Raw genomic sequence first — 112,012 nt, 5'->3', positions numbered from 1 at the left:
CCTCATCCACCCTGCGAGGGTTCGCAACAGTACGCCGACAGCGACGGCGCGGACGACCAGCTGTCCTCATCCACCCTGCGAGGGTTCGCAACGGAGTGGAGTCGGTCACGGGGTGGTCCCTAGAACTTGTCCTCATCCACCCTGCGAGGGTTCGCAACGGGCGGTACTGCTGCCGCAGGTCGATGATCGTCACGTCCTCATCCACCCTTCGAGGGTTTTTGCAACCCCCCAACCAACTCGCCGATCGGGTATTGGCCGCCGCTTTTCGGGGTGGGTCAGCGGGGCGGGTGGAGTGGGTTGGCGGGGGCGTCCAGCCAGACGTGCTGGCCCGTGGGCGTGACGGTGAGGCCGAAGCGGTGCAGTGGTGGGCGGCCCCAGCGGAGCCACTGGAAGAACGCGGACTCCGCCTCGGCCCACAGGTCGCGGTCGCCTGCCTGTTCGACCTCGAACTCCGTCCGTCCGGGGGCGTAGTCCACCGACGCCCACGCTCCGCCGGGTCCGGCGGCGTCCAGTAGCCACAGGGTGGCCTCGCCGGTCGGCTCCGGGTCGCCCCCGAGGTCGGCGCGGACGCCGGGGACGAGCCCGGCCATCGCCGCCGCGAGCCCGCCGCCCGGGGTGAGCACGAGCAGGCGCGGGTCGAGCCGGGTGGACGAGCGGCGCGGCGGCCCCGCCGCCTCCGCCCACCGGCGCGCGGGCGTCCCCCGGTGGCCGCGCTGGGCGCGCAGCATCATGTACCCGGCCGACCCGGCCAGCCGTCCCGTCGCCGTTCCGTCCGGGAGGACGGCGAGGCACACCCGGAAGCCGTACCCGAAGTCCGGCATCCACGGGAGCGCCAGCGCGCCGCCCGGCCGGGTGCCCGCGACCCACGCAGCCGGGACCGCCGTCACGCCGCACGCGACGTGGACGAGATCGAACGGCGGCCCGTCCGGCAGCGCCGCCGGGGCCGCGCCCGGACAGGCGTCGCCTGGTCCAGCGCTGCGCGGTTCGGCGCCGCACGGTCCGATACCGCGCGAGTCAGCATCGCCCGGTCCCGCACCGCCCGGCCCCGCGCTGTCCGGCCCGCTTCCGCGCGGTCCCGCGCCGCCCGGCCTGCTTCCGCCCGGTCCGGCCTCGCGCGGTCCGGCCTCGCCCGGCCCCGTGTCACGCGGTGCGGTTCCGCGCGGTCCGGCCTCGCGCGGTCCTGCATCGCTTGGCCCGGTGTCGCGCGGCCCGGGTTCGCTTGGCCCGGTTCCGCGCGGTGCGGTTCCGTGCGGTGCGGTTCCGTGCGGTGCGGTTCCGTGCGGTGCGGTTCTGTGCGGTGCGGTTCCGCCCGGCCCGGTGTCACGCGGTGCGGCCTCGCCCGGTGCGATCTCGGCCGTCGCGGCGTCGCCGATGACGAGGATCGGCGTGCGCCCGGCGGCGTCGAGGTTCGCGGCGGCCCGTGCGGCGACGCGCGCGTCCACCTCGACCGACACGACGTTCCGGTCGCCGACGCGGACGCCGAGCGCCGCCGCCGTCCAGCCCGTCCCCGTCCCGACGTCGAGAACCCGCTGCCCGCCGAACGGGTGCAGCGACTCCAGGAACGGCAGCGCGACATCCGGGGCCGAGAGCGAGGACGTCGGCGCCCGCCGCTCGTCGCCCGCGCCGTCGTCGAACTGGGTGAGGATCGCCGTGGACGGGTCGTACACCGCGTCCCACCAGCCGTCCGGATCGGCGTCGGCGTCGATGCGGCGGCGCGGCCGGCCCGGCGTGGCCGCCCACGCCGCGCGCGGGACGAACAGGTGCCGGGGCACGGCGTGCAGGACGTCCCGCCACGCGGGGTCGGTGATGTCGCCGCGCGCGAGCAGCGCGTCGGCGAGCGCGTCGATCCGCGCCGCCGCGTCGCTCACCTGCCGCGCTTTCCGTCGCCCTTGCCGGGGTCGGCCGGGGGGATCGGGCGGCCCTGCTGCCGACCGTCGCCCTCGATCTCCTTCTGATCATCGCTGTCGTGCTTGCCCATGCTGCGTCCCTTCTGCGGCTCGGTTCGAGGTACACGCAGAGGAGTACCGTCCCGCAGGCCCGGTTGACCATGACGGCATGGTGACAGTTCGGCGGCGGCGCTCTGCCGGGTGGGCGGGCGGTGCCCATTGACAAACAGACATGGATGTCCTTTTAATCGGGGCGACCGCCGCAGGCTCCGGCGCGTCCGACGCGAACCGGCGGTGCCGACACGGGATCGGGCGCGCGGCGGCTTCTCGGTCCTGTTCTGATCCCGCCCCGAAGGGACGTCCCATGACGGCTGCCTCGTTCGACCGCCGCACAGTGCTCACCGGTGGCGCGGCGGTTCTCGGTGGGCTCGCCGCCGGGGCTTGGCTTGCTCCGGCCGCGCGGGCGGTGGCGTGGCCCGGTGCCGCACTGACCGGCGACGCCGCTCTGCGCGTCGCGGACGGCCAGTTCATGCCGTGGGAGCAGATCCACGCCTGGCAGGAAGCCGTCGATGACATCGGCCTGCGCGCCACCGGCGGCAAGACGCACAACGCCTACATCGACAACCTCGCCGAACGCATGGCGCGCGTCGGCATCCAGAACGTCCGGACCGACCCGGTGCCGCTGACGCGCTGGGAACCGTCCGCCTGGAGCCTGGACGTCATCGGCGGGCAGAACGCCGGAGCCGTTGATGTGTCCTGGTACGTCCCGTACTCGGGATCGACCGGCCCGCAGGGCGTGACCGCGCCGCTGTCCACCGAGCCGAAGAGCGGCACGATCGGCCTCGTCACGGTGCGCCCCCCGCAGATCCCGTACCTGTTCATGGACATCATCGACTGGGACACCCCCTGGCAGCCCGAGCACGCGTCCGGCTACAACCCCCTCGCCGTCTACGACCGCCCGTGGTTCGGCGGCATGTCGGCGGGCGGCGAGATGGACGGTCACAAAGCCGCCGGCGCGGTCGGGCTGATCATCGTCCTCGACCTGCCCGCCGACGTCGCGCGCGGCCAGTACCTGCCCTACGACGGGATCATCCGGGGCATCCCGTCGCTGATCGTGGACAGGGACACCGGCTCGAAGCTCACCGACGTCGCGCGGGCCGGAGGCAGCGTCCGGCTGCGGCTGGAGGCCGCCGTCGAGCGGATCACGACGCCGAACCTGTACGGGATCATCCCCGGCGCGTCCGACGAGCTGATCATGGTGCAGTCGCACACGGACGGCACCAACGGCCTGGAGGAGAACGGCCCCGAGGCGATCCTGGCGATGGCGCAGTACCTCGCCAGAATCCCGCGCGACCTGCTGCCGAGATCAGTGCTCGTCGTGATGAGCACCGGCCACATGGCCGGGACGATCGGCACCGACACGTTCCTGCGCCGCAACGCGGACGGCCTCGTCGCCCGGACGGCCGCCGCGATGAGCATCGAGCACCTCGGCGCGCGCCCCTGGCTGCCCCGCGCGGACGGCACGTACGAGATCGGCCCCGGCTACGAGACCGCCATCTGCTTCAGCTCGCCGCACCCCGCGATGATCGGCGCGGCGCGGCGCGCGCACCGGCGGTCGGCGGTGGGCGACCCGCGCGTCATGCGCCCGTTCCTGCCGGACGTCCAGCGCGGCGAGTCGCCCAGCGGGTTCTGGTGGCCGGGCGACGGCGAGGGCCTGTGGCGGATCGCCGCGCTGCCGTCGTTCCAGTTCATCTCCGGCCCCGCCTATCTCCTGAACGCGGGGATGCCGACGATGCGCTTCGTGGACACCCGCGCCGTCCGCCGCCAGGCCGTCGCGTTCACCGACGCCGTCCTGGAACTCGCCCACACCCCGCGCGCGGATCTGGCCGAGCGCCGGGCCGACGACCCGTCCACGCTGCTCGACCTGCTCCGCCGGTTCGGCCTGCTCGACCGGACCGCGCGTTAGGCCGCGCTCCGCCGGGACGCCGCCGCCGTTCTGACCGAAGAACGTCAGGCGAGGTCGTCGACGATGTCCTCCGGCCGCTTGCCCGTCACCAGGTACACGACGTTCTCCGCGACGACGACCGCGTGGTCGGCGAAGCGCTCGAAGTAGCGGCCCGCGAGCGTGATGTCCACGGCGGGCTCCACGCCGTGCTTCCACTTCGGGGACAGCAGGATGTCGAACAGCTTGCGGTGCAGGCGGTCCATCGCGTCGTCGTCGGCGTCCAGCTCCAGACCCAGCTCGACGTCCTTCGACGCGATGACGCTGCCGGCCTTCGCGACCATCCGCTCCGCGATCTGCCCCATCTGCAGCACCGTCGCCTGCAGCTCCGGCGGCACCGCCGTCTCCGGGTGCCGCCGCCGCGCCGTCTTGGCGATGTGGACGGCGAGGTCGCCCATCCGCTCCAGGTCGCCGCTCATCCGCAGCGCCGTCACGACCGTCCGCAGGTCGCCCGCGACGGGCTGCTGCCGGGCCATCAGGTCGAAGACGGTCTCCTCCAGCTCGGCGTCGATCCTGTTGATGTGCTCGTCCCCGCTGATGACCTCCTCCGACAGCCGCAGGTCGGCGTCCAGCAGGGCGGTCACCGCGCGGGCCATCGCGGAGCGGACCAGCCGGGTCATCTCGACCAGCCGGTCGGAAAGGGAGTCGAGCTCCTCGTGGTAGGCGTCGCGCACAGTTTTTCCCGAATCTTTGAGCGGAGGCGGGGGCCGGGGGGCCTCCCGGGGGCGGACTCGCCCACGCCACAGCCTTCCTTTCCGGGATGAACAGGGACGCATGGACAGGTGAACTTTGGACGAACGACGCCCCCGGCGGACGCCCGGAGTGCTGCGCGGCGGCGCGCGGCGCTTACGATCCGGAGTGTGCAGGCAGAGATAGTCGCGGCGGGGCTCACGGGGGTCGCGGGGCTCGCGATCGGGCTGGCCGCCGGGCTCGCCGTGCGGCTCACCGAACGCGCCCAGCGCGTCCCCGCGAGCGCGCGCTCCCCCTGGGACCAGGGCGCGGGGCTGCCGCCCGGCGTGGCGACCGTCCTCAGCGTCCTCCGCTCGTCCGCCGTCGTCGTGGACGGGGAGGACCGCGTGCTGCGCGCGAGTCCCGCCGCGCGCGCGTTCGGGATCGTCAGCGAGGACCGGCTCGTCGTGGACGAGCTGCTGGCGATGGCGCGGCTCGTCCGCCGGGACGGGGAGATCCGCGAGACCGAGGTCCAGCTCGGCGGGGCGCGCGGCCGCGCCCGCCGGGAGGGCCGCTGGTTCGCGGTGCGCGTCGCGCCGCTCGGCACGCACGGGCTCGTGCTCGTCCTCGCGGAGGACCTGACGGAGCTGCGCCGCGTCGAGGCCATCCGCCGCGACTTCGTCGCCAACGTCAGCCACGAGCTGAAGACGCCGGTCGGCGCGCTGGCGCTGCTCGCCGAGACCGTCGAGGGCGCCGCCGACGACCCCGAGGCCGTCCGCCGGTTCTCCGGGCGGATGCAGCACGAGTCGGTGCGGCTCACCAACCTCGTCCAGGACCTCATGACGCTGTCGCGCGTGCAGGGCGAGGAGCCGCTGCCCGACACGCGGCCCGTCGCGCTGGACGACGTCGTCGCCGAGGCGCTCGACCGCAGCCAGATCAAGGCGGCGTCGAAGAACATCGACCTGGCGTCCGGCGGCGCGGCCGGGCTGAAGGTGCGCGGCGACGAGGAACTGCTCGTCACGGCACTGCGGAACCTCGTCGACAACGCCGTCGCCTACAGCCCGGAGAACACCCGAGTCGTGGTGTCCACGCGCGCGGCCGAGAGCGACGAGGGCGGCCCGCACGTCGAGGTCAACGTCACCGACCAGGGCATCGGCATCCCCGCCGCCGACCTGCGGCGCGTGTTCGAGCGCTTCTACCGCGTCGACCCGGCCCGCTCCCGGCAGACCGGGGGGACCGGGCTCGGCCTCGCCATCGTCAAGCACGTCGCCACCAAGCACCACGGCGAGGTGACCGTGTGGAGCGAGGAGGGGCACGGCTCGACGTTCACCCTCCGGCTCCCCCTGCTGACCACCGGGACCGCCGAGTCCCGGACGAACCCCTGAACCCGACGCACCACCCGCCAGGAGGCACCACCGTGACCCGCGTGCTCGTCGTCGAAGACGAGGAGTCGTTCAGCGACGCCCTGTCGTACAACCTGCGCAAGGAGGGCTTCGAGGTGGCCGTCGCCGCCACCGGGCCGGACGCGCTGGAGCAGTTCGACCGGGCCGGGGCCGACCTCGTCCTCCTCGACCTGATGCTCCCCGGGCTGCCCGGCACCGAGGTGTGCCGCGAGCTGCGCTCCCGCTCCAGCGTGCCCGTGATCATGCTGACGGCCAAGGACAGCGAGGTGGACAAGGTCGTTGGGCTCGAACTCGGCGCGGACGACTACGTCACCAAGCCGTTCTCCACGCGCGAGCTGATCGCCCGGATGCGCGCCGTGCTGCGCCGCCGGGGCGAGGTCGGCGAACCGATCGTCGCGACGCTGGAGGCCGGGCCCGTCCGGATGGACGTGGAACGGCACGTCGTCACGGTCGGCAGCGAGAGCGTGCAGCTTCCGCTCAAGGAGTTCGAACTTCTGGAAGTCCTGCTGCGCAACGCGGGCCGGGTTCTGACGCGGATGCAGCTCATCGACCGGGTGTGGGGCGCGGACTACGTCGGGGACACCAAGACGCTGGACGTCCACATCAAGCGGCTGCGGGCGAAGATCGAGGACGTTCCGTCCACGCCCCGGCACATCATCACCGTGCGCGGACTCGGGTACAAGTTCGAGCCGTAGGCGGTATGGCCTCAGCCGAGTTCGGGGAACACGCGGCGGCGGGGCCAGACCAGCCATGTGTGGAACGTGCCAGCGCTCAGGGCCACCACGTAGAAAGCGATCTGGCCGAACACGATCGGCAGGTCGTCGAACAGTGCCAGCGCCGGCATGATCAGCAACGACGTCGGCGAGGTGACGAACACCAGCCAGACGCCGACGAAACCGGGATCGGCCGAGAACGTCTCGACCGCGAGGACCATCAGGGCGACGGCGAGGACGAGCGCTGCGTACGCGACGGCCACGACGAGCCGGACGCGGTCGAACGGCGAGCGCTCCGCGAACGCGAACGCGGCAAAAAGACGGGACATGCCGACCATGCTCGTCCGCCCGGCCGCGCCGCGCCTGAGCGCTCCTACTCAGCGACCGGCCGGAAACTACTCGGCCGCGCGGGCGCCGGACGGGGTCGGTAGGGTTGGGGTCTCGCGGCGCTTCGCGCCGCGGCGGCGGTGGGGCTCGCCGCATCCGAACCGCGGCGTCCGCCGCCAACGGTCCCTGCTTGCGACGACGCCGCCTCCCGGTGGAGGCGGCCGCGAGTGGGGAGACCGCCGTGCTCATGGACCGGGAAGCGTCCGGGATGCGGCCGTGGCGTTTCGTGCTCTGGTTCGGCGCGGTCAGCATGCTCGCCGACGCCGTCTACGAGGGCGCGCGGTCGGTCACCGGGCCGCTGCTGGCGTCGCTCGGCGCGTCCGCGCTGGTCGTCGGCGCGGTGACGGGCGCGGGGGAGGCGGCGGCGCTCGGCCTGCGGCTGGTGTCGGGGCCGCTCGCGGACCGCACGCGCCGGTTCTGGGGCCTCGCGATCTCCGGTTACGCGCTGACGGTCGTGTCGGTGCCGCTGCTCGGGTTCGCCGGCGCGCTGTGGACGGCGTGCGCGCTCGTGCTGGCGGAGCGGGTCGGCAAGGCCGTCCGGTCACCCGCCAAGGACACGCTGCTGTCGTTCGCCACCGCCGCCACCGGACGCGGCCGGGGCTTCGCCGTCCACGAGGCGATGGACCAGGTCGGCGCGTTCGCCGGGCCGCTGCTGGTCGCGGGGGTGCTCGCGTGGTCCGGCGGATACGGGGCGGCGCTGGGCGTGCTGGCCGTGCCCGGGGCGCTCGTGCTGGCGCTGCTGGTGTGGCTGCGCGGGCGCGTCGCCGACCCGTCGCGGTACGAGCGGCCCGCGAGCGTCGCGGACGGACGGCTGCCCGCCGCGTTCTGGACGTACGCGGCCTTCACCGCCGCGACCACCGCGGGGTTCGCGACGTTCGGGCTCCTCTCGTACCACCTTGTGGAGAACCACCTGCTGTCGGCGGCGTGGGTGCCCGTCCTGTACGCCGCCGCGATGGCCGCCGACGCGGTCGCCGCGCTCGCCACCGGTTGGCTGTACGACCGGTACGGCGCGCGGACGCTCGCCGTCCTGCCCGTGCTGACGGCGGCCGTCCCGCCGCTGGCGTTCGCCGGGACACTCGGGGCCGCCGTCGCCGGGTCGCTCGTGTGGGGCGCGGCCCTGGGCGTGCAGGAGTCGACGCTGCGGGCCACCGTCGCGGACCTCGTCCCGCCGGCGCGGCGCGCGACGGCCTACGGCGTGTTCGCGGGCGCGGTCGGCGCGGCGAGCCTGGTCGGCGGGGTGCTCGTCGGCGCGCTGTACGAGGTCTCGGTCGCGCTGACGGCCGGGGTCGTCGCCGGAGTCCAGGTCGTCGCGCTGGTGCTGCTGTACGCGACGCGCGCCGTGAATTCCCAGGGAGTCGCCTGATGCCGCCTGCTCGTTCCAACGCCGTCCCGCCGCTCGTGCTGCGGTTCGGGCCGCTCGGCTGGCTCGCGCTGGCCCTGCTCGTCTTCCTGGCGGACGCGGCCGTCGCCGTCCGCCGCCCCGCCGGGCGGCTCGACCGGGCGGTGCTGCGCGGGCTCGCGGACCACCGCGACCACGTCCTGAACACCGTGCTCACGGGCGTCACCGACGCGGCCGGGCCGCCGCTGGCCGTCGTCGCGCTGCTGGCGGCGGGCGCGCTGGCGTGGACGGCGCGGTCGTGGCGGCCGCTCGCGCTGGTGGGCGCGGCGGGCGTCGCGTCGGTGGCGGCGGCGACGGTCGTGAAGGACCTCACCGACCGGGTCCGGCCGCCGCGCGCGTACTGGGTCGTCACCGAGACCGACTACTCGTTCCCGTCGCGGCACACCGCGATGACGGCCGCGCTGCTCGTCGTCCTCGCCGCGCTCGCCGCCGCGCGGACGCGGACTCTTCCGGCCGCCGCCGTCTGGGCGGCCGCGGCCGCCGGGGTGCTGACGGTCGGGTTCAGCCGCGTCTACCTGGGCGTCCACTGGGCGACGGACGTGATCGGCGGCGCGGCGCTCGGCCTCGCGGCCGGTCTCGCCGTGCTCTCCATCGCGCGCCCGCTCCCGGGTAGGGGCCGGGCATGAACGACCTGTTGAAGGCGGCGGCGTGCTTCGCCGGGGTCGCGCTGCTGGCCGCCGACGTCCGCGCGGACGGGCGCGCGGCCCGGCTGGACCGCGCGCTGACCCGGCGGTTGCCGTCCCGCCGCCCCGGCGCGGCGGCGGCCCGCGCCGTGACGCGCCTCGGCGATCCGCGCGTGGCCTTTCCCGTCGCCGCCGCCGTCCGCGCGCGCAGGGGCACCGGGCCGTTCGGCGCGCTCGTCGTCGGGGCCGTGGCGCGGAAACTGCTGAGCGACGCGGTCGCGCGGCCGCGCCCGCCCGAGGCCGGGCGGTGGGACCGCCCCGAGGGCTTCAGCTTCCCGTCCAAGCACACCACCGCCGCCGTCCTCGCGGCGGGCGCGGCGGCGGACGGCGATCCGCGCGCGGGCGCGACGGCCGGGGCGCTGGTCGGCGCGACGCGGCTGTACCTCGGCGTCCACTGGCCGGGCGACGTCGCCGCCGGGGCGCTCACCGGCCTCGGCTTCCTGTACGCCGCGCGGGCGCTGCGCCGCGCGTGAACCGAAGGGGGAGACCATGACGTTCGAGGTGGCGGAAGTCCGCGCACTGGAGATCCTCGACTCGCGGGGCCGCCCGACGCTGCGCGTCGCGGTGCGCCTCGCGGACGGATCGAGCGGCGCGGCGGGCGTCCCGTCCGGGGCCTCGACGGGCTCGCGCGAGGCCGTCGAACTCCGCGACGGCGACCCGGCCCGGTACGCCGGGGCCGGAGTGACGCGGGCCGTCGCGGCGGTGGACGGCGAGATCGCGGACGTGCTGACGGGCCGCGCCTGGCCGTCGCCCGCCGCCGCCGACCTCGCGCTGATCGACGCGGACGGCACGCCGGGCAAAGCGCGGCTCGGCGCGAACGCCGTCGTCGGGACGTCGATGGCGCTGGCCCGTGCGGTCGCGGCGGCGCGCGGCGTCCCGCTGTGGCGGCACCTGAACCCGGACGGCGTCCGGCCGTCGCTGCCGATGCCGCACTTCAACGTCCTCAACGGCGGAGCGCACGCGCCGAACCCGCTGGACTTCCAGGAGTTCATGGTCGCGCCGCTCGGCGCGCCGTCCCTGCCGGAGGCCGTCCGCGCGGGCGCGGAGGTGTACGCCGCGCTGCGCCGCATCCTCACCGCCGAGGGCCACGCGACCGGGCTCGGCGACGAGGGCGGGTTCGCGCCCGCGCTCGTCGAGCCCGAGGAGGCGCTGCGGCTGCTGGTCCGCGCGATCGACGACGCCGGGTACGCGCGGGGCCGGTCGGGCGTGTCGATCGCGCTCGACCCGGCCGCGTCGGAGTTCCGCGGCGAGGACGGCGTGTACCGCGTCGCCGGAGCCATGCTGACCTCGGACGACCTCGTGGAGCGCTACGCCGCGCTCGTCGCGGAGTTCCCGATCCACTCGACCGAGGACGGCGTCGCCGAGGACGACGACCACGGCTGGACGGCCCTCACCGAACGCCTCGGCGACCGCGTCCAGCTCGTCGGCGACGACGTGTTCGTCACCGACCCGGCCCTCATCGAGGACGCCGCCGCGCGCGGCACCGCCAACGCCGCGCTCATCAAGCTCAACCAGATCGGCACCGTCACCGAGACGCTGACCGCGCTGGACGTCTGCCGCCGCACCGGTTTCGGCGCGATGATCTCCCACCGCTCCGGCGAGACGACGGACGCGTTCATCGCGGATCTCGCGGTCGGCTCGGGCTGCGGCCAGCTCAAGGCGGGCGCGCCCGCGCGCGGCGAACGCGTCGCCAAGTACAACCGCCTCCTGGAACTGGCCGCCGCCCACCCGGACCTGCCGTTCGCGCCCTGACCGCGCTGCGCACCTGCATATCGCGGTCCGCCCCGCGTGAATCCGCGCGGCCGCCCGCCGCGCGTGTCGCCGCCCGCCGGCGGCCGCCAACCCGTGCGCCGCGGCACGCTTCGCGCGCCGCGGCGGCGTGACCGCGCGCTGCTCACCCGCGCCCGGGGTCATCCGCCGCGCCCGGCTATTGACCCGCGCGCGGGCCGCCGCGCTGCCTGTTGTTCGCCTGTGTCCGGGCCGTCTGTTGTGCTGGGGAGTTGGCCGCGCGCGGGTTGGTGCGCTGCCTGTTGTTCACCCGCGCCCGGGCCGTCCGCCGGTCGGATCTTGGCTCGCGCGCGGGCGGGGCAGCCAGGGTCTGTCGCAAAGTGTCTCAGCCCCAGCGCGAGTGCGTTGACTGGCCGGTGAAGCGAAGCCGGAGGCGAGCTTCACGGGCCAGATCGCGAAGCGATGCCGCGCTCGCCAAGTCCCGGTCAGGCCCGAGCCGCCAGGCGAGGGCCGTGGGCCGGGACTCTGAAACACCGCCTAGCCGGCTGCCGGGGCCTCGAGGCCCGCGCGGCGGTGGGCGCGGAGGACCTCCTCGTCCGCGACCGCGCGGTCCTGCCAGCCGCGGACGTCGGTGCTCTTGCCCGGTTCGAGGCTCTTGTAGATGTCGAAGAAGTGCGCGACCTCGTCGCGGGTGTACGCCGGGACGTCGGCCAGGTTCTCGATGCCGGAGTAGCGCGGGTCGTGCGCCGGGACGCCGAGGATCTTGGCGTCCGGCCCCTGCTCGTCGTGCATCCAGAACACCCCGACCGTGCGGATCAGCACCTCGCAGCCGGGGAACGTCGGCTCGTCCAGCAGCACCATCGCGTCCAGCGGGTCGCCGTCCTCGGCGAGCGTCCCGGGGACGTAGCCGTAGTCCAGCGGGTACTGCGTCGAGGTGAACAGCATCCGGTCGAGCCGGATGCGCCCGAGCCGGTGGTCCATCTCGTACTTGTTGCGCGATCCCCGGGGGATCTCCACGACCATGCGGACGTCCATCGCGTTCCCGCCTCTCGTCCGGGGCGGAGCCGGGCAGGCGGCTCCACCGTCTCGCTCGGTAGAAGCCATCAGCCTGATGCGGCGGGCGAAGGCGGGCCTCATCGCCTGTTCGCCCAGCGTAGCAACGCCGCCGGTCACGCGATGTGGACGAGCGTCCCGATCCAGGTGACGCCGACGCCGCCCGCCGCCATCGCCGCGGCCCAGCGCAGCCGGTGCGCGCCGAACGTCCGCGCCAGCGCCGCGCCGAGCCCGGCCAGCGCCGCCAGGGCCAGCGCGACGACGAGCCAGGACGGCCCCGGCAGCAGCGCCCCCGCCATGATCGGCACGCTCGCGCCGAGGTAGCTCATGACGCTCGCCAGCAGCATCGCCACCGCCGATCGCCCGGCCGCGCGCCGCCCGAGCCGCGTCGTGGCGAGCTGCCCGCGCGCCGTCAGGTTCAGCTCCCGCCCCGCCCGGACGAGGTGCGCGCGCCGCTCCGCGTAGTCCGCGACGAACATCGTGAACGCCGACGTGACGAGCGCCGCGACCCCGATCCGCGCCGCCAGCGACACGGTCGCCTGCCCGCCCCGGCCGAGCAGCGCGGACGCGGCGAGCGTGAGCGCGTTGAGCAGCCCGTCCGTGACGCCGAGGATCACCGGCAGCCGGTGCCCGCGCGCCAGCCGGGCGAGGCTTCCGCTCACCGCGAGCGGATGACGCGTTCCAGCAGGTACGCCCCCGCGACGATCTGGTCGATGCTGTGGACGACCGCGCCCGTCCGCTCGATCGCGTCCATCACGCCCTGGACGTCGATCGCGTCGCCCTCGATCGTCACGTCCGTGCCGACGGTCTCGATGTCGATGTCCGTCACGGTGATGTTCACCGCCGACACGCCCGCGACGGCCTCTATCGCCTCGATCAGGTGGACCAGGTCCGGTTCGGAGACCGTCTTGTCCACGTCGAGGGCCAGTCTGCGAATGCCCATTGCGCCCCCTGTTCGCCGCGTCCCAATCCATCGGTCGTCCGCGCGCGGGGGAACGACCGACACCCGATCCCCGCCGGGAACGGGCCGAGAGTTTGGCCGCACATTGCAGTTCGTCCTACGAACTAATATTGTTCGCTTGGCGAATTAGGGAGGAGGCGCCGCCGACCGCCCACGGCGCTGCTGCTCCCGCTCGGCCCGCGGCACGGCGTCGGCCGGCTCCCCGGCCCGGACGGCCCGGCGGTCGTGCCCGCCGAGACCGTCGCCGCGCGCAAGGGCGCGGACCTCTACACCGGCCGCTTCGCCGAGCTGTTCGGCGGCTGAAACGCCGTCAGGACGTCTTCGGGACGGCGCGTTCGATGATCGGGGCGAGGTCGAGGCCGGGCGGCAGCGTGCCGAACGCGACGCCGCCGCCGCCCGCGAGCCGCGTCGCGCAGAACGCGTCCGCGACGGCCGGGTGGCCGTGCCGGACGAGCAGCGAGCCCTGGAGCACCAGCGCCAGCAGCTCGGCGACGCGGCGCGCCCGGTACTCGATCGTCGCGAGGTCGGACAGCGCGTCCTTGGCCTCCGCCACGGCCGCGTCCAGCCGGGCGTCGCCGCCCGCCGCCAGGCCGACCTCGTCGAAGAACGCCTCAACGACGTGCGGGTCCTTCATCATCGCCCGCAGCATGTCGAGCGCGGCGACATTCCCGGAGCCTTCCCAGATCCCGTTCAGCGGCGATTCGCGGAAAAGCCGCGGCATCCCCGACTCCTCCACATAACCGTTCCCGCCCAGGCATTCCAGAGCCTCGGCGGCGTGCGCGGGCCAGCGCTTGCACACCCAGTACTTCCCGACGGCGAGGCCGAGGCGCTTGAACGCGTTCTCGGCCTCGTCGCCGCGCGCCGCACGATCCGCCGCGCCCGCCAGCCGCGTCATCAGGACCGTCGCGGCCTCGGACTCGACGGCCAGGTCGGCCAGGACGTTGCGCATCAGCGGCTGGTCGACCAGGTACTTCCCGAACGCCTGCCGGTGCGCCGCGTGGTGCGCGGCCGTGATCAGCCCCTGCCGCATCCCGGCCGCCGCGCCGATGACGCAGTCCAGCCGCGTCATGTTGACCATCTCGATGATCGTCCGGACGCCCCGGCCCTCGTCCCCGACGCGCCACGCCGCCGCGTTCTCGTACTCGACCTCCGAGGACGCGTTCGACTTGTTGCCGAGCTTGTCCTTCAGCCGCATCAGCCGCAGCGGGTTGAGCGTCCCGTCCGGGAGGACGCGCGGGACGAGGAAGCACGTCAGCCCGCCCGGCGCCTGCGCGAGCGTGAGGAACACGTCGCACATCGGCGCGCTGGTGAACCACTTGTGCCCGACGAGCCGGTACGTGCCGTCCGCCTGCGGCGCGGCCTCGGTGGTGTTGGCGCGGACGTCGGAGCCGCCCTGCTTCTCCGTCATCGACATGCCCGCGAGCAGCGCCCGCTTGCCGAGCGGCGCGCGCAGCCCGAAGTCGTAGACGGGCTCCGTCAGCAGCGGCTCGTACTGCGCGGCCAGCTCCGGCGCGTGCCGCAGCGCGGGGACGGCCGCGTACGTCATCGAGACGGGGCAGCCGTGACCGGCGTCCACCCGCCAGGCGTAGAACTTCGCGGCCCGCGCGACGTGTGCGCCCGCGCGATCGTCCGCCCACGGCGCACCGTGCAGCCCGCGGGTCACGGCGACGTTCATCAGCTCGTGCCACGCCGGATGGAACTCGACCTCGTCGATCCGGTGCCCGTAGCGGTCGTGGGTCCGCAGGACGGGCGGGTGCTCGTTGGCGAGCCGCCCCCACTCCTGCGCCTGCTCGGTCCCGGCGAGGCGGCCGAGCTCGTGGACGTCCTCGGCGGCCCAGCCCGCGCCCTCGCGCTCCAGCCCGGCCAGCAGCGCGGGATCGTCGGCGAGGTCGTGGCCGACGAGCGGCGGGACCTGGTTGAACACGGTGTGCGTCGTCACGGGCGGACTCCTAGTGCGCGGTGGGCGAAGGCGATGAGCGAGGGGACGGTCCCGGCGGGGACGGTCCCGGCGGCCAGCGGCGCGACCAGGGCCTCCCCGATCGCGCCGACCAGCGCGGCGGCGCTGAGCGCGGCGTCCTGCGGGGGCAGCTCCCCGGCGGCGGTCCCGGCGGCGATGAACCGGGCGAACACGTCGGCGTAGGCGCGGCGGAACACCAGCCGCTCGGCCTCGACGGCGGGGTCGACGGGTTCGGCGAGCAGTGCGTACGCGAGCCGCGGCGCGCGCCGCGCCCGTCCCGCGAACGTCTCGATGGCGGCGGCCGCGCGGGCGGCGGCGGTGGTCTCCAGCGCGGCGGCGCGCGCGACCGCGTCCACCTCGCGCCGCGACGCCGTCCGGAACACCTCGGCCATCAGGTCGGCCTTGCCGGGGAAATGCCGGTACACGCTGCCGGTCGCCATCCCGGCGCGCTCGGCGACGGCCCCGACCGAGCAGCCCCGGTAGCCGTGCGCGGCGACGAGTTCGAGCGCGGCGACGACGACGCGTTCGCGGGACGCGCTGAGCCGCGCCTGGACGCCGGGGGTTCTCCGATAGGCCACGCAAGGATTGAACCCCAGTTCATTCCTTGCTGGCAAGCCCCCTCATCCTCAAGGACAGGGGCCGATCTCCTTCCCCCGGCGGATTGCCGCGCCCCGCCGCGGGCATACCTTCGGAACCATGAGCCACCCCACCCCGCAGCCCGGACAGCGGCCCGCCGACCGCCGCGACCGGGCGCCCGCGCCAGCGGACCGGTACGACGAGGGGCGGGTGCGCGCCTCCGACGCCGAGCGGGAGGCGGTGGTGGAGCGGCTCCGCGTCGCGTCCGTCGAGGGGCGGCTGACGTTCGAGGAACTGACCGAGCGCACCGAGGCCGCCTACGCGGCCGTCACCCGCGCCGAGCTGGAGGACGTCACCCGCGACCTGCCCGCGCTCGGCGCGCCCGGCGCCGAGCGCGCCCCGCGCCAGGTGCTGCGCCGCTTCACCGCGATCCTCGGGGACTGCGAGGAGCGGCTGTCGGGGCGCATCGACGAGGACCTGGAGGCCCTGTCGGTGATGGGGGACGTCGTGCTCGACCTGCGGGCGGCGCAGGTCCCGTCCGGCGAGGTGACGATCAACGCGACGGCGTTCCTCGGGGACGTGCGGATCATCGTCCCGGACGGGGTGCGGGTCGCGCTGAGCGGCCACGCCGTCCTCGGCGACCGGCGCGTCCTGACCCGCGAACCCGGGCCGGGCCACCGGCTGCCGGTGGTGCGGGTCCACGCGCAGGCGATCCTCGGGGACGTCACCGTGGTGGACGACGAGCACGCCGGCGGGCCCGTCCGCCGCGTCGTGGACTCGTGGCGGGAACGCCGCCGGACCCGGGACTGACGGCCTTTCCGGGCGACAATTCTTATACGAATACCCAACGGTATTCCCACACCGGGCGAAAATGGCGATCAGCCCGTTGACCAGTACTTATCTCGATTTCTCCCGCATCATCTGACGTAACCCCATACATGCCGTCCGGCCGCGTGTAGTGTCTGGCTTCCTGCAACTCTCACAACGCGGGGAGGACGTAGTGCTCGGCATCGACGGCTGCCTGGAAACGGTCATGGAGATCCCCGGCGCACGGCGGGCGACCCTGGTCGACGGGGCCAGCGGACTCGCGGTCGCGGCCGCCGGCCAGGACGGACCCGTCGACGAGCACGAGGACGCGGCCCGCACCACCGACGTCGTCCGCGCCGTCCTCGCCACCCCCGCCCTCGCCACCGCCCCCCGCGGCGACGACATCGACGAGATCATCGTCTGCGGGGCGCGCGGCTACCACCTGCTCGCCCTCGTCCCCGACGCCTTCGAGGGCCGGCTCTTCCTGCACCTCCTCATCGACCGGGCCGAGGGCAACCTGGCCCTCGCCCGCCTGAACGTACGCCGAGCGATCGGCGCACTGGCGGGACGGGACGGTGCCTGAACCCATGCCCGAACCAACACCCGCACCCGCGCCCGCGCCCGAGCGCGCACCCGCGCTTGAACGCGTGCCTGCGCCCGCGACCGCGCACGCGACCGCGCTGGAGGGCGTTGAGACGGCGGTCGTGGCGGAGTTGCTGCGGTTGGAGCGCGTCGGCGCTACGGGCGTGCTGCGGGTCGGGGACGCGGGAGCGTTCCATCTCGAGGGCGGGGCCGTCGTTCACGCCGCCGCGCGCGGCGTGACCGGGCTGGACCGGCTCGTTGTCGCGGCCGGGCCGGGCGCCGCCCGGGACTGGGGGCGTGTTCTGCTCGCCGCCGCCCGGCCGGATGGCGATCCGGTCGCCGAAGCGGACCGCGCGCCCGGCCTCGGCCGCGCCCGGCTGGAGCTGTTCGCGTTGTTCGCCGCCTTGGACGCCGCCGACGCGCTGCTCGACTCGACCGCCGTTCCCGACTTCGCGGCCGGGCCCGCGCACTGGCTCGCGCCCGTCTGCCGGATCACGCCCGCGATGCTGCTCCGCGAGCGCGCGCGGCGGCGCGCCCGCCTCGACGCCGCATGGCCCGACGCGCGCGTGGACACCGCCCCGCTCGTCCCCGCCCGCCGCGTCCACCGGCAGCGCGTGATCCTCACCGGCCTCCAGACCGAACTGCTCCTCAACGCCGACGACCACAGCACCCCCGCCGACCTCGCCCTCACCCTGGGCCGCTCCACCTTCGCCTGCCGCCTCGCCGCCCGCTTCCTCGCCGCAACCGCCCTCATCCAGACCCCGCCCTTGAACGACCCCCACCCCACCCCGCCCACCGCGCGAGGTGTCGCCCCCACCGCGTCGTGCCCGCAGGCCGTCGTGCCTACGGCCGTCGCGCCTGCGGTCGTTCCGGCTGCGGTGGCCGGGGCCGTGCTCGCCGGCGTGCCGGGCGGCGCGCAGGTCGCGGCGGGCGGGGGGACGGTGGCCGGGCGCGGCGGGGTGCGGGACGCGGCGCGGGTGCCCGTCCGGGCGGCTGCGCGGAGTGCCGCGCTGGCGACGGGGCGGGTCGCGGCGCGGCGGTCCGTGGCGGCGGACGACGCCGAGCGCTCATGGACCCCGCCCGACCCCGACGTGCTCCTCCGCCTGCGGGCCGCGTTGGAGGAACTGGCGTGACGCCCCGCAGAAGACGGTTCGGCGAACTGATGAGGAGGCCGACGAGAATGGCGACCCCGCCCACAGCCCCGGACGTCCGCGCCGTGCTGGCCGAGTTGGCGCTGTTGCGCGGGCGGCTCCCGGGTCTGGTGGGCAGCCTCGTCGCGTCCGCCGACGGGCTCCTCGTCGCGCACGACCTCCCGCCCGACCTGGAACCCCACGGCCTGGCGGCGCTCACCGCGTCCCAGCTCGGCCTCTCGCACCGCCTGGCCGCGGCAGGCGGCGGGGGAGCGTTCCACGAGGTAGTCGTGCGCGGCGACGGCGGCCACGTCGTCGTCTACTCCGCGGGCCGGACGGCGTCCCTGACCGTCCTGGCCGGCCCCGCGACCAACGTCGGGCGGCTCCACCTGGAGTCCCGTCCCGTCGCCCGCGCCATCGCAGGACACCTGGCCGCACCGCGCGGCCGGGTCCACCACCCCGAACGGAAGGACGCACCGTGAGCAGCATGGACGCCGCCCTCAACGACATGATGGGCATCGAGGGCGCGATCGGCGCCGCCGTCGTGGACTACACCAGCGGCATGGCGCTCGGCATGCTCGGCAGCTCCAAGAGCCTCGACCTCCAGGTCGCGGCCGCGGGCAACACCGAGGTGGTCCGGGCGAAGCTCCGCACGATGGAGCAGCTCGGCCTCAAGGAGGACATCGAGGACATCCTGATCTCGCTGTCCGGCCAGTACCACGTCATCCGCCCGCTCTCCGGCCGCAACGCGGGCGGGCTGTTCCTCTACCTCGCGCTCGACCGCAACCGCGCGAACCTCGCGCTGGCCCGGCACCGGCTGAAGTCCATCGAGTCGGTCGTCGAGGTCTGACGGGACGGGCGCGGGCGGCCCGGCCGGGACGCCCGCGCCCCGAACACCGCGTCCGGGTGCCAAAGAGGCCGCGCGGAAGCCGTGCCCGGCGCACTACCGCGCGGTCCGGCGCGAGCCGAGGATGTCCTCCCACAGGTACAGGCAAGTACTTCTGAGAGGACCACCCCCCATGCCCTCACCGAGACGCGCCCGCCGCCGCCCGGCCGCCCTCCTCGCCGCGTCCGCCCTGGCCGCCGCGGCCCTGACGTCCGTCGCGGCCCCCGCGCTCGCGGACGCCAACCCCTACCAGCGCGGCCCCGCCCCGACCGAGAGCAGCGTCGCCGCGGAGAAGGGCCCGTTCGCCGTCGCGCAGACGGACGTCCCCGCCGGCAGCGGCCAGGGCTTCAACGACGGCACCATCTACTACCCGACCGACACGAGCCAGGGCACGTTCGGCGCGGTCGTCGTCATGCCCGGCTTCGTGTCGCCGCAGGAGTGGATTCGCTGGTACGGCCCGCTGCTCGCCTCGCAGGGCTTCGTCGTCATGACGCTCGACAGCAACACGCTGCTGGACTTCCCCGGCGCGCGCGGCGACCAGATCCTCGCCGCGCTGGACTACCTGACGACCAAGAGCAAGGTCGTCGACCGCATCGACACCGGCCGCCTCGCCGTCATGGGCTGGTCGATGGGCGGCGGCGGGACGCTGGAGGCGGCGGCCGAGCGCCCGTCGCTGAAGGCCGACATCGCCCTCGCCCCCTGGGACCTGGACAACGTCGCCGCCAAGGTGAAGGTCCCGAGCATGATCATCGCGGACGACACCGACATCCTCGCGCCCACCGGCGTCTTCGCCAAGCCGTTCTACGACGCGATGAGCACCGCCCCCGACAAGGCGTTCTTCGAACTCAAGAGCGCCAACCACTTCACGTTCACGAGCTACAACAAGACGATCGCCAAATACGCGGTCTCGTGGCTGAAGCGGTTCGTGGACGACGACACGCGCTACGACCAGTTCCTCTGCCCGAAGCCCGCCCCGAGCAACGAGATCACGCAGTTCGAGGAGACCTGCCCGCTCGGCTGACGCGCCCGGTCCCGTCCCGGCGCGCCCGGGGCGGGACCGCTCACGCCGGATCGGGCGGCAGCGGCGCGTCCAGCACCCGCAGCAGAATCTCGGTGAGCGGGTCCAGCAGCTCCGGCAACCGCGCGGTGTCCTCCCGCAGGACGTGCGCCAGGATCAGCTCCGCGACGGCCCCGACCGCCGCCGGGTAGACCTCGTCGGGCACCGCGCGCCACTCGGGACGCCGCCGCGCCGCGTGCTCCCGCCACGCCCGCAGCACGTCCCCGACGAGCCGGTACCCGCGGTCGCGACCGCGCAGCGCGCGCGGCCCGGCGGCGGGCAGCTCCACGAGGATGCACCGCGCGTACTCCGGCTCCCGCGCGCACAGCGCCAGGTACGCGCCGAGTCCCGACCGCAGCGCCGCGCGCGCCGAGCGCGGCCGGGCCGGGGCGAGTTCCGTCAGCTCCCGGACGATCGCCGCCTGCGCGTCCGACATCGCGGACAGGAAGCAGTCCTGCAGATCGGCGAAGTGGTCGTAGAACGCCTTGCGCGACACCCGCGCCCGCGCCACGACCTGCGCGACCGTCGTCTGCGCGTAGCCGTTCGCCGCGACGGCCGAGATGCAGGCGGCGAGCAGGCGGCGCCGCTGCTCGGCGCGGACGACCTCGGCCGGGAGGCTGCTGCGCCCGCGCGGCAGGCCGGGCCGCCCCGGCTCGTACACCTCCGCCAGCCGGCGCGGCGGTCCGCTCACGTCGTCGTTCATCGCCCCGGGCCGGTGTCACGCATCGTCGCCCGATCCTATCGGGACGAAAAGGAGAACCCGCGCGGCGTCGGCCGCGCGGGTTCGGTGCCGGGGAGCGGTCAGTCGTTGCCGCCGCTGCCCTCGGGAGCCTCGTTGTTCGAGCCGGGCGTGCCCGGGCCGCCGTTGTGGCCCGTCTGCGTCGGGGTCTCGCCCGGCGACGGCGTGCCCGTGGGGACGCCCTCCTTCGGGGCGCTCTGCGAGACGGCCGTGTACGACGCGTACTCGCCCTGCTGCGGGATGACCGGGACGGTCACCGAGATCTGCCCGGCGTTCTGGAACACCAGCGTGACCTTCAGCGTCTCGCCGCCGATCAGCGGGCTGGTCAGCCCGGTCAGCACGACGAGCGGGGCCTTCGCGCCCGGCTGCGGGGTCGTCTCCGGCTGGCCGCCGGCGGGCGGCTGGCCGGAGTCCTCGCCCGGCGTCGCGGACGGCGTGCCGGTCGGGGTCTCGGAGGTCTTGACCTTGTGCTTCGGCGAGGCCGTCGTGCCCGGCGACGGGGACTCCGTCGTCGCGGCGGGCCGCGCCGTGCCGAGCAGGTTCGTCAGGCTGCCGCGCCCGTCCGGGTCCGCCGCGGGCAGCGCGAGCGCGCCGCCGGTGATCTTCGCGCTCCCGCCGAAGCCCGCCGCCGTGACCGACACCAGCCGGTCGGCCTTGTCCTGCTGGTTGATGATCGACGCGTAGAGCGGGACCTTCGCGCCCGGGTCCAGCCGCTGCTCCGGCTTCGGGCCGAGCAGGAACATGTTCCGGATGTCGATCTTCGTGCCCGTCCGCGGCAGCGCCGCGTTGACGCCCTCGGTGAGCTGCGTCGGGGCGACGGTCTGGGGCTCCTGCCCGGCGCCGCAGCCGGAGATGACCGGCGCGACGGCCACGGCACCCGCGACGGCGAGTGCCGCCACTCGACGGCTGTTACGGATCACGGCGTCGGTCTCCTCGCGAATGGCATGGGGAAAGGGTTGCGTGCGAAACGCCAGGCAAAGCGTAGCGAGACCCGATCGCCGGCCGTGCCCCGGGGTGCCGGTCGCGGGGTCAGCGCAGTTCCTTGATCCGTTCGACGAGGTCGGGGGCGGCCTGCGCGGCGGTGCGCACGTCGGTGACGATTCCGTCCGGCTGGACCAGGACTGTCGTGAGGCCCGCGCCCGCCGTCCCGGCCGCCGGGGCGTAGGCGCCCGCGAGGACGCCTCCGGGGTCCGCGACCAGCTCGGGCGCGCCGTCGTGCGCGGTCGCGGCGAGCGCGCGCAGCTCCTTGCGGACGGCGTCGTCGGACGCCGCCCGGCCGCGCGTGTCCGCGACTAGCAGGAACCGCAGGTCGTACTCGCGCGCCTTGCCCGACAGCAGCGCGACGAGGTCCGCGCAGCGGCAGTCGGACGGGGCGACGGCGATGACGCCGGGCCGCAACGACGCGAGCGGCACCGGCGTCGCGGGCCCGGTGACGAGCCGGACGGTCCCGTCCGGCAGCGGCCCGCCCACCTCGCCCGCGGCGGCCGCCGGGGCGCGCGCCAGCAGCGACGCGGTGGGGCGCGGGACGGGCCGCGGTCCGAGCGCGGTCATCAGCCCGCCGCTGACGATCGCGACGAGCAGCGCCAGCGTGACGATCGGGACGGCGACGCCGAACCGGCCGACCGGCCGCAGCAGCCGGGCGGCCCGCTCGCGGCGGCGGCGACGGCGCTCCTCGCGGCGGTAGGCGAGCAGGTCGGCGGCCAGGTCGCGGGCGTCGTCGGGCACGACGACATCGACCGGCGGCAGCCCGTAGTCGTCGGGCTCGTGGTCGCCGTCTGACCGCACGCCGCACCTCGCCTCGTCGAAACGCAGGACCGCGATTCGGGTCGATCGCGCCTTTCGCGCGCTTCGTACCCTCCCGATCCCGCATGTTCACCTCCCAGTATGCGGCGCGCGGCCGGGCCGGGACCGGGCGACGGGGCGACCTCCGACTTCCGGTCCGGTGCTGTCAGCCCATGCCAACGGAGGCCCGAACGCACCGAACGCGGCCTTTGTCAAGGTGCCAATTAGGGGGTTGACCTGCGCATTTGTCGCGTAGGCCGGTGCGGTCACCTGCGGGCTCGTGCTAAACTGGTCCCAGCGGAAGGGGTATCTGTCACATGACTTTCCAGGTCGGCGACACCGTCGTCTACCCCCATCACGGGGCTGCTCGAATCGAGGCCATCGAGACCCGCACCATCAAGGATCAGGAGAGGATCTACCTCGTCCTGAAGGTCGACAAGGGCGACCTGACCGTGCGCGTCCCGGTCGAGAACGTCGAAGAAGTGGGCGTCCGGGACGTCGTGGGCAAGGAGGGCCTGGAGAAGGTGTTCGAGGTGCTGCGCGCACCTTACACCGAGGAGCCCACCAACTGGTCCCGGCGGTACAAGGCGAACCTGGAGAAGCTCGCCTCCGGCGACGTGAACAAGGTCGCCGAGGTCGTCCGCGACCTGTGGCGGCGCGACAAGGAGCGCGGGCTGTCCGCGGGCGAGAAGCGGATGCTCGCCAAGGCCCGCCAGATCCTGGTGAGCGAGCTGGCGCTCGCGGAGAAGACCAACGAGGACAAGGCGGAGGCCCTCCTCGACGAGGTGCTGGCGAGCTGATCCCGCGATATGGGAGAGCGGTTCTTCCGGGTGGGCGTCGGGACTGACGTCCACCCGTTCGGTACCGCGGACCGCCCGCTGCACGTGGCCGGTCTGCACTGGCCCGACGAGGGCCCCGGCCTGGCCGGGCACTCCGACGGCGACGTGGCCGCGCACGCGGCCTGCGACGCGCTGCTGTCCGCCTGCGGGCTCGGCGACCTCGGCGCGGTGTTCGGCACCGCGGACCCGCGCTGGTCCGGGGCGTCCGGGACGGCGCTGCTCACCGAGGTCGCGCGGCTCGTCGCGGAGGCGGGCTACACGATCGGCAACGTCGCGGTGCAGGTCATCGGCAACCGGCCGAAGATCGGCAGGCGCCGCGCGGAGGCCGAGAAGGTCCTCTCCGAGGCGATCGGCGGCGCGCCGGTGAGCGTGTCCGCCACCACGACGGACGGCCTCGGCCTCACCGGGCGCGGCGAGGGCCTGGCCGCCATCGCGAACGCCCTGGTCCACCCCACCCCCTGACCGCCCGCCCGGAACCCCACGCGCGACTCGCGCGTGGGGTCTTCGTCATTCGGCGGGCGGGGTGGGGGAGCTGCGGAAGGTGCTGGACGGCGGGTTCCAGTCCCAGATGGCCAGGTTCTCGTCCTTCTCGGGGTCGGCGGGCTTGCCGTCCTCGGCGGGCTCGGCGTCGTCCGGGGCGTCCAGGTGGTGCGCCTCGTCCTCGCGGATGATCCGCTCCTCCTCGGTGAGCGGCGGCTCGGTCGGCGCGGCGGCGTCGGTGACGATCGTGCGGATCGTCCTCACGTCGGCGGGGAGCAGCGCGGGCGGCGGCTCGGGGCGCGCGTCCGGGGCCGTCTCGGGTTCCGGGAGCGGCGGGGCGTCGGACTCGGGACGGGTGAGGGGCCGGTCGACGGCCGTCGCCTCGTCGTCCTCGTCGGTGAAGTGGTTGGTGCCGTAGCCGCGTCCGGCGGGGCGGGGCGCGTCGTTCCAGCGGTCGTTCCACTGGTCGCCGGCCTCCTCGGCGCGGGCGCGCATCGTCTCGACGTCCGCCGGGAGGAGCGCCGGGGCCGGTTCGGCGAGCGGCAGCAGGTCCAGGCCGCTGTCCGTCTCGGGCAGCGGGGGAGCCTCCGCGCGCGGGGCGGGTTCGGCGACCGGCGCGGGCCCGCCGCCGCCCGCGCGGACGTGCTTGATCATCGTCAGCCACAGCCAGACCGCGATCACCAGCATGACGTGCGGCGCGACCGCCACGCCCGCCTTCACCCGGTCCGCCGGCAGCGACCCGTACCCCCAGACCGCGTGCTGGACGGCGAGCGCGCCGCCGCCCGCGAGCAGGACGACGAGCAGCAGCCACCGCAGCAGCCGCGAGTACCAGCGCGCCCGCCGCGCGACGAGGAGCGCGAGCAGCGCGACCAGCAGCAGCGTGTCCGCCATGACGGGATAGGCGGGCGCCCAGCGCGCCTCCACCCCGCCGGTGCGCGCGAGGACGCGCAGCGGCTCGTAGGTCAGCAGGAACGCGGCGCCGGCGAGGACGAGGACGGCCAGCGCGGCGAGCCAGGTGAACAGGCGGCCCGGCCCGCGCGCGGGCCGGTCGGGGGAACGGTCGGGGGACATCGCGGCTCTTTCGGGGGAAGGGGCTCGTCCGGAGGGTGCCCGGCGGCGCGCCGGTCATCCCCCCTGGCGAAGTGATCATTCCGCTGCGGCGACCCTAACCGGTCCCCGCGGCGACCGTCCGCCCGCGCCCGCGCCCCGGGCCGCCCCGCGCGGCTGGGGAATCCCGTGTTCCGGTGCGCGCCGATCCAATAACCTGGGGCGCGTGAGCCTGCGCCTTTACGACACCAGCACCCGTACCGTCCGCACGTTCGAGCCCCTCGCCGAGGGCCGCGTCGGCATGTACGTCTGCGGTGCCACCCCGCAGGCCGCTCCGCACATCGGCCACCTCCGCTCCGGCGTCATCTACGACGTGCTGGCGCGGTGGCTGCGCGCGAAGGGGTACGAGGTGACGTTCGTCCGGAACGTCACCGACGTGGACGACAAGATCCTCGCCGTCGCGGCGGACTCCGACGTGCCGTGGTTCGCGGTCGCGGAGGGCAACCAGCGCGTGTTCACGCGCGGCTACGACCTGCTCGGCTGCCTCCCGCCGACCGTCGAGCCGCGCGCGACGGGCCACGTCCCGGAGATGGTCCGGCTGATCCGGCGGCTGATGGAGAACGGGCACGCCTACCCGGCGGGCGGCGACGTGTACTTCGACGTCGCGTCCTGGGCCGACCGGTACGGCGCGCTGTCGAACCAGAAGATCGAGAACATGCGGTCGGCGGGCGACAGCGCGAACGAGGAGGCCAAGCGCGACCCGCGCGACTTCGCGCTGTGGAAGGGCGCGAAGCCCGGCGAACCGTCGTGGGAGACGCCGTGGGGCGACGGGCGGCCGGGCTGGCACCTGGAGTGCTCCGCGATGGCGACGCGCTACCTCGGCCCGGAGTTCGACATCCACGGTGGCGGAATGGACCTGATCTTCCCGCACCACGAGAACGAGATCGCGCAGTCCCGGGCGGCGGGCGACGGGTTCGCGCGCTACTGGCTGCACAACGGGCTGCTGACGATCGACGGCGAGAAGATGAGCAAGTCCGTCGGGAACGTCGTGCTGCTGCCGGACCTGCTGGAGCTGGCCCGTCCCGTCGAGGTCCGGTACTACCTGGCGTCGGCGCACTACCGGTCGCTGCTGGACTTCACGCCCGCCGCGCTCGGGGAGGCCGTGTCGGCGTACCAGCGGATCGAGGGGTTCGTGACGCGCGCCGCCGAGGTGGTGGGCGCGGGCGAGCCCGCGGCGGTGGTGCCCGCGGCGTTCGCGGACGCGATGGACGACGACCTGGGCGTCCCGCAGGCGCTCGCGGTCGTCCACGAGACGGTGCGGGAGGGCAACAACGCCCTCGCCGCCGGGGACGGCGACGCGGTGGCGCGGCTGCTCGCGGACGTCCGCGCGATGACGGGCGCGTTCGGGCTGGACCCGCTGTCGGAGCAGTGGTCGGCGGCCCCCGGCGACGACCTGCGCCCGGTCGTGGACGCGCTCGTCCGCGTCGCGCTGGAGCAGCGGCAGGCCGCGCGCGCCCGCAAGGACTACGCCGCCGCCGACGCCGTCCGCGACGGCCTGGCCGAGGCCGGGATCGTCGTGGAGGACACCCCGCACGGCCCGCGCTGGGAGCTCAAGCGGTCCTGACCGCCGCGCAGTACCGTCGAAGACCGGAACCCCGGTCCGGGAGGCGATGCGGCGATGTTCGAGCGGTTCACCGAGGGAGCCCGGCGGGCGGTCGCCCGCGCGCGGGACGAGGCGCGGTCGCTGCGCCACGGCCACATCGGCACCGAGCATCTGCTGCTCGGCCTGCTGGGCGATCCCGGGGACGGCGAAGACGCGGCGAGCGTACTCGCGGACGCGGGCGTCGCGCGGGCGGCGGTGCGCGGCCGGATCGCCGTGGGCGAGGCCGCCGGGGACGGCGGCGAGCCGCCGTTCACCGAGCGCGCCAAGACCGTCCTGGAACTCGGGCTGCGGGAGGCGCACCGGCTCGGCCACGCGTCGATCGGCACCGGCCACCTGCTGCTCGGCCTGCTGCGGGAGGGCGGCGGCCGGGGCGCGGCGGTCCTCGCCGACCTCGACGCCGACCCCGCGCGGCTGCGCGCGGCCGTGCTGGACCGGCTCGCCGCCCCGGCGGCGGAGCCGTTCCGGCCGCACCCCCGGCCGTCCACCGACCGGCGGCTCACCGCGATCGAGGAGCGGCTGGAGCGCATCGAGTCGCTGCTGGCCGCGCTCGCGGATCGCCGCGACCGGGCGTGACCGCGCCGCGCGGCGCATAAAATCGGTGGTTCGGGTCGTCCGCCCGGAATCCACGGCGTGCGGGCGCATCATCACCGTCTTCACGACCGTCGAGGGGCGAACCGCATGACCGCCAAGCGCAAGGGCAAGGGACCGACGCCGAAGGCCGAGAACCGGCACTGGCACGACAAGCGGCAGCGCGCCCGCGCCGTCAAGAGCGCCAAGCGCACGGGCACGTCCACACTCGGGCCGGGCGCGGCGCGCGACCGGGCCGCGCAGGGCGAGCCGGAGCGGCGGAGCCGGCCGGCGGGCGCGCGGCGCGCCAACGGGGAGACGCCGGAGCTGGTCACCGGCCGCAACCCGGTGCTGGAGGCGCTGCGCGCGGGCGTCCCCGGCAGCGCCCTGTACGTGGCGGAGGGCCGCGACGACCGGGTCCGCGAGGCGATCCAGCTCGCGGCGGACCGGCGCGTCCCGCTGCTGGAGACGGGCCGCGGCGAGCTGGACCGGCTCACCGACGGGGCCGTCCACCAGGGCATCGCGCTGCAGGTCCGGCCGTACCGGTACGCGCACGCCGACGACCTGCTGCGCGGCTCCGCGCCGCTGATCGTCGCGGTGGACGGGATCACCGACCCGCGCAACCTCGGCGCGATCGTGCGGTCCGCGGCGGCGTTCGGCGCGAGCGGCGTCGTGGTGCCGGAGCGGCGCGCGGCGGGCGTGACGGCGGGGGCGTGGAAGGCGTCGGCGGGCACGCTCGCGTCCATCCCGGTCGCGCAGGCGACGAACCTCGCGCGGCAGCTCAAGGCGTACCAGAAGGCGGGCTGCTTCGTGGCCGGGCTGGACGCGGCGGGCACCGTCCCGGTCGGCGACCTGGAGATCGCCGAGGGGCCGTTCGTGCTGGTCGTGGGCTCGGAGGGCAAGGGCCTCGGGCGGCTGGTCGCCGACACCTGCGACGTGCTCGTCACGATCCCGATGCCGGGCGCGGCCGAGTCGCTGAACGCGGGCGTCGCGGCGGGCATCGCGCTGTACGAGGCGTCGCGGCGGCGGTCGCGCTGACCCGCGGCCGGTCCGGCGAACACGACAGGTAGCCTGAAAGGGAGAGAAAGGGGGACGGGCATGGGGCTTCGCCGACCGTCGTTCCTGCCGTCCCTGGACGAGCTGGAGAACCAGGTCGAGGCGCGCGCCGAGGTCAAGACCCCGCAGCGCAGCGCCTACTTCGACCACCCGATCGCCAAGAACATCTTCTGGATCTCGCTGATCCTGGTGATCGTGTCGCACCTGGTGGCGCTCTCCCTGTTCTTCTTCGTGGACTGATCCGCGCCGTCGCGGGTAGGCGGTCCGGCGTGACGGACGCTGTGATCTTCGATGTGGACGGGACGCTGGTCGACACCGACTACCTGCACGCGGTGTGCTGGTGGCAGGCGTTCCGGCAGGGCGGGCACGTCGTCGAGACGGCCGAGATCCACCGGGCGATCGGGATGGGCTCGGACAAGCTGCTCGACCACGTCCTGCCGCGCGACCGCGACCGGTCGGGCGACGACGCGCTGCGCGCCGCCCACACCGCGCTGTACGCCCAGTACTGGGACCGGCTGGAGCCGTTCGACGGCGCGGGCGGCCTGCTGCGCCGCTGCTCCCGGCTCGGCGCGCGGGTGGTGCTCGCGAGTTCGGCGTCGGCGACGGAGATGGGGGCGCTGCGGCGCGCGCTGGACGCGGACGACGCCATCGACGCGGTCACGTCATCGGCCGACGTGGAGCAGAGCAAACCGGCCCCCGACCTGGTCGAGGAGGCGCTGGACGCCGCCGGAGTCCCGGCGGACCGCGCCGTGTTCGTCGGGGACGCCGTGTGGGACGTCCGGGCGTGCGCCCGCGCCGGCCTGCCGTGCGTCGGCGTGCTGACGGGCGGGGTGTCGCGGGCGGAGCTGCTGGACGAGGGCGCGGTCGCCGTCTACGCGGGGGCGGGGGAGCTGCTGCGGCGGTTCGACGGCTCGCCGCTCGCCGGATAGCGCCGCATACCGGTCATCGCTTCGGGTAGCGGGCGGGGGTACGTCCCCGCTACCTCGGAGGGAAGAACTGATGAAGGCGCTCACCTGGCACGGCAAGCGCGACGTCCGCGTCGACACCGTCCCCGATCCCGCGATCAAGGAGCCGAACGACGCGATCATCCGCGTGACGTCGTCGGGGATCTGCGGCTCGGACCTGCACCTGTACGAGGTCCTGGGGCCGTTCATCGGGGAGGGCGACGTCCTCGGGCACGAGCCGATGGGGATCGTCGAGGAGGTCGGCCCGGAGGTCTCGCACATCGCCGCCGGAGACCGGGTCGTCATCCCGTTCAACATCTCCTGCGGGCACTGTCACATGTGCGAGATGAAACTGTTCGCGCAGTGCGAGACGACGCAGAACCGCGAACAAGGCATGGGCGCGTCGTTGTTCGGCTACACGCGGCTGTACGGCGAGGTGCCGGGCGGGCAGGCCGAGTACCTGCGCGTCCCGCAGGCGCAGTTCGGGCCGATCAAGGTGCCGGAGGGGCCGCCGGACGAGCGGTTCGTGTACCTGTCGGACGTGCTGCCGACCGCGTGGCAGGCCGTCGAGTTCGCCGAGGTGCCGCAGGGCGGGTCGGTGACCGTCCTCGGGCTCGGGCCGATCGGGCAGATGTGCGCGCGGATCGCGCGGCACCGCGGGTACCGGGTGATCGGCGTGGACCTCGTCCCCGAGCGGCTGGCGATGGCGCGGCGGCACGGGATCGAGGTGCTGGACCTGTCCGCGCAGGACGACCTGCCCGGCGCGGTCCGCGACCTCACGGACGGGCGCGGGACCGATTCGGTCATCGACGCGGTCGGGATGGAGGCGCACGGCTCGCCGCTGGGCAAGGCCGCGCACACGATCGTCGGGTTCATGCCGGACGGCGTCGCGGAGCAGCTCATGCAGCGTGCGGGCGTCGATCGGCTCGCGGCGCTCAATCTCGCGATCGAGATCGTCCGGCGCGGGGGGACCATCTCGCTGTCGGGCGTGTACGGCGGCATGACCGATCCGCTGCCGATGCTCCAGATGTTCGACAAGGGCATCACCGTGCGGATGGGGCAGGCGCACGTCCACCGCTGGATCGACGACGTCCTCCCGCTCGCCGCCGACGACGCCGACCCGCTCGGCGTCATGGACCTCGCCACGCACAAGATGCCGCTGGAGGAGGCCCCGCACGGCTACGAGATCTTCCAGAAGAAGCAGGACGGGGCGATCAAGATCCTGCTGCAGCCCTGACCCTCTCCGGGGCGGCCGTCAGCATCGCGCGGACGGCCGCCTCGACGCGGCCCTGCGTCGCCAGCTCGCCGAACGCCGCCTCGCCGCCCAGCTCGGTGAGGACGGGCGCGATCGTCACGCCGTTCTCGTACAGCTCCACGACGCGGGGGTCGATGTAGGACGCGCGCGCGACGGCCGGGGTGTTGCCGAGGTATCCGGCGACCTCCTGGACGACGCGCGCCACCGCGCGCTTGCGGGCCGCCTCCGTCTCCGCGCGCGTCGACACCGCCAGGCCGACCGCCGCGAGGACGGTCGCGTGCCAGGTGCGGAAGTCCTTCGCGGTGAAGTCGCCGCCGGACAGTTCGCGCAGGTAGTCGTTGACGTCCGCGCCTCTCACCTCGTGCCAGGCGCGGCCGGTGCGGTGGATCAGGAGCTGGCCCGCGCCGTCCGTCCGGCGTTTGAGCGCGGACACGACGCGGCACACCGATTCCTCCACGACGGCCTGGTGGCGCTCCTTGCCGTGCTTGGCGGGGTACTCGAACGTCACCGCGCCCCTTCCGCAGGTCACGTGCTCGCGGCGGACCGTCGCCAGGCCGTACGTGCCGTTCTCCTCGGCGTACTCCTCGCCGCCGATGCGGAAGAAGCCCAGGTCGATGAGCCGGACCGCCGCCGCGAGGACGCGTTCGCGGGTGAGGCCGCGCCCGGCCAGGTGCTCGGCGACCGCCGCGCGGACGTCCGGGAGCCGTCCGCCGAACTCCAGGACGTGGTCGTGCTTCTCCCGGTCGCGCTCTTTGCGCCATTCGGGGTGGTACAGGTACTGGCGGCGGCCCGCCGCGTCCACGCCGACCGCCTGGAGATGGCCGTCGTCGTGCGGGCAGATCCACACGTCCTGCCAGGCGGGCGGGATGACGAGCGCCTTGACGCGCGCCAGCTCGGCGGGGTCGGCCAGCGGGCGTCCGTCCGCGTCGAGATAGCGGAAGCCGCGCCCGTGCCGTCGCCGCCGGATTCCCGGCCCCGCCGGGTCGCTGCGCCGCATCGTCATGACGAGACTCCGCTACCCGGGGGCGGGGCCGCGAAACGACGCGGCGGATTCGTGCCAGCCCGCGCGCGGCGCGTTGACCAGGATCGACGTCATGGACGACACGACATTCAACGGACTGGCCGCGCTCGTCACGGGCGGCGCGCGGGGCATCGGCGCGGCGGTCGCGCTGCGGCTGGCGGCGGGCGGCGCGGACGTCGCGCTGACCTACCGCGCGGCCGAGGAGGAGGCCGCGAAGGTCGCCGCGGAGATCGAGGGGATGGGGCGGCGGGCGCTGGTCGTGCGCGCCGACAGCGGCGACCCGAACGCGGTCGTCGCTGCCGTGGACCGGGCCGCCGGCGCCTTCGGGCGGCTCGACGTGCTGGTGAACAACGCGGCGTCGTACATGGTCGGGCCGCTGGACGAGCTGGATCTCGACGCCTTCGACGCGATGGTCGCCGTGAACGTGCGGGGGCCGTACCTGGCCTCGCGCGCCGCCGCCCGGCACATGGGCGAGGGCGGGCGGATCATCTCGATCGGCAGCAATGTCGCGGTGCGCGCGCCTTTTCCGGGCCTCACGCTGTACGCGCTGACCAAATCGGCGCTGGTGGGGATGACGAAGGGGCTGGCGCGCGACCTCGGGCCGCACGGGATCACGGTCAATCTCGTGCATCCGGGGCCGACGGACACGGACGCCAATCCGGCGGACAATCCTTCCGCGCCGACCGTCGCGGGGTTGACGGCGTTGAACCGCTACGCGACCGCCGCGGAGCTGTCGGCGGACGGCGGTTGGGCGGCCTGAGCCCTTCCCCGGGGACGCCGGGTTCCGCGTCCCCGGGGAACTCTGTGGATTATTACCGGTTCATTTGTGTCAACCGGCTGTCGAGGTGGTGCGTCTTAGAATCGGTTCCGCCCGTTCCACGGGCGTTATTGATCACTGATCGTGGGCTTTTGAACACATCTCTTGATCGGTGTTCCTGTGCGCCTTTCCGTGAAATATGCTCCCCCTTCATGGAGACGATGACCGCAGTTCTCGTGCGTTCCCCGTACGAGGTGGCGCGGCTGCGCAGCGCACAGCACTGGCCCGGCGAGTTCGCCTCGGACGAGGAGTGCGGAGACGGGTGGCGGGTGGCCTTCTCCGACCACCAGCCGCCGAATTACGACGCGGCCGTGCAGTCCTTCGCCCACGAGACCGGGATGCCGGCGCTCGTCGCGCTGTTCCTCGACGGGAAGTGCGCGATCGTCTATGCCGCCATTCCACGCGACCGGACGCGCGTGGTGTTCCTCGGCCTGCGGACGGCGCAGTCCTTCGGCGCGAACACCGTCGGCTACACGCTCGACGAGGCCCGCCCGGAGATGCGCGCCTGGGCCGCCGCCGCGGGCACCGCCTTCGACCCCGCGCTGCTCGACGTGGCGCTGCTCCACGACGGCGGCGAGGACGCCGGGCTGCGTCTGCTGGCCGCCTTGCTCGGCGGCCTCGGCATCCCGAACTTCGTCGGCACGGACCCGTTCGCCGTCGACCTCACGGCCGACGATGAAGAGCTGGACGTCCCCGACAAGGTCGACGTAGGCCCGCCCCAGACCGTCGAAGCCGAGGCGATCCTGCTGGTCAGAGCACCGACGAAGGTTGCAAAACTCCAGTCGGCGCAACTATGGCCCGGTGGCTTCCACAAGTACGAGCAGAAATTCAAGAAGGGCTGGCGCGTGGGCAGCGCGGGCGAATGGCCGGACGACCTCAACGGAGCCCTGCACGCCTTCGCGACCGAGACACAGGGCCCGGTCATCTTCGCGGCCGCGGCCGACGCGGGCTTCTGCGTCGTCACGGGCACATCCCGCCCCGGCGAATACTGGGAAACGGTCCTAGGACTCGACGCGGCCCACGCGGTAGGCCACTGCGGCAGCTACGACGACTCGGACCTCTACAACTTCTACAAGACCTCCAAGTCCTGGGCAGCCGACGCGGGCCTGACCACAGACGACCAGAAACTCCGAGCAGCCTACGAACGCCCAGGCGGAATCGGCGAAGAAATGCCGATGCTCTTCGTCCTCTACGCGGGCTTGGGCATCCCCGGCTGTGACCACATCCCCGCCTACTGGGACGGCTCGTCCCTACGCGAGTCCTCAAGCTCCGGAGGCTGGGGAATCGAAATCAGCTTCGGCTAGCCCAAACGGTCCCCGCGCCGATCTTCTCCCACATATGCAAGTCGTGAACCCCTCACAGGGCGGATGAGGACCACCGCGACGGCGACGATGCTCCATCCCTGCTCCCGTTGCGAACCCTCGCAGGGCGGACGAGGACCGGAGCGCGAACGTCTCGTCGGCGGGCCTGACGGCGGTGCAGGCGCAGAGCGCTTACGCCTATGCGACCGTGCGGGATTCCGGCCGCGCGCTTGCCGCCGCCGGCGATGTTCGGCTCGGTGAGCTGCGGGGCATCGCGCGCGGTCGGCATCTGCTCGACGTTGCGCGTGCGCATCTGGACGAGCGGCAGCCGCGTGCCGCCGAACAACGCCTCGCCGACGCGCGCAGCGTGTTAGCGAGCTGGTTCGTTGCCTAGTCCCTCACGCGCGACCTGGTCGCGGAGGTCCGCGAAGCGCAGACGCGGCCGGGGCTGCGCATCCGCCAGCTCCCCGCCGCCGTCGTCCTGGACTAGCCGTTCTCGACGAGGTCGCTCAACTCGGTGATGACCCGCTCCCACGTCGGCATCCGGGCGTGAGCGGGCGCGGCAGGGTCGAACAGCACCCGCACGCCCATTTCCCGCAGCGCCTCCACGTTCCTTACGAACGCGGTATGCCGAGCCAGCGCCTCCTTGAGCAAGGGCACGGCCACTATCGGAACGCCGAACCCCATCAGCTCGCACAACAAGGCCACCGCGAACGTGTCCGCGATACCGACCGCCCACTTGTTGATCGTGTTGAAGGTCGCCGGGGCGACCACCACCGCATCGGCGGACGGCAACGCGTTCGGCTCGTCCGGCATCCGGTACTCCGAGCGCACACGCTCCCCGGTGAGCTCGGCGAGCAGGTCTGCGTCCACGAAACGCCGACCCAACGGAGTCGTGACCACGACCACCCGCCAGCCCGCGCCCTGCGCGAGTTCAACGAACTCCGTGACCTCACTGGCAGCGGGAGCCGCACACACCACCACGTAGAGAACCCTCTTGCCGTCGCCCCGCACGCCGAAAAGCCTAACCACTGGGACGACTCGGGATGGGGCGCACGTGCAACCGCCTGCGGAGACAATGCGAGGGCGGCGACGAACTGCGCAGCAGGTCTTGTTGCGAACCCTCGCAGGGCGGATGAGGTCGATGCTCCATACGGCTCCATACGAGTCCCCCCACCGGTTGCGAACCCTCGCAGGGCGGATGAGGTCACGTACTTCGCGGCGGCTTCCTGCACCTGCTGCTCGGGTTGCGAACCCTCGCAGGGCAGATGAGGTCCCGGACGTCGGCGGGTACTGGTCGCGGGCGGCGGCGTTGCGAACCCTTGCAGGGCGGATGAGGTCCCCAGGGTAAAGGCGCAGGCTGACCCGGGCCCGGCGGCGTCGGCTGGCCTCATTTTTGCAGCAGACCTCCGGTTGTGCAGAAACCCCGGGAGGTTCGCTGCAAACGACGGGCTCGTGTGATTGTTCGGCTGCGGTCCGTGTTGGTTCTTCTCGGGCGTCATGAGATGCCGCCGGGCGTCAGGTCGGAGGAGTTGGGCGATGGTCGGAGGGTGAGCGCGCTGGCCTTGATGCGGCCCGTCTGGCTTCGCCGGGCGTGGGGCGTGACGCGAGGCGCTGGCCGTTCGGGTTCATGCCATCGCGGACGCGGACCTTGCCGAAGACTATCGAGCCGCGACCGCTCGAACGGCCGAAGGGGCTTACGAGCAACGGCGGCGGCCTACGTCGTCGGCGTCCTCGCACGGCTGCGCGTGCCGCAGCCCGCAGAGCCGTCTTCGCGGTGAATCGGCTGCGGCCGATAATCAGCCGCCGCGCCTTACGGCAAGGGCCCTGCGCCGTAGCCTGAATCCGTCGAGGAACCAGGAACGGAGCAGGGCCTATGAGCGAGGTTTCAGGCGACCCTGGACAACCGGAACTGACCACGGGTCGACGGATACAGCTCCATCGCGAGCGACGGGGGATGAGCCGGGACGCGCTCGGCGGGCTCGTCGGCCGGAACGGACGGTGGGTGAAGGCCGTCGAGCGGGGGGAGATCGCCGAACCCAAACTGCCGCTCCTGCTGTCGATAGCCGAGGCGCTGCGTCTCCGCGATCTGGCGGCGCTCACGGGCAAACAGACCGTGCCGGTGGATCATTTGCGCGGCCCTGGCCATCCGGCCCTGCCGGAAGTCCGGTCTGCCGTTAACACGCTCGTCCTGCCCACGGGTGAGCCCGCACCGCTGGACCGGCTCCGCACGCGCCTGGACGCCGCATGGTGGGCACGGCACGCGGCACCCGATCACCGGACCGTCCTCGGCGCGCTGCTGCCCGCGCTGATCCGGGACGCCCGGCACGCGGCGCGGGCGTACGACGGCGCGGCCCGCCGCCACGCGCACGCGCTTCTCGCCGAGGTGTACGCGCTGAGCCAGTTCTACCTCGCGTACCAGCCCGCGGCCGACCTGCTGTGGCGCGTGGTCGAGCGGTCCGTCATGGCGGCCGAGGAGAGCGAGGACCCGCGCGCGCTCGCCCGCTCGGCCTGGCTCGCCGCACAGGCCCACCGCGACAGCGCCGACTGGGACGCGGCGGAGACGGTGAACCGCGAGGGCCTGGAACTGCTCGCACAGCACGCCGACACGCCGGACCCGGAGGTGCGCGCGTTGTGGGGAGCGCTCCACCACGAGGTCGCCTACACGGCCGCGCGCGCCGGACGGGCGGCGGACGCGTGGGCGTGGTGGGACCGCGCCGACGCCATCGCGCAGGCGCTGCCCGCCGACTTCTACGAACCGATGACGTCGTTCTCGCGTGTCGTCATGGGTGCGCACGCGACGACGATCGCCGTCGAGACGCGGCAGCGGGGCGAGGCCGTGCGGCAGGCGACCCGGACGGCGGACGCCGAGATCCCCTCGGCACCGCGCCGGGGGCGTCACCTGGTCGAGGTCGCCCGCGCTTGGGAGATCGCCGGTGATCGGACGGCCGTCGTCGGCACGCTCGACCAGGCGTACCGGGCGGCGCCTGAGACCGTCCGCTACAACGGCTACGCGCGCCGGATGGCACTTTCGGCGGCGTCCGAGCCGGGGTCGCAGCAGAGACCCGCCCGCGCGCTGGTCGATCGGATCGTCCTGACCTAGCATTTCGGTCTGGCCAATACGAGGGGACAGGATTCCTGTCCCCTCTTTGCTGTGCGCGGCTGAATGCTCTCCGTCATGGCCGCGATTACGCGAGTGAGCCGCGAGCGCGGCCGGAGCGTCCGAGAACCCCGCCGACCGCGCCCGCGTTCGGACGCCGCGCGCCCTGCCCCTGCGCGGCGCGCGGCGGCGGGCGGAGCGCGGTCCGGCCGCGCCGCCCCCGTCAGGAACAGGACGTCCCCGGCTGATGCGCGCACACCAGATTCCGGAGCCTTGATCGGACATCGGAGGTTCGACCCATGACGCGAGTAGAGCAGGCCGGGCGCGCCCCGGATGCCGTGACCGTCGACCGCGTCGCGGTCGAGCTGGCGGCGCTCGGCCGCCGCGCCGACGTCACGGTCCGGGCGTGGTATGGCCGGGCGACCGGACATTGGTGGGCGCTGATCCGCGGCGCGGCCGACCGGTTGTGCGAAGCGGCTGACCCGGCCGCGCTCCGCGCGATGGTCGTCGCCGAACTTCCCGCCGCGCGCCCTTCGGCGCGCCCGCCCGCGCCACCGCGCGCGGGCCGGTACCGGCGCTCGCCCGTCCCGGCTGCGCCACGCCGCTCTCGGGGTATGCGGTGGACGGCCGACGCCGCGTATCTGATCCCGCGCGCCCTCGGCTGGACGGGCGGGACGGCGTGAGCAGCCTGATCCCGACCCCGATGACGCTGCGAACCGCCGCCGCGTACCTCGGCGCGCGCACCGCATGCCGCCCGGCGGTGCCGCACGTCGCGGGCCGCGTGGACGCGATCGTCTGGCGGCCCGCCGCCGACGACGCGCGCGCCGACACCATCCGCGCCCTCACCTGCCCCGCGACACGTCACCACCGCTGGTTCATACGCGGTGAGCGCGACGAGCGACCGCTGCTATGGCTCGTCCGGGTCACACCGGGCGGGCTGGTGGTGTGCGAGGCCGAGCCGGACGGTCACACGCAGGCGTCCGCGTGGTGGCGGACGTTGACCGGGCGCACCCCGATCGCGGCGAGGCACGATGCGGCGCCCTGACCTGAGTGACGTCCCCGAACTGCTGACGACCGGAGAAGTCGCCCGACTGTTCCGCGTATCGCCGCAGACGGTCGCGCGATGGGCACGCACCGGACAGATCGCCGCCATCGAACTGCCGGGCGGACGAGTGCTCCGATACCCGGCCGCAGACGTCCGGCGACTGCTGGGCACCCTCGGGGATGATCGCTGACCTGGCACGTCCCGACCAGAACAACAAACCCAATCGCTCGACCAGCAGAGGGGTTGGTCCCGCCGAAATGGTTCGGGATCAGCCCCTTACAGGGTCGATGAGGACCGGGGAGCAGACCGGACGCGCCGTCGCCGCCGGACTGTTGCGGCCCCTCGTAGGGCGGATGAGGACGACGACCACCTGATGCGGGTGACCACCGTCATCCGCGCGTTGCGAATCCTCGCAAGGTGGATGAGGACCCGGTCAGATCGCCCCCTCGGCCCCGGAGGACCCCGTTGCGAACCCTCGCAGGGTGGATGATGACCTCATGACCAGGCTCCTTCTGGTCGGGCGGCCCTCCGGGTTGCGAACCCTCGCAGGGTGGATGAGGACGACGCCAGGTCCCGGCCGATCCGCCGCCCGGCCTGGTTGCGAACCCTCGCAGGGTGGATGAGGACCCCAGGGTAAAGGCGCAGGCCGTGCTGGGGCTGGCGGGGTCGGCTGGGGTCATTTTTGCAGCGGACCTCCGGTTGTGCAGAAACCCCGGGAGGTTTGCTGCATACGGCGGGTTCGTGTGATGGCGCGGCTGCGTTCCGTGGTGGTGGGCTGGGCGCGGTAGGGCGGTGGAGTTGTGCGGTGGTCTGCGGGTCAGAGGGTGAGCGCGCCGTCTTTGATGCGGCCCGTCAGGCTTCGCCAGGCGTGGGGCGTGCAGGCGAGGCGCGGGCCGTTCGGGTCGGTGCTGTCGCGGACGCCGACCACGCCGGGGAGGTTGGTCGCCACTTCCACGCAGGTGTCGTTGCCCTTTGCGGAGTGGGAGCTGATGCGCCATTCGGCACCGTCGAGCGAGAGTTCAAGCATGGTGGGCCTCCTTGCCGATTCGGGCGATCAAAGTCGCTGATTCGTCTTCTGGCAGGGCCGCGCCGCGGATGCGGTCGAACGTCACCTTACAGCGCTGGACCTGCGCGATATCTTCGATATAGAGCCCTCCACCCATCGTCTCCACGTATGCGACGTCGAGCTCGACGGGTGCGGCGAACGCGAAGATCACTATTGCGCCGTCGCCGAGGGCTGGGCGGTTGCCGAGGGAGGCCGGCACGACGCGAATGCTCACGTTCGGGCGTTCCGCGTCCGCCAAGAGGGCTTGTAGCTGACGCCTCATCACGGTCGGACCGCCGACCGGACGACGCAGGACTTCTTCGGCGATGACCGCGTTGAACTGCGGCGCGTTGGAGCGGGACAGGACGACCCGACGGGTCATCCGGACCTGTAGGCGGCGGTCGACCTCGGCCAGATCGTCGTTCCCGCTTTCGAGGACGGCCCGAGCGTAATCCTCTGTCTGCAGCAATCCCGGAATCACTTCCGTCTGCCAGGAGTCGATGCTGGCGGCCGCGTCCTCCAACTGCGCGAAGCTGCCGGAGAAAACGTCGTCGTACGATGCCCACCATCCCCGCTGCCGGATGTCCCGGGCGAGCTTCATCAGCGCGGCGTTGACCGCGTCGTTGCCGCCGTAGGCGTCGAGGATTCGTTCAACATCCACGACGCGCGGGAGGTTGACGGCGGTCTCGATCCTGACCAGTTTCGTCCGGCTCCAGCCGAGCGCTCCGGCGGCGGTCTCGGGAGTGAGACCCGCTCGCTCGCGGAGGCGTCGCAGCTCCGCGGCGAGGCGGCGGTGACGCGCGGTCGGTCCGTACTCCGAGGGCATGGCGAGCATTCTCCCAGTCTTGGCGTCCGTAACTCGGTGTGGCCGGATGAGGTCATCAGGGTAGTCGCTAAGTGCTAGCGTCAGGGCACAAGTGCAGTACATGCTGCTCGAGAGGCGCGTGACGCCCGGTGAAACGGCCGGACGGCGGCGCCGTCCCGCCCCAGACGCGGCTCGCGATCCCTCGTGAGACGCGGAAGGCCGGTTCCTCACAGGTGCGAGCTGTGAGGAACCGGCCTGACACGCAGCGGCCCGGCCTGGTGTCACGAGCACCAAGGGCTCCGGGTCCTTGATCGGGCACAGGAGGTCCGACCCGATGGAAACCATAAACGAAGAGCGCCCCTGGAACTACGCGGACGCCGTCGACGCCACCACCGCGCGGTGGCTGGAGGCGTACGCTCGCGGGTTCGGCGCGCGCGTCAGCGTGTGGAAGGGGCGGCACACCGGGACGTGGTGGGCGCTCGTCGGCGGACGGCTCGTCGAAGAGCCGTCGGCGCTCGCGCTGCGCGCCCGGCTCGACGGCCTGTTCGGCCGTCCCGCCGCCGGGCGGTACGCGCGGCCGGTCGCGCGCTCTCGCCGTCGCGAGGCGGCGCTGCGCCTCTGGGGCCGGGCGGCCGCGTGACCGCCAACCTGCTCCCCGCGCCCATGCGCCTCCGGGACGCCGCCGCGCACCTCGCATCGGTTGCCTGGCCCTGCGGAACGGACGTCGAACACATCCGCGCCCTCCCCGCCGACGCTCCCTGGCGTCCCTACACCGGAACGCTGATCACCGAGATCACCGCCCACACCTGCCCGCACCCCCGCCACGCGACCTGGTACCTGCGCGGCACGACCTGCGGCCTGCCGCGCCTCTGGAACGTCCGCACGACCAAGTCCGGCCCCGAACTCACCGAAGCCGCCGCCCGAACCCCCGCCGTCCTCAACATCTGGTGGCACGTCCTGACCAGAACGACGATCCCGATCGCCTGACCACCCGAGGGGTTGGTCCCAGCCGCATGATCTGGGACCAACCCCTCACAGGCGTTGCGAGCCTTCGCAGGGCGGATGAGGACCACCGCAGTGCGCGGAGCGGGCCGGGCGCGGACTGGTTGCGAACCCGCGCAAGGTGGATGAGGACGCCCGCGTGCATCCCGTAGCCTGACGCGGGAATCCGAGCTGCGCACCGCAGCTCATGACGCCGGTCCTGATCGCTGTCCGGGCCGCGCGTCCGTCAGCCCCGGGCGGACCCGGTCGGCCAGACGACGTCGACCGGAACGTTCTCGCGGCGGGCGTGGATGACGACGTCGCCGGTCCCGCCGTGGCCGCTCGCCGGGCGACCGTCCCACACCGCGATGAGCCGGTCCACGCCGCCGACGAGGATCTCGCTCGCCGCCATGTACGCCTCCCGGTTCGAGACCTCGAACGGCGCGTACTTCACCGCCGCCGCCCGCCCGAGGAGCGCGTCGAACTCGGCGCGGTTGTCTGGCTTGACCTTCGCGTCCCGGTAGTCGCGCGCCGGGAGGACGACCTCCAGCGTCCCGCCCGCGTCGAGGACGGCGCGGGCGAACACCTGGTCGGCGCCGCGCGCCAGGCACGTCACGCCGGTCACATCGTCGAACGGGACGAGTAGATCCGTCAGTGCCCGGTAGACCAGATCGGAGGTCGCGGTAGTGAGGTCGGAGTGTCCGGTGATGCCGATGCGGGTCATGCGGTCTCCTGGGGTCGGGCGGCCAGTTCGGCGCGCAGCTCGGCGACAACGCGCGCGTCAGCGTACGCGGCGGCCTCGTCGTGGAAGTCCCGCAGCCTGCGTTCGGCCCGCCCTGAGCGGATCACATCGCAGATCACCACGGCCTCGCGGACGTGGTGGACCGCCTGGTCGCGTTCCCCGGCGAGCAGGTAGGACCGGCCCAGACCGATCAGGTCGAACGCCCGGTTCCGGACCTGCCGCGGGCGCCGCAACTCCAGCGCCGTCGAGATGTAGCCGATCGAGCGCATCGCCAGCTCCCGGTGCGATGTCTTCTCGCGCGCGCGTACGGCCGCCAAGTCGCGGTACCGCGCGCCGATGGTCCCCGCCAGTTCGGCGCGGTCGAAGGACCGGACGAAGTACGGGACGTCGTCGGTGGCCTCCTCGAAGGCGTCTTCGGCGAGGCCAGCCGCGCGGTGGTACGCCTGGACCCGCCCTGCCTTGGCATACGCCCATCCCTCGCGAGTGCGCAGCATCGCGCGCAGTTGCGGCGGCGCGTCGTCGCCGACTCCGTCGAGTGCGAGCCGGACCAGGTCCAGCGCGTCGCCGGGTTCGCCGAGGTCGAGTTGCTGCCGGGCCATCAAGGCGAGGACGTGAGCGCCGAACAGGCGCCCGCGTCGCTGCCCCGAAGCATGTGCCGCGCGCAGCGCCAGGCGGTAGTAGTGCTGCGCAGTCGGATGCAGCCCCGCATCGAACGACATCGACGCGGCGACCTTCGCCAGCTCGGCGAGTACGAAGAGCAGGCGCCCCACGACGGGCTCGCTCTGCGGCGATTCGAGGAGTTCGGCGACCTCCGCGAGCTGCCCGACCACGGCTCGCCGCCGGACGCCGAGCCGGTGTCGCGAATCCCACCGCCGCAGCAGACGCGCGCCGACCTCGATCCGCTCGACATCGTCCAGCCCCACCGTCCCGCGCGGCGTCGAGCCGGCCGAAGCGGGACGGGTGATCCAGTGCTCCAAGTGCTCGGTCAGGTCGGGTCCGCGTAGGACGCGCTTATGCGGTCCCGATCGGCGGCGCGGCCCGGCGAGGTCGGACAGCGCGAACGTGACGGCGTCGGCGGTGATCTCGTCGAATGACCAGTTGTCGGGCGACGGCTCATCCGGTGATCCGTCGGGGATGAGCGCGAGTAGGCGGCCGTCCGCTCCGAGAACGGAATCGAGCCGTTCGGCGAACGGTCGAGACGGTTCCCAGTGTCCGTTCAGAATCTTCGAAAGGTACCCGGGGTCGTAGGCGGCGCGCCTGGCGAGCTGGCGCAGTGACAGGCCCCGCTCGGTCATGAGCTGACGCAGCAGTTCCCGGAATGTCATCCGTCCGCCATAGATGGTGATGTCGGGATACGGGGTGTTGAGTAGCTGTCGACTCAACGCCGTCAACGCCGTTCAACGGTTCCACCGTAGCCGCCGGGCCGTTTTCATGAAGGACGTCCCAGAACAAGCGGCCCCGGCCTGGCCATTAACACCAGTCGGCCAGGTTCCCGCATGAACTGCGGGCGCGGCTCGCGAGTTGGGGAACCCGTCGCCGCGTCCGCGCCCAGCGCCACGCGCTGCCCCGGTGGCGCGCGGCCCCAGGACACAAGGCGGCCCCGGCCGGTGGGTGAGCACCGGGGGTTCCGGGGCCTTGATCGGACAACGGAGGTCCGACCCGTGAACAGAGTAGAGCAGCTCCGCCCTGACCCGGATGCCGCGACGGTCGCGCGGGTGAACGCTGACCTGGCCGCCCGCGCCCGGCGCGGCGGCGGGCGCGTGTCCGTCTGGTACGGGACCGCGACGCGGCGGTGGTGGGCGCTGGTCGGTGACGACCGACTCCTCGACGCCGAGTTGGTCGAGGCGACGGACCCGGCCGCGCTCGCCGCGCTCGTCCGCTCCGCGCTGGTGCGCGCGGGGACGCGCCGTCGCCCGCCCGCGCCGCCGCGTCCCGCCGCTGGTCGTCCGCCCGCGACGCCGCGCGAGGGCCGGTACCGGCGCCCGCCTGCCGCGCACGCCGCGCTGCCGCGCCGCGATCGGGGCGCGCGGTGGGCTGTCGCCGCGCATCTGATCCCGCGCGCCCTCGGCTGGGCGGGCGGTGCGGCGTGACCGGGTCGCTGATCCCGACGCCGATGACGGTGCGGGCCGCCGCCGCGTACCTCGGTGCGCGGACCGCGTGCCGTCCGGCCGTGCCGCATGTCGCGGGTCGCGTGGACGGGATCGTCTGGCGGCCCGCTGACGATGACGCCCGCGCCGACTTCGTGCGCGGGCTCACCTGTCCGGCGGCCCGGCACCATCGCTGGTTCCTGTGTGGTGCGCGGGACGGGCTGGCGTTGCTGTGGCTGGTCCGGGTCACGCCGGGTGGGCTGATGGTGTGCGAGGCGGAGCCGGACGGTCACGCTGAGGCGGCCGTGTGGTGGCGGACGTTGACCGGGCGGGCTCCGATTGCGGCGAGGCACGATGCGCCCTGATCTCAGCAATGTTCCCGAGCTGCTGACGACTGGGGAGGTCGCGCGGTTGTTTCGTGTGTCGCCGCAGACGGTCGTGCGGTGGGCGCGTACCGGGCAGATTCCCGTGGTGGAGTTGCCGGGCGGGCGGGTGCTCCGTTATCCGGCCGTGGAGGTTCGGCGGCTGCTGGGCGCCCTCGGTGACGATCGCTGAGCCGCTGTGCGTCGGCGCGCTGCATCTGTCGCCGCTTCGGACCGGCGCGGGCGTGCTGCGGTGGCATCCGGTCCCGGCCCCGGAGCGGTTGCGGGTCTTTGCCGGGAGCTGTGAGCGCTGCGCGGACGTCTGGTGGGAGTACGGGTCGCGGGGCGGCGCGTACCTGATCCGCCGGACCGAGATCCACAGCAGGCGGCGCGCCCGATGGGAGACCCCGGCGGTCCGCCGCGTGCTCGCCGCCGAATGGTGGGACATGCTGGTGCGCGGGCGGGCGGCGTAACGGCGACGGCTCCCGCCCTGGAACGGAAGAACGGACCCGACCGCGCGCCACCACCCGGAGCGCCGAGTCAGCCGAGCCCCAACCGGGCACCCGCCCCCGCACGCGGGGCGGGTGCCCGGTCCGCGTCGCGAACCCTCACAGGGTGGATGAGGACCAAGACCATGCGCGCGATGCACGCGCGCGTGGCCGCGTTGCGAACCCTCGCAGGGTGGATGAGGACCACCGCGTCCGGCCTGATGGACCGGGCGCACACGTTGCGAGCCCTCGCAGGGTGGATGAGGACGGGACATCGCCGACGTCAGCGCCGCCGCGACATCCTGTTGCGAACCCTCGCAGGGTGGATGAAAACGCGTGCCGCGCGTCAACGCGAGCGGTTCGTAGGACGTGTTGCGAACCCTCGCAGGGTGGATGAGGACCACCGCGTCCGGCCTGATGGACCGGGCGCACACGTTGCGAGCCCTCGCAGGGTGGATGAGGACGGGACATCGCCGACGTCAGCGGCGCCTCAACAGCCGGTTGCGAACCCTCGCAGGGTGGATGAGGACTCAACGGTTGGACCGTCCACGGCACCGTGCAGGAGTCGTTGCGAACCCTCGCAGGGTGGATGAGGACCCCAGGGTAAAGGCGCAGGTCTCGGTGGGGTCGGGGCGGGCTGTGGACGGGAGTTCTGCAATGGACCTCCGGTTGTGCAGAAACCCTGGGAGGTTCGCTGCAAAACGCCCTGTGGGGTGATGATTCGGTTGCGGTCGGTGAGTGTTCGGGTGGGCTCCATTCTCGTCCGTCATAGGACGCGGAGGGAGGAGATCAGGTGGTTCACGTCCGGTAGGTGGTCCTGGGCCGGGCTCGGCATCGTGATGTAGAGGAATGCCGGGCGGCGGTCGCCTGTGTCTATGAGGACGAGGGTGTTGATTTCGCCGGTGATGGACGTCCGGGCTTTGGGGCCGATGGTGACGTGGCGGGTGATGAGCCAGGCTTGGCGGCCGTCGACCGTCAGGGGTTGGGACGCCACGTCCTCGTAGTAGCCGTCGGGCGGGGCGAGCATCGTCAGCGCGTCCAGTTGGGCCAAGGCCGCGTTGAACAGGCGGGAGTCGCCCGTGTAGCGGTCGAGGAGTTCCGGGTTGAGCAGGCCGGAGCCGAGGCTCGCGAACCAGCCGCGTTCCTCGCGCGACTCCTGGTGGCTGGTGAGCGGGACGCCCATGAACCGGTTGTCCTGGCTCGTCGAGGGCGGGCCCCAGCCGCCGGTCAGGCGGGCGTACGAGATCCCGGCCGCGCGGTCGGTGACGCGGCCGGCCGTGGGCGAGCGGTCGCCCGTGTAGCGTTGGAGTTCGAGCCGGGAGCCGAGGACGGCCGGGCTGCTGCCGCGCGGTGGGGGCGGCGGCTGGTACGTCTCGGGCGAACCGATCGTTCCGCCGCAGATCGCGGTGTGGTCGGTGCGCGCGGCGACCATCCGGTCGTCGATCCACAGGGTGCAGCCGACGAGTACGCCGCCGGTGCCGGTGACGGTGACGGCCGCGCGCTCGCCGCCGTGCATGAAGAGGTCGCGGCGCAGCGGGAGCGCCGTCTTCTCCAGGTGGACGCGGCGGCCGCCCGGCATCGTCAGTTCGACGTCGGCGGTTCCGGTGCCGCTGATCTCGTACGCGACGGACGTCGTGTCGCCGCCGTGGGCCACAAGTGCCGCGCCGCAGACCGTGAAAAACACCAGGACGAACCCGCCGATACCGCGCATCCAGGCGGGCGCGCCGCCGAGCAGCCGCCGACCCTGCCGCGAGAGCGCCATCAGCTCGCCGCCGCCAGGTCCGGGGCCAGGACGAGGCCCGCCGCGCGCGCCCGGCTGACGCTGCTGCGCAGGGCGCGCTCGACGCGGGCGGCCTCTTCCGTCAGCTCGCGCAGGTGGTCCACGGCGATCTCGTCGCGGACGGTGCGGGCGAGCAGGTCCTGGTAGGCGTCGCCGCGCTCGGACAGGCGCTGCGCCGTCGTCCACCGGTGCAGCGCGTCGTCGGCGTCGCGGACGCGGGCGGCGTAGTCCTCCAGCGCCTCGACGCGCCGCGTCACGGACGCCGCCGCGAGCGACAGCGCCTCGGACTGGGCGGCCAGGATCTGGGTGATGGCCGCGTCCCGGCGCTCCAGCGGGGTTGCGGCGTGCTCTTTGCGCAGTTCGTCGGCTTTGGCGAGCGTCTGTGCGATGTCCCAGGTCTGCGCGGGCAGCGTGACGGTGTTTCGGACGTCGTCCAAGAGCCGCTGCCGCTGGACCGCCGACCCGAGGACGGTCGCGACGGCCGTCTGCGCCCGCCGGACGAGCGCGGCCTCCGCTCCGCCGAGATCGTCGGGGCGGACGTACCGGCCGTGCAGCTCGCGCGCCGCCCGCGCTACCGGCCCCTCGCCGCAGAGCGCGAACAGTACGAGGAAGGCGATCATCGTCGCGGCCGCGCCCGTCCAGAACCACACGACAGGCGAGACGAGCATGATGAACACCACCACGGCGACCTGCGCGACGGCCCCGGCGATCCGGCCGCGCAACCCGTGGAACCAGCCCGCCAGCGCCGGCAGGACGACCCAGACGGGGGCGTGCAACAGGCTCACGCCCCCGTCCTCGAACGTCCGGCCGCCGAGCAAAGGGCGGCGCGGGGCCTTGCCCGGCGGAAACAGCGCGTCGGGCGCCGCGAGCAGGAGACGTTGCCGCCGCTCGGGGACCTCGGGGTCGATCACGGGTTCGGACATTTTGTCATGATGTTGGTCAGCGCCCGATTCCTCAAGGGTTCGGCCGTCTTCGAGGCGAAAGCGAGATGGGCGGTCGGTCATGGCGGGCGGTCGCATTCGTAGGCGGCGGGGGAGTCGGGAGCGGGGCTGGTTTCCGGGGTTGCGTTGCTTGTTCTGGGATGTGGCCGCGGCGGGTTTACGTCGTCCGGGTTTCGTGGGCTGCGGCCGCCTCCAGGCCCCCGTGGCGGGAGGCGACCGAGCGGGGATCGTCGGTCGGTCGTGCGGGTGGCGGCAGCCCGTTGTCGACCGACGAGAACTCGGGGGTAACGGCGCTGACGCTGCGACGCCCGATGTCCTGCGATGACGCCCTCATGTGGTCATGATCTACTTGTCCGGTTTTGGGGCGCATGAGTACAAGTACTCAACTCGGCGGAGGGCGCGGGGTGGCCGACCAGGGATGCTGCGGGGCGCGCCCGGGGCCCCTCGCGAACTGGATGAGGAAGGCTTCCGCAACTACATGCCGGCCGGGTCGGGTGAACTGTTGCGAACCCTCTCAGGGTGGATGAGGACCGCCGCCGGCGCGCGGACCGCGGTGAACAGGAACCGTTGCGAACCCTCTCAGGGTGGATGAGGACCCGAAGGTAAAGTCGCAGGTCGGGGGGTGCGTGAGTTGGTGGCTGGTGGGGCGGATTGCAGTGGACCTCCGGTTGTGCGGAAAGCCCGGGGGGTTTGCTGCAAAGCGGGTTGTCGGGTGGTTGTTCGGTTGCGTTGGGTGATGGTCGGTCAGAGGATGTTCGACGGGGCCGCTTGGTCTGTGCCCCAAGATTCTCGGGCGGGGGTCGTGCCCGGTGGGTAGGTGTAGACGAGGACGCTGTCGTAGCTGCTGTCGATGGCGGTTTTCACGGCTGCCTGGAAGCGTTTGAGTTGGGCCGGGCTGAGGGCGCCCTCGAAGACGCTTCGTTGCACGTGGTGCAGGTATTGGCGGCAGGTGCGGAGGATTTTCGGGTTGCGTTCCGCCGCTGTGTCGTAGACGACGACCACGTACACCGGGTCACCACCAGATCCGGAACGGCTTGTACGGCTCGCCTTCGAGGACGTGGCGGGTGAGGCGCAGCGCTTCGAGGTACAGCAGTTCCTCGTAGGCGACCTTTCGTTTCAGGGCGCGGTGCTGGATCGTCGTCTCGAGTTCGTCGCGGATGGTCTGCACGACCAAAGCCCGGCCCTTTTCGCTGAGCATGGCCTGGTTGACGTCCGCGTCGAAGTGTTCTGGTTTCAGCTGGCCCCGGTTGGCGAGGCGCAGCAGGAGCCGTTCGGCGAACAGCGGGCGGAACGTCTCGTACAGGTCGAGGACCAGGGTGTGCCGGTGGCGTTCCATCGTGCTGTGCAGGAAGCCGATTCCGGTGTGGAGGGGCGTCAGCCGGAGGGCCGTCAGGACGCGCGTGTAGGTCATGCCGTTCGCGTAGGAGATGAAGGCGTTCCCGGCGTTCTTCGGCGGGCGGCGGGAACGGCCGTTCAGTTGGAGCCAGTCCGGCAGTTTCGTGTCGAGGACGGCCCAGGCGGAACGGCGGAAGTTGCCCTCCACGTTCATCAGCTCCTGGGTCGTCGTCGCGGTAGCCGCGTTCTTCTTGAGCGTTTCGTAGGGTGCGGCGAGCAGTTCCCGGTCGAGGACACGGCGGACGTTGTGGGCCGTCGCGACGACGATGTCGCGGGCGATTCCCAGCGAGGCGTCGGCGTCCATCGCGACGCGCGCCTGCGCGAGGACCGTTTCACCGGACGTGCTCACGTCGGACGTCAGCAGCGAACCCGCGTAGTCGCCGTAATGGCCGAGCAGGTGAATGTTGATGCGGTGCCGGTTCAACAGGGACGTGACGGCGGTGTTCACCTCGACCGGCGAGCACGCCACGATGTCGCGGACGTCGGTGACGGGGACGTGGACTTTCCCGCCCGATTCCCGTTCGATCAGAAGCGACTGGTCCTTGCGCCGGATACGGCACGCGCCGGTCAGCCAGTAGGTGCGGGACGCGGTCGGCATCATTCGCTCCAGCAGTAGTCGAAATAGCCGCATCCCCGGCAGGCGGAACGCGCCCGGCGGGACGGCGGTCGGGATTGGTGCGCGACGGCCAACGCGCGGTCGATGTCGGCCACGGCCTGTTCTTGCTCGGCCGGACCGTAGACGACTTTCTCGGTGCGCCGGGTCTTCGGGTATTTGAGGATTCCGCCCGCGGCCGGGACGCCGATCTCGTGTAGTCGGAAGCAGTAGTGGACGACCTGCGCCCGGTCCGCGTCGCTCGGCCGGTTCGACGACTTGACTTCGTGAACCCAGTGCGCGCCGTCGAGATGGTCGAGCTGTGCCGCGCCCAGGTCCACCGGGGAATCACGCCGGTACGACGTCTCGTGGACCGCCTCGCCCAGTTGGACGGCGGCGCTCAGGAACTCGGGGCGGAATCCCCGGGCGAACAGCCAGAGTTGGCGTTCGCAATGGTGCAGGTACTTGATGTGGACGCCGCCGATGTCCGCCGCGCGCATCAGATGATCTCCCCTTTCCGGTAGAGGACCCGGTCCGGCCCGCGCACCTCGGTCAGGCCGAGACGCGCGTCGTAGACGCCGTCCATGACGCGAACTTTCAGTTCCTTGTCCAGCCGCGTCAGCGGGCGCGCCCAGTGCGGCATCGGGATGAGGAAGTTCTCGGCGAGCAGTCGGCCGCCCGCGCCCGGCGCGCTGGTGAGGGCCGTGCGGTAGCGGTCGACGTCGTCGAGGAGGATCGCCTCCGTACCATCGAACATTTCGTCGAAGCGTTCGGTGAGGTGTTCGCGGCCGTCGAAGGGCATGTCGAATGTGAGGAACGCATCGGTGAACGCCTCGCGTGCCGCGGCGACGTCCGCTTTCCAGCGTTCACCCCACGTGCTGGCGTAGATGTCGTTCAGCCATTCGGTGGCGCGGATTTCGTCCACCTCGATCCCGTCATGGGCGTTCAGAATCTGCCATGCGAGTTCGACGGGGTCCTGCTCGTAAACGCCGTCCGCGTACAGTTCCGGGCCACGGGACCGGGTGCGGAATTCGGCGGCGTGGACGACGACGTCCGCCGGGGGCAGGGCCGCGACGCGGTTGACCCGGCCGAAACGTTGCAGGAGGGCTTCGAGCGGGGCCGCCGAGGTGTAGAGGCAGTCGAAATCGACGTCCAGGGAAACCTCGACAACCTGGGTCGCGACGACTAGTCCCCGGGTCCGCGGCCGGCCGACGCCGTGGCGGGCGCGGATGCGGTCCTCGATGCGGTTCCGGTCGTCGCGGCGGAAACGCGCGTGGAGCAGCACGGCTTCGTTTCCGGGCACGAGCGGCGACAGTTCCTCGAAGAGCGTCTGAGCGTCCCGGACGTTGTTCGCGACGACGAGAACGGCCTCGCCGTCCCGCAGCCTTGATGCGATCTCACCGATGGCCGCGTCGTCGGTCAGGTGGTGCGGACGCGTGCGCAGCCGGTGACGGCGCGGAAGGCCGAGATCCGGCGTCTCAGGTTCGTGAACCGTCCCGGACAGCGCTGCGCGGAACTGTTCCGCGAGCGCGTCGGGGAGCGTCGCGGAAAGGACCGCGATCCGGCCGCCGAGCCGGTCCCACAAAGACGCGGTCGCGAGGATGTAGCCGAGTCGCGTCGGGTCGTAGGCGTGCAGTTCGTCCAGGACGAACACCGAGTTCGCGGCGTCGATCAGGACGCTGGAATGGGCGGCGCCCGCGAGCGCGCCGCGCATCAACTGGTAGGGCGTCCCGACGCGGACCGTCTCCCGGAAAAGGCGCGTCGCGTTCGCGCGGGACACCGCCTTCGTCGCGATCTCCGCGTGGTTGCCTTCCGCGTCCTCGGGGCCGATGGCGCGGGCGAGGTGATACGACGCGGCTCGTGAATGGGCGACGCCGACGTGCTCCGGATCGCCGAGCAGCGTCCCGAGCCGATCCGCCATCGCGTTGATCGAAGCCAGATACGGCAGCGTGTAGAAGACACGCGGGATTCCGCCGACCGCTTCGGCGATGTCGGTGACCTGGGTGGACGCCCAAAGCAATCCGGCCTCGGTCTTCCCGCTTCCCGTGGGCGCGCGCAGCAGCAGATGCCCGTGCGTCGTTCCCGCGCCCGTCTGGTGTTCGCGGAGCGTCCGTCCCTTCGCCTCGAATTCGGCGGCGAGGAGCGCCGGGAATCCCGTACCCAGCGGTTGGACGGTCCGTAGCGAACCGTGCGCGGACGACAGGTGGTCCGCCAGCGTCACCGCTCCCTGGAGGATGACCGCGCCGAGACCCTTTTCGTCGTCGTACAGCGGGTCTCGCCAGGAAGAAAGCAGATGGTGCAGTAGCTCATGTGCCTCCGCGAGGACGTCCGGCGTGTGTTCGGGCGAAGCGACGGGAAGCCCGGCGGCGGCCGCCGTTTCCGCCGTCCAACGAATGAGCGCCCGCACGTCGTCGGTGGGGACGGGACCGAGCCGCCGGACGAATTCGGCGGCCGGGTCCTCCTGGTGGAGCAGCGCGAGCGAGCCTTTGCCGTCGCCGTGAAGTGGGCGGTGGTGGGTCGCGACCGCGACGGCGATCCAGTCGCGGAGTTCGGCGTCCGGCACGAGCGCCGCGAGGAAACCGAGGGAGACGACTTCATGGCGTTCGCCCCACGATTTCGCGCGGCCCCAGATCATGTCCTGGAAACCGGCGGCGGCCTTGCCGAGGTCGTGGCAGAGGATTCCGAGCTTCACCGCCGTCCAGAACGACGCGCTGAACACCGGCCGGAGGACCGCGATGTCGCCCACCCGTTGCGACAGTGCCGTCGCGGCGGAAAGGCCCCCGGTCAGGTGATCGGTGAGTTCTTCGGCCGGTTCGCTCTTGGCCAGAAGGTGCGGCAGCGGCCCCATCTACGGCACCGCCCGATCCGGATGGGTCGACGGCAGCGGAACGACCGCGCAGCCGCCCGAATCGGCCAAGCCGAGACGCTCGTCCGACCGTCCGGAACGGTCGAAGCGGTACGCGTCCCACACCGTCCGGTCGCGCCGGAGCGATACGGCGGTGGGCAGGCGCAGCAGCGTGCCGCGCAGCGTGAGTTCCGCCGGGACGATCGCCGCACCCTGCAATCCCGGCGCGTCGGAAAGGACGTCCCGGCCGATCGCCCCGATCCCCGCGAGATCCTGGCTGCGCCCGATCCGCAACGGCCAGGTCGGACGGCGGAAACGCTTCTCCCAGACGGCCGGGTCATCGAGAATCCACACGGTCAACACGGCTCCGGTGAGGAATTCGCGGTCGCGCGGCGTCGGTTCGGCGGACCGTCCCCGGCCGTCCAGCGGGTGGTAGGTCTCCACATCGACGCCCGCGCCGGACGCGCGGAACGCCATCGCGAACCGCATCGCCGGATCGACGCGCGACCAGCCGCCCGCGACCGCCGCCAGCATTCCGCCGACGGTCGCGGGCGGCGGGCACGGCAGGCACACCTGCACGCCCGCGTAAAGCGGATTGCGGAAAGAGACGACCGGCGCGGTGATCGTCACCTTGAGGACGTCCGTGCTCACGCGTCCGGGTCCTCGAACCACGCGTCGTGGTCGCCGTTCTCGAACGCGTCGCCCAGGTCGCGCAGAACGGTCCGCGGGTGGCCGAAGACGAGCGCGCCGGAGGCGGTCAGTTCGCCGAGGTCGATTTCCGCGCGGTCGCGTTCTTTCCCGAGGAAACCGGGTGCCCAGCCGAGCGTGATCGGTCCGTCGATCTCGTCGCGCCACGCCTCGAACTCCTCGCGCAGGACGTCGGGCCGGAAGACGACCTTGTCGTTCTCGACGCCGAAAACGCGCGTGAACGGATTCACGCCGCCCTTCATCGGCGCGAGCAGCACGAACGCGGGCGTGCGGTCGCCGTAGTGCAGCGAGCGCTTCGCGCCGCCGCGCGTTCCCGCGAGGGCGCGGACGAACAGCGCGGCGCGGCGGCGGCGCTCGGCCAGCGGCAGTTTCAGCGCGCGGACGCCGCGCAGCGTCGCCGGTTCCGCACCGGCCTTCTCGGCCTCGGCGGCGGCCGCCGCCGTCAGCGCGACTTTCAGCCCGGAGCCGTCCACCTCGAAAACGCCGACGCGCGGCAGGTCGAACAGCAGGTCGGCGGCGAGTTCGGCGGTGTAGAACTCGTGCTCGTGGATGACGGGGTTCTCGCCCGCGCCGAATCCCCGGCTCATCGTCCCGAAATCCTTGCTCGGCTTCCGGGGCGCGACGGAGACGAGCGTGCCGTTCGCGACGACCGTGTCGCGCTGGCAGGTGCCCGCGTTCTTCTTGAGCGCGACCATGTAGCCGAACAGGTCGTCGTCCAGATAAAGATCCGGGCGGCCCGCCGTGTACGCCTGCTGTTTCGAGCTGGCACCGGTCCGGATGACGGGGGAGCGCGGTTCGGCGGCCGGGAACGAGTCGCGCAGCCAGCGCCGAAACGCCTGCGCCGAAACGTACGGGTGGACGGCGCGGCCCACGTACATCTGCTTGACCTTGGCGACGTTGTCCTCGCCGCGGCCGTTGTTGGGAGCGCCCGCGACGACGTCGAGCGCGATTTTTCCGGACAGGAAGGTCATGCGGCGTCTCCTTCGTCATCGAGCAGGCGAAGACCTTCTTCGCCGTGCTCCTCGGTCAGGTCCTCAACGGCCTCGTCCGCGTCGTCGGGGCTGTATCCCCTGGCGTGGAGGTGTTCCAGCACGCAGACGAGCAGCATTTGCCGGTTGAACCAGGCGCGGGTTTCCGGGTCGGGGTCGAACAGCAGCTCCATCCCGCGCGACGTGAGCAGGGACGTGGGGCCGCCGTCGGGTCGGCGCAGCGTCCAGGTGACAGCGTTGCTCAGCAGCCAGCTCTTCATGCGGCCGGGTTCCTTGAGCGTGGAGTAGAAACCGCGGAGCTTCCCCGCGGATTCGTCGTCCAGCAGGAACGCGATTCGGGCGGCGGTATCGCGGATCTCCGCCAGGTCTTTCGGGTTCATGTCCATCACCTCCGTGGCGAACGAACGGCAGATCGCGGCCAGGTCGGCCGTGTAGTCGGGCAGCGCGCCGCGCCCGGCGCGCTCGGCGAACAGGCGGGCGACCGCGCCGGGAATCCGCTCGGGATTCCGGAACGCGTTGCGCGCCAGGCCGACGATTCCGAGCTGGTTCGGGGTCGTGTGCGCGCCGATGAGGGCACCGAAGCCGCGTCTGCGGCCCGGGTCGCGCGCGGTGCGGCGCAGCCATTCCGCGAGGGGCTGGTCGAGGGCGTGGACGTCGAGCGTCTGGCCCCGGTTGTTGTTGCTGAACACCATCAACTCGACCCCGGCGGTCAGTGTTTCCTCGTAGCCGCGCAGTGTTTGGAGCGCGATGACCTCGCGCACTTCCGAGCGCGTCGGCGCCGCGCTCGCAAGGACGACTTCCCGGAGGTTGCGGCGGACGCGGCGATGGACCGCGGAGCCGAGGAAACCGTCGTCCCAACTGTGGACGAGCGTCGCCGGACCGCCGGAATGCGCGCACGCGTACGGCAGCGCGCGGAAACTCATCAGGCACGGGCGGCACAGCGCCGTTCCGGCGTGCCCGCGCGGCGTCGTGTTGCGGTAGATGTCGCTTTCGGCGAGCGGAACGTCGAGCTTGCCGAAGAAGCGCACGGCGTCGCGTCCGCACAGGACGCACGCGACGTCGGGAAGGCTTCCCGCGTCGGGGAACCACGAGCGGACGGCCTCTTCCAGGACGGCGCGGTCCTTCTGCCCGTTGCTCGGATGGTTCATCGGCGAGTTCGGGAAGAACGACAGACTGCACTTGAGCCAGAAACTCGCGTCGGTCGTCCTGGCGAGGGCGGCGCGCGTCGCATCGCCCACAATCTTTTCCACAGCCTGTTGAAAACGTTCGGCGGTGAGATCGGCGGGAACCGGTGTCCGGGCGAGCGCCGCGAGGGCGAATGCGCCCGCGCGCTGGAGCGGGTGCGCGGTGAGGACGGCGGTCATGACTCCGGTCCTTTGATCCATCCGAGGCCGGCCGAGTTCGCCTGGCCGAGACCCCAGCACCAGATCGCCGCCAGCGTTTCGGGCGCGGCGCGCACGGCGACCTCCACGGGCGCGCCGGGCTTCGCGCCGCCCTTCACGGTGAAGGAGCGCTTCGCCCCGACCCAGGTGATGGCCTCCAATTCCACGTCCGGGTCGAGTCCGATGCTCTCGGCCTTGCGGCGCAGATTGTTCTCGAAGAACACCGGGAACTCGTCGTCGGTCGGCATGAGCCACGCGTTGCGGGTCTTCCGGACGCCCCATTCATCGCGTCCGGAGCCTTTCATCACGACGGGTGTGGCGGTGCGGAACCGCGCCCGGCCGGACTCGAACGACGGCGTTTCGACCGGCACGACGTTGAGAATCCGCAGCGCGACGCCGCCCCAGTCGACGATCTCCCGCTCGCGCAGCCCGAGCGCCCACGCCTCGACGACCGCTGCGAGCGGACTGCCGATCTCCACGGTCCCCTTCCCGCCCGCCGCGTACTTCCCCTTGGCCCGCTTCGCCTGCGGGAACACGGGCGCGCCGTACCCGAAGGGGACGAGCCCGTGCGGCCCCCACCCCTGCTCGTGGATGCGGCGGCCGAGCTGCGGCGCGCAGCGCGAGAGCAGGTCGTAGGCGAGGGAACGGCCGGGGGTGAGGACGACCGGCCACGGGATCTCCGCGGCGGACGTCGCGACTTCGATGCGCAGGCGCATCCTTACCTCCAATGAGAAATGCGCGGGGAGTCCGACGTTAAAGCCGACTCGCGGGTAACTGTCCGTGCTTCCGGACAAGGGGATGTCCGCGTCCGGCCGAGAGTTTTTTCGGCCATTCATCGGCACGTGATCGAACGTATGTACTAGGGTTTCGCGGCCCGCCGTCAGGCGGCCGGGAGCGATTCGTAGGTGCTGCTCTTCTCGTCCCAGGTCAGGGCCGTCCACAGGCCGCGCTGGGCGGTGGCGAGGCGGGCGCCGAGGGCGACGGCGATGGGGACGGGGCCGCTGAGGAAGACCGCGTGGCGGGCCGCGCGCGCCCCGTCCGGCAGCGGGGTGTCGCGCCAGGCGGCGGCCGCCTGCTCGACCACGCCGGAGAACGTCGCCTGGTCCTCGACCAGGAACTCGTCGGGGGACGCGAGCAGGAGCAGCGTGCCGATGCCGAGGTCCGCGCAGGCCGCGCGGACGTGCGCGGCGAAGTCCTCGCCGCGTCCTTGCAGGTCGAGGGCGACAGCAGCGCGCGCCGGGTCGCCGCCCGGGATCGTCGCGGGCGGCGCGGCGCGCAGTGGCCGGGCGGCGGCGCGGTCGGCGCGCGGCGGGATCGCGGGGAAGTACGTCCCGCCGTGGCGCGGCGCGTAGAGCGTCGTCGGCGCGGCGTGCGCGCGGGCGATCCGCGCGCCGTAGTGGAACGCCGCGTGCAGCGGAATCGTCGGAAACAGCGAGATCCGCGCCGATCCGCGGGTGAGGCGTTCGGCCGTCGTCATCGCCTCGACGGTGGCCTCCGCGAGGCCGTCGACCGCCGAGAAGTCCCAGACGTCGCCTTCGGGCAGCCGCCAGCGGACCTGGAACGTGACGGCGCACGTCGACCTGGCGTACGTCAGCGCCCGCTCGGTGAGGTCCTCGGCGATCCCTTCCTTGCGGCGCGGATCGACGCCCGTCACGACGACGCCGACCCGCACCTTCCGCGCCGACCGCTGCTGGAGCAGCGCGACGCCGACCGCCGCCAGCCCGCCGACCAGCACCGCGACGAACCACCAGCGCCCCGCCGCGTTCCCGATCGCGAAACCCTTGAACGTCTCGACGGCCCCCGCGCCCGCGAACAGCGTGCCGACCGTCCGCAGCGGGCCGCCCTCGCGCAGCCACCGCCGGAATCCGGCCCCGGCCGCCGTGCCCGCGCCGCCCGCGACGTCCGCCACCGTCACCTTCGCGTCCATCCCGTCTCCTTCCGGTTCGCCCCTCTCACCCTTCTCTGATGGACGAAGCGGTGGCTGGCCGCTTCCGGACGGGCGTGATCCGGCGAATCGCGTGTCCGTTGTGCGGCTGAATGGTTGGGTCGGGCACGCGTGTGACCTGCGAAGACGTCGTCGTCCATCAGATAAGGGTGAGAGGGCGCGACACGAGGGGGACGGATGCCGGGACAAGTCCACGTCGTCGTGATCAAGACGGCGGGGAATCAGCGTTACATCTTCGACTCCACCAGGCGGCGGGAGAACGTCGGCGCGTCGCACCTGATCACGCGGGTGGAGCGCGACTGGCTGGACGCGGCGCTGGGCGGGCGCGGGTCCGGCCGGATCGAGACGGACGCCGTCGAGGTCGTCACGGCGAACGCGGGCGGCGTCACGCTCCTGGTGCGGGAACCCGACGAGGGCCGGCGCATCATCGGTGAGATCACCCGGCGCGCGCTGCGGGAGGCGCCGGGGCTGGACGTGTGCGGCGTCGTCGGTGATCCCTTCGAGTGGGGCGGCGCGAAGGCGGCGGACGCGGCCTTCGCCGTCGCGCGTGAGGAGCTGATGCACGTCCGGACGCGACGGCCCGGCCCGGAGGCGCGGTTTCCCGGCGTTCCCGTCGCCGAGCGCTGCGTGTCCAGCGGGCTTCCGGCCGAGCGGACGTGGCGGGTGCCCGGCGAGGGCGCCGTGGAGCCGTGCTCGGCGCCGAGTCGCGGAAAGCTCGACGCCTATGACCGTGCCATCGCCAATCTCGTGCGCGACATCGGTGTGGAACGCGACGAACTCAAGGAACTGGTCCAGCGGCTGAACGACGATGTGGAATGGGTCGCGCTCGTCCATGCGGATGGCAATGGAATGGGCCGCGTCTTCGCGGGACTCGGCGCTCAGCACGAAGACGATTCAGCCCGCGTCTACGTCGACGCGCTCCACGACTTCTCCGAGGCCGTGGATGAATGCACGCGCGCCGCTTTCCGCGCGGCCGTCCCGGACGGCCCGGCGACGATCCTCCCGCTCGTCCTGGGCGGCGACGACCTCACCGTCGTCTGCGAGGGGCCGCACGCGCTGCCGTTCGCCGTCCGGTACCTGGAGGAGTTCGCCCGGCGGACGCGCGACCATCCACACATCCGACGCGAAGTTGACACGGGCCTGGGAGCGTGCGCGGGCGTCGCCATCACCAAACGCGCCTACCCGTTCCACAACGCGATCGACCTGGTCGAAGAACTCACCGCCGAGGCGAAGAAGGTCAAAAAGCCGCTGGGCGCGGACGCGTGTGCGCTGTCCTTCCACGTCCTGTACGAGAGCGCCGTCGCGGACCTCGACCGGCTCCGCGCCGCGGCGACGAGGGACGGCGCGCGCCTCACCGCCCAGCCGTACGTCGTGCGCGGCGACGGCGACTGGGCGCACGGCCGCCGCTGGAGCGATCTCCAGCACCGCGTGAACGTCCTCACCGAGCGGAACAAGGACGGAAACCTGTGCGTCTCCCGGTCCCGCGCGCACGAACTCCGGACGGGTCTGTTCCTCGGCCCCGCCGTCGCCGAGAAACGTTTCGCCGCGATCGACCCGTCCCCCGACCTCGGCCGCGACGGCGCCCTGTTCTGGGAGGACGCGGACGGAGAACTCGTCACGGGCCTGCTTGACGCGATGAACGCCACCGCGTTCCTCGCCGGGGAGGCCGCCCGATGAGCCGCCGCATCGACCTCGCGTTGCGCATGTTGTCCGATTGGCGCATCGGGACGGGCACCGGTGCGCACGGCTACGCCGACCGCCTCGTGGACCGCGACCCGGAGGACGGACTCCCGCACGTCCCCGCCAAATCAATGAACGGCGTCTGGCGCGACGGGTGCGAAGTCGCCGCGCACGCGCTGGACGGTGGCCCGGCCGGGCCCGCGCACGCCTGGGTCGTCCACCTGTTCGGCGGCCAGCGCGGGACGGACGGGGAGGCGCCGATCCCGGGCGCGCTCGTCTGGGACGGCGCGCTGCGCTACCCGGCGGACCTGCGCCGCGCGCTCGCCGCGAACGACGAGGTGCGCGCGGCCGTCACGCTCCTGCGGCCGGGCGTCGAGATCGACCCGGAGACCGGCGCCGCCGCCGACCGCAAGGTCCGCTTCGAGGAGTTCGCGCGCGGCGGCGTCACCCTGACCGGCGCGGTGACGCTCCCGGACGGCCTCGACGAGGCCCAGGACGCGGCGGCGCGCGCCGTCCTCTGGGCGGGCGCGCGCCTGGTCGAGGGCGTCGGCGCGAAGCGGCGGCGCGGCGCGGGCCGCTGCCGCCTCGACCTCGCCCCCGCGCCGGACCGCTGGGAGGACGCGCTGCGCGGCGGCCTCGTCCCGCCGCCCGCGCCGCGCCGCGCGGGCCGCCGCACGGGCCGTCCCACCGGCGCGGAGTACGCGGCGGGCGACGGCTGGGAGCGCGCGGCGCTGACCCTGACGCTCACCGCGCCGCTGCTCGCGCACGACCGGACGATCGGCAACCACGTCCTCGGCCGCGACCACGCGCCCGGCTGGATGCTGCTGCCGGAGGTGCTGCGCCGCCTCGGGCCGACCGCGGCCGCCGCCGCGCGCCGCGGCGACCTCGTGGTGACCGCCGCGACGCCCGTGGTCGGCGGGCGGCGCGGCCTGCCGGTGCCGCGCGTGCTGTTCGCGCCGAAGGCGGGCGGGGACAGGCTCGTCAACCGCGCGCTCGCGGCGGCGGACGGTCCCGCCGAGCGGCTGCGCGCCGGTTACGTTCCGGACGATCCGGACGAGTTCGAGGTCCACCGTCCGCGGTTCGTCACGCGGATGCACAACACGATCGAGGACGGCTCGCAGCGGCCGACGCGCGCGATCGGCGGCGTCTACGCCTACCGCGCGCTCGCGGCGGGGACCGTCCTGGCCGCCGAGGTCCGCGTCCGCGGCGGCGTGCTCGACGGGGACTGGGCGGCGGCGCTCGGCGGCGACTGGCGGCTCGGCCGGTCGCGCAAGGACGACTACGGCCTCGCGACGGCGGAGGTCGGCGCGGCCGCCGAGCCCCGGCCGCGGGCGGTCGGCGGCCGGCTGCGCGTCTGGCTGCTGTCGGACCTGCTGCTGCGCGACGCCCGGCTCGGTGCGGCGCTCACCGCCGACGCGGTCGCCGCCGAGCTGGGCCGGGCGCTCGGCGCGGAGCTGACGCCCGTCGCCGGGAACGAGTCGATCCCGACGCCCGCGGACGACCCGGCGCGCGTGCGCACGCCCGTCTCCGAGAACGGCACGATTCCGACGCCCGCGGACGACCCGGCGCGCGTGCGCACGCCTGTCTCCGGGGACAGGACGATTCCGACGCTGTTCGAGATCGCCCGCACCGAGTCGTGGCACACCGGCTGGGGCCTGCCCCGGCCAACCCTGCTCGGCCTCGCGGCGGGCGGCTGCCTGACGTTCGACGTGCGCGGCGAGGTCGACGCGGCTGCGCTCGCCGAAGTCGAGACCGCCGGACTCGGGCTGCGACGCGGCGAGGGTTTCGGCCAGATCAGGGTGAACGCGCCGCTGCTGGAGCGCCCCACACTGCGCCGCCGAGACAGGACGGACACGCGCCCCGCACCGGTGCGCGTCCCGCTAGAACCCGGCACGCCCGCGCACGCCGCCGCGCGGATCGTCGAACGCGCCGCGTGGCGCGCCGAGATCTGGCGCGCGGCGGAACGGGCCGCCGCCGACGACGCGCTGCTCGAAGGACTCACCGGCCTCACCCCGACCCGGCTGAACGCGCTCCGGCGGCTGCTCGACGCCGAGGACGTCGGCCCCCGGATCGACCGGCTCGTCCGCCGCTGGGACGACGCCGCGCGGATCGGCGAGCGACTGCGCGTCCTGCTCGCCGCCGACACGGTCTGGACGGCGCTCGGCCGCACCGGCGACGACCTCGCCGTCACCGCCGACGGCGCCGCGCGCCTGCGCCGCGAACTGCTGCGCGAGGCGCGCCGCAGCCTGCTCACCGCCTGCCTCGCCGCGCACACCCGGCGGCGCGCCCTGACCGGGGAGGGATCATGACCGGACGCCGTGGACGCCCGCTCGACCTGCGGCTCCGCGTGCGCGGCTGGCTCGCCGTCCGCAGCCCGCTCGCGGTCGGCGGCATCGCCGCCGACCCCGCCGACGCGCTGCCCGTCGCGCTGGACGGGCAGGGCCGCGTCCACGTCCCCGGCACGAGCCTGGCCGGGGCGCTGCGCGCGTGGACGCGGGGGCGCGGGGACGATCCGGTCGAGCTGTGGGGCGACGCCGAGGACGTCGGGGCGAGCCGCATTGTCGTGCGGGACGGGATTGTCGCGTCCTCGTTCGCCGTGGACGCCGACGGGATTCCCACCGAGCCGGTCGACGCGGCGGCGCTGCCCGTCCGGTACGGCGTCGCGATCGACCGGGAGACCGGCGCGGCCGCGTCCGAGGCGCTGTACGCGCGGACCGTCGTCCCACCCGGGAACTATGTCCGGTTCGAGCTGGACGTCGAGTGCGGTCGCGCGACGGCCGACCGCGACCGCGCGCGGCTCCGGGCGCTGCTGGACGCGCTCGCCGCCGAGCGAATCCGGCTCGGCGCGGCGTCCGGCACCGGGTTCGGGACGGTGTCGCTGCTGCGGACGCCCCTCGACGTCGAGGAACACGACTTCACGAGCGCGGACGGGCTCATCGCGTTCCTGCGCGGCGAGGTGCGCGCCGCCGACCTGGACGTCGCCGCCGATCCGGCGCTGCCGCCGCGCCGCGAGGAACTGACCGTCACCGTCGCGTGGACGCCGACCGCGCCCGTCATGACGCGCGCGCCGGGCGACGGCGCGATGGTCGGCGCGCTGCCGCTCGTCACCGACGTCGCCGGGGACCGGGTGGCGCTCGTCCTGCCCGGCAGTTCGGTGAAGGGCGCGCTGCGGAGCCGCGCCGAGCTGATCGAGCGGACGCTGCGCGGCGACGCCGGGGTCGCGGCCGCGCTGTTCGGGCCGTGGCGCGACGCGGACGCGCGGCGGGGCGCGGTGGCCGTCGCCGAGTGCGTCAGCCGGACGACCGTGCCCGCCGACGTCTGGGACGCCGTCGTGAACGGCGACGACGGCCCCGACGCGCCCGTCCTTCCGGCGGGCGTCCGCGACCGGCTCGCCCAGGCCGGCCTCGACCGCGCCGACCACGTCGCGATCGACCGGTGGACGGGCGGCGCGGCGCGCGGGCGGCTGTTCAGCGTCCTCGAACCGCACGGCGTCGCGTGGGAGCCGATCCGGCTGGCCGTCGACCTGACGCGGCTCGGCGCGGACGCGGACCGCGCCGTCGCGCTGCTGCTCGTCGTCCTGCGCGACCTCGCGGGCGGACGGGTGCCGCTCGGCGGGCGGACGGGGCGCGGGTTCGGGGACGTGGCCGTCGAGTCCGTGGACCTGCGCGGCGGCCGCTGGCCGGACGGCGCGACGCTCCCCGACGCGCTGGCGACGCCCGCGCTGCGCGCCGCGTGGACCGCATACCTGGAGGAAGAGGCATGAAGCTGCACACGGCGTCCCGCGACGGCGCGTCGCTCGCGGACGCGCTCGCCGTCTGCGACGGGATCGGATTCCTCGCGACGCCCTGGGAGCACCATGTCGTCCGCGTGCGCGGCGGGCGGGCTTTCGGGGTCGACGGGCCGGTGGATCTCGCCGCCGTTTACGAGGGGCGGGTCTTCAATTCGGTCGTGGAGGTGCGGTGGCTTGATCCGGGTGATGGGGGGCGCGCTTCCGTGCTTACGGACGATGTTGCTTCTCTGCCTGCGGGTTGGGACAGCGCGGACGTCGAGACGATTGACCGTGTTCCGGGGTCGTATCTGGTGTGGGGGCGTGCGGCGGGTGTTCGTGACGGCTGGACGGCGCTGACGGCCGCGCGGATCGGGACGCTGCACGTTCCCGTCGAGATTCCGGAGGGCGGGCGTGCGCTGATCCGTACCTGCGAATACGTCGGCCGCGAGACGAAGCACGGCAACGCTCACGTGATCGACGAGCGCCTCATCGCGATCGAGGCGGCGGAGGGGGACACATGACCGAGGAATCGAAGAAGCCCAGTCCGAGCAGCATGCCTCTTTATCGCCCGCTGAGAGGGGAAGCGCCCAAACCCCGGCCCGAGCCCCCGCACCGGAATTCCGGTCCCGCCCCGGATGAGCCTTTCCTGAACCCGTACACGTTCGTCCCGGCACATCCCCGCGACGGCCTGCCCGAGTCGTTGAGGGACGGGAAGCCTCCTTTCCGTGACCGGCTTCACCCGGACCGCTGGACGGGCCGCATCGCCGTCCGCCTCACGACACAAACACCGTTGCTGCTTCTCGACCCGGCCCGCGCGCGCGTCGCACCGTCCGGCGAGGAAGACCATCTGACGTATCCGGTGCTCTTGCGTGACGGCCGTCCGCATTTCCCGGCGACGTCGGTGAAGGGCGCCCTGCGGTCCGCGTACGAGACGATCACCGACTCGCGGTTCGGCGTCTTCGAGGCGCACGACCAACCGCTGGGCTGGCGACGCGTCGCGGGCGACGCGCTGCAGATGCGGCCGGTCCGTGTCATCACAGCGGACGCCGAGAACGATGTGCTCGACATCGAGTTGATGAGCCATGCGGTCTACCACGCATACTGCGACGAGAATAAAACTCAGGGGATCGTCCCGAAGCATCGCCAGCAAGTGATGGTCAAGTTGCAGGGAAAGGAGGGGAGGCTGCCCTTCATCGTTGAGATTCGATCAGTAGAGCAGACCCGGCGGGGTCCGGGTGCTCGGGGGCGGGAGAATTTTCGGAAAGGAATCGCTTTCGTCACCGGTCGAAACGTGATCGGCAAAAAGTGTGAGAGTGTCTTTTTGTTCGATAAGGACGCTGACACGTTGGTGCTGCACGGGATGATTTCCCGCTGGGACCGGCTCATCGGCGACTATGCGGCGAACGGTCTCGCAGGTGATGGCGAGCCGGCGCGGCGGGCTGCCGACGAAGGCGAGGAACTGGCCCTGAGCCCGCATCTTTGGGACGAGGAGAGTAAGCGTCTCAAGGCTGGCTCGATATGTTACGCCCTGTTCGAAGGAGAGGAAGTCGTCGATCTATTCCCGGTGCTGATCCCGCGCGACCTGTCCGCCTTGCCCCCGGCCGAGATGGTCCATCCGACACTGCGCCCGGCCGCCTCCTACAAGGAGTTCTCCCCGGCCGATCGCGTGTTCGGCTGGGTCGCGCCGCAGGGTTCGGGTGTTTCTCCGGCGGCGTACCGGGGTCGGGTGCGCATCGGTCCGGTCGCATGCGAAACCGATCCGGCGGACGCCGTTCGCACCTTCGCCGGTGACGGGTTGCCGCTGGCGATCCTGGGCAGCCCGAAGCCTTCTCAAGGCCGTTTCTACTGGTCGGATAAGAAGGGAGATGCGGGAGCGGCGATCGAGGACAGAGCCGAGAAGGAGAAGATCTACCGCCAGGAACGGGGGCTCCGCGGCCGGAAGGCGTACTGGCATCACGCCGCTGAGACCGCGCAGCCGAACTACTGGGAAGATCCCGGAAGTACGACGCAGGACCCGTCGCAGCAGCTTCTCGGGAATGTTTACCGGGAGTTCCGCAGACCCCGCAAGCCGGACGGGGGCGATGCGCAGAAGCCGGTTCTCACTGGACTTAATAGAACGTTCGCCACCACGGCCGAGGAACAGCGCGACAACCAGAACCGCTCGGTCTCCGGCTGGATCAATCCGGGCACGGAGTTCACGTTCACCATCGACGTCCAGGACCTGGACGGCGTCGAACTCGGCGCGCTGCTGTGGCTGCTCGACCTTCCGGACGGGCATTTCCACCGGATGGGCTTCGGGAAGCCGCTGGGCTTCGGCAGCGTCCGCCTCACGCTGGATCACGAACACACGGAGCTGCACTCGACCGATCAGTTGCGTGCCTACTACGCGGACCTGGGCGCAGCGCAACCTGCGTCCATCGACGCGGCCAAGTTGGGTGAACTGCGCGCCGAGTACTCCGAAATCCTGGCCTCCCACCCGGGTTTGCGCGAGATCGAGGCCGCGTTCCTCGCGGTCGCGCGAGGCGTCGATGACCTGCCCGTCCATTACCCGCGGACGCGGCCCGGCACGATGCGCGGAAACTCGCCCACACCGCCCAACCCGCACGGCGTCGCGTACGAGTGGTTCACCGCCAACGAGGAGGTCGCGGGCAAGGAGATCGCGCCGGGCCGCGGCCGCTCCCTGCCCCCCGCGACGGCGAGCACGGCCAACGCACTGCGCGTCTATCCCGCGGAGCCCTTGAAGGGCAAGGGCAACGACTCCGACAACGGCGGCCAGGGCGGTCCGCGCGGCGGACGCGCCGGGAACGGCGGTCGGCGCGGTGAACGAGGCGGCGCCCGAGACAGCACGCGCGGCGCGGGGAGCGGCGGCGGCCGGGGCGGCTCCGGCGGCGGTCAGGGCGGTCGCGGCGACGGCGGCGGGCGTGGCGGGGGGCAAGGCGCCGGACGCGGCGGGAACGGCGGTCGGGGCGGCGGTGGTGCCGGGAACGGCGGGCAGAGCGGCGGGGCTGGGAACGGGCGGGACGGCGGGCGTCGGAAAGACGGCGGGAGACGCGACAGTCGGTGACGCGCGCGGCAGGAGAACGCGGCGGGGTGCTGCTGGTCCATGCGGTCGGCGCGGGGGATCTCGGGCTCAGCGCCAGGAGCGTCGAGGGCGATCCCGTCGATCCCGTCGGCGCGGATGCGGAGCCCCGGCACCGCAGGCCGCTCCACAAGACGCTCGCCGGGCTTGACAAGGCGGGCATCGCCGTGGACCGCCTGCTCCTGCTGGCCACCCCGAGTTCCGAGCACGCCTGGCTCGGCCCGTACACCGAGCACGCGGAGCGCGTCGCGGAGTTGTTCCGCCGCCCGGCGGGCCTGTTCGGGCACCGCTTCACCGGCGACGACGTCCGCGTCGCGCGGACCGCCGCGCCGGCGGCCGGGGCCGCGCTCGCCGCGACGGCGGCGGAACTCGCGGCGCGTCCGCCGGAGACGTGCCTCGTCACGTCCGGGACGGGCGCGTACGCGATGGGCTTCGGCGCGCTGCTGGCCGCGCCCCAGGCGGACGTCCCGGTGAGCGTCGTCCCGGTCGACCGCGCGGACGCGCCCTACCGCCCGCCGGACCTGGTCCCGCGCGTGGAGTCGCTGAACGACTGGCTGCTGCGGCAGCGGCACTTCGACGAACTCGTCCTGGCCGATCCGGCGAACGCGGACGTCTGGGGATTGCTCGCCGAACGCCAGCGCTGCCGCACCGACACGCTGCGCCGCGCGCTGCGTTCGCCGACCGTCCCGCCCGAGCTGGGGCGGGGCGCCCGCGACCGGCTGCACAAGCCCGGCACGGCGATCCGCGCGGCGTTCTTCGAGCGCGTCGTCCGCGGCGAAGCGCTGGACCAGTCGCTGCTGCGCCGCTGGTACGTGCTTGAGCTGGAGAAGCGCATAGAAGACGACGCTCCCGGACTCGCTCCGCGCGTCCGCGCCCGGCTGGACGAACTCCTGGCCGCCCTCCGCCGACCGAGCGACGAGACGCACGGCATGGCCGACCGCATCCGCGCGACCGCCGCCCACCTCGACGGCGTCCGGGGCCGCTGCGCCGACCTCCTGACGGACTCCGCGCTGACGGACCTCGTCGGCGCGGCCGCGACCCACCGCGCGCAGCTCACCGGCGCGGGCGGCCTGCTCCCGAAGACGATCCAACAGGCGGCCGACCGCTGGCAGAAGGACGAGGACGCCCTCGTCGGCCTCGCCGCGAAGCGCGGACTGCCCGTCTGGCCGGTGCTCGGCAGCGGCGACGTCCTCGTCCTGATGTGCGTGGGTTTGCGGCCGGACGGCGATCCCGCCGACGCGGGCGGCCTCGACGGTCTCGAACGCGTCTACGACTGGGTGCTGCGGCAGAGCAAGGGCCTGGCCCGGCCGCCCCGCGTCCGCCTTCGGCTGCTCGCCACGGAAGAGACCGCGGAGCGCGCCGGAAGCCTCGCCGCGCGCATGAAGTCCCGCGTGTCCGACCCCGCGTTCGAGGCGGCGGTCATCGGCCCGCTGCCCTCGGCGGCCGGGTCGGAGGCCGACGCGAAGGCGCGGGTCGCGGCGGCGCTGGGCGGCGCGGACCGGCCGCGCGGCCTGGTCGATCCGGCGAGCCTGTGGGGCGTGGACGAGGTCGTCCTGGTCCTCAATCCCGGCAAGCCGGTCACCGTCAACGCAATGATCTTCGCCGGAATCGAATGGTCCCTGCGGACCGGCTGCCGCCTGCGCGCGGTGGCGCTGGGCCGCGGCGACGGCGTCGTCCCCGTCGACCAGGACGGCGGCCGCGTGCTGTGCCGCCTCGGCCCCGACGCGCCGCTCGCCGCCCTCGCCCGCGACGCGCTCGCCCGGCTCGACCTGCGCCGCGCCGCCGACGTCCTCGGCCACGGCTCGCCCGCCCTCGCCACCGTCGCGGCACGCGTCCGCGCGCTCCACCGCGCGCTGTACGGCGACCCGGGCACCGCCGCCGACGACCCGGCGCGCCGCCTCCTCGGCGCCCAGCGCCTCGCCCTGATCGCCGCCGTCCTCCCCGACCGCCCCGAAGCGGCCTGCCACCTCGCCGTCGAAGCCCTCCGCCCCGGCCTCTTCGACTTCCCCAGGTGGAAACGGATGCTCGCCCACCCGGCCTTCGCCGACCTCAACGCCGAACGCAACCGAACTCCCTACGCCCACCTTCTCGACCGGGGCGGGTCGCCGCCGACCGAGGAAAAGGCGCGGAAGCGGCTGGACGCCGCGCGGCGTGCGCTGCGCGGCACGGCCGCGGACGGCCGTCTCGTGGACGAGTACCGGCGGCTCATGGCGGCATTGCCCGAATCCGGTTGACACCCCGCCCGGCGCGCCCGGAGACTGGAGAACGACCCGATGCCGGTTCGCCGCCGGGTCCCTTCGGCACCGCGAGTGCCCTCCGAAGAAGGCCGCGTGACGGGCGTCCGCCCGAAGCACGGCCTGTCCCGCCATGCCTTCGGAGGACCGCGTGTATTTCGTCGCTGATCTCGCCCACCCCGACACCGACCGCGCTGCGCGCGCGTTCGACGCGCTGGTCATGCCCGCGCTCACCGCCGCGTCCCGGCGCGCGCTCGACAACGTGCTGCACGGCGGCGCGCGGTGCCCCGGCGTGGCGCGCCGGGCGCGCTGCCACGAGTGCGAGACCGCCGTTCGCGACCTCGCGTTGGACGCGTTCGACCGGCTCCGGGAGGCGCTGGACGAGCCCGGACGCGGTCGGCTCGCGAGCGTCGCCGTCCACGCGCGGTCGGCGGCGGCGCGGGACGAGCGGGTCGCGGACGCCGCCGAACTGCTGGCCGCGCCCCGGTCGCCGCGGCATCCGGCGTGGGTGCGGTGCGCGCGGCAGCAGTTCGTCGCGCTGCCCGTCCGGCACCTGGAGGGCGCGGTCCGGCGTCGCCGTGCGGTGGCCGAGGGACGTCCGGCCCGGCCCGAGCGTGACCTGCGGACGGCCGGGTGGGCGGGGGAACTGCGCGGTGATCCGGTTGATCTGGAGCTGCTCGTCTTCGATACCCAGCGGGCGCTGCGCGGGCGTTCGGACGCGGTGGAGCCCCCGGCGGACCTTTGCCGGCGGCTCGGCGTGGAGCCGGGGGACGCGGCCGCCCGCGTGCGCGCGATGCGTGCCCGCCTCCGGGCGGTGAATCCCGGGTTTTATCACGCGTGCCATCGCGCGCCGTCGCTTTCGATGGACGCGCTGCGCGCCGACGAGCTGCCCGCGCGGAATGCCGACCCGTACACGCGGGCCGATCGGACGCGGGCGCGGGAGGTCGTCGCGCGGATGCTGGAATCGGATGAGCGGGATTGGCTCGTGGCGATTGTCGAGGCGTGGGACGGGCGGGATGTGAAGGGTTTTCTGGTGGGGTTGGGGCGGAGGCGGGTTCTGAGGTTGTTGCGGTTGGTGGAGGCGGCGGGGCTTGACTGGGTCGGGCGGCGCGTCGGGGAGTGAGGCGTTCGTTTTTCGGGGCGGAATGTTCGCGGGTATTGCGCGATGAGCGTGTGGATTCGCTGCGGGGGTGTGGTTAGCGTGCGGGCGTGAGGAGGCCGTCATGAAGCTGGGGAGATGGGTCGTTGGGGGTGCCGCGTTGGCGGCGGTGCTGGCCGTCGTCGCGCCCGCGCGCGCCGATTCGGGTGCCGGTGTTTCGGACGTGCTCGGGCATCAGGGGCGGTGGATCACCGACGCGCAGGGAAGGCGCGTCATTCCGCACGGGTTCAACATGGTCGCCAAAGCGCCGCCGTATGATCCGGCGCGGCTCGGGTTCGGGGAGAAGGACGCCGCGTTCCTGGCCGAGCACGGCTTCACGGCGGTGCGGCTCGGGGTGGTGCTGAGCGGGCTCGAACCGAGCCCCGGCGAGTTCGACGACCGGTATCTGGCGAGCATCGAGAAGACCGTCGACGTGCTCGGGAAACACGGAATCCGGACACTGCTCACCTTCCCGCAGGACCTCCTGAGCACGAAGTTCAGAGGCACCGGGTACCCCGACTGGATGATCCGCACGGACGGCATCCCCGTCGACTTCCTCAACCACGACACGTTCCAGAACCTGCTCAGCAATCCGGCCCTCCAGCGCGCCGAGGACAACTTCTGGAACAACGCGCCCGTCGCCGGGAAGGGCCTCCAGGACTGGTACGCGGAGGCTTGGACGCATGTCGCGAAGAGGTTCCGGGGAAATCCGGCCGTCCTCGGCTACGACCTGTGGAACGAGCCGTGGCCGGGCAGCGCTTGGCCGTCGTGCCTGCCGCCGTTCGGGTGCGGGGATTTCGACGGGAAGAAGCTCGCGCCGTTCTTCACGAAGATGATCCGCGCGATCCGCACCGTCGATCCGGGGCATCTGGCGTTCTACGAGCCGAATCTGCTGGCGACGGTCGGTTCGCCGATCAATCTCGGCCGTCCCGGCGACGCCCGCAGCGGCCTGTCGTTCCACGCCTACTGCGTCGATCTGTCGGGCAAGGAGACGCCGGACTGGATGTACCGGATCTGCGACGGCGTGCAGAAGACCGTCTTCGACCAGGCGGCCGCGCAGGCCGACCGCACCGGTGACGCGCTGCTGCTGTCGGAGTTCGGCGCGACGAAGAACCCGGACGAGATGTCGTACGTCGTCCGGCTCGCGGACGAGCGCCGCGTGCCGTGGCTGGAGTGGACGTACTGCCGCTGCGGCGATCCCACCGACGGCGGGACCGTCGAAGGGCTCGTGTACGACCTGACGAAGCCGAGAAGCGGCGCGAACGTCAACACGGCCGCGCTCAACGTCCTGGACGAGCCCTATCCGCAAGTCGTCGCCGGAACACCGAAGAGCTACGGCTACGACCCCGACGCGAACATCTTCACGCTCACCTACACGCCGTCCGGCGGGGGAGACACGCTCGTCTACACGTCACCGCTGCACCATCCGCGCGGGTACCGCGTCGCCGTGCGCGGCGCGACGGTCGTGTCCGCGCCGGACGCACCGGTGCTGCGGCTGCGCGCGGCACCCGGCGCGACCGAGGTCGGGGTGTCGGTCAGCGGCTGACCCGCCGCGCCAGCACGCGGTAGGTGTTCGCCCCGCCGAAACGGTGGATGAGCGGTGCCGCGAGCTGGTCGGCGGCCATCGCCGTCGCGAGCAGCGGCGCCCCGGCCACGCTCACCGCGACGCGCGCCGCGATCCGCGTCCGGCGCAGCCCGGCGGGCGTCCACGGGCGGTCCGGGTGCGGCGGGATGAGCCGGTTCAGCAGCAGGACGACGACCATCAGCAGATCGAGGTTCTGGTGGGCCGGGCCGCGCTCGATCGCGACCGGCTCGAAACCCCTGCTGACCAGCGCGTTCACCAAGTTATCCACAGGGATCAGGTGGAGGTGCTGGGGCTGGAACCAGTTGTGCCACCATCGACCCGCCAGCCGGGCGACGGGCGATTCGGGGTCGGGCACCTCGATGAGCAGGTGGCCCCCGGCGGGCAGCGTCCGCGCCGCCGCGTCGAGTTCGGAGAGGGGGTCGAGGGTGTGCTCCAGGTAGTGGTGCATGCTGACCACGTCGTAGGTGCCCGCGAGCTTGTCGGCCAGGTCGGGGAACTGGCCGTAGTGGGCGAGGTCCACCCAGCCGCGGCGCTCGGCCTCGATGATCCCCGACCCGAAGTCGAGGGCGTCGAAGCGCGTGCCGGGCCAGATGTCGCGGGCCGCGTTGCAGAAGTGCCCGTGGCCGCCGCCGACGTCCAGCCACGCCCGGGGGACCGCGTGCCCGCGCAGCATCTCCGCGCGGGCCCGGTAGTGCGGGCCGCTGAGCTGGAAGCCCCGCTCGACCTCCGCCGCGCCGATGCCGTCGTAGTAGTCGCGGTAGTAGAAGTCCAGGCCCGCGTCGTTCAGCCGCGGGTTCTGGAAGACGTGCCCGCAGGAGTCGCAGCGGCCGAGGCGGAACGTGCCGGGCTTGCGCTGCTGGTAGTCGAGGCTGGTGAGGTACGGGCGGACGGCCTCGTCCCCGCACCACGGGCAGTCCGTGCGGGGCGGGCAGAAGAAGCGGGCCGTGCCGCCCTGGAGGTCGGCGCGGTAGCGGGCGCGCAGGCGCGGCAGGTCGGGATTGGGCTCCTCGCGGGCGAGCGCCGTGCGCGCCCAGCGGGCGGGGGCCGCGACGGGCCGCAGCAGGGCGAACCGGCGCAGGTCGTGCGGGCACAGCGGGGTGCCCGCCGTCGCGAGGAAGGGGTGCGCGCAGGACGCGGCGAGCACGGCCGTCCCCCACCGGGGCCGCCGCGCCGTGAGCAGCGCCAGTCCGGTCAGCCCGGCCAGGACGCCGGTCAGGTGCGTGGGGAGGTCGAGGTGCAGGCGGGACCGCAGGATCGTGCGCCGGTCGCGGGGCGTGAGCGCGGCGGCGGGCAGCGGGGCCAGGTCCGGCGCGACCGCGACGTCGGTGGTGACGGGCGCGTACCGCTTCAGGCGGACGGCGAGCGCGTCCATCTCCGCCGCCGACAGGTCCGCGAGGCGGTCCGGCGCGGCCCGCCGCAGGACGTCCTCGCTCACCAGGACGGCGTGCCCGGCGCTCTCGCCGCGCGCCAGCCGCGCGCGCCGGTAGCCGGCCGGGTCGAGCCGCCGCGCGAGTTCGAGGGCGCGCGCGGCGTCGAGCCGGGCGGGGACGAGATCGAGCACGTCCAGGCCCTGCTCGACCGCGTACGCGGTCGCGGCGGCCCGCGTCGCCGCGTCCACCTCGACCCCGGCGGCCGTGATGAACCGGAACCCCCGCCCGTCGGCGTCGGCGGGGTTGTTGGCGGGGTCAGGGGGGAGGACGGTCAGTCGGGCGGTGCGGGAGCGGCGCCGGAGGGCGTCCGCGGCGATGCCGAGCGCCGCGGCCACGGGGAGCCACCGGGTCCTGTCGTCCATCGGTCACACCTTCGCGGCGCCGAGCGCCTTCATCATGAGCGGCCAGGCGGTCGCCAGTTCGGGTCGCCAGTAGTTCCAGTTGTGCCAGCCGTCGCCGTACAGGTGGACGGTGGCCGGGATGCCGAGCTGCTTGAGCCGGTTCACGAAGTCCTGCGACGTGTGCCCGACGATCAGCTCGCCGGTCGCGCCGTAGAAGTTCGCGTCGATCGGGCTGTTGGCGGGGTCGTCGTAGGGGCCGGGCATGCCCGTCGTGCCCGCCGAGATGTAGAGGCCGGTGCCGCGGAGCTTGCCTGCGAGCTCGTAGGGATCGTGGGCCTTCCAGTTGGCGTCGTCCCAGATCGGGATGCCCCAGACCGAGTACGGGTCGAACCCGAACGACAGGCCCTGGAGCATCAGCGTCCACTCGACGGCCGGGTCGGAGATGTGCAGCAGGCCGCTGAAGCTCGCGGCGTAGCGGAACATGCCGGGGTGGCGCGCGGCGTAGGCGATCGCGCCCTGGCCGCCGGACGAGACGCCGAGCGCGGCGCGCGTCGTGCTCGCCCGGTAATTGCGTTCGAGGAGTTGCAGCACTTCCTGGGTATGGAACGTCTCCCACTTGGGAGTTCCGCCCTTGCCGTAGTTCCACCAGTCGGTGAAACCGCCGTTCTTGCCACCGGACGGCATGACGACGATGACGCCCCACTGGGCGGCGAGATCGGCGATCTGGCTGCCCTTCACCCAGGACGTGTAATCGTCGTTCCCGCCCTGGTAGGCGTACACGACGGGCCAGGTCCGGGCGGCCGTCCGCGACCATCCCTTCGGCAGCAGGACCCGGATCATCTCGCTGTCGCCGATCGCGGGCGTCGCGACGGTGAGGTCCACCGTCGAGTCGTCCACCCGCGTCTCGGCCGTGATCCTGGCCCCGTCGTCGGCGGGGAGCGGCTGCTCCGCGTCGGCGCTCCGGGAGGTCCCGGGCAGTGCGCCCGCGGTCACCAGGAGCGCGAGCGCGCCTCCGGTGATGCTCCGCAGGGCGCGGGAGAAGCAGCGCATCGTCACCTTCCGAGGTCGGTCCCCTCGATCCGGCGCGCAATGCTAATTCCAGTGAGCCCCCGAGAGCAGAAGTCAGCGGAGCCTTTCGTGAAAATCCTTTGTCGGTCGACTGACAAAAGTCCGGGAAACAGTCAGCGGCGGACAGAAGATCATTCGGTATTTAGCATCGGGCGGGCATCGTGGTCGTCACGCACCGGAGCGGGCCGGTCCCGGATTGCCCGCGTCGTCCACCGCCTGGACGGTGACCGGTCCGGCGGGCACGGTGAGCGTCTGCTTCGCGCCCGCCGCGGCGGTCGCGGGGACGGTCGTGGTCCGCCCGCCCGCGGTGATCCGGTACGCGGTGGCGCGGCCGGTGAGGCCGTCGTCGCCGGGCGCGGTGAACGTCAGCGTGTTCCCGGATCGGGCGACGTCGCGCAGCGCGCCGGGGGCGCGGGTGTCGGTGCCGTAGCGGCCGGTGCGGCGCTCGTCGTGGTGGTAGGTCCACCACTCGGTGTTCGCGGACGCCTTCCCGCCGGTCTTCCAGGCGAACAGGTAGCCCTCGCGGGTCGTGGCGACGAGGTCGGTTTTGCCGTCCCCGTCGAGGTCCCCGGCGGACGGCGACCACAGCATCCAGCCGCCCGTGAACGCCGGGAAGCCCGACGCCTGGCGGCCCGAACCGCCGAACGCGTGGAGCGTGGAGGTGTCGCCGCCGTCCACGATCTCGGCCTTCCCGTCGCCGGTGACGTCGGTGATGATCGGCGCGCCGAGGAAGCCGAGCCCGGTGCGGCCCTGCGGGAAGCCGAGCATCGGCAGGCCCGTCGCCGCGTCGTACCCGCGCTGGTAGTTGCCGATCGGCTGCCCGCTGCCGGGGAACAGCAGCGCCGCGACGAGCGACAGCGCGCCCGACCCGGCCTCGCTGTAGCCGATCCGGTCGAACGGTCCGAACTTCCCGAACGCCCCGGAGGTGGTGAACGACAGGGGGACGTCGGCGCCGAGGTTGCCGCCGAGCACCGCGCCCGGTGACAGCATCCCGGCGATGTTCTCCAGCGGCCCGAAGTTCTTGACGATCTTCCCGGCGCCGTTGATGAGGTACGTCGGGCCGAAGGACGGGCCGGTGGCGACCTCGTCCTTGCCGTCGCCGTCCACGTCGGCGACGGCGGGCTGGTTCACGCCCTCGGTGATGAACTCCTGCGCGGAGCCGTAGAACGTCATCGTGGAGTTGGTCCGGACGGGCCAGCCCTTCACCGGCGTCCCGTCGGCGTGGTAGGCGAAGACGTAGTTCGCGCCGTAGAACTGCTCGCCGGAGCCCTTGCTGTCGGAGCGCTGCGACCGGACGACGATCTCGGGCTTCCCGTCGCCGTCCAGGTCGGCCTCGGCGGGCATGCCGGGCAGCTTGCGGTCGTCGATGCGGACGTAGCCGGACGGCGGCGCGGCGTCGAGTTTCACCTCGACGGGCCAGCCGGGCAGGTCGGTGCCGTCCGGCCGCCAGGCGTGCAGCCGCCCGTCCCAGCCGGCCTGGACGACGTCGAGCCGCCCGTCGCCGTCGAGGTCGGTGAGCATCGGCGACGCCGTCGCGCCCTGGACGGGCAGCCGCGTGTACTTCAGCGCGGGCCGGGGGATCGCGGGCTTGGACACGCCCGCGTCCAGCACCTTCGGCCAGCCGGGCAGGAGCTTCCCGGCCGCGTCGAACGCGTACGTCCGCCCGGTCGTGCTGGTGACGACGACCTCCTGGCGGCCGTCGTGGAACAGGTCCCCGATCGCGACGGGCGCGACGATCGGCTCGTGCCCGGGGTCGATGCCGGGGTACGCGTGCTGCGGGACGGTCGGCAGCGTCGTGACGGGCCAGCCGGGCAGCTCCGCGCCGGTGACGCCGTCGCGGGCGTGGACGCGCCCGTCGCCGTCGCCGTAGACGATGGCCTGGCGGCCGTCGCCGCGCAGGTCCGCGAGCGCGGGCTGGCTCTCGTTGCCGGCGCCGAGCTTCATCGGGAAGCCGGAGCGCAGCGCCGGGTCGTGGTGGACGGCGATGGCGCGCCGTTCCTCCGACATGCGCCCGGCCGCGTCCCACACGCGCAGCCGCAGCGTGACGGTGTACTGCTCGCTGGCCGACAGCGCCTTGTCCGACGACAGCTCGTACTGCTTCTTCCACACCGACTCGGGGACCTTGGACAGGTCGAGCGTGCCGACCTTGCCGTCGTGCGGCGCGCTGCCCTCGCCCGAACCGGCCTTCGCGAACGCGGACTCGGCGGGCTCGATGCCCGGCGCCCACTGAAGTTCGTACCGGTAGCCGCTGGAACGCGGCGCGGCCACGTACCCGGTGACGTCCACCTTGTCGGTCTTCGTCGGGTCGTAGAGGGAGTACCAGTCGGGGCCGGTGATCGACCCGACCGGCGGCACCGCGCCGTCCTTGACCGCCTGGAGCGCCTTGGCGACGTTCGGCCGCCCGTACCCGTACTGCCGGTCCCAGCCCTTCTTGCCGGGCCACGGCAGCGACGGGTCGTCGATGTCGGACGCCGTCGCGCGCAGGACCTGGATCGCCTCCTCGTTCGTCAGCGGATGCCCGGTCTCGATGCCGTAGGACAGCAGCAGCCCGAAGACGCCGCCCGTCGTCGGCGTGGACTCCGACGTCGAGCCGCCCTCGGTGGACACCGAGAACATCGCCTTCGCGCCGAACGACGTCTGGTCCGAGCGCGTGCGGTACGTCGTCGTCAGCGGGTTCGCGATCGGGTCCGGGACGCTCCCGGCCGTGTTCGCGACGAGCCCGTTGCCGGGGACGACGTGCGGCCAGAACATGCCGCCCTGGTGGTCGGTCGAGTCGAAGTCGTTGCTGGACTCGACCATGACGACGCCCTCGCGCCACAGCTTCTCGACGGTCTGCTTCATGTAGTTCGAGTAGCCGAGGTCCGCCGTCGTGCTGACGATCACCTTCGCGCCCAGGTGCGCGGCGTACAGCCACGCCTGCGCGAGGTCGTCGGTGCGGTCGAGGGCCTCCTGCCCGGCGCGGATCGGCAGGACGCGGCAGCGCGGGCAGATCCCCGCGCCCGCCGTCGCGTTGTCGGTCTGCGCGGCGGCGACCTTCATCTGCGAGTTCGCGTGGCCGTACGTGGAGTCGTAGGTGGCCGGGTCGTTCTGGTCCTCGTAGAAGTCCCAGCCGGAGATGTCGTCGGTGAAGCCGTTGCCGTCGTCGTCGCGGCCGTCGGAGAACGCGGCGATGAGGTCCTCGGGGTCGATGCGGCCGTTGCCGTTGGCGTCCTTGACGCGCGGGTCCTCGGCGTAGTCGGCGGCGGTGACCACGCCGTCGCCGTCCTTGTCGTAAGTGGCCGAGCCCTGCGGCTTCGGCAGCTCGCCGGTGTTCAGGAACACCTTGTCGGCCAGCTCGGCGGCGTCGCCGTTGTGCCAGTTGACGCCGCCCTCGACGTACGCGATCGTGACGTCCGGCGAGCCCTTGGTGTAGTCGCGCCACGCCTTGTCGACGGACATCCCGGACGCGCCCTCGGGGTCCTTGGCGTTCGGCGTGCAGCGCGGCAGGAAGGAGTACAGCCCGTGCTGCTCTCTCCCGGCCACCTTCGAGCAGTCCCCGCCGCCTTCGAGCGGGGCGTACGACGGGTCGTTCGGATAACCGCCGGTGTCCGCCAGCGCGGCCGGGCCCCACACCAGGGCCAGCGCGACGAGGAAGGCACTCGCTGAACGCATCCGCACTTCGGGCTCCTGACGTCACCGGAGAACACGCGGACACGAGAATCCCTCACTTTCGCGCCGTCCGATACGAAGACGGGTGACAAAAGGAAGAGCCCGCTTACGCCCGACCTGACTTTCGGGCGTCCCGAAGGGAGGAATCGGGGCCCGGCGCGGGGCCGGGCCCCCGGCTCACCACTCCGGCACGGAACCGTCGCGCTGCAGGAACTCCAGCCGGTTGCCGACGTTGTCGGCGGCGTAGAACCGGCGGTGGCCGGGGAACGCGTCGTCCCAGGTCACGTCCACGCCGTGGTCCGTCAGCCGCTTGGCCAGCGCGTCCAGGTCACCGACGCGGACGCCCGGATGCGCCTTGCGCGCGGGCCGGAAGTCGTCCTCGACGCCCAGGTGGATCTCCAGCGCGTCCGCGCGCACCCACAGCCCGCCGCGCGCCGCCAGGATCGGCGGCTTCTGGATCTCCAGCATGCCGAGAACGCCGACGTAGAACGTGCGGCACTCGTCCTCGGCGCCCCGCGGGATGGCGAGCTGCACGTGGTGCAGGCCGTAGGAGAACGGCGAGTCGTGGTCGGGGCCGTAACCCTGCGCCGAAGTCTGCTCCATCAGTCGTCGATCCTCCGTTCCGCCGGGGCTCGCCCCCGGCTCTCGAACCGTTCCGGTGCCGGTCAGCCGGCGACGAGCGCCGCGAGGCGCTCCATGCACTGCACGCTCGCGTCGTAGCCCCCGTCGGTGAAGTCGTCGCCCCAGGGGTTGTCGCGCTGCCGCTGGTTCAGGACGCGGCCGACGCGCCAGTGCGTCTCCAGGGACAGCCAACCGCCGTAGCCGTCCGCGCGCAGTGTTTCGACGATCTCCGCCCACGGCAGGTCCCCGTCGCCGAGCCGGACGTAGCCGGTCGTGCCCGCCGGGTCCTTGACGTGGACGTGCCCGATGAGGTCGCGCCCGAGCCGGTACTCGGCGGGGAACGGCGTCCGGCCCATCCCGCTGAACACGGTGTTCCCCGGGTCCCACAGGACGCCGAGTCCGGGGACGTCCACGGCCTCCAGGAAGCGCATGAGCAGCGCCATCGTCGGCGTGTTCGTCCTGGTCCCGGTCTCGACGAGCAGCCGGACGCCGTCCAGCGGCACCCCGTCCAGCACCCGCCGCGCCGCCCTGGCCGCCGCGACCGGGTCCGGATCGCCCTCCCGGTAGAACGTGAAGATCCGCACGTGCGGCGCGCCGAGCACGCGCGCCTGCCCGATCGCGCGGACGAGCACCGCACGGACCGCCGCGACGTCCGCGTCCGTGCGCGGCAGCGCGGTCTTGAGCGCGGGCGGACAGAACCCGGCGACCGCCAGCCCGCGCGCGGCCAGGTCGGCGGCGACGCCGCGCAGCTCGTCGTCGGTCAGCTCGTGCGGCGGCACGTTGCGCACCGAGCGGACCTCGATCCCGCCGAACCCGCACGCGGCGGCGGCGTCGGCGGCCCGGCCGGGGTCCTGGTCCACCTCGTCGTTGATGATGGCTAGGCGCATGCGATGTCCTCCCACGCGGCGCGCAGAGCGGCCAGGTCGTCGCGCGGCGTCCCGGCGCGGGACTCCACGGTGATGTCGACGGCGGCCGTGCGGAACGCCGCCAGCCAGCCGAGGTCGGCGGCGGCCAGCGGCCGGTGCGCGGGCCGGCCCCCGTCCGCCGCCGGGTCGAAGCCCTTCACCTGCACGGCCGACGCCCACGGCGCGAGCAGCGCGAGCGCCGCCGGTTCGTCGTCGGCGATCTCGTGCAGACCGAGGTTGTCCACGACGAGCCGGCAGCCGTACCGCGCGCACAGCTCGGCCAGCTCGGCGGGCGCGGCCCCGCCCCGGTGCGTCTCGACCAGGACCTGGTCGGGCGCGCGGTCCGCCGTCAGCGCGGCGAGCTGGTCGCGGGTGGCCGCCGCCGACGCCGCGCCCGGCGCGGCGAACACCTTCACGGGCAGGCCGGGGAACCGCGCGGCGGCGTCCGGACGCTGGTCGGACGCGCCGAGCACGACCGAGAGGCCGACGAACGAGACCGCGAGCCCGCCGAGGCCCGCGAGGCCGTCGTCCTCCCAGCGGTGGCCCTTGTCCGCGCGCAGGTCCGCGACCGAGCCCCCGGCGCCGCGGACGAGCGCCGCCAGCTCCGCCGCCGCGAGCCGGGGCGCGGTGCCCGAGGACAGTCCGAGCCGCGTCACCATCCGGTGCCCGCCTTCCGCACCTCGTCCAGGATTCGGGTGGCCCCCCGGCTCCGCGCCAGCGAGCACAGCTCGCCGCCGCTCGTGAACTCGGTGTAGACGCGGCCGCGCAGCGCGGGCGTCGGGGCGGCGGGCACGGTGCGCTCGGCGTCGCCGTCGCGCAGGACGACCGCGCCGTCCGCGATGCTCAGGTACCGGTCGCCGCCGACGATCACGAGCTGTTCCGCGCGCGCCGGGACGTCCGCCGCGATCGTCACCGCGAGCGTCGACCCGGCGGCGAACCGGACGACCGCGCCGACCCGCACGTCGATGCCGGGCGCGCACGACCGGTGCTCCACGACGTCCACCGCCTCCACGTCCCCGAGCGCCTGGCACGCCAGGTCCAGGTAGTGGACGCCGAGATGCGCGGTGATCCCGCCCAGCGACCGGCCCGGATCGGCCCGCCAGCCCGTGTAGTGCCGCGCCGGGACGCGATGGCGGCTGACGAGCAGCGTCCCGGCCGCCGCGCGGAACGGCCGGTCCAGCACCTCGGCGGGCAGCCGGAACCGGTGCTGGAGCATGACGCCGATCCGGCCGTCCAACGCCTCCAACTGGTCCAGTTCCGCCACCGACATGCACGGCGGCTTCTCCAGCAGCACCGCCTTGCCCGCCGCGACGGCCGCCGCCGCCAGCTCCGCGCGCCCGCCCGGCGGCACGCACAGCGCGACGGCGTCCACCCGCGGGTCGGCCAGCACCGACGCCCAGTCGGCCGCGCGCGGGTACGGGTCCGTGCGGACGGCCGGGTCGGCCTCCAGCACCGAGTGGACGGTCACGTCCGGCAGCTCCGCGACGGCGGCGGCGTGCTGCCGCCCCGCGCTCCCGAAGCCGCAGATGGCCACGCGCATGGTCCTCCGATCGGGTGTCACAGCGCCTCCGCGCGCGGGGCGGCGACGCCGCCCCGGGTGTCCAGGAGCGGCCGCCCCGTCCGGGCGACCTCCGCGCCGCCGTAGGCGCGGTGCGCCTGGAGCAGGATCGCCAGGTCCGCCCCGGCGAGCCCGGCCGCCAGGTCCGTCGCGCGCCGGACGGGCGCGCCGTCCACCCGCCAGTCCGCGACGTACGGGTCGTGGTAGGCCAGCCGCGCGGACCGGGCGAGCAGTTCGCGGGCGACCGGCAGCGCCGGGGTCTCCCGCTGGTCGGCGACGTCCTCCTTGTAGGTGACGCCGAGCAGCAGCACCTCCGCGCCCGCCAGCGTCCCGCCGTGCCGCGCGAGGAGTTCGGCCGCGCGGTCCACGACGTGGCGGGCCATCCGCCGGTTGACGTCCTCGGCCAGCTCCACGAACCGGAACGGGACGCCCGCCGCCCGCGTCCGGTACGACAGGTAGTGCGGGTCCACCGGGATGCAGTGCCCGCCGACGCCCGGCCCCGGGCGGAACGCCTGGAAGCCGAACGGCTTGGTCCCCGCGCAGCGGATCGCGTCCCACAGGTCCACGCCCAGCTCCCGGCAGAACATCGCCATCTCGTTGACGAGCGCGATGTTGACGTACCGGTAGGTGTTCTCCAGCAGCTTCGCCATCTCGGCCTCGCGCGTGGACTTGGCCTGGACGACCTCGTCGCACAGCTTCGCGTAGAACGCCACGGCCGCCGTCGCGCACGCGGGCGTGTGGCCGCCGACGACCTTCGGGGTGTTGCGCAGCCCGAACCGCTTGTTGCCGGGGTCGATGCGCTCGGGGGAGAACGCCAGGTGGAAGTCCGTTCCAGCGCGCAGCCCGGAGCGCTCTTCCAGGATCGGGCGGACGACCTCGTCCGTGGTGCCCGGGAAGCTGGTGGACTCCACGATCACCAGCGAGTCCGGGCCCAGGACGCCGCCCGCCGTCCGCGCTGCGGCGCGGAGCGCGGCCAGATCAGGGCCGCCCGTCCGCGACAGCGGCGTCGGGACGCAGATCACGACCGTCCTCGGCGGCGGTAACTCCGCCTCGTCGGAGACCGCGCGGAACCCGCCCGCCGCGAGCGCGCGCACGTCGTCGTCGGTGACGTCGTCCACGTGCGACCGGCCCGCCCGCAGCGACGCCACCACCGCCGCGCTCCGGTCGAACCCGGCGACCCGGTACCCGGCGCCGACCGCCTCGCGGACCAGCGGCAGCCCCACGTAGCCGAGCCCGATCACGAGCACGTCGACCGGCTCCCGGCCGGTCCCCTGCATCACGTCTCCCACGCCGACCACGTCTCCCTCGTGATTCATCGCGTCGTCCCGGCGGGCTCGCCGAGGATTCGCAGCCGCGCCAGGGCGGCGCGGACGTCCAGCGCGCGCGGGCCGAGCGGCGGCCGCGGCCGGTCCGCCGCCGACCGCCGCAGGCCGGTGAGGAACGGCGCGGTCTCGACGCCGACCAGCTCCGCCAGCCCCTCGGCGCGGCCGTCGCACAGGTCCGCGTAGTCCAGCTCGCACCGCCGCTCGGGCGGCACGCGGGCGCGGAACTCCAGCCACCGCGACGCCCAGTGCGCCCACTTCGCCGACGCCGCGGCGGCGTGCGCGGGGTTCCACGGCTTGTCGCGCGGCCACGCCAGCATCGACGCGACCGTCTCGGCCGGGTCCCGCACCAGGAAGATCCAGCGCGCGTCGGGGAACACCGCGTCGAGCCACGGCAGGTCGAGCAGGTACTCGTTGTACTTGTCGCCCCACGGCTCGGCCGCGTACGCCTCCGCGCAGATCCGCCGGGCCTCCTCGGCGACGGTCGGGGCGGCGCGTCCGTCGGCGGCGCGGCGCGCCCCGGCGAGCAGCGCGGCGCGGGCGCGGCCCAGCCACGCGCCGGCCCCGTCGCCGTACGGCGGGACGCGGGCGAGCGCGTGCGCCGCCTCGTCCGCGCGCAGATGCGCGGCGGCGACGTCGGCGGGCGTCCACCAGCGCCGCAGCAGGTAGGGCAGCTTCCCGTTGACGGTGAAGCAGCCCCCGGCCGCCGCGACGGCCGCCGACAGCGCCGCGCCGAGCGCCGTGGTCCCGGAGCGCTGCGGGCCGACGAGCAGCAGCGGCCCGGGCGGCGCGCTCACGTCGCCGCCGCCGCGAGGCGCGCGCGGTGCCGCCGGGCGCGCTCGCGGCCGCCGAGGTACACCGCGTCGAGCGCGACGTTCAGCAGCGCCGCCGCGACCTGGTCGCCCGCGAGCGCGTCCCGCGCCGCGCCCGCCAGCCGCCTGCGGGCCGGGGAGTCCAGCGGCGTGTCGTCCAGCAGCCCCGCGCGCCACGCCTCCCGGACCGCCGTGCGCAGCCCCTTGGAGTTGCGGTGCCGCACGAGCAGGTCCGGGACGAAGTGGCAGCGGCCGCCCGCCGCCTCCAGCCGCCGCACCAGGAACCGGTCGCTCATCGTCGGCGTGTCCGGGAAGCCCCCGGCCTTCACCAGCAGGTCGCGCCAGACGACGGCGTTGCCGCCCGCGAGGAATGCGACGGGCTGGCCCGGCTCGACGGGCGCGTACCGGCGGTCGTAGCGGAGCTGGCGCGCGCGGGACACCAGGCCGCGGTCGAACCGCAGGACCGGGCCCGTCACCGCGCCCCGGTCGCGGGTCAGCTCGCGGCGCGCCGCCGCGAACCAGCCCTGGGTGAGGCGCGCGTCGTCGTCGAGGAAACCGACCGCGTCCACCTCGTCCGCGAGCGTCTGCAGCGCGAGGTTGCGGCTGTAGGCCGCGCCCCTGCGGACGGCGTTGCGCCGTTTCACCAGCGGCACACCGCCGACGTCGGCGGGCAGCTCGACGGGCTCGGGCGCGCCGTCGTCCACGACGATCACCTGCGCGAGGGAGCCGTCGTCCTCCGCCGCGACGGACCGCAGGCACTCCCGCAGGTCGTCGGGCCGCCCGCAGGTCGGGATGATCAGAGCGATGCGCCGGGGCTCCACGGCCGCCTCCATTCGTCCATGCAGGTCTCCCACCGCTCCCGGCCGTCCGCCGGGAGGTACGTGCGGCGGATCTCGCGGGGCGCGGCGTCCCACGCGAGCGCGGGCGCCTTCACCGAGCCGAAGCACAGCTCGGGCAGTTCCACGCCCGGTCCGGGCGGGATTCCGTACGGGTACGCGAGCCAGTCGGGCGCGCCGGGCAGCCGCGCCGCCAGCACCGCCCCGGCCCGCGCGGCCTCGCGGCGGACCTCGGCGGGCGGCAGCCGGTCGAACGGGGTGTGCGAGCAGCCGTGGCTCGCGACGACGTGCCCGCGCCGGGTCAGCTCGGCCAGCTCGTCCCACGTCAGGTGCCGCAGGCGGCCCCGGACGGGATGGTCCTCGACCGTGCCGACGAGGTCGGTGCTGACGAAGTGGACGGCCCGCCAGCCGCGCCGCTCCATGATCGGCAGCGCGTGTTCGAGGACGTCGGCGTACCCGTCGTCGAACGTCAGCAGGCAGGTCGGCTCGGCGCTCCCGCCCGCCTCGACCACGGCCGGGACGGCGCGGGGGTCGAGCGGCCGGAACCGTTCGCCGAGCCCGGCGAGCGCCGCGTCGAACGCGGCCGGGGACACGCAGGTGTAGTGCCGGATGTCCGGATCGACGTGGTGGAAGTACAGGACGACCGGCCAGCCCGGCGCGGAACCGACCTCCGGCGGCGGGTGGACGGCCGTGCCCGCGGTTTCGCGCGCCATCAGAGCAGCTCCTTCGCTGACGGTAGGCCCGGGACGTCCCACGGCCGCATCGCCTGGAGCAGGCCGGGATCGAGGTCGGCGGGCGTCGCGCGGCCGACGAGCCGCATCGTCCGGACCAGCTCGGCCCGGAAGACCTCCAGCACCTGCGCGACGCCCGGCTCGCCGCCCGCCGCGAGCCCGTACACGAACGGCCGCCCGATGAGGACGGCCCGCGCGCCCAGGCTCAGCGCCTTCACCACGCAGCTCGCCCGGCGGACGCCGCCGTCCAGCAGCACCTCCGCCGCGTCGCCGACCGCGTCCGCGACCTCGGGCAGCGCGGTGAGCGTCGCGGGGGCGCCGTCGAGCGCCCGGCCGCCGTGGTTGGAGACGATCACCGCGTCCGCGCCCGCCTCGACGGCGGCGCGCGCGTCCGCGCCGGTGAGCACGCCCTTGACGAGCAGGGAACCCGCCCACTCCCGCCTGATCCACGCGATGTCGGCCCAGGTGAAGCGGGCCGACCGGGGCGCGCGGCCGTTGCCGAGGACGCGGGTCGCGCCCTGGACGGTCGCGCGCTGCCGCCGCGCGGCCAGCGCCATCGCCGCCGTCCAGCGCGGCGCCGCCGCCGCCTGCGCGGCGAGCCGCGCGACGAGCCGGGGCGTGGGCCGCACCGGCGGCACGACGCCGTGCCGCAGGTCCCGCTCGTGGTTGCCGGGCGGCGGCCCGTCGAGCGTCACGACCAGGCCGTCGAAGCCCGCGTCGCGGACCCGCGCCAGCAGCCGCTTCACCTCGTCGCGGCCGCCCGCCGAGTTGATCTGGAACCAGTGCGGGCCGGGGACGGCGGCGGCCACCTCCTCCGGCGAGCACAGCGCGATCTTGCTGAGCACCGCGAGGGTGCCCGCGCCGGCGGCGGCGCGCGCCGCGCCGACCGCCCCGTCCGGGTGGACGAGCTGCACCATCCCGCACGGCGCGAGCAGCACCGGCAGGTCGAGGCGGCGGCCGAGGACGGTCGTGCCGAGGTCGACGTCGACGTCCACGCCCATGCGCGGCCGCAGCGCGACGTCGCGGAACGCGCGCTCGTTGGCGGCGAGCGTCACCTCCCCGTCGGCGCCGCCGTCGACGTAGTCGAACAGGACGCGCGGCAGGACCCGGCGCGCCCGCGCGCGGGCGTCGGCGACGGTCCGGATCGGCGGTGGCATGGCTACCTCCTGGTGATCGTGCGGGGTCCGCGGGCGACGAGCCCGTCCCGCCACTGGACGGTGAACGCGCGGAGCGCCGCCGCCGGGACGCGCCGGAGCGCGCGCAGCAGCGCCCGGCCCTCCAGCCGGGCGAGCGCCGCGCCCGGACAGGCGTGGCGGCCGTACCCGAAGCCCAGGTGGCCGGGCTCGCGGGCCGGGTCGACGGCGTCCGGCGACGGGAAGCGCCGCTCGTCGTGGTTGGCGCTGTGCAGGTCGACCCAGACGAACCGGCCGCCGTCCGCCGCGTCCCAGCGCGCGACCGCCCGGACGGGCGAGTACGCGCGCAGGACCTCCTCGAAGACCGCCGCCGGGGCCGCGTCCGCCGCCGCCGCGAACCGCTCGGGGTCCGCGACGGCCCACGCGGCGAGGCAGCCGAGCTGGTTGAGCGGGTTCTCGTATCCGCCGTGCAGCATCACGACGGGCGTGGACCGCGCGGTCTTGACCGGGATCTCGCCCGCAGCGGCGGCCGCCTCCAGCACGGCGTGGAATCCGGCGGCGCGGCCCGCGCGCGCGTCCCGCTCGAACAGCAGCGTCGCGCGCAGCGCGGCGTTCGCGGCCGCGCGCCGCCGCTCGGGCGGCAGGTCGGGTTCCAGCAGGCCGAGCATCGACCGCGTCAGTTCGGCGAGGCGCGCCCGCCGCTCGTCCGGGACGCCCAGCACGGACAGGATCGCGTCCAGGACGAGCGGTTCGGCGACGTCCGCGACCAGGTCGGCCGCGGGGTCGCCGAGGGCGGCCGCGACCAGCCGGCCGGCGGTCGCGTCGAGGTGCTCCGCGACCGCCGCGAGGTGCGGCCGGGAGAGCTGCGCGCGGGTCAGGCGGCGCAGCGTCCGGTGCGTCGCGCCTTCCATGAGCAGCATGTTGTTGCCCTCGGCGGGCCCGGCGTCCGAGACGAGCCCGGACGCCGACAGCGCCCGCACGCACGCGTCCCAGCCCTGGACGCGCGCCGTTTCGGCGGCGGCGTACTCGATCACCGCGCCGCCACCTTCCGCTCGGCCCGCCGGATCAGCGTCTGCGTCAGCGCGGCGAGGACCGCGATCTCCACGGCGCTGCGCAGCACCGCCGACCCGTTCAGGCTCCCCGCCGCCGCGTGCCGGATCGCGTCGCAGACCGCCGACAGCGGGTTGTACTCCACGATCGGCCGCAACCAGTGCGGGATCAGCGGAAGGGGGACGAACGCCGTGCTGAGGAACAGCGCGGGCAGGAACAGCGGCGTGACGGCCTGCGCCGCCTCCGCGCTGCCCGACCGCAGGCACAGCGCGAACGCGAGCCCGCCCCACGCCATGCCGAGGCACGCGGCGAGCGGGACGGTCACGGCGAGCGCGAGCGGCCAGTGCGCGATGTGCGCGCCCGCGCCCCACGCGACGAGCGTGAGGACGACGGCGAACAGCGCGATCCGCGTCCCGTCCGCGAGCCGCCGCCCGAACTGGCTCTGCGCCGGGCCGAGCGGGGACAGCTCCATCCGGTCGTAGAAGCCGAGCTGCCGTTCGACGGCGACGCCGATGCCCGCCGACGCCGTTCCGAGCATCGCGGACATGACGATCGGCCCGGCCAGCACGTACTGCGCGTAGTTGATCGTCGGATCGAACCCGGGCGTTCCCGGCAGATGCGTCCCCAGCCGCTCGAAGACCTGCGAGAACAGCGCCGAGTAGACGAGCAGCACGAACACCGGCACCACGAGCGGCGCGACGAGCGTCTGCGGCCCGAGCGAGACCAGCTCGCGAATCGACCGCCGGTACAGCACCCAGACGGCGTGCAGCCGGACCGCCGTCATGAGCGCCCCCCGCGCCGGGCCAGGGCGCGGTGCTCGACCGTCGCCGCCGGGACGTCGGTCTCGTCCGCCGTGGACTCCGCGAGCCGCGCGAAGACGTCGTCCAGCGTGCCGTGGCCCCAGTGGAGGTCCACGACGAGGACGCCGAACTCGGCCAGCAGGACCGGCAGCGCGTCCAGCGCCGCCTCGCCCAGCTCGGCCCGCACCTCCACGAGCTGTTCCCGAATCAGCGGCGGTTCGTGCGCGGGGAGCAGCCCGCGCGCCGTCGCGGCGGCGAGCGCGTCCTCCAGCGCGCCCGCGTCGTCGCGGACGCGCAGCCGCAGGACGCCGTGCGCCATCCGCGCCTTCAGCTCGTCCGGCGAGCCGGACGCGACGATCCGGCCCTTGGACATCAGCTCGATCCGGTGGCACAGGCGGTCGGCCTCGTCCATGTAGTGCGTGCTGAACAGGACGGCGAGGCCCCGCGCGCACAGGTCGTCCAGCAGTTCCCAGACGGCGCGGCGCAGATTGGGGTCGAGGGCGACGGTCGGCTCGTCGAAGACGATGGCCCTCGGCCCGTGCAGCAGCGACAGCGCGAGCGCCAGCCGCCGCTGCGTGCCGCCCGACAGCCCGCCGACGCGCCGGTCGCGCATCGGGCCCAGCTCGAACGCCGCCAGCAGCTCCGCCGTCCGCGCCGCCGTCGCGCGCGGCCGCATCGCGTACAGCGCGCCGTGGACGGCGAAGTGGTCCCGGACGGTCATCAGCGGGTCCAGCCCGGTCGCCTGCAGCGCGACGCCGAGCAGCGGCCGGACCGCCGCGCGCCGCGCCACCGGGACGCCGAACACCGACGCCTCGCCGCTCGTCGCGCGGATCAGCGTCGCGAGGATGTTCAGCGTCGTGCTCTTCCCAGCGCCGTTCGGGCCGACCAGCCCGACGATCTCGCCCGCCGCCACGGTGAACGAGACGTCGCTGATCGCGTCGGTGCCGTCCGCGTACTTCTTGGCCAGCGAGCGCACTTCGATCGCGTCAGACGCCATGAGACTCGCGATCCTCCGCGTGGGCGCGCAGCATGAGGGCGGCGAGGTCCGCGACCGTCTGGCATTCCTCGTAGTCCAGCATTTCCTCGGGGATGTACCAGTCGTACGTCTCCTCCAAGAAGACGACGAGTTCGAGGAAGTCGAGCGAGTCGAACGACAGGCTCGACCTTCCCGGCTCGGCGGTCGGCCAGAACACGGTCGACTCCGAGACGGCCTCGCCGGCGCGGGCGCCGTCCTTGACGGTGCGGACGCCGGTCCTGATCCCGTCCACCACCGCGTCGTAGGTCATCGGCATGGCGTTCCCTCCTTCAGTCCAGCGCCCGCGCGAGGCGGGCCCAGATGCGGTCGTTGCCCGCCTTGACCCGCGCGCGCAGGCGCGGGGCCTCGTCGAGCACCGCGTACCACTCCAGCCAGTGCGCGGGGTTGCGGGAGATGAAGTCGGCCTGCGCGGAGACGAGGTCCTGGATCACGTCGTCCTCGGACCGCGCCGCGGCGGGGATCGGCGCGCCCGTGCGCAGGACCGCGTCCGGGCCGGTCATCGTCCAGAACAGCGGGGTGCAGGGGCGGCCGCTGAGCCGCGCGATCGTCCCGAGGCCCGCGCCGACGCGCATCGCGTGCCCGAGGAAGCGGGCCTCCGCCGTCCGGACGCCGGGCAGCACCACGTCGGGCATCGCCCACACCGACCGGCCGCCCTTCAGCGCGCGCGTCATCCGCAGCGGCGCGGACCGGTCGGAGAGGTAGACGACGTGGTCGTCGTGCTTGTTGCCCGCGTCGCCTTCGAGGACGTCCACGCGCGCCTTGGTGATCAGCGGCGCGGACGGCGACATCGCCAGCGCGAGCGCCATCAGCGGGAAGCCCGTGTAGTGGAACCCCGACAGGATCGACGGCCCGGCGGCCTCCGCCGCCGCCAGCTCGCGCAGGTCCGTGCGGGCCAGGACGTGGTCGATGACCTCCGCCGGACGCGCCGTCATCAGCAGCTTGCAGACGAAGTGCGTCCAGACGAAGTTCGCGTAGACGTCCTCCGCGAGCGCGCCCGGCGACGGCACGCCGCACGCGGCGGCGGCGTCGGCGGTCGCCGCGGTGAAGACGTCCCGCGCCGGATGCTCGCGGGCGACCTCGGCGGCGAACTCGGCGGACGTCGGGCCGTGCAGCCCGTCCGCGCCGAGTCCGGCCAGCGCGCGCCCCGCGTCGGCCAGCGCGTCGCCGCGCACGCGGCTAGTCACGGGAGCCCGCGAGGATCGTCAGCCGCGACGACTCCAGCGCCGCGACGAGCGGCCGCCGCCGGATCTTCCCGCTCGCCGTCAGCGGCAGCGCGCCGCGCCGCGCGAGCAGCACCCGCTTGGGCGAGACGCCGACGCGCGTCACGATCCGGCCGCTCAGCTCCTGGACGAGCCGCCGCACGTCGTCCTGCCCGGTCACGCCCGGCTCGCATTCGGCGACGATCGTCAGCTCGCCGCCCTCGGGGACGGCCACGACGCGCCCGTCGCGGATTCCGGCGACCTCCGCCGCGTACGCCTCGACGTCGATCGCGTAGATGTTGCGGCCCGCGACCTGGAACACGTCGTCGGTCCGGCCGATGACGTACAGCTCGCCGCCGTGGACCGCGCCGAGGTCGCGGGTGCGGAACCAGCCGTCCGCGTCGGGGATGGGCGCGCCGTCCGCGTACCGTTCGGCGACGGACGGCCCGCGCACCAGGATCTCCCCGACGCCGTCGCCGTCCACCCGCACCTCGTAGCCCGGCAGCGGACGGCCGGACGACACCACGCGGTGCCCCCCCGCGTCCGCGAACGCGGCCCCGCCCGGGATCGACGCCAGCTCGGCGGCCCGCCAGCGGTCGCCCTGCGCGGTGCCGGTCACCGCCAGGACCGCCTCGGCCATCCCGTACGCGGGGGAGAACGTCGTCGGGCGGAACCCCTTGTCGGCGAACAGCTCCGCGAAGCGTTCGAGGGAGCCCGGCCGGATCGGCTCCGCGCCGACGATGCACGTCCGCAGGCGGCCGAGGTCGGGGACGGACCCGCGTTTGCGGGCCGCCATGTCGAAGGCGTAGTTCGGCGCGGCCGTGAACGTCGAGCCGAACTCCGCGCAGGCCGTCAGCCAGCCCGTCGGGTTGCGCAGGAAGCCCTGCGGCGTCATCACGACGAGGTCGAAGTCGTGGACGAGCCCGCGCCCGACCGCCGTCAGCGATCCCAGGAACATCCCGATCAGGCCCATGTCGTGGGAGAGCGGCAGCCAGGTGCAGGTGCCGTCGCCGGGCACCGGTTCCAGCCACTCCATCAGCGCCAACAGGTTCGCGCGGACCATCGCGCCGGGCAGCACGATCCCCTTCGGGTCGGCCGTGCTGCCGGACGTGAACTGCGTCAGCGTGAACGCCGCCGGATCTGCATCGCTCCGCCCGCGCATCGCGAGCGCGTCGTCGTGGGAGAGCGCCGTGACGCCCGGCAGCGGCGGGAGCGACGGGAGGAGCGCGCCGTCCACCAGCAGCGTCGTCGCGCCCGACGCGGCGCAGATCCGCTGGACGAACCCGGCGTACCACTCGAGGTCGGACCCGCGCGGCGGCAGCGGGACCGAGACGAGCGGCAGGCCCGCCGCGATCGCGCCGACCAGGACGGTCGCGCAGGCGCGGGTGTTGGTCAGCGCGACGGCCGCCGGGCGTCCGCCGGACGCCGCCCGCAGCCGGCCCATCGCCGCGCCGGCCCTCCATAATTCGCCGTAGTCGACGGCCGCGCGCTCGGCCGGAAAATGAAGTTTCACGTTTCCGGAGCGCGGGGCGATGATATCCGCCAGCGTCATGTTCCCTGCCGATTCTCGTGACGGTCGGTATGGCGTTCACGCGCGCGGGCGCGCCGCATTGCGATGTGGCGCACCGCACAATTACCGGGCGCGGGGCGGCCGCCCTCGCACTTCCGGTACGACGGTCGAAAACGAGGCGCGGCGGCCTGATCGGGGGACGCGCGCCGACCAGGGACGTCGCGTCGCGCCTAGGCCCTCACCTGCGCGGCGATGGTCTCGCGGCGCCGCCGGCGGCGACCGGGTCCACCGGTCTTCGGCGCGGAACGCGGCCGGAACGCCGCGTCGGAAAAACGCCCATGAGTTCTCCCCGATCCCACTACTCGTGTCGTAGCCAAAGCTGATCTCCGAAAGTCGCTCGGCGATCCCGTCCGCGGCCGCGATCAACGGTTTGAACTTTATCCGGGAGATTCCGGGCGGCAAGGCGCATTCTCTGTGACGGGCCGGTCGCGCCGGGTCATAGCGACTGGTCGACCGCCATTGGCAATTCCTATCGGAATTATGTGTTTGACCGAGTTCGGTCAGCGCGATTTCGGAAAGTTCAACGGCCGGTGTGAAGAATTCTCGCGTGCCCGGACGGCGTTCGGGGCGGCGGTTGTCAACCGCCTTTCCGCGTCGGTCGTGCGCCGCCGTCCCCCGGTCCGTTCCCAGACGCGTCGATCGTCGGCGGCCGGACCGGGGGACGGCCGCGCTCAGCTCCCCGGCCCGGCCGCCGCGACGCCGGGAACCGGCCGGGCGTCGGCGTCGCGCGGCGCGGACGGCAGCAGCAGCGCCCGCCGCGCCCACTCCGGCAGCCGCCAGTTCGCGCGGCCGAACAGCACGACGAGCGCGGGCGTCAGCAGCGTCCGCACCACCACCGCGTCGATGAGGACGCCCGCCGCCATGCCGGTCGCCATCATCTTCACCGTCACGTCCGGCGCGGACGACAGCGACGCGAGCGCGAGGAACAGGATCAGCGCCGCGCTGGTGACGAGCCGCCCGGTGCGCGCGACGCCCTCGACGACCGCCGCGCGCGTGTCGCCGCCCGCGTCGTACGCCTCGCGGACGCGCGCGAGGATGAACACCTCGTAGTCCATCGAGACGCCGAACAGGAAGCCGAACAGCAGCATCGGCACGAACGTGCTGATCGAGCCCGTCGCCGCGACGCCCCACAGCGGCCGCGACCCGAACCCGTGCTGCCAGACCAAGACCAGCACCCCGTACGCCGCGCCGACCGAGAGCAGATTCAGCGCGACGGCCTTGGCGGGCAGCAGCAGCGACCGCATCCCGCGCGCCAGCAGGACGAACGTGAGCGCGGCGACCGCCGCGAGCAGGACGGGCAGCCGATCCGTCACGATCCGGACCGCGTCGGCCATCTGCACCTGGTTCCCGCCGACGAGCGCGCCCGGCGGCGCGGCCCGGCGCAGCGCGTCCAGCGTCGGCCCGGCGTGCGCCGTCCCGATCTCCCGCCGGGGGAGCACCATGACGACCGAGCCCCCGGCCGGACTCCGCCACGCGGGGTCCGCCAGGACGCCGTGGACGCCGGGCACCGCGCGCAGGCCGGCGGCGGTCGCGGCCGGGTCCGTCCCGGCGGGCAGACCGACCGGCACCGGCGTCAGCACCCCGGTCGGGAACCCGTCCCGGCGCAGCGCGTCCAGCCCGTGCGCCGCCGTTCCACCGGACGCGAGCGACGCGGCGGGCGGCGCGGCGACGCTCAGCGTCAGCCCGAACCCGCACAGCACGGCGAGGACGATCCCGCCGCCGACCGCCGCGCTCTTGGGATGCGCCACGATCGCGCGCGCGACGGCCGTCCATCCCCGCCCGGCCCCGGCGGCGCGGCGGCGGCGCGGCCCGACGCGGTCCAGCGGCGGCCCGACGGCGGCCAGCAGCAGCGGGACGACGGTCAGCGCGACGAGCACCGCGATCGACGGGATGAACAGCCCCGCCAGCCCGACGCCCTGCACGAACGACACCGGCACCACCACCAGCGCGAACAGCCCCAGCGACGCGATCAGCGCGCTGAACGCGACCGAGTGCCCCGCCCGCCGGACCGCCAGCAGCACCGCCGCGCGGTCCGCCGCGCCCGCGTCGCGCTCCTCCCGCCACCGCTGGACGAGCAGCAGCGAGTAGTCGATGGACAGCCCGAGCCCGAGCAGCGCGACGATGAACCGCACGGACGGATTGATCCCGACGTCCGTCGCGTACGTCAGCCCGTAGATCGCCACCTGCATCGCCAGCACCGACACCAGCGCGGACACCAGCGGCAGCACCGCCAGCGCCGACCCGAACACCCACACCAGCACGACCAGCGCCAGGCCCGCGCCGACGAGCAGTTCCGTCAGCACGCTGCCCTTCGCCTGCGAGCCGCCCGCGCTCAGCAGCGCCAGGCCGGTCGCCTGGACCCGCGCGCCGGGGACGTCCCGGACGATCGCCGCGCCCATCGCGCCGAGCACCCGCGCGTCCACGGCGCGCCGCGTCGCGGGCGGATACGCGAGCAGCAGCGTCGAGCGGCCGCCCGCGCCGACCAGCGCGCGGTCCCCGGTGCTCGCGTACGAGAGCGTGCGGACGCCCGCGGCGACCCGCTGGGCCGCCGCCAGCGCCGCCCGCACCCGCGGCGCCTCCGCGTCGGTCCCGTCCGGCAGGTCCACCACGAGCGCGGCGGGGTTCCCGGCGACGCCGCCGTACTCCCGCTGCAGCGCCCGGTTCGCCGTGTAACCGGCGGCGTGCATCGTCGTCCCGTCCACGAGCCGGTCGCCGAGCCGCGGCGCGAGCACCGCCCCGGCCGCGGCGACGACGATCCACGCGAGGACCACCCATAACCGATAACGCAATAAGAACGCACCCCACTGCCGCACCGCGCCACCTCCAAGGACGAATTCGGGGAATCCATCCCACCACGCGACTACGCGCGTCGTCGCAGGCAGCGGACACCGCGAACCTGCGTATGCACGATGACCGGCCGGGGGCGGCGGACGCTTTCGTCGGCCGCGCCGACCGCGCACGGCCGGACTTCCGGGAGAGGGCCGCGGAAAAGAAGAGAAGGAGCCCCCGGCCGGATTCGAACCGGCGACCTGCTGTTTACAAGACAGCTGCTCTGGCCGACTGAGCTACAGGGGCGCGCCCGCGGGCACGCCCACAATACCGTCGCGGGCGCGGCGGCGCGCGGCCGACGAACGGGATCAACCAGGCGGTCGCGCCGTAGGCTGGCCTATCCGGCGAAGGGGGCTTCATGACGGTGCGGGACGAGACCGAGCGCGTGCTCCGCGCATGGGACGCGTTCGAGCGGGAGACCGGCGGCAACCCCGTCATCGACTTCGACTGCGCCCCCGCGACGGCCGATTCCGGCCGCGCGCCGCTCGACCGCGCCGCCGCCCGCCGCGAACTGCGCGCGCTCCGCGCCGAGGCGGACGGCGAGGTCGCCGCCCGCCTCGACGCCGACCTCGCCTACCTCGACGCGCTGCTCGGCGCGGACCGCCTCCCGCTGGACGAGTACGTCCGCGCGACGCAGGGCTGCGGCACCGCGGGCCAGGACGACGACCGGCTCGCCGCCGTCCGCGACGCCGCCCGCGCGGCCCTCGCCGACGTCGGCGTCGCCTGGGGCCCGGCCGCGCACCGCGAGCTGCGCGCGCTGGAGGAGCCGCTGCAGATCACCGATGCCCCCGACGCCATCCGCGCCGCCGTCGCCGAACTCGAACCGCTCGTCCGCGCCCGCACCGGCAGCACCGCCGAGTACCGGCTGAGCATCGAGCCCGTCGCGGTGGACGCCTACTGGGCGTACTGGCTGGACGGCGCGGGCTCCGACGTGCGGCTGCGGCTGAACCTCCCGCAGGTCGAGTTCACGCGCGTCGGCGCGCGGCAGTTCGCGCTGCACGAAGTCCTCGGGCACGGGCTGCAGAGCGCGAGCCTGACGGCGCGGGCCGCGCGGGCGGACGTCCCGTGGGTGCGGCTGCTGTCCGTCCACGCCCTGTACCAGGTCGCGCTGGAGGGGCTGGCGCAGGCGTGGCCGCTGTTCCTGCTGCCGGAGGACCGCCTGCTCACGGCCCGCGTCCGGTTCGACCACTACGTCCAGCTCGTCCGCGGCCGCTCGCACCTCGCGGTGAACGCGGGCGTCCCGATCGCCGAGGCCGCCGCCGAAATGCAGACCCACATGCCCTGGTGGGACGGGAAGATCGGCCTCGACGTCCTCAAGGACCGGCGCGACGACCCGCTGCTGCGCTCCTACCTCTGGGTCTATCCGACGGGCATGGACTGGTTCGCCCGCCTCGCCGACGAGGCCCCGGCCCCCGTCGCGGACGCCGTCCTGCGCGCCTCGTACGCCGCACCGCTCACTCCGGGCGCACTGGCGGCGCTGTGGCCGGACGGCCCCCTGCCCGCCTGACGACGATTCGGTCACTCCGCCGCGCGGTTTATGTAGCGCCCGCGGCGAGGCCGGGCGTCACACCGCGCGCACGCCGGAGAACACGGAACAAACCCGCTTCGACCCGTTCCTCCGGATATGTCGGCGGCGGCTTGACCGCGTCGTGGTCTCTTTTTCTCCCATTCTCGTGAAGCGGCCACTATCCCCCACCATTCTTTGATCTCATAGTGACGTCATCACTACATAGAGTCATCACGAGGTCAGGGAGGGCCGGATGGTCTGGGACTCACGACCGCCGGAGAACCGGGGCGGCGGCCGTGCCCGGCAGCGGCCGGGGACGCGCTTCGCCGTCATGGCGGGCGACGACAGGTTCCGACTACTGAGGAGGAGGTTCCGCCGGCACGCCCTGGCGATCGTCGGCACGTTCCTCGGCTGGTACCTGCTGTACGTGCTGCTGTCGGCGTTCGCCCGCGGGTTCATGGCGCAGCGCGTCGCGGGCAACGTCAACGTCGCGCTCGTCCTCGGCGTCCTGCAGTTCGTCACGACGTTCGCGCTGGCCTGGTGCTACACCGCCTACGCGCGCCGGTCGCTCGATCCGCTGGCCGCCGAGCTGCGCCGCGAGGCCGAGGCCGCCGGGCCGCTCGGCGCCGCCGACGCCGACCGCCGCCTCGCGCCGCGCGCCGGGCGGCACGCCAAGGGCGCCCGGCCCCCCGCCGACGAGCGGCCCCGCCCGGCGCACCCCCGCCACGCCGGCCTCGCCCGCGACGCCGCGTCCCCGGCCCGGCCCCCGGCCCCCCGCCCGCCCGTCCACGACGCGGTCCCCGACCCGCGCCCCCGCCGCGCCCCCGATCAGCAGCGCTCCCGCGACGGCGGCTGGACCGGCCCGATCCGCACCGACCCGGGGTGGCTGCGATGAGCACCGCCGCCGAATTCGCGCTCGGCTCCCTCAGCGGACGCGCCCTGACCTTCCTGATGTTCGTCGCCTTCATCGGCATCACCCTCGGCATCACCCTCTGGGCGCGCGCCACCACGCGCGGCGCCACCGACTTCTACGCGGGCGGCCGCGTCTTCTCCGGCCCGCAGAACGGCATCGCGCTCGCGGGCGACTACATGTCCGCCGCGTCGTTCCTCGGCATCGCGGGCCTCATCGCGCTCTCCGGCTACGACGGCTTCCTCTACTCGATCGGCTTCCTGGTCGCCTGGCTGCTGACGCTGCTGCTGGTCGAGCTGATGCGCAACGCGGGCCGCTTCACGATGGCGGACGTGATCGCCTACCGGATGCGGCAGCCGCCCGTCCGCACGGCCGCCGCGGTCTCGACCGTCACGGTCTCGGTGTTCTACCTGCTGGCCCAGATGGTCGGCGCGGGCGCGCTGGTGTCGCTGCTGCTGGGCATCCACCCGGGGGAGACGTTCCTCGGGATGTCCGCCGGGGTCGCGCAGGTCATGACGATCGTCGGCGTCGGCGCGCTGATGATCTTCTACGTGATGTTCGGCGGGATGAAGGCCACCACCTGGGTGCAGATCATCAAGGCGGTGCTGCTGCTCGGCGGCGCGGTCGTGCTGAGCGTCCTCGTCCTGGCCCGCTTCGGGTTCGACCCGAGCCGCCTGCTCGGCTCGGCGGCGCGCGCCAGCGGGCACCACGACGCGTTCCTGCAGCCCGGCCTCAAGTACGCGCAGGACGTCGCCGGGAACCCCCGGCAGACGATCATCAACAAGCTCGACTTCATCAGCCTCGCGCTCGCGCTGGTCCTCGGCACCGCGGGCCTGCCGCACATCATCACGCGGTTCTTCACCGTCCCGGACGCGCGGGCCGCGCGGACGTCCGTCAACTGGGCGATCGGCCTCGTCGGCGTCTTCTACCTGATGACGATCGCGCTCGGCTTCGGCGCGACCGCGCTCGTCGGCCGGTCCGCGATCGTCGCGCAGGACCCGGCGGGCAACACCGCCGCCCCGCAGCTCGCCCGCGCGATCGGGCAGCACTTCTGGGGCGACCTCGGCGGCGACCTGCTGCTGGCGTTCATCGCGGCGGTCGCGTTCGCGACGATCCTCGCGGTCGTGTCGGGGCTGGTGCTGGCGTCGTCCACCTCCCTCGCGCACGACTTCTTCGGGCACGTGCTGATGCTCGGCCGCCCGCGCGAGTCGCAGGAGGTCGCGGTGGCGCGGTTCGCGGCGTTGGTGATCGGGACGCTGGCGATCGTCCTCGCGGTCATCGCCAAGAACCTGAACGTCGCGTTCCTCGTGGCGCTGGCGTTCGCGATGGCGGCGGCGGCGAACCTGCCCGCCATCACGCTGTCGCTGTTCTGGAAGCGGTTCAACACGCGGGGCGTCGTCGCGGGCATCTACGGCGGGCTGGCCAGCTCGCTGGTGCTCGTGTTCTTCTCGCCCGTCGTGTCGGGCAAGGTCGACCCGGTGACGGGCGCGAGCCAGTCGCTGTTCCCCGCCGGGGTCGACTTCCACGTCTTCCCGATGGAGAACCCCGGGCTGGTGTCGATCCCGTTCGGGTTCCTGTGCGCGGTGCTCGGCACGCTGCTCAGTAAGGAGGAGCCGGACGAGGAGCGGCACGACGACCTCGCCGTCCGCGCGCTGACGGGCGCCGGTTCGGTCTGACGCCGCGCGTCGGCGGCCCCTTCCCCGAGTTCCCGGGGAGGGGCCGTGTGCGTTGCGGCAGTGCCCGCTTACGTGGTGAAACCGACATCCCGGACGGCCTTGTGTTACTTGCGAGTACGGAAGGCTGGTGGGCATGAGACGCAAGCCCCTGCTCGCCCTCGCCGGAGCCGTCGCGGGAACGGCCGTCGCCACGGGCGGCGTCGCGTACGCCCTGCTGGACGACGACGGAACTGGAACGATCCATCCCGCCGCGAGCGCCCGCGCCCAGCCCGACGCCGGACCGATCGCCGCCGCCCTCCGCGCGGCGGGCGCGACGTCCTGCGCCACCGACCGCATCCGCGTCGAATGCCGCTACGCGGGCCGCTACACGGCCGCGACGGTCCTCACCCCCGACCTGGGCATGACGGTGGAGACGGCCCTGGCCACGTGGCGCACCGGCACAGCGCAGAGCGCCCTGGGCGACAACGCCCCCTTCTCCGTCCTGACGGGCCCCAACTGGCTGATCACCGGCCCGACGGACCTGGTCGACGCCCTGCAACCGACCTTCGGCGGCACCCGCACCGACTGCGAAGCCCCGAACGGCACCTGCCACTAAGAGAAGCGAGAACCGCACGGCCCCAACACCGGCAACCAGACTCGCCGCGCCGCGGCCCGTCACCCGGCCGGCCCGCCGTGAAACGGCCGCCCGCACCCCCCGCGCGACGACCGCCCCACCCGACTGCAGGACGAGTACAGAAGCACCCGCAGCCGCGCGGCCGACCAGCAAGCCCGGCCGACACGGCGGCCCCCGCAACACTGCCCGGCCCACACGGCGGCCCGCACCCCGGCCTGCACGGCGCCTGCACGGCGGCCTGCGCGGCGGCCCCGCACCCCGGCCTGCCCCCTCGGCCTGCCCCCTCGGCCTGCCCCCTCGGCCTGCCCCCCGGCCTGCCCCCTCGGCCTGCCCCCTCGGCCTGCCCCCCGGCCTGCCTCCCGGCCTGCACCCCGGCCTGCACGGCGGCCTGCACGGTGGCCCCGCACCCCGGCCTGCACGGCGGCCCCGCAACGCTGCGCGGCCCGTCGCGCCGCCCCGCCGCCCCGCGCCGTCGGGCCGCCCCCGTCGGCCTGCCGCCCGGACCACGAGCCCCACGCGAGGCGGCGACCCCCGCACCTCACGGCCCACCGTCGCGGATCAGCCCGTCCGCCCAGACACCCCAGGGGAAGCAGCCGCTTAAGCAGCCCCGAAGTCTTTCCCACAGCGGCGCGCAACCAAGGGGGGTCACCGGCGGGCGCGCGGCCGCGAGCCGCCAGGCGAGCGGCCGGGCGCGCGCAGCGCGAAGGGCCGCACCGCAGCGGAGCGCCAGCGGAGCGAGGATGCGGCGCTTCGCGCCGCGGGGGGCGTGGGGGGGCGTCCCCCCACAGGGTGAACGCCCCCCACAATGATACACATGGCAGAATGACCACCCACCGCCCCGCAGGCCGGCCGGGGCGACCCCGGGCCCCGGGTGTCCGCCGACCGCTCCCGTGGGGTCGGCCGCGGTGGTTTCCCTGCGCGAACGCGGCCGGGAGGAGGTGCGGCGTGGCCGAGTCCCCGCACGTGTCCTCGCGTCGGCGGCGTTCCGGGCGCGGCCGGTCGAGTGTCCGCGTCCGTGTCGGGACGGCGTTGACCGCGTTGACGCTCGCCGCTGCCGCCGCCGTTCCCGCCGCGCTCTGGCCGGGGGCCGCGCCGGGCGACCGGATGATCCGCGGCGCGGCGGCGGGCGCGTTCTTCGCCGCGCCGACCGACCAGATCCGCGCCCGCGAGTGGCATCTGACGTCGATCCGCGCGAGCCGGGCATGGAAGTACTCCGAGGGCGCGAACGTCACGGTCGCCGTGCTCGACACGGGCGTCGACGGCCGCCATCCCGACCTCACCGGCCGCGTCGTCGCGGGCCCGGACCTGACGGGCGGGAAGCGCGCCCCCGGCAGCCGCTACTGGGGCCAGCACGGGACGTCGATGGCCAGCATCATCGCGGGTCACGGCGACGGCGCGGGCGGGCGGCGCGGCGTGCTCGGCGTCGCGCCGCGCAGCCGCATCCTGTCCATCCGCGTGACGTGGGAGAACGACGATCCCGTCCGCAAGGCGGGCCGCTCCGGGCTCAGCCGCGACACCGTCGCGCAGGGCATCCGGTACGCGGTGGACCACGGCGCGCAGGTCGTCAACATGTCCCTCGGCGGCGGGCAGCTCTACGCGAACGGCAGTGCCGCCGAGGAGGCCGCGATCCGGTACGCGCTCGGGAAGGGCGTCGTGCTGATCGCGTCCGCCGGGAACGACGGCGCGGCGGGGAACCGGCGGACGTTCCCGGCCGCCTACCCGGGCGTCATCGCGGTCGGCGCGCTCGACCGGCACGGGCGGCTGTGGAAGGACAGCAACCGGCACGCGTACGTGGGCGTGTGCGCGCCGGGCGTCGACATCGTCAGCGCGAGCCCCGGCGGCGGGTACGTCGTCGGCAGCGGGACGAGCCCGTCGTCGGCGATCGTCGCGGGCGTCGCCGCGCTGGTCCGCTCCCGCTACCCGAAGCTGACGCCCGAGCAGATCCGGACGGCGCTCGTCCAGGGCTCCCCGGCGCGCGCGGGCCAGCCGACCGGTTCCACGACGTGCAAAGGCCCCCTCGACGCGGCCCGCGCCCTCGCCGTCGCGGCCCGCCTGAACCGCGCGTCCGGCGGCACGGTGGCGACTCCCGCCCCGGCCCCGTCACCCGTGGCCGAGGCGGCCCCGAAGGGCTCGTCGTCGGGCGGGCTGGTCCGCGCGATCCTCGTCGGCGGCGCGGTCCTGGTCCTGGTCGGCCTGATCCTCGGCTGGCGCCAACGCCGCCGCCCCGACGACGAAGAGACCGCGACCACCGACCCCGCCCCCGCCAGTGCCGCGCCTGGCCACCCGAACCCGGCGGCGCCCGCACCCGCCCATCCAGGTCCCGCCCCGGCCGAGCCGGCCACGATTCCCAGCCCCACCGCGTCGGACCGTCCGACCCCCGGCGCAAAGCCCCGCCCGGCCCAGCACGACCACCCGGCATCCGGTGCGCCGCTCAATCCGGCCCAGCAGGACCACCCGGCACCCGGCGTGATCCCCGGGCCGACCCGCCCGGCACCCGGCGCGCCGTCCAGCCCGGCCCAGCACAGCCACCCGGTACCCGGAGCGATCCCCGACCCGGCCGCACCGGCCCGTCCGACGCCCGACGCGGCCGAGCCCGCCCGCTCGGCATCCCAGGACGCGCCCGCTCCGCCATCCGGCCGGCCGACCCGTCCCGCCCCCGTCCCCGAGCCCGCCGAGGCCGACGACCCGGAACTCTCCGACGAAGACCTCATGTTCGACGACGACGAGTGGGAGCGGTTCCGCCGCAGCGCCCTCGAAGAGCCGTTCCACACCGGCATGACCGGCCCCCTGCCGCGCGTGGCCCCCGCCCCGTCCGAGCCCCCGCCGGCCCCCGAGCACCCCGCCCCCGTCCCGCGCAAGGCCCCGCCCCCCGACGAGGACGACTACCGTCCGCCCTGGTGGTGACCGGGCCGCGGGCGGTCAGTCGTCCGCCGGAGTCTCCACTTCGGCCGCCGCGAAGATGCGGTCGACGCGGTCGGCCTCCATCGGGGAGCGCGCCGCGGATTCCGCGAAGCGGGTGAGCAGGCGCGCGAACTCGGTGCGTTCGCGCGGCGTCCACTCGGCCATGAGGTCGTCCAGGTAGGCGCGCCGGAACTGCTCCGCGACGCGCTTGACGCGCTGTCCGGCGTCGGTCAGCCCGAGGTTGGCGCGGCGCGCGTCGAGCGGCGACGGCCGCCGCGACACCAGCCCCGCGTCGATCGCGTGTCCGACGAGCCGGCTCGCGGTGGACGGGTCGATCTCCAGCCGCTCCGCGACGGCGCCCACGGTGACCTCGCCCTCGGGCCGCTGCTCGGCGCAGACGGTGGTGAGCGCGGCGACGGCCTGCACGACCATGAGGTTGGAGAGCTGCAGCGGCCGCCCGCCGGGCCCGCCGGACGTCTGCGCCCGGATGCGCTTCATCAGGTCCGGTTTGACCCAGACGCGACGCAGATGGAACAGGGCGAGTGAGATATCGGCGAGAACCGGGTCGGACAGCTCGCCCGACCCCTCCGCCGGGTGCGGCCCCTGCTCGTCGGTCTGCGGCCCCATGCTCGGGTCTCCCGTCCGGTGCCCTCCGTTCCCGTGCGGCACCGGAACGGTACGGATGTACTCTGCATACTTTAACGTCGGAACCCGGCGAGAGTTCCCCGGCCCGCGCGCGTGCGCCGAACGCCGGGTGCGTGTCGTCCCGGACGCGTACGATGGCACCGGCCGAACCCGGACACCCCGGGACTAGTGACCCCAGAGGGGACCGCGCGCCCCGGCGCTCCCCGGCAGGACGGCAGCATGAACGACGGCTCAGCCCTGGACCCGATCGACCCCGGACCGGAGGACGACGACGTCTTCCCGGCCGGCCTCCTCTCCGACCGCGACCGCCAGATCCTCGCCTTCGAACGCCGCTGGTGGAAGTACGCGGGCGCCAAGGAACAGGCGATCCGCGAACTGTTCGACATGTCCTCCACGCGCTACTACCAGTTGCTCAACCTCCTGATCGACCGGCCGGAGGCGATGGAGCACGACCCGATGCTCGTCAAGCGCCTGCGCCGGATGCGCACCCAGCGGCAGCGGCAGCGCGCCGCGCGGCGGCTCGGCATCCGTCCCTGACGTGCAGGACACTGGCCGGATGAACACTGGCCGGAACCCCTCCGCTTCCATCACGGCCGCCGGCGCGGACGGCCTCGCCGCGCTGCGCGCGCGCCCCTCGTCGGCCGTCGTCGGCCTGGACTTCGACGGCACGCTCGCCCCCATCGTGGACGATCCGGCGGCGGCGCGCGCCCAGCCCGGCGCGGCCGACGCGCTGGCGCGGCTGGCGCCCCGCCTCGGCGGGCTCGCGGTCGTCACCGGGCGTCCGGCGGGCGTCGCGGTCGAGTACGGCGGGTTCGACGGGATCGACGGGCTGGTCGTCCTCGGCCAGTACGGGCGCGAGCGCTGGGAGTCCGGGACGCTGACCGTCCCCGAGCCGCCGCCGGGCGTCGCGGAGGCGCGCGCGAAGCTGCCCGGCGTGCTCGCGGCCGTCCAGGCGCCGCCGGAGGTGTTCGTGGAGGACAAGGGCCTGGCGCTGGCCGTCCACACCCGCCGCTGCGCGGAGCCGCAGGTCGCGCTGGACCGGCTGCGCAGCCTGCTCGCGGCGCTCGCCGAGCGCACCGGCCTGGTCGTGGAGCCGGGCCGGTTCGTGCTGGAGCTGCGCCCGCCCGGCATGGACAAGGGGCACGCGCTGCGCGCCCTGCTGGCCGAGCGCGGCGCGCCGTCGGCGGTGCTGTTCGCGGGCGACGACCTCGGCGACCTCGCGGCGTTCGACCTGCTGGACGAGCTGCGCGCGGACGGCGTCCCGGTCGTCAAGGTCTGCAGCGGCTCGACGGAGGTCGCCGAGCTGGCCGACCGCGCCGACGCGGTCGTGGACGGCCCGCCGGGCGTCGTCGCGTTCCTCGACGGGCTGCTGCCCTGAACCGGCGCGCGTGCCGTGGCCGGATGCGGCCACGACCCGTCGTCCGGAACGGGCTGGCGCGTTCCCATTGACGCCGCGAGTGACAACTTTCCGGTGACCGGCCGTTGTGGATCATGCGCGCCGGGGGCCGGTCGCTGGACGCAACGCCTATTTGCGCCAAAATGTCGTCCGTCGTGATGTGAGAAGTCGGGCCGATCGGTGAACGGGAGCGCAACGGTGGACCAGCAGACCGGGAACTCCGCGACCTCCGGCGAACCGCGCGCGCCCGGCGCCGAACCGACCGAACCATTCGAACCCGCCGCGCCCGGTGCGTCCGGCGTGACCACCGAGCCCAGCCCGCCCGGACCGCCTGCCGCGTACGCGGTGCCCGGCGCGTCCGGCGCGTCCGGCGTGCCTGCCGCGCCCGACGTGTTCGCCGTGCCCACTGCGCCTGCCGCGTCCGGCGTGTTCGCTGCGCCCGGCGCGTCCGGCGCGCGCACCGAACCCGGTGCGCTCACCGCGTCCGGCACGCCCAATGTGCCCGGTGTGCCTGCCGCGCCCGCCGCGCCCGACGTGTTCGCCGCGCCCGGCGCGTCCAACGTGCCCGCCGCGTCCGGCGCGTCTGGCGCGCCCAACGTGCCCGGTGTGCCCGCCGCGCCCAGCGTGTTCGCCGCGCCCGACGCGCCCAACGTGCCCGCCGCGTCCGGCACGTCTGGCGCGCTCAACGTGCCCGGTGTGCCCGCCGCGTCTGACACGTCCGGTGCGCCTAACGTGCCCGGCGTGCCTGCCGAGCCCAGCGTGTTCGCCGCGTCCGGCGCGTCCAATGTGCCCGCCGCGTCCGGCGCGTCTGGCGCGCCCAACGTGCCCGGTGCGCCCGCCGCGTACGCCGCGCCGACTGCGCCCGGCGCGTCCGCGGCGTTCCGTGAGACGAGCGGTGTCGAGGTGCGCATCGGCTCGCGCAGCGAGCGGCACCGCCGGGAGCGCGAGCGGGGCGGCGGGCGGCGGCCCGTCGTCGCCGTCGTGCTGGCGGCCGTCGCGGTCGCCGCCGTCCTCGCCGTCGTCGCCGTGGTGTTCCTGCCGGGCCGCGACGGCGGCGACCCGCACGCGGGTGCGGGCGCGGCCGACGCCGCCCTCGCCGCCGCGTTCGCCGACGCCGGGACGCCCGTCACGGTGACCACCGCGGACGGCTCGACGTACCGGATCGCCGCCGTCACCGGCGGCGCGGACGACTCCGCCGCCAAGGGCGGCACCACGACCGCGTACGTCGAGTACGTGCTGAGCAACCCGTCGCGGGAGCGCGCGCTGCTCGACTTCCCGGCGGACGTGTTCGTCACCCGCGACCTGCTGCTCGCCCGCGACCGCGGCCGCTGCATGTGGCAGACCGGCGTCCCCGAGAGCATGTGTACGCCGCCCGCGCGGAGCGAGATCGTCCGGACGCTGGCGGGCGGCGCGCCGCTGCCCGGCGCGGGCGACGACCGCTACCTGCCGCCCGGCTCGGCGTACCTCGTCCGCGCGACCGTCCAGGCGCCGGTCCGGACGTCGGTCAAGCGCGCCGACCTGCGTCTCTACATCTGGAAGAAGCTGTACGTGGACGACCAGTACGCGCGCCTCGCGCCGTTCCCCGCCTGACGGCGAACGCCGCGCACCCCGGTTCGGGATGCGCGGCGTCCGCGTTCCGGGCCGGTCACTCGGCCGCGGGGTCGTCGGCGAGGATGCCGTACACGCGGCGGCGGGCGTCGTTGACGACCTCCAGCGCGCGCGCCTTCTGGCTCTCGCTGCCGACCGCCATGACCTGCTGAAGCGCGCCCATGAGCTGCATGAACGCCTCCCGGCCGCGCAGCGCGTTCTCGCCCGCGGCGGCGGTGACCTCGTCCCACGGGGGCGTGGTCTGGGTCGCGGCCTCGGCGGTCCCGGCGTCGGTGAGGGCGAACAGGCGCTTGCCGCCGTCCTCCCGGCTGGTCACCAGGCCCTCGTCCTCCAACATTTGCAGCGTCGGGTAGACGGAGCCGGGGCTCGGCCGCCAGACGCCGCCGGTGCGGGAGTCGAGTTCCTGGATCATCTCGTAGCCGTGCATGGGCCGCTCGACGAGCAGCGCCAGCAGGGCGGCGCGGACGTTGCCGCGCCGGGTCCGGCGGCCGCGTCCGCCGCCGCGCCCCCGGCCGCCGTGGCCGCCGGGACCGAATCCCGGCCCGAACCCCGGACCGCCGGGCCCGAAACCGGGCCCGCCCCAGCCGAAGGGGTCGCGGCGGGCACGCCGGTCGTCGGTGCGCTCTCCGCGCTCGTGGTGGTGGTGATGGCTTCGCATCGTGGTCTCCTTCATCGTTGTCGATGCATTGACGATATATCGGTGAACACTCGCGATGCAACTGGCATTCCCGGGCGCGGGCATGCCGAACCGGGCGGACGGCCCGGTTCGGCCGCCGCCCGGAGGGCTGCGGAACTAGGGAGCGCTGAGCTTGAGCGAGTCGAGGATCGTGTTCGTCAGCCTGCGGTCGTCGGTCTCCTTGACGCGGACCCACGCGCCGAACTTGCCGCCGCGGTCGCGCAGGCCGACCTCGGTCACCGACGGCGTCCCGGACGGGCAGCGGGTGAACCGCGTGATCGTGCCCGTCAGCGCCTTGTCGGGAGACGTGTAGTTCTCCGGCGCGCCCTTCGCACAGGACGCGTGCCGCGTCGCGCTCGGCGGCGGCAGCTTGCCCGCGCCGACGTCCGTCGTGAGGCCGACGAACACGCCCGCGCCCTTGCCGTCGCCGAGGAACGCCGCCATGTCCGGCGTCGCGCGCAGCACCGGGCGGGCCGCCGCGTCGGCCAGGCCCACCGAGGACGGCCGCCACGTCGGCTCGGCCGCCTTCGGCCACGCCTTGGGGGCCGCGAACCGGATCTTGCCCGACGCGTCGCCGAACTGGACGAAGTCGGCGGGGAGCGTCGGCTTCACCGGCTTCGGGTCGCCGCCGCCGGAGAACAGCGTGCCGAGCAGGAGGCCGCCGACGAGCGCGACGACCAGTACGCCCGCGGCGACCGCCAGCATCGTCGCGGTACGGCGCGACGGACCGCGCTTGGGCCGCGGCGGTCCGGGCGGGCCGAGCTGGGAACCCGGCGCGCCGGGCGGTCCGTGCTGCGCCCCGGGCGGCCCGGGCTGTGAACCGGGCGGGCCGTGCTGCGCGCCGGGCGCGCCGGACGGCCCCGGTTGGGAACCGGGCGGCCCATGCTGGGAACCCGGCGGGCCGGACAGCCCCGGCTGGGAACCCGGCGGGCCGTGCTGAGACCCGTGCGGCGGCCCGTGCTGAGACCCGTGCTGAGACCCGTGCTGCGAACCAGGCGGTCCGCCGAACGGCGGGCCGGGCGGCGGGGCCTGCGGCAGCGGTTGCGGCGGCCCGCCGTCGAACGGCCCGGACGAGGGGAACACCGCCGTCTTCCCGTCCGTCATCCCCGGCGGGGGAGCGGGCAGCGGCAGCGACGCCGTCCGGTCGTCCACCGGCCGCCGCCGCGACGGGCGGTCCACGACGGTCGGCTCCGCCTCCTCGTCCGGCAGCGTGTCCGGCTCCGCGAACGGCGGCCGGGGCGGCGGGACGGACGGCGGCGGTCCGGCCTGCGGACGCGGCACCGACGATCGGTCCCCGTCCAGCACCGTCTCCTCCAGCCCCGACGCGGGCGGCCCCGGGAACGGCGCGGACGGCTCGGCCGGCGGCGCGGGAGACGGCGCGGCGGGCACCGCCAGCGACGGCAGCGACGCCCGCACCCCCGCGACGGCCTCCGCGAAGTCCTCCGCCGTCGGGAACCGCTGGTCCCGCTCCGGCGCGAGCGCCCGCAGGATGACGTCGTCCACCTCCTGCGGCACGCCGTCGCGCAGCTCGCCCGGCCGCCTGCGGACCGGCGGCGGCCCCGGCGCGCGCCCCGCCACCAGGTGGTACGTCAGCGCGCCGAGCCCGTACACGTCCGCGCGCACGTCCAGCCCGCCGCCGAACCGCGCCTGCTCCGGCGACATGTACCCCGGCGTCCCCACCGGCAGCGTGAACGCCCCCGACGCGTGCGCCAGCGCCTTCGCCAGCCCGAGGTCCGCGATCAGCAGCCGCTCCCCGCCGCCCCGCACCGACTGGAACAGCACGTTCGACGGCTTCAGGTCCCGGTGGATCACCCCGAGCGCGTTGATGACCTCGACCCCGTACGCGATCTCCTCGGCCAGCGCCAGCGCCTCGCCGAGCGGCAGCGGACGGTCCCGCATGCGGTCCGCGAGCGTCCCCCGATCCGCGTACGGCATGACGAAGTACGGCCGCCGGTCCGGCAGCTCCCCGATGTCGTGGACGCGGATCAGCCGCTCCGAGTCCGCGCGCCGCAGAATGCGCGCCTCCTCCAGGAAACGGCTGCGGACGTCGAGGTCGTCCACCAGGCTCCCCGCCAGCACCTTGATGGCGACCGGGGAGTCCAGGGCCTCGTCGTGCCCGAGCCACACGGACGCGAACGCCCCCGATCCGAGGACGCGTTCGATTCGGTAACGACCGACGGCAGGTGGGAAGGACACTCCCGTATCATGCCCAACAAACGGGGTGTGTGCGCGAACGAGCATTGAGGCTGCGGCGATGGCATTCGACGAAAGGACCGAACACCTGGCGGTGCAGGCCGCCCGAGGAGACCAAGGAGCCCTGAACGAACTCATCCGCAGAATCGAACCCGACGTCCTGCGGCACAGCGCCCGCTTCCTGCCCTGCCGGCAGGACGCCGAAGAAGCCTGCCAGGACGCGCTGCTGCAGGTCGCGCGGAACATCCACCGGTTCGAGGGCCGCTCCCGGTTCAGCACGTGGCTGCACGTCGTCGTCGCGAACTCCGCCCGGTCGACCTACCGCTCCCTCAAACGACGCTCCGTCGAACAGGCCGGCGAACTGCCCCAGCAGCGCCCCGACCCGCGCCGCACGAGCGTCATCGCGGGCTCCCGCGTCGACATCCTCGACGCGATGGAAGACCTCGAAGCGCGCAAACCGGACCTGATCCAGGCGCTCGTCCTCCGCGACGTCTCCCAACTGGAGTACGCGGAGATCGCCGAACAGCTCCAGCTCCCACTGGGAACGGTGAAGTCCCGCATCCACGAGGCGAGGAAGCAGGTACGCCAGACCCTGGGCGAGAGCTACTCGTGAGGTGACATTGTCGGGGGTCGACCCCCGACGCCCCCCGCGGCGCGGAGGATGCATCCTCACTCCGCTGGCGCTCCGTTCCGGTGCATCCTCCGCGCTGCGCGCGCCCGGCCACTCGCTGGCGCTCGCGGCCGTGCGCCCGCCGGGCACCCCCCAGGGTTTCGCGCTTGCGCGGGTGTAGACCCCCCGCAGTTCCTGCTCGTAACGCTGTGGGGAGCGACCCGCCAAGCCACCCGCGGCGCGGAGCATGGGTCCTCGCTCGCATGCGCTCGCTGCGGTGCATCCTCCGCGCTGCGCGCGGCCGGATGCTCGCCTGGCGGCTCGTGGCCGTGCGCCCGCCGGTGCCCCACGGTTCCTCGCTTGCGCGGGTGTGGGTCCCTGGTGGTTGCTGTTGTTGCGGGCTTCTGTTGCCTACTTCAACTCGTCCAACTGGTCGCTGAACCAGCGTTGCGGGGGCAGGGCCGTCGCAGCCTCGGCCAGGCGGGTGCAGCGGCGGGCGCGTTCCTCGGCGGGCATCAGGAGGGCGCGGTGCAGGGCCTCCGCCGTCTGGGAGACGTCGAACGGGTTGACCAGCAGCGCGTCCTCGCCCAGGTCCGCGGCCGCGCCCGCCTCGCGGGAGAGCACCAGCGCGCACCCGTCGTCCGACAGCGCCGGGCCCTCCTTCGCGACGAGGTTCATGCCGTCGCGGATCGGGTTCACCAGCAGCACGTCCGCCAGCCGGTACGCCGCCAGCGAGCGCGGGTAGTCGTCGTTCACCTCGACGATCAGCGGTTGCCAGTCCGGCGTGCCGAACTCGGCGTTGATCTCCTCGGCCGTCCGCAGCACGGTCTCGGTGTAGGCGCGGTAACTCGCCAGATCCGTCCGGGACGGGTACGCGAACGCCAGGTGGACGACCCGGCCCCGCCACTCGGGATGGTTCGTGAGCAGTTCCCGGTAGGCGGCCAGGCCCCGGACGATGTTCTTGGACAGCTCCGTCCGGTCCACGCGCACGACGAGCTTCCGGCCGCCGACCCGCGCCCGCAGCGCCGCCGCGCGCTCGGCGACGTCCGGAGCGGCGGCGCGCTCGCGCAGCGCGGCCCCGTCCACCCCGAGCCCGTGGACGCCGACGCGCGTGACGCGCCCCGCGTAGCGGACGGTCCGCGCGGCCCGGTCCACCCGCGCGCCCGGCAGCAGCGCGCAGCAGTCGAGGAACGCCGACGCCCACCGCTCGGTCAGGAACCCTGCCTGGTCCGCGCCGAGGACCCCGGCCAGCAGTTCGGCCCCGAGGTCGTCCGGGAGCAGCCGGAAGTACTCCGGCGGCGCCCACGGCGTGTGCGAGAAGTGCCCGATCCGCAGGTCGGGACGGCGTTCGCGCAGCATCGCGGGCGTCAGCGACAGGTGGTAGTCCTGCACGACGACCTTCGCGCCGGGCGCGGCGTCGCGCGCGAGGGCGTCGGCGAACGCCGCGTTGTACGCCTCGTAGGACTGCCGGTCGCGGCGGGCCCGCGCGTCGAAGCACGGCGCGTTCGGGGTGTCGTACAGCAGATGGTGGACGAACCACAGTGTCGAGTTGGCCATGCCGTTGTAGGCGCGCTCGTACGTGGCGGCGGGGATGTCGAGCATGCGGACGGCGGTGCCGCCGACGTCGTGCCCGGCTTCGTCGAGCCGCCCGTCGGGGGCCTTGCGCGCGGCGGTCCGGTCGGCCTCCGAGAGGGCCGCGCAGACCCACAGCACGTCGCCGCGCAGTCCGGCGAGCCCGGACACCAGGCCGCCGCCGCCCCGGCGGGCGACGAGCGAGCCGTCGCCCGCGGTGGAGAACGAGACGGGCCCGCGGTTCGACGCCACCAGCACTTGGCTCATGGTCGCCAGGATCTCAGCCGGGCCGCGTCCGCGCCACGCCGCCCCCGGGCCGGGATCGGACCCGCGGAAAACCCGCGCGTGATCTTGCGCGTGCCGGGGTACGGTCGGAACGGTCCCGGCCAAGCCGGGCGAACCCCGACCCGCCTTCCTGGCTAATCGGGCGAATCATGTAAAGTTACGCACACAACTTCATATCGCTCATCCAGAGGGGTGGAGGGACCGGCCCGTTGAAGCCCCGGCAACCACTCGGCACGACAGCGCTCGCGATCCTGCGGGGCCGGCCGGGAGATGGTGCCAACTCCGGCCTGCGACCAAGGTGGCGCAGGAAAGATGGGGAGAAAGGGCCTCGCTCATGGCGACCACGCCTGTCGACTCTGAACTCACGCCCGCCGGGAACCTCGGCCCCGCGACGGCGCTCGTCTGCCGCGAATGCGGCCACCGGCGCGCCCTCGGCGCCCACTACGCGTGCGAGGAGTGTTTCGGCCCGCTGGAGATCGAATACGACTTCGGCGGGCTCACCCGCGCGGACATCGAGTCCGGCCCGGCCAACATCTGGCGCTACCGGGGGCTGCTGCCCGTCCCCGCCAACGTCGCCGAGACGCCCAACACCGAGCCCGGCCTGACGCGGCTCGTCCGCGCCGACAACCTCGCCGAGTCCCTCGGGCTCCAGCGGCTCTGGGTCAAGGACGACAGCGGCAACCCGACCCACTCGTTCAAGGACCGCGTCGTCGCCGTCGCGCTCGCCGCCGCCCGCGAACTGGGCTTCAAGGTCCTCGCGTGCCCGTCCACCGGCAACCTCGCCAACGCCGTCGCCGCCGCCGCGGCTCGCGCCGGAATCCGCAGCGCCGTCTTCGTGCCGTCCAATCTGGAGACGCAGAAGATCATCACGACGGCCGTGTACGGCGGGACGTTCGTCACCGTCGACGGCAACTACGACGACGTCAACCGCCTCGCCTCCGAGATCGCCGGGGAGCAGGAGGACTGGGCGTTCGTCAACGTCAACGTCCGCCCGTACTACGCCGAGGGCTCCAAGACGCTCGGCTACGAGATCGCCGAGCAGCTCGGCTGGCGGCTGCCCGACCAGATCGTCGTGCCGGTCGCGTCCGGCTCCCAGCTCACCAAGATCGACAAGGCGTTCCAGGAGTTCATCAAGCTCGGGCTCGTCGAGGACAAGCCGTACCGCGTGTACGGCGCGCAGGCCGCGGGCTGCGGGCCGGTTTCGACGGCCTTCAAGGCCGGGCACGACGTCGTCCGGCCCGTGAAGCCCGACACCATCGCCAAGTCCCTCGCGATCGGGAACCCCGCCGACGGCCCGTACGTCCTGGACGTCGCGCGCCGCACCGGCGGGGCCGTCGAGGACGTCACCGACGAGCAGGTCGTCGACGGCATCCGCCTCCTCGCCCGCACCGAGGGCATCTTCGGCGAGACCGCCGGCGGCGTCACCATCGGCGTCCTCAAGAAGCTCATCGACGAGGGCCGCCTCGACCCCGCCGCCGAGACCGTCGTCATCAACTCCGGCGACGGCCTCAAGACGCTCGACGCGGTCGCGCCGCAGGTCGCCCCGACCGCGCACATCGCGCCGACGCTCAAGGCGTTCCGCGACGCGGGCCTCGGCTGACCCGCGCCCCGTCCCGGCCCACATCGCAAGCGAACACTTAGGAGAGCCAGCATGAGCAGCGTGTCCGTGCGCATCCCGACGATCCTGCGGACCTACACCGGCGGCGAGGCCGAGGTGAAGGCCGACGGCGACACCCTCCGCGCGGTCATCGCCGACCTGGACGCCAACCACGCGGGCATCGCCGCACGCGTCCTCGACGACAACGGCAAGATCCGCCGCTTCGTCAACGTCTACGTCGGCGACGAAGACGTCCGCTTCGCCGACGGCCTCGACACCGCGACTCCCGCGGGCGCCCAGATCTCGATCATCCCGGCGGTCGCCGGAGGGTGAGTGGGTGTGGGGGGCCGCACCCCCCACACACACCCAGCCTTGCTGCCTCATCCCACGCGAGGACAGTTCCTCAGCGGACGCCCTTCCGCTCCACCATCTACCGAGTCCGGTCCCCACCGAGCAATCTCGTCTCGTGCAGGCAGCCCACCAGCGGAGCTTTCATCTCGGCGCGGGCGCGACTCCCTCCGGTCACAGCCCGCCCTTCAAGACCGTCAAAGGTCAGGGCGCGCACCAGCCCAACCACCCGCATGCCGAAGAGGCCACACTCCTGCACCCGCCAGGTTTCCAACTGTAACCAGATGGACACATAGGGCTCGGAGAACTCTCACGGAACCCTCGTAGACGAGACGGTGACCGTAGCGGGGCCGCCGAAGCGAGCGCAGCGAGCGAAAAGGCCCCGCAACGAAGGGCGGCCAAGGGGGGTCTCCACCCGAACCGGGACGAAAACTCCGGGGGGTGCCCCGCGCGCGCACGGCCGCGAGCCGCCAGGCGAG

At 73.8% G+C, this 112,012-nt stretch carries 105 protein-coding genes, 1 tRNA gene, 1 CRISPR repeat array and 2 riboswitches; of the genes, 53 read left to right on the top strand and 53 right to left on the bottom strand.

The genetic code is table 11. The features are described from left to right. Positions 1 to 275: 275 nt before the first annotated feature. Entirely contained in the window at positions 276 to 1,868 is a 1,593-nt protein-coding gene (locus tag G339_RS39935; RefSeq protein ID WP_019632823.1) for a methyltransferase domain-containing protein, read from the bottom strand. 382 nt (positions 1,869 to 2,250) lie between these two features. Between G339_RS39935 and G339_RS34565 the strand changes: the two genes are divergently transcribed. Further along, positions 2,251 to 3,852 (top strand): protease-associated domain-containing protein, encoded by a 1,602-nt coding sequence (locus G339_RS34565; RefSeq protein WP_157407905.1) that lies wholly within the window; start codon positions 2,251 to 2,253, stop codon positions 3,850 to 3,852. Between the two features lie 44 nt (positions 3,853 to 3,896). On the opposite strand, the gene phoU is transcribed toward G339_RS34565, so the two are convergent. Then, the gene (phoU, locus tag G339_RS0119865; RefSeq protein ID WP_019632820.1) at positions 3,897 to 4,562 is read right to left on the bottom strand and encodes a phosphate signaling complex protein PhoU; all 666 of its coding nucleotides are present in this window, start codon (positions 4,560 to 4,562) and stop codon (positions 3,897 to 3,899) included. Between the two features lie 186 nt (positions 4,563 to 4,748). Here phoU and G339_RS34560 point away from each other — a divergent pair, with 186 nt between their 5' ends. Beyond that, entirely contained in the window at positions 4,749 to 5,942 is a 1,194-nt protein-coding gene (locus G339_RS34560; RefSeq protein ID WP_019632819.1) for a sensor histidine kinase, read from the top strand. 32 nt (positions 5,943 to 5,974) lie between these two features. After that, positions 5,975 to 6,655, top strand: a complete 681-nt coding sequence (locus G339_RS0119855) for a response regulator transcription factor (protein WP_019632818.1) — start codon at positions 5,975 to 5,977, stop codon at positions 6,653 to 6,655. A gap of 11 nt (positions 6,656 to 6,666) precedes the next feature. Here the strand turns inward: G339_RS0119855 and G339_RS34555 are convergent, their stop codons facing one another. Next, positions 6,667 to 7,002 carry an SCO4225 family membrane protein gene (locus tag G339_RS34555; protein WP_157407904.1) on the bottom strand — a complete coding sequence of 112 codons (336 nt, stop codon included), beginning with the start codon at positions 7,000 to 7,002 and terminating at the stop codon, positions 6,667 to 6,669. A gap of 188 nt (positions 7,003 to 7,190) precedes the next feature. Between G339_RS34555 and G339_RS0119845 the strand changes: the two genes are divergently transcribed. From G339_RS0119845 to eno, 4 genes are read left to right on the top strand one after another with little or no spacing between them, the layout of a single operon-like run. Then, the gene (locus G339_RS0119845; protein WP_205625594.1) at positions 7,191 to 8,423 is read left to right on the top strand and encodes an MFS transporter; all 1,233 of its coding nucleotides are present in this window, start codon (positions 7,191 to 7,193) and stop codon (positions 8,421 to 8,423) included. Beyond that, complete coding sequence (locus G339_RS34550; RefSeq protein ID WP_084693328.1) at positions 8,423 to 9,085, top strand: phosphatase PAP2 family protein; 663 nt, start codon at positions 8,423 to 8,425, stop codon at positions 9,083 to 9,085. The genes G339_RS0119845 and G339_RS34550 overlap by 1 nt, the downstream gene beginning before the upstream one ends. Further along, entirely contained in the window at positions 9,082 to 9,615 is a 534-nt protein-coding gene (locus tag G339_RS36945; protein WP_019632814.1) for a phosphatase PAP2 family protein, read from the top strand. Before G339_RS34550 ends, G339_RS36945 begins: the two co-directional genes overlap by 4 nt. Positions 9,616 to 9,631: 16 nt before the next feature. Then, complete coding sequence (gene eno / locus G339_RS0119830) at positions 9,632 to 10,894, top strand: phosphopyruvate hydratase (RefSeq protein ID WP_019632813.1); 1,263 nt, start codon at positions 9,632 to 9,634, stop codon at positions 10,892 to 10,894. A 513-nt stretch (positions 10,895 to 11,407) separates the two neighbouring features. Here eno and G339_RS0119825 read toward each other — a convergent pair. From G339_RS0119825 to G339_RS0119805, 5 genes are all read right to left on the bottom strand, one after another. Continuing rightward, positions 11,408 to 11,905, bottom strand: coding sequence for an inorganic diphosphatase (locus tag G339_RS0119825; RefSeq protein ID WP_019632812.1), 498 nt, complete (start codon positions 11,903 to 11,905; stop codon positions 11,408 to 11,410). A gap of 52 nt (positions 11,906 to 11,957) precedes the next feature. Then, positions 11,958 to 12,020: riboswitch (Fluoride riboswitch) on the bottom strand. A 19-nt stretch (positions 12,021 to 12,039) separates the two neighbouring features. Further along, on the bottom strand, positions 12,040 to 12,585 hold the full coding sequence (locus G339_RS0119820; protein WP_019632811.1) for a hypothetical protein: 546 nt from the start codon (positions 12,583 to 12,585) through the stop codon (positions 12,040 to 12,042). Continuing rightward, on the bottom strand, positions 12,582 to 12,866 hold the full coding sequence (locus tag G339_RS0119815; RefSeq protein WP_019632810.1) for a DUF211 domain-containing protein: 285 nt from the start codon (positions 12,864 to 12,866) through the stop codon (positions 12,582 to 12,584). Before G339_RS0119815 ends, G339_RS0119820 begins: the two co-directional genes overlap by 4 nt. Before the next feature lie 328 nt (positions 12,867 to 13,194). Then, complete coding sequence (locus tag G339_RS0119810; protein WP_019632809.1) at positions 13,195 to 14,823, bottom strand: acyl-CoA dehydrogenase family protein; 1,629 nt, start codon at positions 14,821 to 14,823, stop codon at positions 13,195 to 13,197. Then, on the bottom strand, positions 14,820 to 15,419 hold the full coding sequence (locus G339_RS0119805; protein WP_019632808.1) for a TetR/AcrR family transcriptional regulator: 600 nt from the start codon (positions 15,417 to 15,419) through the stop codon (positions 14,820 to 14,822). The genes G339_RS0119810 and G339_RS0119805 overlap by 4 nt, the downstream gene beginning before the upstream one ends. A gap of 118 nt (positions 15,420 to 15,537) precedes the next feature. Between G339_RS0119805 and G339_RS0119800 the strand changes: the two genes are divergently transcribed. From G339_RS0119800 to G339_RS0119775, 6 genes are all read left to right on the top strand, one after another. Further along, positions 15,538 to 16,227, top strand: a complete 690-nt coding sequence (locus G339_RS0119800; protein ID WP_240489859.1) for a DUF1707 SHOCT-like domain-containing protein — start codon at positions 15,538 to 15,540, stop codon at positions 16,225 to 16,227. A gap of 190 nt (positions 16,228 to 16,417) precedes the next feature. Continuing rightward, positions 16,418 to 16,807, top strand: coding sequence for a hypothetical protein (locus G339_RS0119795; RefSeq protein WP_019632806.1), 390 nt, complete (start codon positions 16,418 to 16,420; stop codon positions 16,805 to 16,807). 64 nt (positions 16,808 to 16,871) lie between these two features. Continuing rightward, positions 16,872 to 17,939 carry a hypothetical protein gene (locus G339_RS0119790; protein ID WP_019632805.1) on the top strand — a complete coding sequence of 356 codons (1,068 nt, stop codon included), beginning with the start codon at positions 16,872 to 16,874 and terminating at the stop codon, positions 17,937 to 17,939. 47 nt (positions 17,940 to 17,986) lie between these two features. Further along, a complete protein-coding gene (locus G339_RS0119785) occupies positions 17,987 to 18,418 on the top strand; it encodes a roadblock/LC7 domain-containing protein (RefSeq protein ID WP_019632804.1) in 432 nt (143 codons plus the stop codon). A 5-nt stretch (positions 18,419 to 18,423) separates the two neighbouring features. Beyond that, positions 18,424 to 18,786, top strand: coding sequence for a hypothetical protein (locus G339_RS0119780; RefSeq protein WP_420804504.1), 363 nt, complete (start codon positions 18,424 to 18,426; stop codon positions 18,784 to 18,786). A gap of 169 nt (positions 18,787 to 18,955) precedes the next feature. Continuing rightward, entirely contained in the window at positions 18,956 to 19,843 is an 888-nt protein-coding gene (locus tag G339_RS0119775; RefSeq protein ID WP_019632802.1) for a dienelactone hydrolase family protein, read from the top strand. A 40-nt stretch (positions 19,844 to 19,883) separates the two neighbouring features. Here the strand turns inward: G339_RS0119775 and G339_RS34540 are convergent, their stop codons facing one another. The 3 genes from G339_RS34540 to G339_RS0119760 form a co-directional block, all read right to left on the bottom strand. Further along, positions 19,884 to 20,570: a TetR/AcrR family transcriptional regulator gene (locus G339_RS34540; protein ID WP_169514768.1), complete on the bottom strand. Its 687-nt coding sequence runs from the start codon at positions 20,568 to 20,570 to the stop codon at positions 19,884 to 19,886. A 110-nt stretch (positions 20,571 to 20,680) separates the two neighbouring features. After that, positions 20,681 to 21,538, bottom strand: coding sequence for a copper chaperone PCu(A)C domain-containing protein (locus G339_RS0119765; RefSeq protein WP_157407903.1), 858 nt, complete (start codon positions 21,536 to 21,538; stop codon positions 20,681 to 20,683). Between the two features lie 109 nt (positions 21,539 to 21,647). Continuing rightward, a complete protein-coding gene (locus tag G339_RS0119760; protein WP_019632799.1) occupies positions 21,648 to 22,403 on the bottom strand; it encodes a hypothetical protein in 756 nt (251 codons plus the stop codon). 314 nt (positions 22,404 to 22,717) lie between these two features. Between G339_RS0119760 and G339_RS0119755 the strand changes: the two genes are divergently transcribed. Together G339_RS0119755 and ispF are read left to right on the top strand one after the other, a co-directional pair. Continuing rightward, positions 22,718 to 23,200, top strand: coding sequence for a CarD family transcriptional regulator (locus G339_RS0119755; protein ID WP_019632798.1), 483 nt, complete (start codon positions 22,718 to 22,720; stop codon positions 23,198 to 23,200). Positions 23,201 to 23,209: 9 nt separating this feature from the next. Continuing rightward, entirely contained in the window at positions 23,210 to 23,701 is a 492-nt protein-coding gene (ispF, locus tag G339_RS0119750) for a 2-C-methyl-D-erythritol 2,4-cyclodiphosphate synthase (protein ID WP_019632797.1), read from the top strand. 45 nt (positions 23,702 to 23,746) lie between these two features. On the opposite strand, the gene G339_RS0119745 is transcribed toward ispF, so the two are convergent. After that, entirely contained in the window at positions 23,747 to 24,790 is a 1,044-nt protein-coding gene (locus G339_RS0119745; RefSeq protein ID WP_026341605.1) for a DUF2637 domain-containing protein, read from the bottom strand. A 202-nt stretch (positions 24,791 to 24,992) separates the two neighbouring features. Between G339_RS0119745 and cysS the strand changes: the two genes are divergently transcribed. The 6 genes from cysS to G339_RS0119715 all read left to right on the top strand — a co-directional run bounded on the left by cysS (position 24,993) and on the right by G339_RS0119715 (position 30,233). After that, the gene (gene cysS, locus G339_RS0119740) at positions 24,993 to 26,390 is read left to right on the top strand and encodes a cysteine--tRNA ligase (RefSeq protein ID WP_019632796.1); all 1,398 of its coding nucleotides are present in this window, start codon (positions 24,993 to 24,995) and stop codon (positions 26,388 to 26,390) included. A 54-nt stretch (positions 26,391 to 26,444) separates the two neighbouring features. After that, positions 26,445 to 27,002, top strand: a complete 558-nt coding sequence (locus G339_RS0119735) for a Clp protease N-terminal domain-containing protein (protein ID WP_026341604.1) — start codon at positions 26,445 to 26,447, stop codon at positions 27,000 to 27,002. Between the two features lie 105 nt (positions 27,003 to 27,107). Beyond that, positions 27,108 to 28,034: a 23S rRNA (guanosine(2251)-2'-O)-methyltransferase RlmB gene (gene rlmB / locus G339_RS0119730; RefSeq protein ID WP_019632795.1), complete on the top strand. Its 927-nt coding sequence runs from the start codon at positions 27,108 to 27,110 to the stop codon at positions 28,032 to 28,034. A 60-nt stretch (positions 28,035 to 28,094) separates the two neighbouring features. Beyond that, positions 28,095 to 28,292, top strand: coding sequence for a hypothetical protein (locus tag G339_RS0119725; RefSeq protein WP_019632794.1), 198 nt, complete (start codon positions 28,095 to 28,097; stop codon positions 28,290 to 28,292). A gap of 29 nt (positions 28,293 to 28,321) precedes the next feature. Continuing rightward, positions 28,322 to 28,981, top strand: a complete 660-nt coding sequence (locus G339_RS0119720) for an HAD family hydrolase (protein WP_033323684.1) — start codon at positions 28,322 to 28,324, stop codon at positions 28,979 to 28,981. A gap of 70 nt (positions 28,982 to 29,051) precedes the next feature. Further along, the gene (locus G339_RS0119715) at positions 29,052 to 30,233 is read left to right on the top strand and encodes a zinc-dependent alcohol dehydrogenase (protein WP_019632792.1); all 1,182 of its coding nucleotides are present in this window, start codon (positions 29,052 to 29,054) and stop codon (positions 30,231 to 30,233) included. On the opposite strand, the gene G339_RS0119710 is transcribed toward G339_RS0119715, so the two are convergent. Then, on the bottom strand, positions 30,211 to 31,254 hold the full coding sequence (locus tag G339_RS0119710) for a DNA topoisomerase IB (RefSeq protein WP_019632791.1): 1,044 nt from the start codon (positions 31,252 to 31,254) through the stop codon (positions 30,211 to 30,213). The genes G339_RS0119715 and G339_RS0119710 overlap by 23 nt on opposite strands. A 91-nt stretch (positions 31,255 to 31,345) precedes the next feature. Between G339_RS0119710 and G339_RS0119700 the strand changes: the two genes are divergently transcribed. From G339_RS0119700 to G339_RS0119690, 3 genes are all read left to right on the top strand, one after another. Next, the gene (locus G339_RS0119700; RefSeq protein WP_019632790.1) at positions 31,346 to 32,032 is read left to right on the top strand and encodes an SDR family NAD(P)-dependent oxidoreductase; all 687 of its coding nucleotides are present in this window, start codon (positions 31,346 to 31,348) and stop codon (positions 32,030 to 32,032) included. A 209-nt stretch (positions 32,033 to 32,241) separates the two neighbouring features. Next, positions 32,242 to 33,393, top strand: a complete 1,152-nt coding sequence (locus tag G339_RS0119695) for a hypothetical protein (protein WP_019632789.1) — start codon at positions 32,242 to 32,244, stop codon at positions 33,391 to 33,393. Positions 33,394 to 33,565: 172 nt separating this feature from the next. Beyond that, positions 33,566 to 33,784, top strand: coding sequence for a hypothetical protein (locus G339_RS0119690; RefSeq protein WP_019632788.1), 219 nt, complete (start codon positions 33,566 to 33,568; stop codon positions 33,782 to 33,784). Positions 33,785 to 33,876: 92 nt separating this feature from the next. Here G339_RS0119690 and G339_RS0119685 read toward each other — a convergent pair whose 3' ends face one another. Beyond that, positions 33,877 to 34,404: a flavoprotein gene (locus G339_RS0119685; protein WP_033323748.1), complete on the bottom strand. Its 528-nt coding sequence runs from the start codon at positions 34,402 to 34,404 to the stop codon at positions 33,877 to 33,879. A gap of 862 nt (positions 34,405 to 35,266) precedes the next feature. On the opposite strand from G339_RS0119685, the gene G339_RS0119680 reads away from it, so the two are divergent. The 4 genes from G339_RS0119680 (at position 35,267) to G339_RS37985 (ending at position 37,725) form a co-directional block, all read left to right on the top strand. Further along, a complete protein-coding gene (locus G339_RS0119680; protein ID WP_026341603.1) occupies positions 35,267 to 36,493 on the top strand; it encodes a helix-turn-helix domain-containing protein in 1,227 nt (408 codons plus the stop codon). Between the two features lie 296 nt (positions 36,494 to 36,789). Continuing rightward, positions 36,790 to 37,173, top strand: a complete 384-nt coding sequence (locus G339_RS34535; protein ID WP_157407902.1) for a hypothetical protein — start codon at positions 36,790 to 36,792, stop codon at positions 37,171 to 37,173. Beyond that, positions 37,170 to 37,535: a hypothetical protein gene (locus tag G339_RS0119670; protein ID WP_019632784.1), complete on the top strand. Its 366-nt coding sequence runs from the start codon at positions 37,170 to 37,172 to the stop codon at positions 37,533 to 37,535. The genes G339_RS34535 and G339_RS0119670 overlap by 4 nt, the downstream gene beginning before the upstream one ends. Beyond that, positions 37,522 to 37,725, top strand: coding sequence for a helix-turn-helix domain-containing protein (locus tag G339_RS37985; protein ID WP_084693327.1), 204 nt, complete (start codon positions 37,522 to 37,524; stop codon positions 37,723 to 37,725). The genes G339_RS0119670 and G339_RS37985 overlap by 14 nt, the downstream gene beginning before the upstream one ends. Before the next feature lie 627 nt (positions 37,726 to 38,352). Here G339_RS37985 and G339_RS34530 read toward each other — a convergent pair. Both G339_RS34530 and G339_RS0119660 read right to left on the bottom strand, forming a co-directional pair. After that, the gene (locus G339_RS34530) at positions 38,353 to 38,562 is read right to left on the bottom strand and encodes a DUF397 domain-containing protein (protein ID WP_033323680.1); all 210 of its coding nucleotides are present in this window, start codon (positions 38,560 to 38,562) and stop codon (positions 38,353 to 38,355) included. After that, a complete protein-coding gene (locus G339_RS0119660) occupies positions 38,555 to 39,415 on the bottom strand; it encodes a helix-turn-helix domain-containing protein (RefSeq protein ID WP_240489858.1) in 861 nt (286 codons plus the stop codon). The genes G339_RS34530 and G339_RS0119660 overlap by 8 nt, the downstream gene beginning before the upstream one ends. A gap of 304 nt (positions 39,416 to 39,719) precedes the next feature. Between G339_RS0119660 and G339_RS0119655 the strand changes: the two genes are divergently transcribed. Both G339_RS0119655 and G339_RS0119650 read left to right on the top strand, forming a co-directional pair. Further along, positions 39,720 to 40,025: a hypothetical protein gene (locus tag G339_RS0119655; RefSeq protein ID WP_019632781.1), complete on the top strand. Its 306-nt coding sequence runs from the start codon at positions 39,720 to 39,722 to the stop codon at positions 40,023 to 40,025. Continuing rightward, positions 40,022 to 40,372, top strand: a complete 351-nt coding sequence (locus tag G339_RS0119650) for a hypothetical protein (RefSeq protein WP_019632780.1) — start codon at positions 40,022 to 40,024, stop codon at positions 40,370 to 40,372. Before G339_RS0119655 ends, G339_RS0119650 begins: the two co-directional genes overlap by 4 nt. Before the next feature lie 241 nt (positions 40,373 to 40,613). On the opposite strand, the gene G339_RS0119645 is transcribed toward G339_RS0119650, so the two are convergent. Together G339_RS0119645 and G339_RS34525 are read right to left on the bottom strand one after the other, a co-directional pair. Beyond that, a complete protein-coding gene (locus G339_RS0119645; RefSeq protein ID WP_019632779.1) occupies positions 40,614 to 41,090 on the bottom strand; it encodes a hypothetical protein in 477 nt (158 codons plus the stop codon). Further along, a complete protein-coding gene (locus G339_RS34525) occupies positions 41,087 to 42,499 on the bottom strand; it encodes a helix-turn-helix domain-containing protein (protein WP_157407901.1) in 1,413 nt (470 codons plus the stop codon). The genes G339_RS0119645 and G339_RS34525 overlap by 4 nt, the downstream gene beginning before the upstream one ends. Positions 42,500 to 42,823: 324 nt before the next feature. On the opposite strand from G339_RS34525, the gene G339_RS0119635 reads away from it, so the two are divergent. From G339_RS0119635 to G339_RS34520, 4 genes are read left to right on the top strand one after another with little or no spacing between them, the layout of a single operon-like run. After that, on the top strand, positions 42,824 to 43,198 hold the full coding sequence (locus G339_RS0119635) for a hypothetical protein (protein WP_019632777.1): 375 nt from the start codon (positions 42,824 to 42,826) through the stop codon (positions 43,196 to 43,198). After that, positions 43,195 to 43,560, top strand: a complete 366-nt coding sequence (locus G339_RS0119630; RefSeq protein ID WP_019632776.1) for a hypothetical protein — start codon at positions 43,195 to 43,197, stop codon at positions 43,558 to 43,560. Before G339_RS0119635 ends, G339_RS0119630 begins: the two co-directional genes overlap by 4 nt. Next, complete coding sequence (locus tag G339_RS0119625) at positions 43,550 to 43,750, top strand: helix-turn-helix domain-containing protein (RefSeq protein ID WP_019632775.1); 201 nt, start codon at positions 43,550 to 43,552, stop codon at positions 43,748 to 43,750. Before G339_RS0119630 ends, G339_RS0119625 begins: the two co-directional genes overlap by 11 nt. Then, entirely contained in the window at positions 43,737 to 44,030 is a 294-nt protein-coding gene (locus G339_RS34520; RefSeq protein WP_019632774.1) for a hypothetical protein, read from the top strand. Before G339_RS0119625 ends, G339_RS34520 begins: the two co-directional genes overlap by 14 nt. 124 nt (positions 44,031 to 44,154) lie before the next feature. After that, positions 44,155 to 44,642: direct repeats of the CRISPR family, unit length 30 nt; unit sequence GTTGCGAACCCTCGCAGGGTGGATGAGGAC. Positions 44,643 to 44,811: 169 nt separating this feature from the next. Here the strand turns inward: G339_RS34520 and G339_RS0119615 are convergent. The 11 genes from G339_RS0119615 to G339_RS0119565 form a co-directional block, all read right to left on the bottom strand. Continuing rightward, positions 44,812 to 45,807 carry a hypothetical protein gene (locus G339_RS0119615; protein WP_019632773.1) on the bottom strand — a complete coding sequence of 332 codons (996 nt, stop codon included), beginning with the start codon at positions 45,805 to 45,807 and terminating at the stop codon, positions 44,812 to 44,814. Next, the gene (locus G339_RS0119610; RefSeq protein ID WP_019632772.1) at positions 45,807 to 46,748 is read right to left on the bottom strand and encodes a hypothetical protein; all 942 of its coding nucleotides are present in this window, start codon (positions 46,746 to 46,748) and stop codon (positions 45,807 to 45,809) included. Before G339_RS0119610 ends, G339_RS0119615 begins: the two co-directional genes overlap by 1 nt. Positions 46,749 to 47,510: 762 nt before the next feature. Beyond that, positions 47,511 to 47,774, bottom strand: a complete 264-nt coding sequence (cas2, locus tag G339_RS0119605; protein ID WP_019632771.1) for a CRISPR-associated endonuclease Cas2 — start codon at positions 47,772 to 47,774, stop codon at positions 47,511 to 47,513. A 4-nt stretch (positions 47,775 to 47,778) separates the two neighbouring features. Further along, entirely contained in the window at positions 47,779 to 48,759 is a 981-nt protein-coding gene (cas1b, locus tag G339_RS0119600) for a type I-B CRISPR-associated endonuclease Cas1b (RefSeq protein WP_026341602.1), read from the bottom strand. After that, entirely contained in the window at positions 48,759 to 49,253 is a 495-nt protein-coding gene (locus G339_RS0119595; protein WP_019632769.1) for a CRISPR-associated protein Cas4, read from the bottom strand. Before G339_RS0119595 ends, cas1b begins: the two co-directional genes overlap by 1 nt. Next, on the bottom strand, positions 49,253 to 51,601 hold the full coding sequence (locus tag G339_RS0119590; RefSeq protein ID WP_019632768.1) for a CRISPR-associated helicase/endonuclease Cas3: 2,349 nt from the start codon (positions 51,599 to 51,601) through the stop codon (positions 49,253 to 49,255). The genes G339_RS0119595 and G339_RS0119590 overlap by 1 nt, the downstream gene beginning before the upstream one ends. Next, positions 51,602 to 52,249 carry a CRISPR-associated protein Cas5 gene (cas5, locus tag G339_RS0119585; RefSeq protein WP_019632767.1) on the bottom strand — a complete coding sequence of 216 codons (648 nt, stop codon included), beginning with the start codon at positions 52,247 to 52,249 and terminating at the stop codon, positions 51,602 to 51,604. It abuts the gene before it with no gap. Next, positions 52,246 to 53,277, bottom strand: coding sequence for a type I-B CRISPR-associated protein Cas7/Cst2/DevR (gene cas7i / locus G339_RS0119580; protein ID WP_019632766.1), 1,032 nt, complete (start codon positions 53,275 to 53,277; stop codon positions 52,246 to 52,248). Before cas7i ends, cas5 begins: the two co-directional genes overlap by 4 nt. After that, positions 53,274 to 54,659 carry a hypothetical protein gene (locus G339_RS34515; protein ID WP_205625593.1) on the bottom strand — a complete coding sequence of 462 codons (1,386 nt, stop codon included), beginning with the start codon at positions 54,657 to 54,659 and terminating at the stop codon, positions 53,274 to 53,276. Before G339_RS34515 ends, cas7i begins: the two co-directional genes overlap by 4 nt. Beyond that, complete coding sequence (locus G339_RS0119570; protein ID WP_019632764.1) at positions 54,656 to 55,393, bottom strand: CRISPR-associated endoribonuclease Cas6; 738 nt, start codon at positions 55,391 to 55,393, stop codon at positions 54,656 to 54,658. The genes G339_RS34515 and G339_RS0119570 overlap by 4 nt, the downstream gene beginning before the upstream one ends. Before the next feature lie 164 nt (positions 55,394 to 55,557). Then, positions 55,558 to 56,604 carry an SAVED domain-containing protein gene (locus G339_RS0119565; RefSeq protein WP_019632763.1) on the bottom strand — a complete coding sequence of 349 codons (1,047 nt, stop codon included), beginning with the start codon at positions 56,602 to 56,604 and terminating at the stop codon, positions 55,558 to 55,560. Between the two features lie 195 nt (positions 56,605 to 56,799). Between G339_RS0119565 and G339_RS0119560 the strand changes: the two genes are divergently transcribed. From G339_RS0119560 to G339_RS34505, 8 genes are all read left to right on the top strand, one after another. Continuing rightward, positions 56,800 to 58,299 carry a Cas10/Cmr2 second palm domain-containing protein gene (locus G339_RS0119560; protein WP_157407900.1) on the top strand — a complete coding sequence of 500 codons (1,500 nt, stop codon included), beginning with the start codon at positions 56,800 to 56,802 and terminating at the stop codon, positions 58,297 to 58,299. Further along, positions 58,296 to 60,611 (top strand): RAMP superfamily CRISPR-associated protein, encoded by a 2,316-nt coding sequence (locus tag G339_RS0119555; protein WP_019632761.1) that lies wholly within the window; start codon positions 58,296 to 58,298, stop codon positions 60,609 to 60,611. Before G339_RS0119560 ends, G339_RS0119555 begins: the two co-directional genes overlap by 4 nt. Continuing rightward, positions 60,608 to 62,065, top strand: coding sequence for an RAMP superfamily CRISPR-associated protein (locus G339_RS0119550; RefSeq protein WP_019632760.1), 1,458 nt, complete (start codon positions 60,608 to 60,610; stop codon positions 62,063 to 62,065). The genes G339_RS0119555 and G339_RS0119550 overlap by 4 nt, the downstream gene beginning before the upstream one ends. Next, entirely contained in the window at positions 62,062 to 62,592 is a 531-nt protein-coding gene (gene csx19, locus G339_RS36940; RefSeq protein ID WP_019632759.1) for a type III-D CRISPR-associated protein Csx19, read from the top strand. The genes G339_RS0119550 and csx19 overlap by 4 nt, the downstream gene beginning before the upstream one ends. After that, entirely contained in the window at positions 62,589 to 65,135 is a 2,547-nt protein-coding gene (locus G339_RS0119540) for a TIGR03986 family type III CRISPR-associated RAMP protein (RefSeq protein WP_084693325.1), read from the top strand. Before csx19 ends, G339_RS0119540 begins: the two co-directional genes overlap by 4 nt. A gap of 26 nt (positions 65,136 to 65,161) precedes the next feature. Beyond that, positions 65,162 to 67,384, top strand: a complete 2,223-nt coding sequence (locus G339_RS0119535) for a hypothetical protein (protein ID WP_019632758.1) — start codon at positions 65,162 to 65,164, stop codon at positions 67,382 to 67,384. A gap of 151 nt (positions 67,385 to 67,535) precedes the next feature. Beyond that, the gene (locus G339_RS0119530) at positions 67,536 to 68,507 is read left to right on the top strand and encodes a hypothetical protein (protein ID WP_019632757.1); all 972 of its coding nucleotides are present in this window, start codon (positions 67,536 to 67,538) and stop codon (positions 68,505 to 68,507) included. A gap of 100 nt (positions 68,508 to 68,607) precedes the next feature. Next, positions 68,608 to 70,068 (top strand): cellulase family glycosylhydrolase, encoded by a 1,461-nt coding sequence (locus G339_RS34505; protein ID WP_084693324.1) that lies wholly within the window; start codon positions 68,608 to 68,610, stop codon positions 70,066 to 70,068. Here G339_RS34505 and G339_RS0119520 read toward each other — a convergent pair. The 20 genes from G339_RS0119520 to G339_RS0119425 all read right to left on the bottom strand — a co-directional run bounded on the left by G339_RS0119520 (position 70,058) and on the right by G339_RS0119425 (position 93,242). Beyond that, on the bottom strand, positions 70,058 to 71,899 hold the full coding sequence (locus G339_RS0119520; RefSeq protein ID WP_019632755.1) for a class I SAM-dependent methyltransferase: 1,842 nt from the start codon (positions 71,897 to 71,899) through the stop codon (positions 70,058 to 70,060). The two genes, G339_RS34505 and G339_RS0119520, sit on opposite strands and share 11 nt — an antisense overlap. A 3-nt stretch (positions 71,900 to 71,902) precedes the next feature. After that, the gene (locus G339_RS0119515; RefSeq protein WP_019632754.1) at positions 71,903 to 72,928 is read right to left on the bottom strand and encodes an alpha/beta hydrolase; all 1,026 of its coding nucleotides are present in this window, start codon (positions 72,926 to 72,928) and stop codon (positions 71,903 to 71,905) included. Between the two features lie 186 nt (positions 72,929 to 73,114). Then, on the bottom strand, positions 73,115 to 76,597 hold the full coding sequence (locus G339_RS0119510; RefSeq protein WP_019632753.1) for an FG-GAP-like repeat-containing protein: 3,483 nt from the start codon (positions 76,595 to 76,597) through the stop codon (positions 73,115 to 73,117). A gap of 174 nt (positions 76,598 to 76,771) precedes the next feature. Beyond that, on the bottom strand, positions 76,772 to 77,197 hold the full coding sequence (locus tag G339_RS0119505; RefSeq protein ID WP_019632752.1) for a VOC family protein: 426 nt from the start codon (positions 77,195 to 77,197) through the stop codon (positions 76,772 to 76,774). Between the two features lie 62 nt (positions 77,198 to 77,259). Further along, on the bottom strand, positions 77,260 to 78,102 hold the full coding sequence (locus tag G339_RS0119500) for a sugar phosphate isomerase/epimerase family protein (RefSeq protein WP_019632751.1): 843 nt from the start codon (positions 78,100 to 78,102) through the stop codon (positions 77,260 to 77,262). Further along, positions 78,093 to 78,779, bottom strand: a complete 687-nt coding sequence (locus G339_RS0119495; RefSeq protein WP_019632750.1) for a hypothetical protein — start codon at positions 78,777 to 78,779, stop codon at positions 78,093 to 78,095. The genes G339_RS0119500 and G339_RS0119495 overlap by 10 nt, the downstream gene beginning before the upstream one ends. Next, the gene (locus G339_RS0119490; RefSeq protein WP_026341599.1) at positions 78,773 to 79,660 is read right to left on the bottom strand and encodes a Gfo/Idh/MocA family protein; all 888 of its coding nucleotides are present in this window, start codon (positions 79,658 to 79,660) and stop codon (positions 78,773 to 78,775) included. Before G339_RS0119490 ends, G339_RS0119495 begins: the two co-directional genes overlap by 7 nt. A gap of 17 nt (positions 79,661 to 79,677) precedes the next feature. Further along, a complete protein-coding gene (locus tag G339_RS0119485) occupies positions 79,678 to 80,955 on the bottom strand; it encodes a nucleotide sugar dehydrogenase (protein ID WP_033323731.1) in 1,278 nt (425 codons plus the stop codon). A gap of 35 nt (positions 80,956 to 80,990) precedes the next feature. Further along, the gene (locus G339_RS0119480; RefSeq protein ID WP_019632747.1) at positions 80,991 to 81,797 is read right to left on the bottom strand and encodes a sulfotransferase; all 807 of its coding nucleotides are present in this window, start codon (positions 81,795 to 81,797) and stop codon (positions 80,991 to 80,993) included. Next, positions 81,794 to 82,633, bottom strand: coding sequence for a glycosyltransferase family 2 protein (locus tag G339_RS0119475; RefSeq protein WP_169514767.1), 840 nt, complete (start codon positions 82,631 to 82,633; stop codon positions 81,794 to 81,796). The genes G339_RS0119480 and G339_RS0119475 overlap by 4 nt, the downstream gene beginning before the upstream one ends. Next, positions 82,609 to 83,361, bottom strand: a complete 753-nt coding sequence (locus G339_RS36935) for a polysaccharide deacetylase family protein (protein WP_026341597.1) — start codon at positions 83,359 to 83,361, stop codon at positions 82,609 to 82,611. Before G339_RS36935 ends, G339_RS0119475 begins: the two co-directional genes overlap by 25 nt. Continuing rightward, positions 83,361 to 84,536, bottom strand: a complete 1,176-nt coding sequence (locus G339_RS34495; protein WP_019632745.1) for an alpha-hydroxy acid oxidase — start codon at positions 84,534 to 84,536, stop codon at positions 83,361 to 83,363. Before G339_RS34495 ends, G339_RS36935 begins: the two co-directional genes overlap by 1 nt. A 2-nt stretch (positions 84,537 to 84,538) precedes the next feature. After that, positions 84,539 to 85,546, bottom strand: a complete 1,008-nt coding sequence (locus G339_RS0119460) for a cytochrome P450 (RefSeq protein WP_019632744.1) — start codon at positions 85,544 to 85,546, stop codon at positions 84,539 to 84,541. Next, complete coding sequence (locus tag G339_RS0119455) at positions 85,543 to 86,346, bottom strand: ABC transporter permease (protein WP_019632743.1); 804 nt, start codon at positions 86,344 to 86,346, stop codon at positions 85,543 to 85,545. The genes G339_RS0119460 and G339_RS0119455 overlap by 4 nt, the downstream gene beginning before the upstream one ends. Then, positions 86,343 to 87,359 (bottom strand): ABC transporter ATP-binding protein, encoded by a 1,017-nt coding sequence (locus G339_RS34490; RefSeq protein WP_019632742.1) that lies wholly within the window; start codon positions 87,357 to 87,359, stop codon positions 86,343 to 86,345. The genes G339_RS0119455 and G339_RS34490 overlap by 4 nt, the downstream gene beginning before the upstream one ends. Beyond that, positions 87,349 to 87,654: an acyl carrier protein gene (locus tag G339_RS34485; protein WP_019632741.1), complete on the bottom strand. Its 306-nt coding sequence runs from the start codon at positions 87,652 to 87,654 to the stop codon at positions 87,349 to 87,351. The genes G339_RS34490 and G339_RS34485 overlap by 11 nt, the downstream gene beginning before the upstream one ends. 13 nt (positions 87,655 to 87,667) lie before the next feature. Beyond that, positions 87,668 to 88,582: a lysophospholipid acyltransferase family protein gene (locus G339_RS0119440; RefSeq protein WP_157407898.1), complete on the bottom strand. Its 915-nt coding sequence runs from the start codon at positions 88,580 to 88,582 to the stop codon at positions 87,668 to 87,670. Continuing rightward, positions 88,575 to 90,149, bottom strand: a complete 1,575-nt coding sequence (locus G339_RS0119435) for an AMP-binding protein (RefSeq protein ID WP_084693323.1) — start codon at positions 90,147 to 90,149, stop codon at positions 88,575 to 88,577. Before G339_RS0119435 ends, G339_RS0119440 begins: the two co-directional genes overlap by 8 nt. Positions 90,150 to 90,838: 689 nt before the next feature. Next, a complete protein-coding gene (locus G339_RS0119430; RefSeq protein ID WP_019632738.1) occupies positions 90,839 to 92,938 on the bottom strand; it encodes an MMPL family transporter in 2,100 nt (699 codons plus the stop codon). Between the two features lie 230 nt (positions 92,939 to 93,168). Then, positions 93,169 to 93,242: transfer RNA gene (locus G339_RS0119425), tRNA-Thr, on the bottom strand. Between the two features lie 112 nt (positions 93,243 to 93,354). Between G339_RS0119425 and G339_RS0119420 the strand changes: the two genes are divergently transcribed. From G339_RS0119420 to G339_RS36930, 5 genes are all read left to right on the top strand, one after another. Next, the gene (locus G339_RS0119420) at positions 93,355 to 94,503 is read left to right on the top strand and encodes a hypothetical protein (RefSeq protein WP_019632737.1); all 1,149 of its coding nucleotides are present in this window, start codon (positions 93,355 to 93,357) and stop codon (positions 94,501 to 94,503) included. Positions 94,504 to 94,756: 253 nt separating this feature from the next. Then, positions 94,757 to 95,398, top strand: a complete 642-nt coding sequence (locus G339_RS41010) for a DUF485 domain-containing protein (protein WP_019632736.1) — start codon at positions 94,757 to 94,759, stop codon at positions 95,396 to 95,398. Continuing rightward, positions 95,395 to 97,089 (top strand): solute symporter family protein, encoded by a 1,695-nt coding sequence (locus G339_RS0119410; protein ID WP_019632735.1) that lies wholly within the window; start codon positions 95,395 to 95,397, stop codon positions 97,087 to 97,089. The genes G339_RS41010 and G339_RS0119410 overlap by 4 nt, the downstream gene beginning before the upstream one ends. Positions 97,090 to 97,222: 133 nt before the next feature. After that, entirely contained in the window at positions 97,223 to 97,684 is a 462-nt protein-coding gene (locus G339_RS0119405; RefSeq protein WP_019632734.1) for a hypothetical protein, read from the top strand. Positions 97,685 to 98,731: 1,047 nt separating this feature from the next. After that, positions 98,732 to 100,606, top strand: a complete 1,875-nt coding sequence (locus G339_RS36930; protein WP_019632733.1) for a S8 family serine peptidase — start codon at positions 98,732 to 98,734, stop codon at positions 100,604 to 100,606. Positions 100,607 to 100,621: 15 nt separating this feature from the next. Here G339_RS36930 and G339_RS0119395 read toward each other — a convergent pair whose 3' ends face one another. Continuing rightward, positions 100,622 to 101,230, bottom strand: coding sequence for a MarR family winged helix-turn-helix transcriptional regulator (locus G339_RS0119395; RefSeq protein ID WP_019632732.1), 609 nt, complete (start codon positions 101,228 to 101,230; stop codon positions 100,622 to 100,624). A gap of 237 nt (positions 101,231 to 101,467) precedes the next feature. Between G339_RS0119395 and G339_RS0119390 the strand changes: the two genes are divergently transcribed. From G339_RS0119390 to G339_RS36925, 3 genes are all read left to right on the top strand, one after another. Further along, positions 101,468 to 101,785, top strand: a complete 318-nt coding sequence (locus G339_RS0119390) for a DUF3263 domain-containing protein (RefSeq protein ID WP_019632731.1) — start codon at positions 101,468 to 101,470, stop codon at positions 101,783 to 101,785. A gap of 19 nt (positions 101,786 to 101,804) precedes the next feature. Beyond that, entirely contained in the window at positions 101,805 to 102,626 is an 822-nt protein-coding gene (gene otsB / locus G339_RS0119385) for a trehalose-phosphatase (RefSeq protein WP_019632730.1), read from the top strand. A 216-nt stretch (positions 102,627 to 102,842) separates the two neighbouring features. Beyond that, on the top strand, positions 102,843 to 104,234 hold the full coding sequence (locus G339_RS36925) for a hypothetical protein (RefSeq protein WP_051107895.1): 1,392 nt from the start codon (positions 102,843 to 102,845) through the stop codon (positions 104,232 to 104,234). A 55-nt stretch (positions 104,235 to 104,289) separates the two neighbouring features. Here G339_RS36925 and G339_RS0119375 read toward each other — a convergent pair whose 3' ends face one another. Together G339_RS0119375 and G339_RS0119370 are read right to left on the bottom strand one after the other, a co-directional pair. Beyond that, positions 104,290 to 104,910 carry a PadR family transcriptional regulator gene (locus G339_RS0119375; protein ID WP_033323670.1) on the bottom strand — a complete coding sequence of 207 codons (621 nt, stop codon included), beginning with the start codon at positions 104,908 to 104,910 and terminating at the stop codon, positions 104,290 to 104,292. A 135-nt stretch (positions 104,911 to 105,045) separates the two neighbouring features. After that, on the bottom strand, positions 105,046 to 107,124 hold the full coding sequence (locus tag G339_RS0119370) for a serine/threonine-protein kinase (protein WP_026341595.1): 2,079 nt from the start codon (positions 107,122 to 107,124) through the stop codon (positions 105,046 to 105,048). 58 nt (positions 107,125 to 107,182) lie between these two features. Between G339_RS0119370 and G339_RS0119365 the strand changes: the two genes are divergently transcribed. Beyond that, positions 107,183 to 107,734 (top strand): RNA polymerase sigma factor, encoded by a 552-nt coding sequence (locus tag G339_RS0119365; RefSeq protein WP_019632728.1) that lies wholly within the window; start codon positions 107,183 to 107,185, stop codon positions 107,732 to 107,734. A gap of 408 nt (positions 107,735 to 108,142) precedes the next feature. Here the strand turns inward: G339_RS0119365 and G339_RS0119360 are convergent, their stop codons facing one another. After that, positions 108,143 to 109,570: an alpha,alpha-trehalose-phosphate synthase (UDP-forming) gene (locus G339_RS0119360; protein WP_026341594.1), complete on the bottom strand. Its 1,428-nt coding sequence runs from the start codon at positions 109,568 to 109,570 to the stop codon at positions 108,143 to 108,145. Between the two features lie 195 nt (positions 109,571 to 109,765). Next, positions 109,766 to 109,907, top strand: a riboswitch (SAM riboswitch). Positions 109,908 to 109,922: 15 nt separating this feature from the next. Here G339_RS0119360 and thrC point away from each other — a divergent pair. Both thrC and G339_RS0119350 read left to right on the top strand, forming a co-directional pair. Next, positions 109,923 to 111,188: a threonine synthase gene (gene thrC / locus G339_RS0119355; RefSeq protein ID WP_019632726.1), complete on the top strand. Its 1,266-nt coding sequence runs from the start codon at positions 109,923 to 109,925 to the stop codon at positions 111,186 to 111,188. Positions 111,189 to 111,239: 51 nt separating this feature from the next. Next, complete coding sequence (locus tag G339_RS0119350) at positions 111,240 to 111,518, top strand: MoaD/ThiS family protein (protein WP_019632725.1); 279 nt, start codon at positions 111,240 to 111,242, stop codon at positions 111,516 to 111,518. Positions 111,519 to 112,012: the final 494 nt, after the last annotated feature.

It is taken from the genome of Actinomadura atramentaria DSM 43919, assembly GCF_000381885.1.
GTDB lineage: Bacteria > Actinomycetota > Actinomycetes > Streptosporangiales > Streptosporangiaceae > Spirillospora > Spirillospora atramentaria.
The sequence above is the reverse complement of the archived record's forward strand: the minus strand, read 5'-3'. Positions and strand labels throughout refer to the sequence as shown.

Coding starts and splice junctions, on each gene's coding strand:
- G339_RS34565 (WP_157407905.1), top strand. CDS start 2,251: ATGACGGCTGCCTCGTTCGACCGCCGCACAGTGCTCACCGGTGGCGCG.
- G339_RS34555 (WP_157407904.1), bottom strand. CDS start 7,002: ATGTCCCGTCTTTTTGCCGCGTTCGCGTTCGCGGAGCGCTCGCCGTTC.
- G339_RS34550 (WP_084693328.1), top strand. CDS start 8,423: ATGCCGCCTGCTCGTTCCAACGCCGTCCCGCCGCTCGTGCTGCGGTTC.
- G339_RS36945 (WP_019632814.1), top strand. CDS start 9,082: ATGAACGACCTGTTGAAGGCGGCGGCGTGCTTCGCCGGGGTCGCGCTG.
- eno (WP_019632813.1), top strand. CDS start 9,632: ATGACGTTCGAGGTGGCGGAAGTCCGCGCACTGGAGATCCTCGACTCG.
- G339_RS0119825 (WP_019632812.1), bottom strand. CDS start 11,905: ATGGACGTCCGCATGGTCGTGGAGATCCCCCGGGGATCGCGCAACAAG.
- G339_RS0119815 (WP_019632810.1), bottom strand. CDS start 12,866: ATGGGCATTCGCAGACTGGCCCTCGACGTGGACAAGACGGTCTCCGAA.
- G339_RS0119800 (WP_240489859.1), top strand. CDS start 15,538: ATGAGCCACCCCACCCCGCAGCCCGGACAGCGGCCCGCCGACCGCCGC.
- G339_RS0119785 (WP_019632804.1), top strand. CDS start 17,987: ATGGCGACCCCGCCCACAGCCCCGGACGTCCGCGCCGTGCTGGCCGAG.
- G339_RS0119780 (WP_420804504.1), top strand. CDS start 18,424: ATGGACGCCGCCCTCAACGACATGATGGGCATCGAGGGCGCGATCGGC.
- G339_RS0119775 (WP_019632802.1), top strand. CDS start 18,956: ATGCCCTCACCGAGACGCGCCCGCCGCCGCCCGGCCGCCCTCCTCGCC.
- G339_RS0119755 (WP_019632798.1), top strand. CDS start 22,718: ATGACTTTCCAGGTCGGCGACACCGTCGTCTACCCCCATCACGGGGCT.
- ispF (WP_019632797.1), top strand. CDS start 23,210: ATGGGAGAGCGGTTCTTCCGGGTGGGCGTCGGGACTGACGTCCACCCG.
- G339_RS0119745 (WP_026341605.1), bottom strand. CDS start 24,790: ATGTCCCCCGACCGTTCCCCCGACCGGCCCGCGCGCGGGCCGGGCCGC.
- G339_RS0119735 (WP_026341604.1), top strand. CDS start 26,445: ATGTTCGAGCGGTTCACCGAGGGAGCCCGGCGGGCGGTCGCCCGCGCG.
- rlmB (WP_019632795.1), top strand. CDS start 27,108: ATGACCGCCAAGCGCAAGGGCAAGGGACCGACGCCGAAGGCCGAGAAC.
- G339_RS0119725 (WP_019632794.1), top strand. CDS start 28,095: ATGGGGCTTCGCCGACCGTCGTTCCTGCCGTCCCTGGACGAGCTGGAG.
- G339_RS0119715 (WP_019632792.1), top strand. CDS start 29,052: ATGAAGGCGCTCACCTGGCACGGCAAGCGCGACGTCCGCGTCGACACC.
- G339_RS0119710 (WP_019632791.1), bottom strand. CDS start 31,254: ATGACGATGCGGCGCAGCGACCCGGCGGGGCCGGGAATCCGGCGGCGA.
- G339_RS0119700 (WP_019632790.1), top strand. CDS start 31,346: ATGGACGACACGACATTCAACGGACTGGCCGCGCTCGTCACGGGCGGC.
- G339_RS0119695 (WP_019632789.1), top strand. CDS start 32,242: ATGGAGACGATGACCGCAGTTCTCGTGCGTTCCCCGTACGAGGTGGCG.
- G339_RS0119680 (WP_026341603.1), top strand. CDS start 35,267: ATGAGCGAGGTTTCAGGCGACCCTGGACAACCGGAACTGACCACGGGT.
- G339_RS34535 (WP_157407902.1), top strand. CDS start 36,790: ATGACGCGAGTAGAGCAGGCCGGGCGCGCCCCGGATGCCGTGACCGTC.
- G339_RS37985 (WP_084693327.1), top strand. CDS start 37,522: ATGCGGCGCCCTGACCTGAGTGACGTCCCCGAACTGCTGACGACCGGA.
- G339_RS34530 (WP_033323680.1), bottom strand. CDS start 38,562: ATGCTTGAACTCTCGCTCGACGGTGCCGAATGGCGCATCAGCTCCCAC.
- G339_RS0119660 (WP_240489858.1), bottom strand. CDS start 39,415: ATGCTCGCCATGCCCTCGGAGTACGGACCGACCGCGCGTCACCGCCGC.
- G339_RS0119655 (WP_019632781.1), top strand. CDS start 39,720: ATGGAAACCATAAACGAAGAGCGCCCCTGGAACTACGCGGACGCCGTC.
- G339_RS0119645 (WP_019632779.1), bottom strand. CDS start 41,090: ATGACCCGCATCGGCATCACCGGACACTCCGACCTCACTACCGCGACC.
- G339_RS0119625 (WP_019632775.1), top strand. CDS start 43,550: ATGCGCCCTGATCTCAGCAATGTTCCCGAGCTGCTGACGACTGGGGAG.
- G339_RS0119615 (WP_019632773.1), bottom strand. CDS start 45,807: ATGGCGCTCTCGCGGCAGGGTCGGCGGCTGCTCGGCGGCGCGCCCGCC.
- G339_RS0119610 (WP_019632772.1), bottom strand. CDS start 46,748: ATGTCCGAACCCGTGATCGACCCCGAGGTCCCCGAGCGGCGGCAACGT.
- cas1b (WP_026341602.1), bottom strand. CDS start 48,759: ATGCCGACCGCGTCCCGCACCTACTGGCTGACCGGCGCGTGCCGTATC.
- G339_RS0119595 (WP_019632769.1), bottom strand. CDS start 49,253: ATGCGCGCGGCGGACATCGGCGGCGTCCACATCAAGTACCTGCACCAT.
- G339_RS0119590 (WP_019632768.1), bottom strand. CDS start 51,601: ATGGGGCCGCTGCCGCACCTTCTGGCCAAGAGCGAACCGGCCGAAGAA.
- cas7i (WP_019632766.1), bottom strand. CDS start 53,277: ATGACCTTCCTGTCCGGAAAAATCGCGCTCGACGTCGTCGCGGGCGCT.
- G339_RS34515 (WP_205625593.1), bottom strand. CDS start 54,659: ATGACCGCCGTCCTCACCGCGCACCCGCTCCAGCGCGCGGGCGCATTC.
- G339_RS0119570 (WP_019632764.1), bottom strand. CDS start 55,393: ATGCGCCTGCGCATCGAAGTCGCGACGTCCGCCGCGGAGATCCCGTGG.
- G339_RS0119565 (WP_019632763.1), bottom strand. CDS start 56,604: ATGGACGCGAAGGTGACGGTGGCGGACGTCGCGGGCGGCGCGGGCACG.
- G339_RS0119560 (WP_157407900.1), top strand. CDS start 56,800: ATGCCGGGACAAGTCCACGTCGTCGTGATCAAGACGGCGGGGAATCAG.
- G339_RS0119555 (WP_019632761.1), top strand. CDS start 58,296: ATGAGCCGCCGCATCGACCTCGCGTTGCGCATGTTGTCCGATTGGCGC.
- G339_RS0119550 (WP_019632760.1), top strand. CDS start 60,608: ATGACCGGACGCCGTGGACGCCCGCTCGACCTGCGGCTCCGCGTGCGC.
- csx19 (WP_019632759.1), top strand. CDS start 62,062: ATGAAGCTGCACACGGCGTCCCGCGACGGCGCGTCGCTCGCGGACGCG.
- G339_RS0119540 (WP_084693325.1), top strand. CDS start 62,589: ATGACCGAGGAATCGAAGAAGCCCAGTCCGAGCAGCATGCCTCTTTAT.
- G339_RS34505 (WP_084693324.1), top strand. CDS start 68,608: ATGAAGCTGGGGAGATGGGTCGTTGGGGGTGCCGCGTTGGCGGCGGTG.
- G339_RS0119520 (WP_019632755.1), bottom strand. CDS start 71,899: ATGGACGACAGGACCCGGTGGCTCCCCGTGGCCGCGGCGCTCGGCATC.
- G339_RS0119515 (WP_019632754.1), bottom strand. CDS start 72,928: ATGCGCTGCTTCTCCCGCGCCCTGCGGAGCATCACCGGAGGCGCGCTC.
- G339_RS0119510 (WP_019632753.1), bottom strand. CDS start 76,597: ATGCGTTCAGCGAGTGCCTTCCTCGTCGCGCTGGCCCTGGTGTGGGGC.
- G339_RS0119505 (WP_019632752.1), bottom strand. CDS start 77,197: ATGGAGCAGACTTCGGCGCAGGGTTACGGCCCCGACCACGACTCGCCG.
- G339_RS0119500 (WP_019632751.1), bottom strand. CDS start 78,102: ATGCGCCTAGCCATCATCAACGACGAGGTGGACCAGGACCCCGGCCGG.
- G339_RS0119495 (WP_019632750.1), bottom strand. CDS start 78,779: ATGGTGACGCGGCTCGGACTGTCCTCGGGCACCGCGCCCCGGCTCGCG.
- G339_RS0119490 (WP_026341599.1), bottom strand. CDS start 79,660: ATGCGCGTGGCCATCTGCGGCTTCGGGAGCGCGGGGCGGCAGCACGCC.
- G339_RS0119485 (WP_033323731.1), bottom strand. CDS start 80,955: ATGCAGGGGACCGGCCGGGAGCCGGTCGACGTGCTCGTGATCGGGCTC.
- G339_RS36935 (WP_026341597.1), bottom strand. CDS start 83,361: ATGGCGCGCGAAACCGCGGGCACGGCCGTCCACCCGCCGCCGGAGGTC.
- G339_RS34495 (WP_019632745.1), bottom strand. CDS start 84,536: ATGCCACCGCCGATCCGGACCGTCGCCGACGCCCGCGCGCGGGCGCGC.
- G339_RS0119455 (WP_019632743.1), bottom strand. CDS start 86,346: ATGACGGCGGTCCGGCTGCACGCCGTCTGGGTGCTGTACCGGCGGTCG.
- G339_RS34490 (WP_019632742.1), bottom strand. CDS start 87,359: ATGGCGTCTGACGCGATCGAAGTGCGCTCGCTGGCCAAGAAGTACGCG.
- G339_RS34485 (WP_019632741.1), bottom strand. CDS start 87,654: ATGCCGATGACCTACGACGCGGTGGTGGACGGGATCAGGACCGGCGTC.
- G339_RS0119435 (WP_084693323.1), bottom strand. CDS start 90,149: ATGACGCTGGCGGATATCATCGCCCCGCGCTCCGGAAACGTGAAACTT.
- G339_RS0119420 (WP_019632737.1), top strand. CDS start 93,355: ATGACGGTGCGGGACGAGACCGAGCGCGTGCTCCGCGCATGGGACGCG.
- G339_RS41010 (WP_019632736.1), top strand. CDS start 94,757: ATGGTCTGGGACTCACGACCGCCGGAGAACCGGGGCGGCGGCCGTGCC.
- G339_RS0119410 (WP_019632735.1), top strand. CDS start 95,395: ATGAGCACCGCCGCCGAATTCGCGCTCGGCTCCCTCAGCGGACGCGCC.
- G339_RS0119405 (WP_019632734.1), top strand. CDS start 97,223: ATGAGACGCAAGCCCCTGCTCGCCCTCGCCGGAGCCGTCGCGGGAACG.
- G339_RS0119395 (WP_019632732.1), bottom strand. CDS start 101,230: ATGGGGCCGCAGACCGACGAGCAGGGGCCGCACCCGGCGGAGGGGTCG.
- G339_RS0119390 (WP_019632731.1), top strand. CDS start 101,468: ATGAACGACGGCTCAGCCCTGGACCCGATCGACCCCGGACCGGAGGAC.
- otsB (WP_019632730.1), top strand. CDS start 101,805: ATGAACACTGGCCGGAACCCCTCCGCTTCCATCACGGCCGCCGGCGCG.
- G339_RS0119375 (WP_033323670.1), bottom strand. CDS start 104,910: ATGCGAAGCCATCACCACCACCACGAGCGCGGAGAGCGCACCGACGAC.
- G339_RS0119365 (WP_019632728.1), top strand. CDS start 107,183: ATGGCATTCGACGAAAGGACCGAACACCTGGCGGTGCAGGCCGCCCGA.
- G339_RS0119360 (WP_026341594.1), bottom strand. CDS start 109,570: ATGAGCCAAGTGCTGGTGGCGTCGAACCGCGGGCCCGTCTCGTTCTCC.
- thrC (WP_019632726.1), top strand. CDS start 109,923: ATGGCGACCACGCCTGTCGACTCTGAACTCACGCCCGCCGGGAACCTC.
- G339_RS0119350 (WP_019632725.1), top strand. CDS start 111,240: ATGAGCAGCGTGTCCGTGCGCATCCCGACGATCCTGCGGACCTACACC.